Source organism: Streptomyces sp. NPDC051738 (assembly GCF_044453205.1).
Taxonomy (GTDB): domain Bacteria; phylum Actinomycetota; class Actinomycetes; order Streptomycetales; family Streptomycetaceae; genus Streptomyces.
This window is the reverse complement of the sequence record NZ_JBITCM010000014.1, coordinates 115344-228727: the sequence shown is the minus strand read 5'-3', so window position 1 is coordinate 228727 and position 113384 is coordinate 115344. Positions and strand designations below refer to the sequence as shown.

Sequence of the window (113384 nt, the reverse complement as noted above, 5' to 3'; positions counted from 1 at the left end):
GGCCAACACACAGAACCAGTTGGCGCTGTCCAAGGCGAAGGTCGTCATCGAGAACGGTGGCGGTTACGACGACTTCGTCGACCGCATGCTCAAGAGCAGCGACAACTCGTCCCCCGAGGTGATCAACGCGGTCAAGGTCTCCGGCAAGAGCGCCCCGGCCGGCGGAGAGCTCAACGAGCACGTCTGGTACGACTTCCCCACCGCCGCCAAGCTCGCCGACCGGATAGCCGCCGCCCTTGCCAAGGCCGACCCGGACGACGCCGCGACCTTCACCGGCAAGGCGAAGGCCTTCAAAGAGAAGCTGACGTCGCTGGAGCAGAAGGAAGCCCGCATCAAGGCCGACCATGGCGGCGAGGCGGTGGCCATCACCGAGCCCGTGCCGCTGTACCTGCTCGAAGCCAGCGGGCTCAGGAACGCGACCCCCGAGGCGTTCAGCGAAGCCATCGAGGAAGGCGACGACGTCTCCCCGAGGACCCTGCGGGACACGCTGGCGCTGTTCACCGGCAAGAAGGTCAAGGCGCTGGTCTACAACGAGCAGACCTCCGGCCCGCAGACCGAGAAGGCCGAACAGGCGGCGAAGACCGCCGGAATCCCCGTGGTCCCCGTCACCGAAACCCTCCCCAAGGGCGAGGACTACGTCGGCTGGATGACCGCCAACGTCGACGCGCTCGCGAGCGCGCTGGCCAAGTGATCCCGGCCCCCGAGGCCGTGATCAGCCTGCGCGACGCGGCCCTCTCCTACGGCGAGCGCGTGCTGTGGCAGGGCCTGGATCTGGACGTGCGCCCGGGCGAGTTCCTGGCCGTGCTCGGCCCCAACGGCTCGGGCAAGACCAGCTTCGTACGCGCCCTGCTGGGGCAGCGGCAGCTGTCCGCCGGGACGTTGACGGTCCTGGGCAGCCCGCCCCGAGGCGGCAGCCGGGCCATCGGCTACGTCCCACAGCAAGGGTCGCTGTCCACGCACGCGACCCTGCGCGCCCGCGACCTGGTCCGCCTCGGCATCGACGGGCACCGCTTCGGACCCCGACCGCGCGCAGGTGCCGTACGCCGTCGCGTCGACGAGATCCTCGCCTCGGTCGGGGCCGCCGCCTACGCGGACGTACCCGTCGGCCTGCTCTCCGGCGGCGAACGGCAGCGCGTCCGCATCGGGCAGGCGCTCGCGACCGACCCGCGGATCCTCCTCTGCGACGAACCGCTGCTCTCCCTCGACCTGCACCACCAGCGGGCCGTCACGGAACTGGTCGACGCCCGCCGCCGCGCCCACGACACGGCCGTCGTGTTCGTGACCCACGAGATCAATCCCGTGCTGGGACTCGTCGACCGCGTGCTGTACCTCGCCCGCGGCGGCTTCCAAGTCGGCACACCCGACGAGGTGCTGACCTCCGAAGCGCTGTCGCGGCTGTACGGCACCCAGGTCGACGTCATCCGCGTCCGGGGCCGCATCACGGTCGTGGGCGCGCCCGACGAGGTGGCTCAGCCGCCGCACCACCCCGAACCGTCGCACGGAGTACGGCCATGACCATCGCCGACGGGATCTGGCAGCAGATCTTCAACTTCGACCACTACGGCGAACTGCTCGCCCTGGTCCGCAACTCCCTCGTCGCCGGCGCCGCGCTCGGCCTGGTCGGCGGGCTGGTCGGGGTCTTCGTCCTCATGCGGGACCTGCCGTTCGCGGTGCACGGGATCAGCGAGATGTCGTTCGCCGGCGCTTCGGCCGCGCTGCTGCTGGGCGTGAACATCGTGGGCGGCTCGATCGTCGGCTCGCTCATCGCCGCCGGTGTCATCGGCGTGCTCGGTTCGCGCGCCCGGGACCGCAACTCGGTGATCGGCGTCGTCATGCCGTTCGGCCTCGGGCTCGGGGTGCTCTTCCTCGCCCTGTACAAGGGCCGGGCGGCGAACAAGTTCGGCATCCTCACCGGGCAGATCGTCGCCGTCGACACCCCGCAGATGTCCTGGCTGCTCGGCACGTCGGCCGTGGTGCTCGTGGCGCTGGCGGTCATGTGGCGGCCGCTCACCTTCGCCAGTGCCGACCCGGAGGTGGCCGAGGCGCGGGGCGTACCGGTACGGGCGCTGTCGTTCGCCTTCATGCTCGTGCTGGGCCTCGCGGTCGCGCTGTCCGTGCAGATCGTCGGCGCGCTGCTGGTCCTCACCCTGGTCGTCACGCCCGCCGCCGCTGCGGCCCGGGTCACCGCATCGCCGGTGCTGCTGCCCACGCTGAGCGTGCTCTTCGCGGTGGCCTCCATCGAGGGCGGGATCCTGCTCGCCCTGGGCAGCAGCATCCCCATCAGCCCGTACGTCACCACCATCTCGTTCACGATCTACGTGGTCTGCCGGCTGATGGGCCGCCACCGGACCCGGCGGTGGGGAGCCGCGCGAGCCACCTCCTGACGTGAAGCCCCGAGGGGAGACCGACGACCACGTGGCATGAAGGCATGAATGGGTATTCATCTGTTCCTGTATCGTGCGGCACATGACTTCCACGCTCACCTCGTCGTCGGTCGACGGGGCCGCATCCGCGCGCGCCAGGTCGGTGCCCCGGCGGCGTACCCGGCTCCTCGCGCTGCCGGAGGTCCGCTGGGCCTGCGCGGCCACCGCGCTGTTCCTGCTCGCGCTGCCCCTGCAACTCGCCGGGGCACCCGCCTGGACCTGGGGCACGCTGTACGCGCTGTCGTACGCCACCGGCGGCTGGGAACCGGGCTGGGAGGGACTCAAGGCCCTCAAGGACCGGACCCTCGACGTCGATCTGCTGATGGTCGTCGCCGCGCTCGGCGCCGCCTCGATCGGGCAGGTGATGGACGGCGCCCTGCTGATCGTCATCTTCGCCACCTCGGGTGCGCTGGAGGCCCTCGCCACCGCCCGCACCGCCGACTCGGTACGCGGCCTGCTCGACCTGGCCCCCGCCACCGCCACCCGGCTCGCCCCCGACGGCACCGAACAGGCCGTAGCCGTAAGGGAGTTGGTCGTCGGCGACACCATCCTCGTACGGCCCGGCGAACGCGTCGGAGCCGACGGCCGAGTGCTGGACGGCACCAGCGAGGTCGACCAGGCGAGCATCACCGGCGAACCTCTCCCCGCCGCGAAACAGCCCGGCGACGAGGTCTTCGCGGGCACCCTGAACGGCACCGGCGCCCTGCGCGTCCGCGTCGAACGCGACGCCTCCGACTCTGTGATCGCCCGGATCGTACGGATGGTGGAGGAGGCGTCCGAGACCAAAGCGCCCACGCAACTCTTCATCGAGAAGGTCGAACAGCGCTACTCGCTGGGCATGGTGGCCGCGACGCTCGCCGTGTTCGGGGTCCCGCTCGCCTTCGGCGAGGAGTTCTCCGAGGCGCTGCTGCGCGCCATGACCTTCATGATCGTGGCCTCGCCGTGCGCGGTGGTCCTGGCCACCATGCCGCCCCTGCTGTCGGCCATCGCCAACGCCGGCCGGCACGGTGTGCTGGTGAAATCGGCGGTGGTGATGGAACGCCTGGGCGAGGTCGACGCCGTCGCTCTGGACAAGACCGGCACCCTCACCGAGGGCACGCCGCGGGTCGTCGACGTACGGCCGCTGCCCGCCCGCGGCCTGGACGAGGACGAGCTCCTGACGCTCGCCGCGGCGGCCGAGCACCCCAGCGAACATCCGCTGGCCCGGGCGGTGGTGGACGCCGGACGCGAGCGCCGCCTCGACCTGCCCACCGCGCACGACTTCACCTCCGCGCCCGGGGTCGGCGTGCGGGCCGTCGTCCAAGGCCGCACGGTCGAGGTCGGCGCCCCGGCCCGGCTGCTCGCCGACCCCGACCGCGAGGTCGTGCAACTGGCCCAGGAATGCGAGGAGTCCGGCCGTACCGCCGTCCTCGTGGTCGTCGATGGCACCCCCGCCGGAGTGCTGGGCATCGCGGACCGGCTGCGCCCCGACGCCGCCACCACGGTCGCCGCCCTCACCACGCTCACCGGCTCCGCCCCGCTCCTGCTCACCGGCGACAACCCCCGCGCCGCCGCTCACCTGGCGGCCGAGGCGGGCATCGAGGACGTACGGGCCGGACTGCTCCCGCAGGACAAGATGGCCGCGGTGCAGGAGTTGCAGGGTGCGGGACGCAAGGTGCTGGTCGTCGGGGACGGGGTGAACGACGCACCCGCCCTGGCCGCCGCCCACATCGGCGTCGCCATGGGCCGGGCGGGCTCCGACCTGGCCCTGGAGACCGCCGACGCGGTGATCGTGCGCGACGAACTCGCCGCCGTCCCCACCACCGTCGCCCTGTCCCGCCGCGCCCGGAAACTGGTCGCGCAGAACCTCGTCATCGCCGGGGTGTTCATCGCGGGCCTCGTCGCCTGGGACCTGCTGGGCACCCTGCCCCTGCCGCTCGGTGTCGCGGGCCACGAGGGCTCGACGGTCCTCGTCGGGCTGAACGGGCTGCGGCTGCTGCGGGAGTCGGCCTGGCAGCGGGCGGCGGCCGACGGGGCCGGCTGACGGCTCTGGATTGGGCGCGCCGGCCGACGGGATGTCGGTTCAGGGGACAGGGGCCGTCGGCCGCCGGTGAACTCACCCCGCGGTCAACAGCCCCTGCTGGTCCGCTCCTTGACGTCAGTCGCAGCGACCGGCCGGCCGAGGCCGCGTCACCACATCGGTGATGCCGGTCGTCGAGTCCAGCCACACCACCTGGCCGCCCGCCACCGCGGCCGCCGACGACTGCTCGCCGCGGTTGCAGGAGACCCGGCCCTTGCGGGTGGCCGGGTCGTCCGGCGCGCCCGACGCGGCGAACTGGTAGAGCTTGGGCGCCGATTCGTTGCTGAGCGGGGCGTCGGCCACATGGCTGCCGACCGTCGCCCGGTCCTCGGAGACCGTCACGTCGTAGGCGTTGAGGGCGTTCGGCCCGGTCTCAGGGCTGAGGTCCACCACGCCGGAACCGTCGAGCGCGGCGCGGCGCAGGGCCCTCTTCCCGTCCGTCGCGTCGTCGTCGAGGAGCCAGAAGACGTGCGTGCCGTTGATGGCCGTCGGGCCGAGACCGATGCCGTCCGAGGCCAGCTGGATCGCCCTGTTCTCGCCGGTCGCGACGTCGATGACCCGCGTGCTGACCGCGTACTCGGCACGCACCCGCCGCCGCTCCTGGTAGGCGACCTTGCCATGGCTCACCGACGGTGCCCAGGCCCGGTGGTAGGTGCCCCCGCCGATCGTCTCCACGTTCGCCGGGTCCTTGATGCTCAGATGGGCGACCGCCCGGCGCCCGCCGTAGGTCACGTAGTCGAAGGCCACGAGGTCACCGTCGACGTCCACCGAGCTGCCGGGGTTGCGGCCCTGCCAGAGCTTCTTCACGGGGCCGCCCGCGAGCGGTCTGGACAGGATGTCGACGCCGTCGGCGCCGACCGCCTGCCACACCACCGTCTTCCCGTCCGTCGCCGGATTGACGTGATAGCGGCCGTCGTTGGGGCTCATCAACTTGACCGAGCCCTCGCCGTTCCCGCGGCCGGCCCACACCGAGTACGGCTCCGAGCCGTCCTCGTTGGACTTGGCCGCGGCCCACCAGCCGCCGCCCGCGCCCAGGCTCGTCCCACTCGTGTTGATCCGGTCGAGAAGGAGATCGGAGTCCACGCCGAGGGCCGACTCCCAACCGGGCACTATGCCGTGGGCGGTGAAGGCGCGCTGCAGTACCTTCTGGTCGGCCGTCGGGAGCCGGAGATCCTGGGCGGCCGCGAGCACCGCGGCCCGTGCCTCCGTGAAACCGTCGAGCGGCGTGAGATATTCGGTCAGCGCCTTGTAGACGACCTTGTCCATCACCTCGGCGCCCAGGTCCTCACGGGCGTCCCACAACGCGCCGCCGACTATGGTCGAGTTGAGGTGGACCCCGCCGTTGTCGACGGCGAACCCGACGCCGAGGAACGACTTGGCCGTGGTCCGCCCGTCGGCCAGATCGCGCAGCGCGCACTCCCGCGGAGTCTTCGTACGGCACAGCCGCTCGCCCAGCAGGCCCGAGTCGGGGTCCGTCGCCGGGATGCCGTACACGTCCGCCTCGACGGCGTTGCCGAAGTAGTCGGCGATGGCCTCGTTCAGGGCGCCGGACTGGCCGGCGTAGACGAGGTTCGCGGAGTGCTCGATCACGCCGTGCGTCATCTCGTGGCCGACGACGTCCATGGCCGCGGAGAGCGGGCGGTACTCGGCGTCGCCGTTGCCGTATACCATCTTCTGGCCGTCCCAGAAGGCGTTGACGTACGACTGGCCGTAATCGGTCACGCCCACCAGGGAGTTGACGGTCATCCCCCGGCCGTCGAGGCTGTCGCGGCCGTGCTTGCCCTTGAAGTAGTCGTAGACCTGCCCGGCGGCCCAGTGCGCGTCGACGGCGCCCGAGTCGGTGGCCTCGGTGCCGAAGCCGGGAGTCGGCGAGCCGAACTCCTGGAGGCCCTCGGGCCACTGTCCACCCACGTCGGTGACCCACTTGCCACGCGCGTCCCAGGTCGACAGGACGTTGTCGGCGGGCAGGCGGGTGCGGTCCCGCAGGACGTATAGGCCGCGGGTGTCGTCGCGCTCGATGTCGAGGGCGACGGTGGCGCCGTTGAGCCGGATGCCGGTGCCCTGCTCGGCGGCGACCACCTGTCGAGGGCCGCCCGCCCCGGCCGCCCCGGACTGACCGGCGCCGGCCCCGGACTGCCCCGCTGTCGTGCCGGGCGCGCCGAACGTCTTGATCCCGCTGTACTGGAGGACCGGATAGCCGGCGCGGGCGTCGACGTAGACCTCGCGGCGCACGGGTTCACCGGTCGCCGGGTCGGTGCCGTGCACGGTGACGTGCCGGGTGAGGACGCCGGACCCGGTGGGCAGCACGACCAGCCCGCGTGCGGTGCCTTCGAGCGGGGTCTCCGCCTCGCGCGGCAGGGACGCCGCGAAGTTCCGGTCGCCGAGCTCCGTGAGGACGGCGTCCACGGCACGCTCGACGGCGAGCGCCTCGCCGACCTCGGGTGTCGTGCCGGTGCTCAGCTCGGTGAAGTACTTGCCCGAGGTGCCGGTGACGACCCGCTCGCCGCCCCGCCTCTCCATGCGGACGACGTACTGCCCGCCCAGGACCGGCACGCCCCGGTGCCGCTGCTGGAGCCGGACGGTCTCCCGCCCGTCGGCCGTGGTGGTCCCGGCGGGCACGAGATCGCGCTCGGCGTCGGGGATCCGGTACCGTCCCTGCTCGCCGTCCAGATAGGCACGCGCTGCGGCAGCCGCGCTGCCCTTGTCCGGGGCCTGCTCCCGGATGCCCCGCACCAGCGATGGCGTGTCCGTTCGCTGCCCCGGGATCACCTCGCCCGGGCTCGGCGGCGGCGCCGTCGGCTCCGTGGCCGCGTCGGCGGGAGCCGCCGAGACGACGAGTGCGACGACGCTCAACAGCGCCGCCGCACCCGGTAATCCGATCGGTTGTGCCCGGTGGCCGTCTCGGCGGCCGTTGGCTCTTATGGCTCTACTCGGGTGACGCACGGTCTCCCAAACCCCCCTTGGTCGCAGGGCCGGGGGCGGAGTGCCGCCCGGCCCGGGGCCATCGAAGCGGCGATGTGCGGTTCCATCAACGGGGCGGGTGTGCCCACAGATGACTTCCGGCCGTCGTCGAGGGGAGTGCCGTCGTGGAGAAAGGTGCCGCCGTCGAGGGAAGTGCCGTCAGCGACCGGGCGCCGGGCCGCTGCTGCGGCGGACCACCAGGTCGACCGGCACCAGCGACTCGACCCGGGGCGGCTCGGCATTGCCGTCGAGCCGGTCGAGCAGCAGGCGCAGCGAACGCGTGCCGATCTCGGCGAAGTCGGTGCGGACGGTGGTCAGCGGCGGCAGGAAGTGCGCGGCCTCGGGGATGTCGTCGTAGCCCACGACGCTGACGTCGCCGGGGACGGAGCGGCCCGCTTCGTGCAGGGCGTGCAGCAGGCCGAGGGCCATCTGGTCGTTGGAGGCGAACACGGCCGTGACGTCCGGGCGTGCGGCCAGCCGCCGTCCCAGCTCGTAGCCGGAGTCGGCGCTCCAGTCGCCGATCAGCGGTGTCGGCACCTCGACGCCGGCCGCCTCCAGACACGCCTGCCAACTGCCCGTCCGGTGATCGGCCGAGGTCCAGCCGGTCGGGCCGGCGATGTGCCATACGGTGCGGTGGCCCAGGCCCAGCAGATGCTCGACGGCCTTGCGGGCGCCGGTCCGGGAGTCGCCGGTGACCTGCTGGGTGTCGGTGTCGAGGCCGTTCTCCAGGACGACCAGTGGAGTGTCGAGGCGGGTGTCCGCCAGGGTCTTGCCCACCCACAGCTGCGGGGCGATCGCGATCACGCCGTCCGCGCCCTCGGCGGACAGCCGGTTCACCGCCTCGACCACGGTGTCCGGCTCGGCGGTGTCCAGCGCGATCGAGCTCAGCAGGTAACCGGCCTCCTGGGCCGCGGTGTTGATCGCGGTCAGGATGCTGGCGGGACCGTAACGGGCGGCGTCGAAGGAGATCACACCGACCATCCGGGTCCGCCCGCTGGCCAGCGACCTGGCGCTGCGGCTCGGCCGGTAGCCCAGCGTCCGCATGGCGGTGAGGACCGTCTCACGGGTCTCCGGCCGCACCGACGGATGGTCGTTGAGGACGCGGGACACGGTCTGCTTGGAGACTCCGGCCAGCCGTGCCACGTCGTCCATCACGGGCCGCGCGCCCGCGAAGTTCCGTCTGCTGCGCCCTCTCGGAGCGGAGCCGTCGGCGGAGCTTCGGGTCATGATGGCTGTTTCCTCGACGTCGGCACGGCGGTTGCATCCCGCCCCGGCAGATCCCCAGCATAGGCAGGCCCAGGGGGGCGGGACCCCACACAGGCGCCGCCGCCTCAGCCCGACCGGACCGACCAGGTACGGCTGATGACCCACTCGCCCCGCGTAACGGCAGCAGTCCGCGCCGCGTCCCGGGCCTCCTGCGGCACGTACACGGCGGCATCGGCGTGCAACGGCAGCACCCGCAGCCGCAGCACCGCTCCCGCCGGGAGCCGTCCGATGTCCCAGACACGCCCCGAGAAGAACTGGTCGGCGACCAGCCCGTCTCCCACGTACGCCCGCCCGACGTCCCCACTCCACCGCAGCCGCAGCAAGCTCCCTTCCGGGAGATCCTCCGGTACGTCGACGAGATACTCGGCGGCCACCGTGTCGAAGTACTTGTCCGCGGGCACGCTCGCCCGCCCCAGCACACCCGTCACGGGCTCGGGCGCCGGACCCGCGGGCCGGACCGCGGTCACCGGCGCCTCAAGAGCCCCACCGCCGCCGGTCCCGACGCGATAGCGGGCGAACACCCCGTCCACCTCACCGGCCACCGTCTCCCCATCCACCACCAACGCCTGCTCGGGCGCGGGCAGCACGGCGAACGACGACCGTACGGCAGTGCTGTGCACCCGTACCTCGTCGCCGTCGAACACGACCCCGTCGGCGCACAGCACGAGCCGCTCGGCGCCCCATGCCTCACCGCGATAGACGGTACGAGCCGTCGCCGCGTCCAGCACCAGCAGCCCGACCCGCCCGCCGTCCACCGCCTCCACCTCGACGAGGGCGTCGGTTCCGGGCCGCAGCCCCGTCACCAGGACCCGGCCGTCGACCTCGGCGATGTCCCCGGTCGGCGCGCTGACGGCGGTCACCGTGGCCGCGTCCAGGGCGAGTTCGGGCGCGATGCCGTCGGTGGCGGCGAGCACCAGCACCGTACGTCCGCCGGACTCGACTCTGCACACCGGCTGCGCGCTCGCCCACTCCAGCCGCACACCCGCGACATCGAGCCGCAGTGGCCAGCAGAAGTACGCGCCCGCAGGCACGGTCACCGGAGAACTGGGCAGCGTCAACGCCCGTGCCTCGCCCGGGAATTCGACGGCGAAGGCGGCATCTGGGTGATCCGGCAGGAGCTCGTGCGGCTGGTGGTTGTTGACGAACAGGAACCCGGAGGCACCGTCGCTGCGCACGGCCCACCGCAGCGTTTCCCGGTCGTGCTGACCATCGGGGCGGCGCTCCGGCAGGACCGACTCCATCGGGGCGAGAAGGTGCCCGAAGTCCGCCAACATCAGGTGCTGGAGGCGGAGTTCGCCGTACGAGGGCCGGTACTGGCCGTACTCGCCGAGCGGGGCCTGGAAGTCGTACGTGAGGACGGGCAGGTCGTTCGGGTAGGCGGTGGCGTGGGACTCCTGGAGCGTGGACCGCTCGCCGAGCGGGTTCGTGCCGCCGTGGAACATGTAGTAGCCCTGCCACACCGAGCCGCAGCCGATCTTGGCGAGCCCGAGCGCGCCGATATCGGCGGCGCTCAGGCGTGGCCGGCGGTGGTAGGCCACCGCCATGCCGCCGCCCAACTCGCAGGTGGCCCAGGGGAATCGGTCCGCGAGGGCGTCCGGGTCGCCGCCTCGGACGGTGGTCGGGCGCAGGTCGGCGCCGATGCCCTCGTCGTCGCGCTGGTGGGTGAAGAAGTAGTGCTTGCGGCAGGTGTCGGGCCAGCCGCCGTCGGCCTCGGTCCAGAAGGCCTCGGGGTAGCCGCCGTACAGCGGAAGCAGTTCGTCGGGCGGGAGCCGGACGCCGCCCCACGCGGTCGACGTCCACAGTGGCGCGCCCAGTCCCGCCTCCTGGGCCATCCGCTTCAGCGTCAGCAGATGACCGGGCTGGTCGTAAAGCTCGTTCTCGATCTGGATCGCGATGACCGGACCGCCGTGGCCGCGGTCGAGGCCGCGTAGCTGCTCGGCGATGGCTGCGAACCAGGCGCGCACGGGCTCCAGATATGCCGGGTCGTCGGTGCGGGGCGTGCAGTCGCGGGACAGCAGCCAGTCGGGCAGTCCGCCGCCCCGTACCTCGGCGTGGGACCAGGGGCCGATACGGGGGATGAAGTCCAGGCCGTGGCGGGCGCACAGCTCGGCGAAACGGCGCAGGTCGCGGTTGCCGTCGAAGCGGACGCGGCCCTCGATCTCCTCGTGGTGGATCCAGATGACGTAGCTCGCGACGGCCGTCACCCCGCCCGCCTTCATCTTCAGCAGCTCCTCCTCCCACTCGCCTTCGGGGTAGCGGGAGTAGTGGAACTCGCCGGAGACCGGGAACCAGGGGCGGCCCCCGCGGGTGAGCCAGCGGCTGGTGACCTCGATCGGGTCGGGGGCGTTCGGCGCGTCGGCGAAGGGGAGGTGGCCGGTCAGCGGGGGAGCGGCGGGCGTGGGAACGCGCAGCACGTGCATCACCAGGTGTTCTCCGGGCCGAGGTCGAGTGTGTCGGTGAGCTGGATCCGGGCAGCGGTGGTGCCGTGGAGTTCCAGGAGGACCAGCTCGTTGGTGCCCGGGCGCAGCACCGGGGCGGGGACGTAGAGGGTGTGCTGCGGCCCGCGGTTCCAGTAGCGGCCCAGGTGGAAGCCGTTGACCCAGGCCTGGCCCTTGGTCCAGCCGGGCAGGGCGAGGAAGGTGTCGGCCGGGGTGTCGACGTCGAACGTGCCGTGGTGGAAGGCGGGTTCGGCGACTGTGGGGGTGTCTGCCGGGGTGAACGGGAGCGCGCCCAGGTCGTCCAGGGGGAGGGGGTGGCAGTCCCAGCCGTGCAGGGGGGTGCCGTTGAAGGTGACGGGGCCCAGCAGGCCCTTGGGGGCGCCGATGCGGGGGCCGTAGTTGACGCCGCCCATGTTCTCGACGAGCACCTCCAGCGTGGCGCCGGGGTGCGGGACGCGGACGGGCAGGGTCTCGTCGTGGCGTTCGCGTTCCAGTACGCCGACGGGGGCGCCGTCGACGAAGACCTGGGCGCGGTCGCCGACCCCGCCGGCGAAGTGCAGCAGGCCGTCGCCCGCCGTGTGGAAGGTGGTGCGGTAGAGGGCGTACCCGGTGTGCAGGCCGAGGTCGTTCATCGTTGCCGGGTCTTCGGTGTGGACGGGCTCGGCGAGGTCTTTCACATGGGCCAGCAAGGGCGCCCGACGGCTCAACTCGACGGTTCGGGGCGGGAGTTTGGGAGCCGGCGCGGGGGCGCTCTCCTCGGGGACCGGCGCGTGGCGGGCTATGACCTCGCGGAACGCGTGGTACTTGGGGCCGGGGTCGCCGCACTCGGTGAGGGCAGCGTCGTAGTCGTACGACGTCACGGTCGGCTCGTAGGCGTGCTTGTGGTTGGCGCCGTTGGTGAAGCCGAAGTTGGTGCCGCCGTGGAACATGTAGATGTTGACCGAGGCGCCGGCGGACAGGAGCCGGTCCAGGTCGGCGGCCGCGTCGGCGGCGTCCCGCACATGATGCGGACCACCCCAGTGGTCGAACCAGCCGATCCAGAACTCCGCGCACATCAGCGGGCCTTCGGGCTGATGCCGACGCAGCTCGGCGAGGTTCTCGTCGGCCCGGCTGCCGAAGGTGGCGGTCGCCAGGACGCCGGGGAGGGTCCCGGCGGCCAGATGCTCGGGGTTGGCCTGGTCGCAGGTGAAGAGCAACTCCTCGACGCCGCGGGCCCGGAAGGCGTCCTCGACGTGCTTCATATAGGCCGTGTCGTCACCGTAGGCCCCGTACTCGTTCTCCACCTGGACGGCGATCACCGGGCCGCCCGCTGCGGCTGTGTACGGCAGGAGCGGGGGCAGCAGCAGGTCCAGGTAGCGGTCGAACGCCCCGGTGAAGCGCGGGTCGCTGGAGCGCAGCCGGATGTCAGGGTCCGCGATCAGCCAGGAGGGCAGACCACCGTCGTCCCACTCGGCGCAGATGAAGGGGCCCGGGCGGAGCAGGACGTGCAGGCCCTCGTCGTGGGCGAGGCTCAGATACCGGGGCAGGTCGAGGAAGCCGTCGAGGACGAGGGGCTCGTCGGGATCGGGCTGGTGAAGGTTCCACGGCACATACGTCTCCACCGAGTTGAGCCCCATCAGACGGGCCTTGCGCAGCCGGTCGGCCCACTGGTCGGGGTGGATCCGGAAGTAGTGCATGGCACCGGAGATGATCCGGAACGGCTCACCGTGGAGCAGGAACCCGTCGGACGACGCGGTGAGAGCGGACACGGGGGGACTTCCCTTCGGTTTGGGGGTGGGGAGGGGTGGAGGTTCGGAAGTGCGGGGGGTGGCTTGGGTGGGGCGGGTTTCGCGGGATCGGGTGGTGAGGCTTGGCGGGGCCTTGTGGCGCGGCTTGGCGGGACCGGGTGTGGCGCGGGCTTAGCAGGCTCGGGTAGTGCGGGTCAGCGGGTCAGCGGGGCCGGGTGGCGCGGGGGCGGCGGGGTTGGGTGGTGCGGGTTGGCGGGGACTTGTGGTTCGGGCCAGCACGGTCGGGTGGTGCGGTTCAGCAGGGTCGGAGAGTGCGAGGTCAGCAGGGTCGGGTAGCGCCCCTCAGGGGGGAAGAGGCGCGGATCAGCGGGTTCGAGCGGAGCGGCTCAGCGGGGCCGAGTGGTGCGGATCAGCCACAGGGTCGCCGCCAGGCACAGGGCCGAGACGGCGCCCAGGAGGAGCGGGACGCTGCGGACGCCGGACCACTCGATGGCCTTGCCCAGCGCCGGGCCCGCCACCACGCCGCCGACCATCGAGGCGGCGATGACGAGGGCACCGGCCCGGCGGGCCCGCGGGGCGGACCGGTGGAGCCAGGGCAGGCCGGTAGGGAAGATCGGCGCGATGAACAGGCCGACTCCGGCGTAGGCGTACGGCGCCAGTTCCGGAATCGTCGCGAGGAGAAGGCACACCGTCATCCCCGCGCACGAGACGGTGATGATGGCCTGCGCCGAGAAGCGCAACGCGATCGGGGCGACCAGAAAGCGGCCCACGGTCATCATCAGCCAGTACACGGAGGTCGCCGTGGCGGCGAACCCGGCGCCGTAGCCGACGGTCTCCAGATGGGTCGGCTCCCAGCCGCCGACACCGGCCTCGATGCCGACGTGCAGGACGTAAAGGGCGACGAACACGGCGAGTACGGAGCCGAGACTGCGGGCGAGGACCTGACCGCCGTACGACTCGCCGTGCGCCTCGGACGGTTGCGGCGCCCGGTCGCGTACGCCGCGCAGGCACAGCAGCAGGGGCAGGTTGGCCAGCGCGAAGCCTAGGAACACGGCGGGGTAGTGGGCGGAGCCGATCGCGCCGATCAGGGCCGGGCCGAGGATCGCGCCGATACCGAAGTGGGCGTTGAGGATGTTCAGCATGGCCGTCGAGCGGTGGCCGAAGCCGACGGCGAACAGTTGGTTGAGGCCGTAGTCGATACCGCCGAAGCCGAGCCCGGCCAGCAGGGCCATGGCCAGGGCGACCGGCCAGTTCGGGGCGAGGGCGAAGCCCGCCGCGCCGACAGCCATCAGCAGATACGAGGCGCCGAGGATCCGCCGGTTGCCGATCCGGCCGTAGAGCCGGTCGAAGAGCAGCACGCCGGCCACGCCGCCGACGAAGTGCGCGCTCAGCCCGAGGCCGGCGGCCGACGGAGACAGGTCGAACTCCTCGCGGAAGGCGGGGATCGCCGGGCCGTACAGGGCCTGGAGAGCGCCGATGAGCACGAAGCCGACACAGGAGGCGACCACGGCGGCGGGGCTGAAGACCCGGGGGTGCGGGGGTGCCGACGTCACTGTCATGGTGCTGGATGTTACCGGTAACATCGCGCCGCTCGTCAAGGTCTGCGCCGCGCTCGTCGGTGGTGCGGTGCGCGGGGTGGGGGCGGTCAATTCCCGTGCGGGAGGCGTCGGTTGCTGCCCGATGGCGTCCCGCTCGGTGCGCTGTTCAGGATGCTTGGACTAGTAGTACAAGGGTTGGACATGTAGTCTAGGATTTCGATCCGGAATCGGCTCGGTGAATCGATCATCGAAGCTCAGACGGACAGGAAGTGAGTGATGGCGACCGAGCACGCCCTTGAATCCGAGCGGGACGCGATCGTCGCCGCGCTGACGCCGGTCATCGACGGGCTCGTGGCGACGTTCGGCCCGATGTGCGAGGTGGTCCTGCACGACTACCGGCGGCCGGAGGAGTCCGTGGTCGCCGTGGCCGGTTCGGTGACCGGGCGGACCGTGGGCGGGGTGATGAGCGAGATCGGCATGCGGATCGTCGCGCGCGGCGACAAGGCGGACGACGAACTGAACTACGTCACCCGGACCCGCGGCGGCAAGCTGGTCAAGGCGTCCACGATGGTGCTGCGGGACTCCACGGGCACCGTGTTCGGCGCCCTCTGCGTCAACCTGGACGTCACCGCCGTGGGCGACGCCCACGCCCTGCTCGGCGCCCTCGCCGGCATCGGTGGCGGCCCTGACGAGGTGCCGGTCACCACCTTCGGCAATGACATCGACTCCGTCGTCGACGCCATCCTCGACGCCCACCAGCTCCGGCAGAACGGCAGTTGGGCCGCTCTCGACCGCGGCCGGCGACTGGAGCTGTTCCGGGGCCTGGACGAGCGGGGCGTCTTCGCCGTGCGGCGCGCGATCGAGCAGGTCGCGGCACGGCTCGGCATCTCCCGCGCGTCCGCCTACAGCTACCTGTCACAGGCGCGCGCCGAGGGCCGGGCGACGACGGACCGGGCGTCGACGGACTGAGTGGCGACCGACCGAGCGGCGACGGACCGACCCGCGACCGACAAGACATCTCCTGGAGGAAACGCGTGACGACCACCACCCCGCCGATCACCTTCGACGACGTCCGCGATGCCGCCGCCCGGCTCAGGGGCGTCGCGCACCGCACCCCGGTGCTGCGCTCACGGACGCTCGACGCACGCGTCGGCGCCGAGGTCTTCCTCAAGTGCGAGAACTTCCAGCGCATCGGCGCGTTCAAGTTCCGCGGCGCCTACAACGCGGCGTCCCGGCTGAGCCCGGAGCAGCTGGCCCGCGGCGTCGTCGCCTACTCGTCCGGGAACCACGCCCAGGCCGTCGCCCTGGCCGCCCGGGAGCTAGGCACCAGTGCGGTGATCGTCATGCCCGAGGACGCCCCGCCGTCGAAGCGAGCGGCGACCGTCGGCTACGGCGCCGAGATCGTCACCTACGACCGCTACACCGGCGACCGCATCGCGATCGGGGAGGCCCTCGCCGCCGAGCGAGGCCTCGCCCTCATCCCGCCCTACGAGCATCCGCACGTCATCGCGGGCCAGGGCACCGCAGCTCTCGAACTCCTCGAAGAAGTGGGGGAGTTGGACGCGCTGGTGACTCCCGTCGGCGGTGGCGGGCTCATGGCCGGCAGCGCCACGGTGGCCAAGAGCCTGCACCCGGACATCCGGATGATCGGCGTCGAACCGGAGGCCGGCGACGACACCAAGCGCTCGTTGGAGGCGGGGCGGCGCATCAGCATCCCGGTGCCGCACACCATCGCCGACGGCCAGGCCCTGCACACCCCCGGCGAACTCACCTTCTCCATCAACCGGCGGTTCCTCGACTCGATCGCGCTGGTCAGCGACGACGAGATCCGGGACGCCATGCGGTTCGCCTTCGAGCGACTGAAGATCGTGGTCGAGCCCAGTGGCGCGACCCCGCTGGCCGCCCTGCTCACCGGCCGTGCGGGCACCCTTCCGCGCCGGGTGGGCATGATCATCTCCGGCGGCAATGTCGACGCCGGGCGCTTCGCCGAACTCTGCGGGAGTTTGTGACGGCGCGTTGGTGCGTCGAGGACTTCGGCCTGGCCGACACCCCGTACGAGACGGTCCGTCCGCCGATGTACCGGGCTGAGATGAACAGGCGTGCGGCCATCTCGCCCGTCCGCAGCCCTGCAGCACCAGTTCGACCAGCTCACGCTCTCTGACGTGAGGCCGTAGGCGGCGGACAGCAGCGGTGCGACGGACGGGGCGGTGGCGGACCGCATCGACACCAGGGAAATGACCCTGCCCGCGGTGTCGATCTGGCGGATCGGCGACGACGGACTGATCGTGGACTTCCGTGTCGTGCTCGACCTGGCCCCGGTCTACGCGCCCTGAGCACGGTCGCCACTCTGTGGCAACGAGGGCCGAGCGCGCGTCCCCCGGTTGGCGGCCCCGGATGGACGGGCGGACGATTGACGGGTAGGAGGCCGGCCGCCGACGGCGGTGCACAGGGCCGCCGGGGAGGCCGGCCCGGCCGCGCTGAAACGCGGCCGGAAGGGAGCGCGCCATGTTGGAAGTGAAGCCTCTCGAAAAGCCGGATGAGCGGCGTGATTTCCCCCGCGGCCACCTCGAAGCCGTCCACATGACGGACCTCGACTTCGCTGTGGCGACCTTCGAGCCCGGCTGGCGCTGGACCGAGTCCGTGGCGCCGATCGCGGGCACCGAGACCTGCCAGATGCACCACAACTGCTACATGGTCCAGGGCCGCATGCACATCCGTATGGACGACGGCGGAGAACAGGAAGTCGGCCCCGGCGACGTCTTCGTCTGCTCGCCCGGACACGACGCCTGGGTCGTGGGCGACGAGCAGGTCGTGGTCTACGACTTCCAGGGGCAGACGGCGAGGGAGTACGCGAAGAAGAAGTAGCTCCGTCCGGCCCGCGCCGGACACGTCACACGGTGACGACGACCTTCACACGGTGACGACGACCTTCGCGCGCGCGTGCTCCACCTCCAGGTACCGGATGGCCTCGGCCGCCTCGCTCAGCGGATAGGTCCGCTCGACGACCGGGGCGATCTTGCCGGACTCGGCCAGCTCCCGCAGCGCCGCGAGGTTCGCCCTGCTCTGCACTGCCGAGATCTCCAGCAGCCGCTGGTGGCGAGCGAAGGGCGCCACCAGCCGCCGCTTGAGGAACAGCCCCATCGGCCCGACGAAACTGCCGCCCTCGTACACCCCTCCGCCGGAGAGCACGAGCGTCCCGGTGGGCGTCAGCACGCGCCGGAACTCCCCGAGCGAGCGGTTGCCCACCAGGTCCAGCACCACGTCGTAGCGCCGGTCGCCCCGGGTGAAGTCCTCCTGCGTGTAGTCGATGACCCGGTCCGCGCCGAGTGACCGCACCAGGTCCAGGTTCCGTGTGCTGCACACGGCCGTCACGTCGGCGCCGTACGCCTTGCCGAGCTGCACGGCGAACGTGCCGACGCCGCCCGACGCCCCGTTCACCAGGAGCGTCTGGCCTCGCCGCACCCGGGCGACGTCACGCAGGCCGATCAGGGCGGTGTTCGCCGCCAGCGGTATCGCCGCAGCCTGCTCGAAGGTGAGGTTGGCCGGCTTAGGGCCCACATCGCCGTCCCGCGCGCACACGAACTCGGCGAACGCGCCGTCGGCCTCGCCGTACACCTCGTCGCCGGGCTTGAGTCCTATGACCCCGGAGCCCACCGCCTCCACCAGTCCGGCGAAGTCCCGGCCCCGAACGCGCGTCTTGGGCCGGCGCAGGCCCATCATCCCCCGGCCGAGCAGAGGGTCACCGCGCATGAAGTGCCAGTCATACGCGTTGACCGAGGCCGCGTGCACCCGCACCAGCACCTCGTCGGCGGCCGGCACCGGCCTGTCGATGTCCCTGAACTCCAGCGTGTCCGCCGAGCCGTACCGGTCCTGCACCACTGCCTTCATGAGACCCCCTCCGCTCTCGACGAGCGTAGGAAATCCCCGCCGAGCGGACCATCGGGGACGAACCCTGATTTTCTCCGGGGTCGGTCCTCCCCTTGCCCTGAGGAAACCGGGCGGTTTACTCTTCTCGTCATGAGAAACCGATCGGTTTCCGATTCTGGACATGTTGAGGAGAGTCCCATGACCGCCATCGAAGGTTCCGTCGCCCTGGTCACCGGCGGCAGTCGCGGTATCGGCCGCGCCCTGGTCGCCGCGCTCTACGAGCGGGGCGCCAAGAAGGTGTACGCCACCGCCCGCGACCCGCGCACCGTCACGCACCCCGACGCGGTGCCGCTGGCCCTGGAGGTGACCGACCCCGCGTCCGTCGAGGCTGCCGCCGAGCAGGCGCAGGACGTCACCCTGCTGATCAACAACGCGGGAGCGTCGGTGAACGCGAACTTCCTCGACTCGCCGGTGGAGGACGTGCGCCGCGAGTTCGAGACCAACTTCTACGGACCGCTCCTGGTCACCCGGGCCTTCGTCCCCGTCCTCGAACGCAACGGCGGCGGCCACATCCTCAACGTCCACTCCGTGCTGTCCTGGATCGGTCTGGCCGGCTCCTACAGCGCGTCCAAGGCCGCCTTCTGGTCGCAGACCAACTCGCTGCGCCTCGACCTGAAGCCGCGCGGCATCGAGGTCACCGGCCTGCACGTCGGGTACGTCGACACCGATCTGACCGCCGGCATCGACGCGCCCAAGTCCACGGCCGAGGGCGTCGCGGCCCAGGCCCTCGACGGGATCGCCTCGGGCGCCTACGAGGTCCTGGCCGACGACCTCACCCGGCAGGTCAAGGCGGGGCTGGCGGCCGATCCGGCCACCCTCTACGCGCAGCTCGCCGCCGCCTGATCAGCCCCCGACCACTCCCTGATCACTCTCTGCTCAATCCCTGCTCAATCCCTGATCAAGCTGATCCATCCCTGGTCAGACCGGCAGCAGGCGTGCCACCAGCGCGCTGAGCTGCCGGGCGGTGCGGCACTCGTGCATCTCGACCAGCTCGGCGTAGGCGGGCGCGGCGGAGTCGCCCGTGCCCCAGCGGGAGCGCTGCTCGGGGTTCAACCAGTAGACGCGGCGCGCCCGTTCGGCGATCTGCCGTACGGCCGGCAGGTTCGGGTCGCTCATGTTCGTACGGGCGTCCCCGAGGACGAACACGGTCGTGCGCGGGCCGACCGCGTCGGCGTACCGCTCCGCGAACTCGCCAAGCGCCATGCCATAGTCGCTGCTGCCGTGGTACCCGGTGAGCGTGGCCTCCGTCTCGATCCGGGCGCTGAGCCCTTCCGGATCGGCGGTGCCGCGTTCGAGCAGCCCGGTCACCTCGTCGATCCGGTTGACGAAGGCGAACACGCGCACCTTGCTGAACTGGTCGTGCAGCGCCTGCACCAGCAGCATCGTGAAGTCCGAGAAGCCGGACACCGAGCCCGACACATCGCACAGCAGCACCAGTTCGGGGCGCACGGGACGCCGTCTGCGCAGCACCGGCTTCATCGGCACCCCGCCCGTCGACAGCGACCCGCGCAGAGTCCGCCGTAGATCGATCGCACCTCGGGAAGCGTGGCGGCGACGGGCCGCGAGCCGGGTCGCGAGCTTGCGCGCGAGCGGCTGAACAGCCCTGCGCAGCTCAGCCAGTTGGGCCTTTCCGGCGAAGAGGAAGTCGACCCGGTCGGCGGTCGGCGTCACCGCCCGCCGGGCGATCTCGTCCCGGCCGCGCCGCTCGGCGACCCGGCCCCGCGCCTCCGCTGCCACCAGCGCCCGGAAGCTCTCGATTCGCCGCCGGATCTCGTCCTCCAGCAGCCGGTCACCGAACCCCGAACTCCCGCCCTGCCCACGGATGTCGTCCCGGACGCGGGCGAGCAGCGTCTGCGGGCGCAGCCGTTCGAGCGCCTGGTACGACGACCAGCCGTCCGACTCCGGCGAGGAGCCGTAGCCCCCGAACCCGTCGACGGCCTCGATCGCCAACCGGCCCATCATCGCCCGGTCGTCGGCGGCGAGCGCTGCCGCCAGCCGGTCGCGCAGGTCGTCCCGCCCCGCGGACTTCTGCTCCGGGCCGCCCACACCACGCGGGAAGTAGAGATCGAAGACCGGGTCGAACACCTGCCGTTGCCCGGTGCCGTGCAACAGCGTCGCCGCCAGCCCCTCCCGCAACAGCTCCCGCTCCGCGAGGCCGAGTGCCTCGACCGCCTGCGCCGCGTCCACCGTCTCGCCGGTGCCGATCCGGATGCCGTGCGCGCGCAGCGCCCCGACCAGGGACGTCAGCCGCTCCGCCACGCCCGCGGGCGTGGTCACAGGGCGTCCAGGTCGAGCTTGGCGGTGGCCTTGAGGACGTCGTCCTGGTGCTTGAGGAGGACGCCGAGCGTGTCCTGTACGACGGTCGCGTCCAGCGTGTCGGCGCCGAGCGCGAGCAAGGTGCGCGCCCAGTCGATGGTCTCGGCCACCGACGGCAGCTTGCGCAGGTCCATCGCCCGCAGCGCGCCCACGACCCGCACGACCGAGCGGGCCAGCGTCTCGTCGAGCCCCGGCACCTTCAGCCGTACGATGCGACGCTCCAACTCCTCGTCCGGGAAGCCGATGTGGAGGAACAGGCAGCGCCGGCGCAGCGCCTCGGACAGTTCACGGCTCGCGTTGGAGGTGAGCACGACGAAGGGGCGGCGCGTCGCGGTGATGGTGCCCAGTTCGGGGACCGTGACCTGGAAGTCGCTGAGCACCTCCAGCAGCAGGCCCTCCACCTCGACGTCCGCCTTGTCGGTCTCGTCGATCAGCAGCACCTTGGGGTCGTCGCCCCGGATGGCCGTCAGCAGCGGACGCGTGAGCAGGAACTCCTCGCTGAAGATGTCCGTGCGCGTCTCGTCCCAGGTCTCCTCGCGGCCCGCGCTGATGCGCAGGAGCTGCTTGGCGTGGTTCCACTCGTACAGCGCCCGGGACTCGTCGACCCCCTCGTAGCACTGCAGGCGGACGAGCCGCGCTCCGGCGACCTCGGCGACGGCCTTGGCGAGCTCGGTCTTGCCGACCCCGGCCGGGCCCTCCACCAGGAGCGGCTTGCCGAGGCGGTCGGCGAGGAAGACGGTCGTGGCGACGGCGGGCGAGGCGAGGTAGCCGGTCTCGGCCAGACGCGCGGAGACGTCGTCGACGGATGTGAACAACGGGGCCTCCAGGTCAGTGTCCAAGCGCGGTGTCCAAGCGTGGTATCTAAGCGCTTGTTCAGTGATGATGTCACGAGGGCTCGGCGGACCGAAAGGCGATAGACCGATCGGTTTCCACTCGCCTCCCGGCGAGGTAACCTCGCCCTTATGGCCACAACAGACAAGGCGTCCACCAGTCCCACCAGGGACCGGCTCCTCGACGCGGCGGCCGAGCTCTTCTACCGCGAGGGCGTCTCCATCGGTGTCGAGGCGCTGTGCCGGACGGCCGGCGTCTCGAAGCGGTCCATGTACCAGCTCTTCGCGAGCAAGGACGAGGTCCTCGCGGCGAGCCTGGAACGACGGCTGCCGGTCTACGAGGCCCGGCTGGCATCCGGAGCGCAGGACGCCGGCACGCCACGCGAACGGATCCTGCACGTCTTCGAACAGCTGGAGAAGGCGTCCACCGAGGCCGCCTACCAGGGCTGCCCCTATCTCGCCGCGCTGGTCGAGCTGAAGGATCCGGACCACCCGGCGAGCGCGGTCGCCCGCGTCGCGAAGGAGCGGCTGCAAGGCGTCTTCCGTGCCGAGGCAGAGGAGGGCGGCGCACGGGATCCGGAGCTGCTCGCCCGCCAGCTGATGCTGGTCTTCGACGGGGCCAGCGCGCGGGCGGGGGCCCGGATCGAGACGCTGGACGGGCTGGTGGTGCCGACGGTGACCGCGCTGCTGGACGCCGCCGGAATGAGATGACACGGGAACCGGAGTGAGATGACACGAGAAGGGGCGGCCACCGTGGTGACCGCCCCTCGCCCATTCTGTGGTCACGACGCCACCGCGACCGCTCCGACCGCCGGAGTGCGCAGCATCCGCCGGGCCGTGACCAGGCTCGTCCCCAGCGTCACGGCCGCCGCGATCGCGGTCACCGTGACCCCGATGCCGTAGACCTCGTCCGGCAGTACCCCGTCGGTGCGCACCACCGTGAACGGGACGATCCCGGCCAGCGCGGCCACCATCCCGAACAGGACTCCGGTGACGGTCAGGATCACCGTCTCGACGCCGACCGTCCCGAGCACCTGAACCGGGGTCGCCCCGGACAGGCGCTGCTGCCCGAACTCCCGGCCTCGGTAACTCGTCGCCGCGTACAGCGAGTTGACCAGCATCACGCAGACGAAGACCACGATGATGCCGACGACCGTGAAGTTGAGCGTCTCCAGGTTCTTGGCGTCGATCGACTTCGTCAGGCCCGAGGCCTCGACCGCGTCGCTCTCCACCGCCTGCATGGTGAGCGTGGCCGTGGCCACCGCCGTGAACAGGATCAGCGACATCAGGATCCCGGCCAGATGACCGGCCCGCTCCCGCAGATTCCGCACCGCCAGCCAGCCGCTCGCCCCGCTCAGCGGCAGCCGGTCCAGCACACCTTCCAGCAGCCGAGGCGCCATCAGCGCGAAGCCCACCGACAGCAGGATCGCCCCGTACGCCGGCGGCGCCATCAGGGCCGCGTCCGTCGCGGAGAACACGAAGGTGGAGCAGGCCGCCGCCGCCCCGGCGACCAGCGCGGCGTACGCGAGGAACTTCCGTGCCCCGCCCCGCCGTTCGTGCCCGCGTGCCGCCCGCCGTACGGCGAGGAAGGCGGCGCCCGCCGACGCGAGCAGTGTGATGTCGATGCCCGTCATGAGCGCGATCGGGCCGAAGGAGTGGTCGACGGACTCGGCGACCTGGCCGCTGTCCTGGAACACCTCCAGCAGCGCCCGACCGCCCAGCATCGCCGGGCCGATCGCCAGGGCCGCGCCCACCAGGCCCACGACCACCGCCTCGCCCACGACCATCCGCTTGAGCTGTGCCGGAGTCGCCCCGGAGCAGCGCAGCAGCTCCAACTCGCCTGCGCGCTGACGGACGTTGACGGTCAGGGCCGAGGCGACGGCGAAGAAGACCAGCAGGGTGCCGTAGCCGCCGACGACGCCCGCAGCCGTGGACAGCGTTTCCGCGCTGGTCGGGTCGACGCCGTCCTGCCCGGCCGTGTCGTGCATCGAGTTGAACGTCATGATGATCGCCGCGCCCAGGAACGCGCACAGCAGGGTGGCGAGGAACCGTCCGGGGCGGTGCCGTATCGACCGCATGGCCAGCATAAACATGGCTCAGACCCCCGTCGTCACGTTGTCGCCGAGGTGCGCGAGGCGTTCGGCCACCGCGTCCGGGGTCGGCGCCTGGAGGTGGCCCGCCAGTCGGCCGTCCGCCAGGAAAAGCACCGAGTCGGCGTAGGAGGCGGCGACCGGGTCGTGGGTCACCATGACCACGGTCCGGCCGTGCACCCGCACCGCCTGCTGGAGCAGCCGCAGCACCTCGCGTGCGCTGCGCGTGTCCAGGGCGCCCGTCGGCTCGTCCGCGAAGATCACCCGGGGCTCGGTCACCAGGGCGCGGGCGATGGCCACGCGCTGCCGCTGACCGCCGGACAGCTGCTCGGGGCGGTGCCCGAGCCGGTCGCCGAGGCCCACGGAGGTCAGGACCTCCTTCGCCCGCTGTCGGTCGACGCGCTGCCCGGCGAGCTTGAGCGGCAGCACGGTGTTCTGGGCGACGGTCAGCGTCTCCAACAGGTTGTACTGCTGGAACACGAACCCGATCCGGCCGCGCCGGAACTTCGTCAGCTCCGCCTCGCCGCCCCCGGTCAGCTCGGTGCCGTCCACCCGCACGATGCCGCTGTCGGGCCGGTCCAGACCGGCCGCGCAGTGCAGCAGCGTGGTCTTGCCGGACCCCGACGGCCCCATCACCGCGGTGAAGGTGCCGCGCCCCAGACCGAGGGTGACCCCGTCCAGAGCGGTCACGGCGCTGTCGTGCGAGCCATAGGTCTTGGTGACCTTGACCAGCCGGAGCGCTTCGGCGGCGGGTCCCGTGTCGTGCGTACGTCGCGAGGCTGCGCGAAACATCGTCATCACTCTCCGTCCGGCACTCCCTGTGCCTGCCGACGAAGTTACGGAGCGGGCGCCTTTGCCACATTGGGCGCAGAACCCGTATTGCCGGGTGTACTCAGCGACACCACCGACGGGGGGTCCGGCAGCCGGTGTCCGAGGGCGATGTCAGTGGTGGGCGGTACGTTGCGGGCATGGGGATCTACCTGGTGAGCGTCGGCGCGCGGGAGTGGTTCGGCGAGGAGGAGGACGGGCGGGGGGACGTCGCCGCGGGGCTGAACGAGGAGTTGAGGCGACGCGGGCTTCCGCCGTACACGAGCGTTCCCGAAGAGGCGGCGTTCGCTCCCGGTTCCGGGACCGGCTTCGAGGAGAAACTCGTCCCGCCCATGGACGGCTTCAGCGCCCTGTGCCGGGCCCATCTGTCGCGGGCGGAGGAGGAGTTGCTCTGCGGCTGGACGGTGCTCGTGCCGGTGTCGCTCGACGAGGAGATCGAGTTGCCCGTCGAGTCCGCCTACGACCTGACGACGACCGTCGCCGGCGCCCCGCAGATCCTCGCCCTCGCCGAGCGGCTGGCCGAGGCCGTCGAGCTGCCGTCCGACGCGATACCGGCTACATCGGACAACCTTGAGCTGACCAGCTGGTTCCTGGACGGTCAGGCGAAGAAGGCCGCAGCGACCCGGCCGGGACGGTGGAGCGAAGACCTCGACGTGTCCTTCTACGTGGCGTTGTACCTGCGCGCCGCCCAGCACTCGATACGGCGCGGCTGCCCGATCGTCTACTCCTGACAGCGGGCGGCGGCCGAGGCTCCGTGACATCGGTGAGCGGGCAAGAATGCCTGATTCCGATTTTGAACTGTTTCAATTCACCTCAACTACCCTTCTGTGGCTGGGGAGTTCTGTTGGATTCTGCAAGGTATTTGTCCTGATCGAACCGTAGACACCTCTCACTCCTGCCACTAGCTTCAACCGTCGTTCGAGCTGAATCGTTCCAACTCCGAGCAGCCGAAAGGGACTACGGCATGAATGACGGAGTCGACAGCACGAAGGGCGACGGGGTGCGTCGCAGGACGGTGCTCACCACGGCACTCGGCGCCGCCCCACTGGCCCTGGCGGGCGGGATCACGGGAGGCGGGCCGGCCTCGGCGGCACCGGCCTCGCACCGCACCGCCGTCGAAGGCCTGACGGTCGAGCACAGAACGAACCCCCTCGGCGTGGACGCCCCCCACCCCAGGTTCGGCTGGCGCATGGCCTCCTCGGCACGAGGCCGCCGCCAGTCGGCGTACCGGATCCTCGTCGCCACCGCACCCGACCGCCTGACCTCCTCCCGGGCGGACGTGTGGAACAGCGGCCGAGTCACCTCACCCGACTCGATCGCCGTGCGCTACGCGGGCCCCGCCCTCAACGCCTCCACCCGCTACCACTGGACGGTGACGGCCTGGGACGAGACCGGCCGCCCCGTCGCCACCGCCCCGACCGCCCACTTCGAGACCGGCCTCCTCTCCACCGACGGCGTCGCCGGCTGGGACGGCGCCCAGTGGATCGCCATGGCGGGCAAGCAGCCCAACACCCCCGGCGCCCCGCTGCTGCGCCGACAGACCCGGCTGACCGGACGCCGAGTACGCGACGCCCGCCTCTACATCTCCGCCCTCGGCGTGTACGAGGCCCACGTCAACGGCCACCGGGTCACGGTCCAGCAGGGCGACGAGGCCACCCACGAACTGCTGACGCCGGGCTGGACCAACTACGACAGCACCCTCAGCTACTTCACCTACGACGTCACGGACCTGGTCGCCGGGGACCGGCACCAAGGGCAGGTCACCCTGGCGGCCGTACTCGGCAACGGCTGGTACAACGGCCGAGTCTCCGAGAACAGCACCTACTACTCCGCCGACGGCAACCGCCTGGCCCTCAAGGCCAAGCTCCTCGTCCGGTACGCCGACGGATCCGAGCAGACGATCGTCACCGCACCCGGCGACGACTGGAAGGCCACCGACACCGGCCCCTATCGCGCCGACGACATCTACGACGGCCAGACCTACGACGCCCGCAAGGAACTCCCGGGCTGGACGGCGAACGGCTTCGACGCCTCCGGCTGGGCGGGCGTGAGCGCACACGACCACACCTCCAGGTTCCCCGACGCGAAGCTGGTCGCCTACCCCGGCGAGAGCGCCCGCCTGGTGCCGGACTGGGACCGCGGGCCGCACTCCATCACCGTCCACACCGGCGTCACCGGACAGGACGGCAGCCCCAACGGCAAGGGCCGCATCGTCGTCGACGCCGCCCGCACGGTCACCGACCCGGCCGCCGCGGCCACCACCGCCGTGACCCTGCGCCCAGGCGACACCGCCGTCATCGACCTCGGCCAGAACCTGGTCGGTGTGCCCCGCTACACGTTGCGCGGCCCGGCGGGCGCCCAAGTCGCCATCAAACCCGGCGAGATGCTCAACGACGACAGCGCGGGCGCCGACGGCCCCGTCGGCTCGGTCTACCGCGCCAACCTCCGCGCCGCCAAGGCCACCAGCACCTACATCCTCAAGGGCGACCCCCAGGGCGAGACCCACGAGGACACCCTGACCTTCTACGGCTTCCGCTACGTCTCCGTCACCGCGACCGACACCGTCACCCTCACCGACTTCACCGGCCGGGTCGCCACGTCCGCCCTCCACGACATCGGCACGATCACCACCGACGACACCTACGTCAACCAGCTCATCAGCAACGTCCGTTGGGGCCAGCGCGGCAACTACCTCTGGGTCCCCACCGACTGCCCCCAGCGCGACGAACGCCTCGGCTGGACCGGCGACACCCAGCTCTTCTCCAACACCGGCCTCTACAACGCCGACACGGTCAACTTCCTCAGCCACTTCGAGGACATCCTGATCGACTCACAGAAGACGTACGGGCAGGACGGCGCGCAATTCACCTGGGTCGCTCCCGGCTCCCGCTACAACCAGCCGATCCCGGCGAGCGGTTGGGCCGACTGCGGGGTCGTCGTGCCGTGGACGGTGTGGCAGATGTCCGGCGACACCACGGTCATCGACCGCAGCTGGGCCGCGATGAAGAAGTACCTGGACTGGATCCGGCAGCGCACCGGCGACACGTACGCCGGACAGGGCGCGATCTTCGGCGACTGGCTGGCGTTCCAGGTCACCAGCACCCAGCTCATCAGCGACGCCTACTACGGCTACAGCGCCCGCCTCATGGCCGACATGGCCCGCGCCACCGGCCGCGACGACGACTCCCGCACCTACGACGAGCTCTTCTCCCGCATCAAGCGGGCCTTCGTGGCCAAGTACCTCGTCACCGACCCCGCCACGGGCGAGGTCACGGTCCGCTCCAGCCTCGGCGAGGCACCGCCGTGGACCGGCGGAAAGCCCGAGGACAACAGCCAGACCGCCCTGCTGTGGGTCCTCAAACTCGGCCTCTACGACACCGAGGCCCAGCGCCGCCACCTCATCAAGTCACTCGCCGAGAACATCGGCAACGACGAGGCCTACAAGGAGGCCCACCCCGACAGCACGCGTGTGAAGTACGCGGAGAACACCCTCTCCGTCGGCTTCCTCGGCGTGAACGTCCTCGCCCCCGTACTCACCGACGAGGGCCGCGTCGACCTGGCGTACCAGCTCCTCCACCAGGACGCCATGCCGTCCTGGCTGTTCTCGGTGCGCAACGGCGCCACCACCATCTGGGAGCGCTGGAACTCGTACTCGAAGGAGGACGGCTTCGGCCCGGTCGACATGAACTCGTTCAACCACTACTCCTACGGCGCGATCATGGAGTGGATGTACGAGAGCATGGCCGGCATCGCCAAGGACCCGGAACACCCCGGCTTCCGGCACTTCTTCCTCAGGCCCCACCTGGACCCGACCGGCAAGGTCACGCGGGTGACCGGGTCACACCTCTCGCCGTACGGCGAGATCGTCAGCCAGTGGCAGGCGGACGACCGGAAGCTGGCCTACCGTGCCACGGTGCCCCCGAACACGACCGCGACCCTCCACATCCCCACCACCGACCCGTCGACGGTCCGCGAGGGCCGTACACCCCTCTCCCGGGTCGAGGGCGTCGAGTACCTGGGCTTCGCGGACGGCACCGCCTCCTACCGGCTCCCGTCCGGCCGCTACGAGGTGACGTCCGCGCTCGCCTGAGCGCCCACCAGCACCACCTCCAGGGTGCGCGGTCCGTGTACCCCCTCGACCCGGTCCAGCTCGATGTCGCTGGTCGCCGACGGACCGGAGATCCACGTCAACGGGCGGGCCGGGTCGAGGCGTTCGAGGGCCTGCGGGACGGAGGAGACGACCTGCTCCGGGACCCGTACGACACAGATGTGGTGGTCGGGGACGAGCGTGATGCGGCGGCGGCCCTGGTCGGGGCCGCCGTCCAGGACGATGGTGCCGGTCTCGGCGACCGCCACCGCACACGCCGTGACCACGCTGTCGACCTGGTCCAGCTGGTGCGCGGTGCCCTCCGCCCGGTCCGGGATCCGCTCGGCGTCACTCGCCGCGAGCCACCCCGGATCCAGACCCGGCGGCACGGCCACGGTCTTGGCGCCCCGCGCCGCGAGCATCCCGGCGATGGTCGCGGGCAGGTCGTCGGCCGTGCAGCGATGCACGATCGCCCGGTAGTCCGCCAGGTTCTCGGCCAGCAGATCCACCGTCTGCTCGACACTCCGCTCCCCGTGCTCGCGCAGATAGTCGCGCGCAACCGCCTGGTCGTACGGCCGCTCGTCCTGTCCTACGTCCGCCAGCGCGCGCCGCACCCGCCCCAGGATCCGTTCCCTGCTGCTCACTTCGCGCCGTCCTTCCCGCCGTTGGTCCGCTGCCACCAGTCCCGGAAGGGCTCCTTGGGCACCGTCGGCAGATCCCGGCTGTCGCTCCACGCCTTGCCCGGTCCCGGGAGCGTCCGCGGATGCAGACGCCGGGTGCGCGACGCGAGCCGCTGACCGGCCCGCAGGGCTCCGGGCCGGCTGAACGCCCAGCGCGCCGCCCGCATCGCGGCCCGCTCGGCGGCATGCCCCTTCGCGGGCTTGAGCACCACCTTGTTGCCCCGCGCGGTCACTTCGCCGCCCTCCACGACCCGTTCCCGCAGATGCACCAGCACCTCGGGGATGTCGATGGCCACCGGGCACACCTCGTAGCAGGCGCCGCACAGCGACGAGGCGTACGGCAGCGAGGCGTCGATCTCGCTTGCCACGCCCCTCAGTTGGGGGCTGAGGATGGCGCCGATCGGACCCGGATAGACCGAGCCGTACGCGTGCCCGCCCGCCCGCTCGTACACCGGGCACACGTTGAGACAGGCCGAGCAGCGGATGCAGCGCAGGGCCTGGCGGCCGACCTCGTCGGCGAGGGTGTCGGTGCGGCCGTTGTCGAGCAGGACCAGATGGAAAGTCTTCGGCCCGTCGCCGTCCGTCGTACCGGTCCACATGGTCGTGTACGGGTTCATGCGCTCGGCGGTGGAGGAGCGGGGGAGTGTCTGCAGGAACACCTCCAGGTCCCGCCAGGTCGGCAGGATCTTCTCGATGCCGACGACCGAGATCAGTGTCTCCGGCAGGGTCAGGCACATCCGCCCGTTGCCCTCGGACTCCACGACCACCAGTGTGCCGGTCTCGGCGATCATGAAGTTGGCGCCGGAGATCCCGACCTTGGCGCGCAGGAACTTCTCCCGCAGATGCAGGCGGGCGGCCTCGGCGAGTTCGGCGGGCGTGTCGGTGAGGCCGTCCGGGGCCGGGCGGCCCCACTCGCTCATCTCCTTGCGGAAGATGTCCCGGATCTCGCCCCGGTTGCGGTGGATCGCCGGGACGAGGATGTGCGAGGGGCGGTCCTTGCCCAACTGCACGATCAGCTCGGCGAGATCGGTCTCGTAGGCGCGGATGCCCTCCGCCTCCAGTGCCTCGTTGAGGCCGATCTCCTGCGTGGCCATCGACTTGACCTTGACGACTTCCGACTCACCGGTCGCCTTGACGAGATCGGCCACGATCCGGTTGGCCTCGTCGGCGTCGGCGGCCCAGTGGACCGTACCGCCCGCCGCCGTGACCGACTCCTCCAACTGGACCAGATAGCGGTCGAGATGACGCAGCGTATGGTCCTTGATCAGCTTCCCGGCCTCGCGCAGCGCCGCCCAGTCGGACACCTCCGCGACGGCCTTGGCCCGCTTGGCGCGAATGGTGTGCGTGGCGTGCCGCAGGTTGCCGCGCAGGGTCTGGTCGTGCACGGCCTCGTGCGCGGCCTTCGGAAACGCCGGCATCCCGACGAACGTCCCGCTCATACCGCCGCTTCCTCCTCCGTGCTCGCCAGGATCTCCGCGATGTGTACCGGCCGCATGCCCGTGCTGAGCCGCGCCATGGTGCCGCCGATATGCATCAGACAGGAGTTGTCCGCCGCGCACAGCACCTCGGCGCCGGTCGACTCGGCGTTGCGCACCTTGTCCGTACCCATCGCCGCCGAGACGTCGGCGTTCTTCAGCGCGAAGGTGCCGCCGAACCCGCAGCACTCGTCCGCACCGGGCAACTCGACCAACTCCAGCCCCTTGACCGCCTGGAGCAGCCGACGGGGCCGGTCGCCGAGCCCCAGCCCGCGCAGTCCGTGGCAGGTCGGGTGGTAGGTCACCTTGTGCGGGTAGTAGGCGCCGACGTCCGTCACCCCCAGCACGTCGACCAGGAACTCCGTCAGCTCGTACGTCTTGGGCACCACGGGCGCCAGGGTCGCCGCGAGCGTGTCCCCGCGTCCCTCGGCCCGCGCCCGCTCACCCATCCGGGGATACAGCTCCCGCACCATCGCCCCGCACGACCCGGACGGGGTGACGATCGCCTCGTACTCCCCGAAGACATCGGAGAAATGCCGGGCAAGCGGCTCGGCCTCGTGCCGGTATCCGGTGTTGTAGTGCGCCTGTCCGCAGCAGGTCTGGGCCATCGGGAAGTCGACCTCGACGCCCAGCCTGGTCAGCAGTTTCACCACGGCGCGTCCGGTGTCCGGATAGAGCGTGTCGTTGACACAGGTCAGGAACAGGGCGACACGCATCGCGGCTCCTTGGGATCGATCATCGGATGGGTGAAGGGTAGTCCGGGCACGCGGCCCGGGGGAGACCCCGCTCACCCCCGGGTGAGCCGGGCCTCCGCCTCGCGCCAGCGCGCCGCGTCCCCGCGCGGCTCGTACCGGGTGAACGGCTGGGTACGGGTGAGCAGTCGCCGCCCGTCCGCGAGGTCACCGACCAGGCCGTGGGCCCGCGCCTGGACGAGGACGTTCCCGAGCGCGGCGGCCTCGGTCGGACCTGCCACCACCGGCAGCTCGCAGGCGTCGGCGGTCAACTGGCACAGCAGGGCGTTGCGCGTGCCGCCCCCGACGACATGCACGACGTCGACGGGACGGTCGGCCAGCCGCCGCGCCTCCTCGATCGCCCGGCGATGCGCCAGGGCGAGCGAGTCGAGGATGCAGCGGGTGATCTCCGCCGGCGACTCGGGCACCGGCTGCCCTGTCGCCCGGCACGCCTCGGCGATCCGCTCCGGCATCCGCCCCGGCGCCAGGAACGCGGCGTCCCCCGCGTCCACCACCGACCGCAGGGCCGGCACCTTGGCGGCGGCCGGCAGCAACGCACCCAGCTCCGGGTCGCCCCATGCCCGTACGCACTCCTGGAGCAGCCACAACCCCATGATGTTCCGCAGATACCGGACCGTGCCGTCGAGCCCCAGCTCATTGGTGAAGTTGGCGGCCCGGCTCTCCTCGGTCAGCACGGGCGCGTCCAGCTCAAGACCCGCAAGCGACCAGGTGCCGGTGCAGATGTACGCGAAGTGCTCGTCCCCGGCCGGGACGGCGGCCACCGCGGACGCGGTGTCGTGCGACCCGACCGCCGTCACCGGCACCGGCCCGGTGAGCCCGGTCTCCTCCAGCACCTCCGGTCGCAGGACGCCCGCCGGATCGCCGGGCTGCCGCAGCGGCGCGAACAACGACAGGTCGATGCCGAGCCGGGAGGCGATGTCGTACGACCAGTCGCGCGTGCGGGGATCGACGAGCTGGGTGGTGGAGGTGTTGGTGAGCTCCGTGCCCTGCTCGCCCGTGAGCCAGTAGGCCAGGAGGTCGGGGATGAGCAACAGCCGCTTGGCGTACGACAGTTGGGCCGAGGCTCGCGCGGCCGTCAGCTGGTACAGGGTGTTGAACGGTGCGTACTGCAAGCCGGTGGCGGCATACAGCTCCTCCGGCGGCACGGTCGCCCACACCTTCTCCGCGACGCCCTCCGTCCGGGAGTCCCGGTAGTGCACCGGATTGCCGATCAGCGCACCGTCGGCGTCCAGCAGCCCGTAGTCCACGGCCCAGCTGTCGATCCCGACGGAGTCGACCTGACCGGCCGCCCGCAGCCCTTCCAGCACCCCCGCGTACAAAGCAAGAACATCCCAGCGCAGCCCCTCCGGCACCCGCACGGGCCGGTTCGGGAACCGGTGCGCCTCGGCCAGCTCCAGGCTGTCGGGCCCGACGCGGCCGACCATGACACGCCCGCTGGACGCGCCGAGGTCGACCGCGGCGTACGACTTCACGTCCGCACTCACCGCAGGAAGGCGGCCGCGACGCCGGCGTCGACCGGGATGTGCAGCCCGGTGGTGTGGGTCAGGTCCCCGCCGGTGAGGGCGAAGACGGCGTTGGCGACATGCTCGGGCAGCACCTCGCGCTTGAGGATGGTCCGCTGGGCGTAGAACTCACCCAGCTTCTCCTCCTCGACCCCGTACACGGCGGCCCGCTTGGCCCCCCACCCACCCGCGAAGATCCCCGACCCGCGCACGACACCGTCCGGGTTGATCCCGTTGACGCGGATGCCGTGCTCACCGAGCTCGGCGGCCAGCAGCCGCACCTGATGGGCCTGGTCGGCCTTGGTGGCGGAGTAGGCGATGTTGTTGGGCCCGGCGAAGACGGCGTTCTTGGAGGCGATGTAGACGACGTCACCGCCCAGCTCCTGCGCGATCATCACGCGTGCCGCCTCCCTCGACACGAGGAAGGAACCGCGCGCCATGATGTCGTGCTGCAGGTCCCAGTCCTTGGCCGAGGTCTCCAGCAGTGGCTTGGAGATGGAGATACCGGCGTTGTTCACGACCAGATCCACGCCACCGAAGGCGAGCACGGCCGCCTTGAAGGCGTCGGCGATCTGCTCCTCGGAGGTGACGTCCACCGTCACCGCGACGGCCTTGTCCGGCCCTCCGAGCTCCTCGGCGACGGCCTGGGCGTTGTCGCCGTTGAGGTCCGCGACGACCACACACGCCCCCTCGGCGACGAGCCGATGCGCGATGGCCTTCCCGATCCCGCTCCCCGCACCCGTCACCAGCGCCACCCGGGTCGCGAGCGGCTTGGGCTTCGGCATCCGCTGAAGCTTGGCCTCCTCAAGGGCCCAGTACTCGATGCGGAACTTCTCGGACTCCTCGATGGGCGCGTACGTGGAGACCGCCTCGGCGCCCCGCATCACATTGATGGCGTTGACATAGAACTCACCCGCGACGCGGGCGGTCTGCTTGTCCTTGCCGAAACTGAACATGCCGACGCCCGGCACGAGCACGATCGCCGGGTCGGCGCCGCGCATGGCGGGGGAGTCGGGCAGAGCGTGTCGCTGGTAGTAGGCGGCGTACTCCTCGCGGTACTCGGCGTGCAGCTCCTTGAGCCGCACGACGACGTCATCGAGCGGAGCGACCGGCGGCAGGTCCAGCACCAGCGGCCGCACCTTGGTCCGCAGGAAGTGATCGGGGCACGAGGTCCCCAGGGCGGCGAGCCGCGGGTGTTCGGCGCTGGCGAGGAAGTCGAGGACCACCTCGGAGTCGTTGAAGTGCCCGACCTGCGGCCTGTCCTGCGAGGCCAACGCCCGGATCACGGGGGCGAGGGTGGCGGCCCGCTCACGCCGCTCGACGGCGCCGAGAGCCGCGTAGCCCTCGATCACCGGCCCGAAGGGCTCCGCCTTCCCCTTCTCCTCCAGGAACGTCTCGGCGGTCCGGATGATGTGCAGCGAGTTCCGCTCGCACTCCTCGGCGGTGTCACCCCAGGCGGTGATCCCGTGCCCACCGAGGACGACGCCGATCGCCTGCGGGTTGGCGGCCTTGATCGCGGCGATGTCCAGCCCCAACTGGAACCCGGGCCGCCGCCAGGGCACCCATGCGACCGTGTCCCCGAAACACTCGGCGGTCAGCTTCTCCCCGTCGGCTGCACAGGCGAGCGCGATACCGGAGTCCGGGTGCAGATGATCGACATGCGCGGCCTCGACCAGCCCGTGCATCGCGGTGTCGATGGAGGGAGCGGCCCCGCCCTTGCCGTGCAGGCAGTAGTCGAAGGCGGCGACCATCTCGTCCTCGCGCTCGACACCGGGATAGACGTCGACGAGCGCCCGCATCCGATCCACCCGCAACACGGCCAGCCCGGCCTCGGTGAGGGTGCCCAGGTCGCCTCCGGACCCCTTGACCCACATCAGCTCGACGTCGCCGCCGGTGACGGGGTCGATGTCGGCGCCCTTGGCGGAGGCGTTGCCGCCGGCGTAATTGGTATTGCGGGGGTCGGAGCCGAGCCGACGGGACCGAGCCAGGAGGGCGGCGGCTTCGGAATGGATTGCCATGAACTTTCAGTCCTTATCAAGAGAGGGGGAGTGCACTAACCCAGGGGCGCGGGGAACTGCGCGACCAGCCACAACGCACCCGCAGACCGCGACGAAAGAGAACCCGGCAGACGCTTACGCCCCCCACCCGGCCTGCTCCCCACCAACCCGCTCAGCCACGATCTTCTCGGCCCACCCGGACCGCCGATACGCGGCAATGGGGTCAGCATCGAGCCCCATCTCCCCCCGCACCTCCGCCAGCAACGGCCGCACATCCGTGTTGTACGCATCCATCACCACGGCATTCGCCCCGAGCACGTCCCCCGACCTCTGCGCATCAGCCAACGCCGACGCGTCAACGAGCAGCGCCTTCGCCGTAGCCTCCTGCACATTCATCACCGACCGGATGATCGCCGGAATCTTCGCCTCGATGTTGTGGCACTGGTCGAGCATGAACGCCACATCCGGCGAGAACCCACCCCCACGCACCACCTCGTACATGATCCGGAACAACTGGAACGGATCAGCGGCCCCCACCATCAGGTCGTCATCGGCATAGAACCGGGAGTTGAAGTCGAACCCCCCGAGCTTCCCCTCCCGCAACAGCGTCGCGACGATGAACTCGATGTTGGTTCCAGGCGCGTGATGCCCGGTGTCGACAACAACCTGCGCCTTGGGCCCGAGCTTCAGACAGTGCGCATACGCCGTCCCCCAGTCCGGCACATCGGTCGTGTAGAACGCCGGCTCGAAGAACTTGTACTCCAGCAGCATCCGCTGCCCCTCGCCCAGCCGCGCGTACACCTCGGAGAGCCCCTCGGCCAGCCGGTCCTGCCGCGCACGGATGTCGTCCTGTCCGGGGTAATTCGTCCCATCCGCGAACCAGAGCTTCAGATCGGCGGAGCCCGTCGCGTCCATGATGTCGACGCACTCCAGCAGATGATCAAGAGCCTTCCGCCGCACCGAGGCCTCGGGGTGGCAGATGCTGCCCAGCTTGTAGTCGTCGTCCTGGAAGGTGTTGGAGTTGATGGCGCCCAGCTTCACGCCACGCTCCTCGGCGTGCTTGGCCAGCGCGCCGTAGTCATCGACCCTGTCCCAGGGGATGTGCAGCGCGACGGTCGGGGCCACGCCGGTGAACGCGTGCACCTGAGCCGCGTCGTCCAACTTCTCCCGCGGCGTCCGCGGAACACCGGACTGCGCGAACACCTTGAACCGCGTCCCCGAGTTCGCGTACGCCCACGACGGCGTTTCGACTGCCTGCGTCTTGAGTGCGGCCTTCACCGCGGCGAGCTCGGTCACTTGAGGGCTCCTGTGACGTCGGGACGGAAAGTCAGTTGAACGGCTTCACTGTGAAACGATTCAAGACGGGAACGTATGAGTCCCCCGAAGGGGTGTCAAGCCCCACGACCAAGGCTGTTTCTCGTAGCCCTACCGTGACCTTCGTTCATCGAAATTTTTTCGACACGGACCCATTGACGTGACATGCGGTCCGTGCCTAACGTCCCGGCAACCAAGTTGAAACCTTTCACGACGCCGTGAGGGACGTCCCGCCGGCGTCGTCGAGGAGCCCCCATGACCCACCCGTCCACCACGGGTCCGGCCCCGGTTCTCGCGCTCAAGGACATCTCGAAGTCCTTCGGCGCGGTCCGCGCCCTGCGGGACGTCTCCCTGGAGCTGTTCCCCGGGGAGGTGCACGCCCTCGCCGGAGAGAACGGCGCGGGCAAGTCGACCCTGATCAAGACGCTCGCCGGCGTGCACCGGCCCGACGCGGGCCAGGTGCTGCTCGACGGTGCCCCCGTCGTCTTCCACGGCCCCGGCGACGCCCGCGACGCCGGCATCGCCGTGATCTACCAGGAGCCGACCCTCTTCCCCGACCTGTCGATCGCCGAGAACATCTTCATGGGCCGCCAGCCGCGCCGCGCCCTCGGCCGGATCGACCACAAGGCCACGCACACCGCGACCCTGGCCCTGATGCGGCGGCTCGGCGTCGAACTCGACCCCGACCGCCCCGCGCGCGGCCTGTCCATCGCGGACCAGCAGATCGTCGAGATCGCCAAGGCGCTCTCCTTCGACGCCCGCGTCCTGATCATGGACGAGCCGACGGCCGCCCTCACCGGCAGCGAGGTCGCCCGGCTCTTCGGAGTCGTCCGCACCCTGCGCGAACAGGGCGCCGCCGTCCTGTTCATCTCGCACCGCCTGGAGGAGATCTTCCAGATCTGCCAACGGGTGACCACCCTGCGCGACGGCGCCTGGATCGCCAGCGAGCCCCTCGACGGCATGACCGAGGACGACCTCGTGCGCCGCATGGTCGGTCGCGACCTCGACGAGCTGTACCCCAAGCAGGACGTGAAGCCGGGCGAAGTCGCCCTGAGCGTGCGCCGGTTGACCCGGGAGGGGGTCTTCACCGACGTCTCCTTCGACGTACGGCGCGGAGAGATCGTCGGCCTCGCCGGCCTCGTCGGCGCCGGCCGCACGGAGGTCGCCCGGGCCGTGTTCGGCATCGACCGCTGGGACGCCGGCGACGTCTCCGTCGACGGCAAGGCCCTGACCAACGGCGCCCCCTCCACCGCCATGGCCTCCGGCCTCGCCCTCGTCCCCGAGGACCGGCGCGCGCAGGGCCTGGTGATGGACATGTCCATCGAGCGCAACATCGGCCTCACGGGGCTTCGTACCACCGTCAAGGCGGGGTTGATGGACCGCGGCGCCGAACGCAGCCGCTCCCTCGACTGGGCCGTGAAGCTCCAGGTCAAGTACGCCCGGATCGCCGACACGGTCAACACCCTGTCCGGCGGCAACCAACAGAAGGTCGTCCTCGCCAAGTGGCTCGCCACCGGCCCCAAGGTGCTGATCGTCGACGAACCCACCCGGGGCATCGACGTCGGCACCAAGGCCGAGGTGCACCGGCTGCTGAGCGAGTTGGCCGCCGACGGCGTGGCCGTCCTGATGATCTCCTCCGATCTGCCCGAGATCCTCGGCATGGCCGACCGCGTGCTGGTGATGCACGAGGGCCGCCTCACCGCCGAGATCCCGCGCTCCGAAGCCACCGAGGAAACCGTGATGGCCGCAGCCACCGGGAGGGCCGCCGCATGACGGTGACCACCCCGAACCAAGCCCCCGTCACCGAGGTGACCAAGTCCAGCGGCACCCGCCTCGTCGACCGAGTCTTCAAGATGCGCGAACTCGCCATCCTGCTCGTCTTCGTGGTGATGATCGTCGTCACCCAGCTGGGCAACAGCGAGTTCCTCACCGAGCAGGGCATCAAGGACCTGCTGCTGAACGCGACGATCCTCGTGCTGGTCGCCACGGGCCAGTCCCTGGTGGTGATCACGAGGAACGTCGACCTGTCGGTCGGCTCCACGCTCGGCATCAGCGCCTTCGCCGCCGGTACGTATCTGCAGGGCGGCGGCAACCCGGTCGTCGCCGTGTTCCTCGCGGTGCTGATGGGCATCGCCTTCGGTCTGCTGAACGGCCTGCTCGTCAGCCTCGGCCAGGTGCCCGCGCTCGTCGTCACCCTCGGCACCCTCTACATCATCCGCGGCATCGACTCCATCTGGGTCGGCTCCCGGCAGATCACCGCGGCCGACCTCCCGGACGGCTTCGTCGACTTCGGCTCCGGCGGCATCTCCGCGGTGCCGTGGCTGGCGCTGATCGCCGTCGTCGTCCTGGTGGCCACCGCCTACTACCTCAAGCACTTCGGCAGCGGCCGCGAGCTGTACGCCCTCGGCTCCAACCCGGAGGCCGCCCGCCTCGCCGGCATCCCGGTGCGCAAGCGGATCCTCGCCGCGTACACCTTCTGCGGTGCGCTGGCCGGACTCGCGGGCGCGCTGTACCTGGCCCGGTTCGGCAACGTCGACTCCGGCACCGGCAATGGCTACGAACTCACCGTCGTCAGCGCGGTCGTGGTCGGCGGCGTCGTCTTCACCGGCGGCTCCGGCAGCGTCTACGGCGCGGCGCTCGGCGCGCTGCTGCTGACCTCCATCAACAGCGTGCTGCCCGCCCTCGGAGTCAGCTCCGTCTGGGTGCTCGCCATCAACGGCATCCTGCTCATCCTCGCCATCGCGGTCGACCGGATCGTCGCGCTGCGCGTGGCCACCGCCCTGAAGAAGAGGAACGCCCGCCATGGCTGACTTCTCGCTCGCGCGTGCCGTTCGCTGGGACACGGTGGTCGGCGCCCTCCTCATCGTCGTACTGCTGCTGTCCTTCGGGACGGTCGACGGTTTCGGGAACGCGCTCAACCTGTCGTTCCTGATCGGCAACACCCTTCCGATCGCCTTGATCGCGCTGCCGATGACGCTTCTGGTCGTCTCGGGCGAGATCGATCTCTCGGTCGCCTCCACCGCCGGCCTCTCGGGGGCGGTGATGGGCGCCCTGTGGAACCAGGGCATGACCATCGAAACGATCATTCCGATCTGTCTGGTGCTCGGTGTGGTGTGCGGGCTCATCAACGGCCTGCTGGTCACCAAGCTGGGCCTGCCCTCCCTCGCCGTCACCATCGGCACCCTCGCCGCCTACCGGGGCATCGCGCAGATCGTGCTCGGGTCGGACGCGGTGACCGACTTCCCCACCCAGTACCTCGACTTCGCGGCCGGACGCATCGGCGACACCTTCATCCCGTACGCCTTCCTGCCCTTCCTCGTGCTGCTCGCGATCGCCGTGGTCGCCCTGCACGCCACGCCGTTCGGGCGGTCGATCTTCGCGACCGGTGCGAGTGAGGAGGCCGCGCGGTTCGCCGGTATCCGCGTCAAGCGGCAGAAGCTGATCCTGTTCACGGTGACGGGGCTGATGGCGTCGCTCACCGGGATCTTCTGGGCGCTGCATTACGCCAGCGCTCGCTATGACAACGCGACGGGGCTCGAACTCTCCGTCGTCGCCGCTGTGTTGCTCGGGGGCATCGACTTCGACGGTGGCAAGGGCACGTTGGGCGGTGCCATCGCCGGGGTGTTCCTGCTGGGGGCGCTGCAGAACGTGATGAGCCTCCAGGACGTCTCCGCGCAGTCGCAGATCGTCGTCACAGGTGTGCTGCTCGTTCTTTCCGTCCTCGGGCCGCGGGTGGCGCGGCAAATCGCCGTTGTGCGTGCTCGATCGTCCGGCTGATCGTCGTTTGTGGCTGGTCGCGCAGTTCCCCGCGCCCCTTTGGGGCGCGTCTCACTCACCTCCGCTGAATAAGGAACCCACCATGCGCAAGTCATCCCTCCGCCGCACCTGCGCGGCCCTCGCCGCCGTCACCTCCCTCGCCCTCGCCGCCACCGCGTGCGGCGGCACCACCAAGGAGGACGTCAAGAGCGAGGGTGCCTCGGCCGCCACCGCCGGCAAGGCCGACCCGAATGCCGAGCTGAAGAAGGGGCTGACCGTCGGCTTCCTGCCCAAGCAGGTCAACAACCCCTACTTCACCTCCGCCGACAAGGGCGGCGAGGCGGCCCTGAAGGAGCTGGGCTCCAGCTACAAGGAGGTCGGGCCGTCCAGCGCGACCGACACCGCCGGGCAGGTGTCGTACGTCAACACGCTCACCCAGCAGCAGGTGGACGCGATGGCCGTGTCCGCGCAGGACCCGGGCGCCCTGTGCACCGCGCTGAAGCAGGCGATGAAGAACGGCATCAAGGTCGTCACCTACGACTCCGACACCACCGCCGACTGCCGCAACGCCTTCGTCTCGCAGGCGTCCGCCGAGGACCTCGGCCGCACCGAGGTGCAGCTGCTCGCCGAGCAGATCGACTACAAGGGCGAGATCGCGATCCTGTCCGCCGCGCAGACCGCGACGAACCAGAACATCTGGATCGACTTCATGAAGCAGGAGCTCAAGGACCCCAAGTACAAGGACATCAAGCTCGTCAAGGTCGCCTACGGTGACGACGACGCGCAGAAGTCCTTCCAGCAGACCCAGGGCCTGCTCCAGGAGTACCCGAACCTGAAGGGGATCATCTCCCCGACCACCGTCGGCATCAAGGCAGCCGCCCAGTACCTGTCGGGCTCCAAGTACAAGGGCAAGGTCAAGCTGACCGGCCTCGGCACCCCCAACGACATGCGCAAGTACGTCAAGAACGGCACCGTCGAGGCGTTCGAGCTGTGGGACCCGGCGAAGCTCGGTGACCTCGCCGCCCGCGCCGCCGTCGCCCTGGTCTCCGGCCAGATCACCGGCAAGGAGGGCGAGACCTTCAAGGCCGGCGACACCACGTACACCATCGGCAAGGACGGCGTGATCAGCCTCGGCAAGCCGACCGTCTTCGACGCGAAGAACATCGACCAGTTCAACTTCTAGACCCTGGAGGGTTGTTGATGCAGCGCGTGTGCTTCCTGCTGAAAGTCCGTCAGGACCGCCTGGACGAGTACCGCGAGCGGCATGCCGCCGTGTGGCCGGAGATGCTCCAGGCGCTCTCAGCCACCGGCTGGCACAACTACTCGCTCTTCCTGCGGGAGGACGGCCTCCTGGTCGGCTACCTGGAGACCGAGGACTTCGCCGCCGCCCAGGCAGGTATGGAGGCCGCGGAGGTCAACGCCCGCTGGCAGAAGGAGATGGCGCCGTTCTTCGAGTCGCTGGACGGCGCCCGCCCCGACGAGGCCATGAAGCCACTCACCGAAGTGTTCCACCTCGCCTGAACGCCCCCTCAGGAGCCGCATCAATGAAAAGACGTACGCTGCTGGGCGCCGCCCTCGCAGGAGCCGTGATGACCCCCGCCCTCGCCTCCGGAACCGCCCGCGCCGCGGACCCCGGCCCGTCCCTCACCCTGACCGGCACCACCACCCTCGACACGCAGGCCATCTTCTTCGTGTCGTACGACGGCCTGGTCAACAACAACGCCTTCCAGAAGAACGGCCTGCTGACCTACAAGGGCTACCAGTACGCCGTCTGGTACACCGCCGACCGAGGCGCCGTCGTCGGCCGCCGCGCGCTCGGCGCCACCACCTGGTCCACGGTCAAGGTCGGCCACACCCTGCGCTACAACGACTCCCACAACGTCATATCGATGGGGATCTCGAAGGTCGACGGGCGCCTCCACCTCAACATGGACTCGCACAGCGACGGCTTCACCTACGTCAAGTCGGCCGCGGGCCTGATGGACAACCCGGCCGGCCTGAGCTGGGTCGCCAGCCGCTTCGGCGCACCCCAGTCCACCCTGGACGGGCTCGCGCTCACCTCGCAGTTCACCTACCCGCAGTTCGTCTCCACCCCCGACGGCAAGCTGCAGCTCAGCTACCGGGTCGCCGTCTCCGGCAACGGCCGCAACGCCCTCGCCGAGTACGACGGTTCGACCTGGACCAACCTCGGCGAGTGGAGCAGCTCCACGGGCACGTACACCAGCGAGCACGGCTCCTCCACGGCCCGCAACATGTACCTGCACGGCATCGACTACGACAGGAACGGGCGCCTGCACTCGTTCTTCACCTGGCGCGAGCAGAACGGCGCCGTGATGTGCAACGGCGGCGGCATCAGCAACCACGACACCGGCTACGTCTACTCCGACGACCGCGGCCGCACCTGGCGCAACAACGCGGGGGCGGTCGTCGGCACCACCGGCGGCTCCGACAAGGTCGCCGTCACCGACAGCGGCCTGGTGATCGACGCGCTGAACCCGGACCACTCCCTGATGAACCAGGAGAGCCAGTTCACCGACTCCGCCGGCCTGCCGCACGCGATCATCAGCTACGTCCCCGGCCGGTTCGGGCAGTGCACCACCAACTACGTCGCCAACCGCACCGCCAACGGCCGCGCCTTCCACGTCCGCAAGAACTCCTCGGGGGCGTGGCAGAAGACGGAGATCCCGGTTCCGCTGAACTCCAGCCAGCGCACCAAACTGATTCTGGACAAGTACGACAACGCGTACGCGATCTTCCCGTTCTGCCGCATCGCCGGAGCCTCCAAGGCCTCCGGGTACACGGACTGGACCGTGTTGTACGACGGCGTCACCGCCGGGCTGAACGCCTTCGGCGAGGTCGTGATCGACGAGACCCGGGTCGGGCAGGACAACTTCCTGTCGATCATGTACCAGGAGAAGTCCAGCGGTACGACGCCCTCGGCGCTGCGCAACCTCAACTTCCGCCTGCCTGCCTGATCGCAGCTGTTGTGGGCGGCATGACGGTAATGTGCCTTCCCGCCGCCCCACGCAGTCCACGTCTTTCTGGAGGTCCCTGACCGATGACCCAGTCGGTGGGTATCAAGGACGTCGCCCGCGCCGCCGGAGTCTCCGTCGGCACGGTCTCGAACGTCATCAACCGTCCGGACACGGTCGCGACCGAGACCCGGGCGCGCGTGCAGTCCGCGATAGACCGGCTGGGCTATGTCCGCAGCGAGTCCGCGCGCCAACTGCGCGCGGGCCGCAGCCGGATCATGGGGTTGCTCGTGCTCGACATGGGCAACCCCTTCTTCGTCGACGTCGCGCGCGGCGCCGAGCGGGCCGCGCGCGCGGCCGGGCTCGGCGTGATGGTCTGCAACAGCGCGCAGAGCGCGAGCGAGGAGGCCGACTATCTGTCGCTGTTCGCCGAGCAGCGGGTGCGCGGCGTCCTGCTGACCCCGGCCGACGCCACCGGCCGCAACATCGAGACGTTCCGGCGGCACAACATCCCCTTCGTCCTGGTCGACCGGGTCGCCGAGGGCACCACCGAGTGCTCGGTCTCCGTCGACGACGTCGCCGGCGGCGCGCTCGCCGTACGCCACCTCGTCGACGCCGGGCACCGCTCCATCGCGTACGTCAGCGGCCCGCCCGGCCTCAACCAGGTCCGCGACCGCCGCATCGGCGCCCTGAAGGCGCTGGACGAGGCCGGCCTCGGCCCCGAGCACCTGCGCGAGCTGCCCACCGAGCGGCTCGACGTCGCGGCCGGCCGCGACGCCGGCGCCCGTCTGCTCGGCCTCGCCGAGCGCCCGACCGCCGTCTTCTGCGCCAACGACCTGCTCGCCCTCGGCGTGCTCCAGGCCATGTACGCCGCGGGCGTCGGAGTCCCCGACGACCTCGCGATCGTCGGCTACGACGACATCGAGTTCGCGGCCGCCGCGGCCGTCCCCCTCACCTCCGTACGCCAGCCCGCGGTCACCATGGGCACCCTCGCGGCGGAGATGCTGCTGGAGGAGACGGAGGAGGACACCGCGGCGAGGAAGCACGAGCACCGGCGCGTCGTACTCCAGCCCGAGCTGGTCGTACGCCGGTCCAGCCTGTCGGCCCGCTGATCCGCCATTCAGTACGATTTCATGATCCTGGGGCTCCGTCGGCGGACGAACATGTGCTGAACTGGGACGCGGCCCGAAAACCCTCCGTCCCGGGAGCCCTGTTGACCGTCAGCTACCGCCAGCCCGGCGTCGTCCTCACCGACCGCCACTTCACCGTGCCCCTCGACCACGACGCCCCCACGGGGGAGTCGATCGAGCTCTACGCCCGTGAAGTCGTCGCGACCGACAAGGCGCCCCAGGACCTGCCGTGGCTGGTGTACCTCCAGGGCGGCCCCGGCTTCGGCGCGAACCGCTTCGTCGGCAAGGGCGCCTGGCTCGGCCGCGCGCTCAAGGAGTACCGCGTCCTGCTCCTCGACCAGCGCGGCACCGGCCACTCCACGCCCGCCAACCGCCAGACGCTCCCGCTGCGCGGCGGCCCCGCCGCCCAGGCCGACTACCTCACGCACTTCCGCGCCGACGCGATCGTCCGCGACTGCGAGGCGATCCGCCGCGAGGTGACCGGCGGTGCCCCCTGGACCGTCCTCGGCCAGAGCTTCGGCGGCTTCTGCACGGTCAACTACCTCTCCACCGCCCCCGAGGGCCTCACCGCGGCCGTCGTCACCGGCGGCCTGCCCTCCCTCGACGCCCACGCCGACGACGTCTACCGCGCGGCCTACCCGCGCATCGAGCGCAAGGTCGCCGCGCACTACGCCCGCTACCCGCAGGACGTCGAGCGGGCCCGCCGTATCGCCGACCACCTCCTCGCGCACGAGGTGACCCTGCCGAACGGCTACCGCCTCAGCGCCGAGGCCTTCCAGTCGCTCGGCATCGTCCTCGGCGGCAGCGAGGGAAGCCACCGCCTGCACTACCTTCTGGAGAACGCCTTCGTCCGCACCCCGCAGGGCCCGGCCCTCTCGGACGCCTTCCAGGAGGAGGCCCAGGGCCTGCTGTCGTACGCGAGCCACCCGCTGTACGCCCTCGTCCACGAGGCGATCTACGGCCAGGACGCCCGCGCCACCGCCTGGTCCGCGGAGCGCGTGCGCGCCGAGTTCCCGCAGTTCGACGCGGCCAAGACGCTCGCGGGCGACGGACCGCTGCTGTTCACCGGCGAGACGATCCACCCCTGGATGTTCGACTGCGACCCGTCCCTGCGCCCGCTGCGCGAGACCGCCGAACTCCTCGCCGCCCGCACCGACTGGACGCCCCTGTACGACTCCGCGCGCCTCGCCGCCAACGAGGTACCGGTCGCGGCGGCCGTCTACCACGACGACATGTACGTCGACACCGCCCACTCCCTCGCCACCGCCCGCGCCATCCGCGGCCTGCGCACCTGGGTCACCGACGAGTTCGAGCACGACGGCGTACGGGCCGGCGGCCCCCGGGTCCTGGACCGGCTGCTGGCGCTCACCCGTGACGAAGCGTGATGTCAGTGTGACGGGCTAGTGTGCGGACATGACCGAGCCGACGATCACTCAGCTGAAGCCCATGCCGGACGACTGGCAGCGCGCGCTCGCCGTCGTCGCGCACCCGGACGACCTCGAGTACGGCTGCTCGGCGGCGATCGCCGCGTGGACGGACGGGGGCCGCGAGGTCAGCTATGTCCTGGCGACCCGGGGCGAGGCCGGCATCGACACGCTCGAACCCGCGAAGTGCGGCCCGCTGCGCGAGCGCGAGCAGCGGGCCAGCGCCGCCGTCGTGGGCGTCTCGGCGGTGGAGTTCCTCGACCACAAGGACGGCGTGATCGAGTACGGCATCGCGCTGCGCCGCGACATCGCCGCCGCGATCCGCCGGTACCGCCCCGAGCTGGTGATCACGCTCAACCACCGGGACACCTGGGGCGGCGTCGCCTGGAACACCCCGGACCACGTGGCGGTCGGCCGCGCGACGCTGGACGCGGCCGGTGACGCGGGCAACCGGTGGATCTTCCCGGAGCTCATCGAGCAGGGCCTGGAGCCCTGGAACGGCGTGCGCTGGGTCGCCATCGCAGGTTCCAGCACGCCCACGCACGCGGTGGACGCGACGCCGGGCCTGGAGCGCGGGGTGCGCTCGCTGCTCGAACACCGCGCCTACATCGAGGCGTTGACGGACGAGGACCCGGAGACGTACGTCCGCGGTTTCCTCACCGCTCACGCCGAGTCGACGGGGGAGCGGTTCGGCGGGAAGCCGGCCGTCGCTTTCGAACTGTTCAGGCGCTAGCGTCCGGAAAGATCACCACGGAGGGGGAGACGTGAACGAGGCAGAGCTGCTGGCGGACCGCTTCGAGGAGCACCGCGGCCATCTCAAGGCGGTCGCCTACCGCATGCTCGGCTCCCTGGCCGAGGCGGAGGACGCCGTCCAGGAGGCCTGGCTGAAGCTGAGCCGCAGCGACGCGGCCGACATCGAGAACCTCGGCGGCTGGCTGACGACCGTGGTCGGCCGGGTCTGCCTGGACATGCTGCGCTCACGCACCCGCCGCCATGAGGAGCCGCTGGACGACACGTTCGTCCCGGACCCCGTGATCAGACCCCTGTCGACGGTCGACCCCGAACAGGAGGTGCTCCAGGCCGACTCGGTGGGCCTGGCCCTGCTCGTGGTGCTGGAGACGCTGGAGCCCGCCGAGCGGATCGCGTTCGTGCTGCACGACATGTTCGCGGTGCCCTTCGACGAGATCGCGCCGATCGTGGACCGCACCTCGGCCGCCACCCGCCAGCTGGCCAGCCGCGCCCGGCGCCGGGTGCGTGGCGCCACACCCTCGGCCGAGCCCGACCTCGGCAGGCAGCGACAGGTCCTCGACGCCTTCATCGCCGCCTCCCGCGCAGGGGACTTCGAGGCGCTGCTCGCGGTGCTCGACCCCGACGTCGTGCTGCGGGCCGACTCCGGGTCGCTGGTCGGCGGTGCGGCGGCGTCCAAGGTGGTGCGCGGGGCGAAGTCGGTGGCCGGCCAGGCGATGCTGTTCGCCCACCTCGCGCAGTACACGCGGCTCGTCCTGGTCAACGGGACGATCGGGGCCGTCAACCTGCCCGAGGGGAAGCCGCAGTCGGTCATGGGCGTCACCATCGCCCACGGCCGCATCACGGAGATGTACATCCTGGCCGACCCCGAGCGTCTCGGACGCCTGGACCTGACCGGGCTGGACGTCTGACGCCTCGGGCCGCCACGGCCAGCACGCCGACCGTGCGGTGCGGGCTCACCACCCGCCCGTCCGGCAGAAGCTCACCGGTGTCGTCGAACACGATGGTTCCGTTGCAGAGCAGGCTCCAGCCCTGTTCGGGGTGGGCCGACACGATCACGGCGGCGTGGTGGTCCGGGCTGTCGGCGGTCGGGCACGAGGGCTGGTGACTGCACATGACGTCTCCCTGAAGTCCGTTACGGCTCCTGCCTGTTCGGCGCATGTACCAGTGGTAGCCGAGCTTGTTTACCGTTGGATGAGGAGACCCCCACAGCGCCCGGAACTCATCGGTGAGGTTCGATGATGTGCAGGTCGTAGGCTGGCGGGCATGCAACAACACCTGACCGATCCGGTCGAACTGCGCGGCGACTGCGAGCGATGTTTCGGGCTGTGCTGTGTCGCCCTGCCCTTCACCACCTCGGCGGACTTCGCGCTCGACAAGGACGCCGGGACGCCCTGCCGCAACCTCCAGGACGACCACCGCTGCGGCATCCACGCCCGGCTCCGGCAGAGCGGCTTCACCGGCTGCACGGTCTACGACTGCTTCGGCGCCGGACAGAAGGTCTCGCAGGTCACCTTCGCCGGGAAGGACTGGCGCACCGGCTCCCGGGAGCACGCCCGGCGGATGTTCGACGTCTTCCCGGCCGTCCGTCAGCTCCACGAACTGCTCTGGTACCTGACCGAGGCGCTCACCCTGCCCGCCGCCCGTCCCGTCCACGCCGAGCTCCGCGAGCTCCTGGAGACGACCGAGGCGATCACTCGCGGGACCCCTGAGGAACTGTCCGCGCTGGACGTGGCCGCTCACCGTCAGAAGGCCAACGTCCTGCTGCTGAAGACCAGCGAGCTGGCGCGAGCAGGCGTACGCGGCCGCAAGAAGGACCGCAGGGGAGCGGACCTGATCGGTGCCCGTCTCAAGGGCGCCGACCTGCGCGGCGCGAACCTGCGCGGTGCCTACCTCATCGCCGCCGACCTGACCGGCGCCGACCTGCGCGGAGCGGATCTCATCGGCGCCGACCTGCGCGACACCGACCTCACGGACGCCGATCTGACCGACGCCTTCTTCCTGACCCAGCCCCAGCTGAACGCGGCCCGCGGCAGCGCGGGCACCCGCCTGCCCGGGTCAGTCAGCCGCCCGGTGCACTGGACAGCGGAGCTCTGAGGACGGCTCCTGCGCGGCCGATCCCGGCAGGGCGCCGGCGGGGGAGCGCCGCTGCTCCAGGCGCAGCCGCAACCCCTCCGGCATCAGCGTCAGCCGCTCCGTCACCCGCAGCCGATAGGCCGGGTCGTGCCGGAACTCGTACCGGCGCAGCAGCAGACCCAGCACCAGCGTGGCCTCGTGCAGCGCGAACTGGCGTCCGATGCAGGCCCGCGCCCCGGTCCCGAACGGCTTGAAGGTGTGCGGCGGACGCGTCCGTACGGCCTTCGGATCGAAGCGGTCCGGATCGAACCGCTCGGGGTCCGCGCCCCACACCTCGGGATCGCGGTGCAGCATCGCCGTGAGCACCAGCGCCCAGGCGCCCCGCCGCATCGGATGGGCCCCGCCGAGCACGGTGTCCTCGCGGGCCTCCCGGGCGAAGGCGGGCGCCGTCGGCCACAGCCGCAGTGACTCGTCGAGGATCCGGCGCACGTACCGCAGCCGCGCCACCTGGTCGTAGCCGGGCACCGCGGTGTCGCCCCAGACGCTGTCCACCTCGGCGCGGGCGCGGGCCGCGACCTCCGGATGCCGGGACAGGTAGTGCAGGGCGAAGGAGAGCGCGCCCGACGTCGTCTCGTGGCCGGCCACCAGGAAGGTGATCACCTGACGCCGGACGTTCTCCGCGGAGAGCCGCTCGCCCGTCTCCGGATGGGCCGTTTCCAGCATCCGGTCCAGCAGGTCCCCGTCGCCGGGCCCGCTCGCCGTACGGGCGCGGACCAGATCGTCGACCGTGCGGTTGAGGAACGCGATATCGGCCTCGTTGCGCCGCGCGGCCCGCCGCAGCAGGAACGGCGCGGGCACGGCGTTGAGCCGCTGGGCATAGGTGAGCGTGCCGATCATCGCCGTCACGAAGGGATGCGGGCGGGCGCGCTCGAAGGAGCCGAAGTCATGCCCGAACCCGGTGCGGGCGATGGTCTCCAGGGTCAGCTTGGTCATGTCGCCGGGCACGTCCACCCATCGGCCCGCCGCCCGTTCGCGGTCCCAGTGCTCCATGAGCCGGCCGGCCACGGCCAGCATCATCGGGTGGTAGCCCGCCATGGCCTCCCGGCTGAACCCCGGGGCCAGGACGTCGTGCGCCAACTGCCAGTTCCGCTCGTGGTTGTACGCCGTGAACAGGCCGTCCTTGACAACCGGCCGCAGATTGGCGATGCCGAGCCCGACATGCTTGGCGAAGCGCGACTCGTCCGCCATGTCGGCCGCGAGGTCCGCGCCCCACACGAACACGAACTCCTTGCCGAAGGCCTTGCGCCGGAATATCGGCCCCAACTCCGGGGCGAGACGCAGGGAGTCCTGCAACGGAGTACGCCTGTCGGCGCCCAGTACATCGCCGAGCAGCGGGAGCCGGCGCGGGGGATGCGGTATGCGGTGCAGCTCCGGCCAGCCCTGCTCGGCGCTGCGGAACCCCTTCGGGAGTCCGGTCCCGGTCGTCGTCTCCGCCATGACGCGATCTCCCTTGATCCAGCGGCATATTGCGCGGCAGCACTCGTTGTACGTGGGTTCAATAACGCGCTCAGTCTGGTCCGGCTGTTGAATCCACGTCAAGTAAAGTGCGGGTATGGCCGCGAACCAGGGCGAGCGCACACGCCGCCGGCTCAGCACCGAGGAGCGCCGTGAGCAGCTCCTCGCGGTCGGGGCGCGGCTGTTCTCGGAGAGCCCGTACGACGACGTGTGGATCGAGCAGGTCGCCGAGATCGCCGGCGTCTCGCGCGGGCTGCTCTACCACTACTTCCCGACGAAGCGGGAGTTCTTCGCGGCCGTCGTCGAGCGGGAGAGTGAGCGCATGCTCCGGATGACGGCCGCCGTGCCCGGAGTCCCGGTGCGCGAGCAACTGGCCGCAGGGCTCGACACCTACCTGGAGTACGTCGAGGCCCACGCCCACGGCTATCGCGCCTTCCACCGAGCCGACGCGGCCGGGGACCAGTCCGTGCGCAAGGTCTACCAACGGGCCCTGGCCGCACAGGAGAAGCAGATCCTGGCGGCGATGGCGGCGGACCCCGAGTTCGGCCCGGTCTTCGAGAAACGGCCCGACGTCCGGCTCGCCGTACGGGGCTGGCTGGCGTTCATCACCGCCGTCTGTCTGGAGTGGCTGAGGGGCTCGGACCTCTCCCGTGAGCAGGTGCGCGACCTGTGCGCCCGCGCCCTGTTGGGCGTCATCGCACCCTGAGCATTCGCAAAGAGATCGCACAGCATCGCCCGGGCTGGTTGGCGTGCGGCCCGATCTTCGATAGGTTAGGCAAGGCTTACCTAAGGAGGTATGGGATGGCTGACAGCCAAACCTGGGCGGCCGCGCCTTCCGCGGCGGAACGTGCCCGGTCGGTGCTCGCCGCCGCGTGGTCCTGCGCGGTGACCGCGGAAGGCTGCCGAGAAGAGCTCGTCGGCGCGCACACCGTGACCGAGAACGGCCGCGTCCTGCTGGACGTGCCCGAGGACAGTGTGCTCGTCACGGCGGCGATCTGCGCGCCCCGCGGAGAGCCGTCCGCCGTCCTGGAGTTCGCCGACGTCGCCCCTGTACCGGTGCGCAAGCGGATCCGCTCCCGGCTCTGGCTGTCCGGCTGGTTCGCCCCCGAGGAGGGCAAACTCGCCTTCCAGGCGACGCGCGCGGTGCTGCGCATGCCGTCCGGTGCCGTGGTCGTCGACCTCGACGAGTTCGCCGCCGCCACGCCCGACCCGCTGGCCACCGCCGAGGCCCGGCTGCTCACCCACCTCGCCGACTGCCACCCGGACGCCGTCGAGCGGCTCACCCGCCTCGTCGAGTCCGACAGCCTGCACGGCGCCGTGCGCGTCCAGCCCCTCGCCGTCGACCGGCACGGACTGACGCTGCGCATCGAGCGCGCCAGCGCCCAGGCCGACGTACGACTGGCGTTCCACCGGCCCGCCGACGACGTCGCGCAGCTCACCGAGCGCATGCACATCCTGCTCTCCCAGGCCAGTGCCGCCTCGTGCCCGCGCGCCCTACAGCGGCAGCGCACAGACGGCGACGGGTGACGCGAACGGCTCGCCCGCGAGCCGCAGTTCACCGCTGTCCTCGTCGACCAGGAAGACGCTGACGGTGCTCGACCGCTGGTTCGCCGCGAACAGCACCGTGCCGTCCGGCGAGAGGGCGATCTGCCGCGGGAAGTCCCCGGACACCGGCACCGTGTCGAGCAGCCTGAGCCGGGCGCCTTCCGCCTCCACCGCATAGCGCGCGAGGCTGTTGTGGCCCCGGTTGGCGAGATAGGCGTAACGGCCGTTCGGCGTCACCACGAGCTGCGCGGGATAACTAGTGCCCGAACCCGTGCCCGTGGACTGCTCCTCGCCGATGGTCAGCCGGCCCGTGCCGGGGTCGTACGCGCACACGGCGACGGTGTTGTCGACCTCGTTGGCCAGGTAGGCGTACCGGCCGCCCGGGTGGAAGGTGAGATGACGTGGGCCCGCCCCCGGCTTGGTCTGTGCCCGCGCGACCTCGGTCAGCGTGCCCGCCTTGAGGTCGAGGCGGTAGGTGTACACGGTGTCCGTGCCGAGATCGACGGCGAGCACATGGCCGCCGTCGGGACTTGTGACGAACTGGTGGGCGTGCGGGCCCTCCTGGCCGGGTCCGGGTGCCGGACTTGAGTGCGTGACCAGGTCGGTGCGCTCACCGAGCGCGCCCGAGGCGTCGATCGGGTGCACGGCCACACTGCCCGTGCCGTAGTTGGCGCTCAGCAGCCAGCTTCCGCTCGGATGCACCGACAGATGGCAGGGCGCCGCCCCGCCGGTGCTCCGGCTCCCGAGAACCTTGCCGTCGGCGAGGCGGACGGCGGTCACCGCGCCGTCCTCGCGCTCGTTGACCGCGTACAGCGTCCGCCCGTCGGGGTGCAGCGCCAGATACGAGGGGTCGCCGACGCCGGTGATCGTCCCGGTGCCGGTGATACGGCCCGTGACCGGGTCGTACGTGGCGCGACCGATGCCCGTGCCGCCGCCCTCGACGGAGGTGTAGGTGCCCAGGTAGAGGGGGCGCGGGCCCGACGGCTTACGGCTCTCGGTCTGGGCGCTCGGACGCGCCTCAGGCGTCGTCGCCTCGGAGGCCCCGGTGCCGGCCGTGTCAGCCGGTGCGGGCGCGTCGTCGCACCCCGTGGCCGCCGGGACTGCCACGCCGGCGGCTGATCCCGCGAGGGTTCCGACGAATCGGCGCCTGCTCAGCCCACCACTGCCCATGTCCACACCTCAGGTCGTCGGTCGTCACGGTCGCGACAGCAACCTTGGCGTGGATCACCCGCCGAGCGCAAGAAGAGCAACGTGCATTGCACATGGTGCAACGAGTCTGCTCGGCGGGTTCCATAGGTTTCCCGGGGCTCACCTTGGGTTCCCTTGGGATTCCTGGGGTGACTCGCGTGGGCTACCAGTCCCCGTCCTCAACCGGCTTCCCCTGGGCGTCCTTGAGCGGCCGCACCTGGCCCGGCGCCGGGGCCTGCCAGGGCTCGTGGTCGTCGCCGAGCCAGTCGCCTACCGGCTGCGCCGCCTCCAGCGTGTCCGTGGGGGCGAGATCCTCGGCGTCCTGGTCGTAGTAGTCGAACCAGGGCAGCCCCGCGCGCGTGTACGCCGCCCGGTCCACGGGTGACGGAGGCGGGGCCTCACCGGTGATGCGGCGCCACTCCGGAGGCGTCACCAGGTGGACGAAGACCCGGCCGCCGGGGCGGTCCGCCCAGTCGGAGAGCGGCCGGTCGTCCTCGTAGACCTCCTGCCGCATCGAGCCGCCGACGCCCAGACCCATCGCCGCGGCGGCCCGGGACGGCCGACCGGCCGGAGCGGCGGCGGGCGCCGGGACCGCGCCCTGAGGGGCCGGTGCCGCCATGGGCATCGCGGCACCGAAGCCGCCGTACGGCGTGATCGCCCGCGCCAGCTCCGCCCGGCGCTGCTCCTCCGCACGCCACTCGGCCAGCCGGTCCTCCTTCAGCAGGAACGACTGCAGCTGTACGCCGCCCCAGACCTCCTCGCCGGTGACCTGACCCTCGACGGTCGCGCCCAGCCCCAGGGGCACCGCCACGAACTGGCGGACCGTGCCCTTCCCGGAGTTGATGCCGTCGAGCCAGGGTTGGCGGGGCAGTACGACATAGTTCTGGGGCTTACGGGACAACCGGTCGCTCCACGGCTTCCCCGAGACCGCGCACACCTTGCCCACCCCGACCTGGAGGGCGGCCGGCTCCGTCGTGCCCCCGAAGCTGAGCCACATCGCCTCGCGCAGATAGACCGGCAGCAGCACACCGCCGCGGGCCCGCCACGCCTCCGGGACGGTGTCCGCGAAGTCCGCCACCCGCCGGACCGGGAACTCGCCGAGCCCCGGTGGCAGCGGATGCGTGCCCGACTCGGGCAGCCGCAGCGTACGGATGAACCGCACCGCCACCCCGCCCGGAAGCCGCAGGGTGTTCCCGTCGATCCGTACGGTCGTGTCGGCCATCGGCCCGCTCCCTCGCATCCGGTGGCGCCGGCCCTGACCCGGCACTCCCTATCGAGAACGTCCGCCCATCCCGGTCCGGTTCCGCCACAGCTGCTCCTGTACGCCCATGCGCTCACGCAGCCGGTTCAGGCGTGGCATCCGCACGCGCTGCTCCTCGGACACCCGGTCCAGCTCCTCCAGCAGGCGACGCGAGCGGTGCTCGGTGTCGAGCTCGTCGAGGATGCGGTTCACCTCGGTCAGGACGGCGCCGAGCAGCTGCCAGTGCCGGCTCTCGCGCTCGGCCTCCTCGCGCAGCAGCAGGGCGAGCTTGTCGCGGGTGCCCACCGCCGTGCGCAGTTCCGCGCTCAGCCGGGACTCCGCCGCGTCGGCGTTGCTGCTGACATGCGTGGTGACCAGCACCGAGAAGCTGACCACCGCGTCGGCGATCTCGGACAGCAGCTGCTCGACGACGGCGCCCGTCTCCTTCGCGAACAGCGGCTCGGGCTCACGCTCCTTCGCGAGGTCGGTGAGGGTGCGCGCGAGCACCCGCAGGACGACCGTGCAGATCTCCAGCGTGTCCAGGCCGGTGCGCAGCACCACCCGGTGCAGCAGGCTGTCCCGCACGCGCGGATTGAGCCGCAGGCTGTCCTCGGCCTGCTTCAGCGCCGCGTCCACCTCGACGATGTCGTGGTCGAGCCGGCGGGCCTCGTGCAGGCGGGCCGCGGCCTGCTCGAACGGCTGCCGGCCGGCGGCCTCCTCGCCGATGCGCAGCATCAACTGCCGCAACCGGCGGGCCAGTCCCTCCAGTGACTCACCGGCTTCCTCCACCCACACCGGTGGTGCGAGAAGGAGATTGAAGCCGAGCCCGACCACCGCGCCGATCAGTGTCTCCAGGATCCGCGCCCAGGCCGTGTCCCCGACGGTCGTGACGCCGAGGACCAGCATCGCGCTGATCGCCACCTCGGGCACATACTCGTCGACCCGCACCAGATGTCCGACCACCAGCGAGGCCACGATCAGCAGCCCCAGGCTCCACCAGGTCAGGCCGACCAGGAGGCTGAAGGCGATGGCGACCAGCACTCCGGCCACCACGGAGTTCACCCGGCGGATGCCGTTGGTGAGCGTGGCGTACAGCGTGACCTGGACGACGAGCAGCGCGGTCAGGGGTGCGGTCAGCGGCGCTGCCTCGGGGCTCAGGCGCAGCGCGATGACGTAGGCGATCGTCGCCGCGGCGGCCGACCGCAGCGTCTGGGCCACCACGGGATCCCGGCGCAGCTTCCCGAGCCGCTCCTGGAACGCCGTCCCCTCACGTACGTCTGGCATCCTCGGGCCGTTCCCTTTCCACTTTCACAGATGCTGCCGGCGTTCACAGATGCTGCCGACACAGCGCTTGCGGACCGTAACGGTCCGCAAGGAACCCCAGATTGATCGCAGCGGCCGGAGTACGGCAAGGGGCCGGGGTGGTGATGGTGGACACCCGCGTGAGGGCTGGGTGGTTGACCGGGGCCGGTACTGAGGAGAACCCCCGCTGTCACCCTCTGGTTGTCCGCACTCGGGGATGGTGGACCGCCGGATGGCCGCCACCCGCCTCGGAGCGCAAGTCTTGGATCATGAAACGGCATAGGACTTTATTTGCCCTGACCCTGTTCATCATCCTCGCCGCCCTGACGACCGGCATCCCGGCCGCGGCGGCACCGACCTCCACCACCGTCGTCGAGGAACTCGACCGCGCCGCCCATCCGCTGCGGACCGTCGAACCGGGCGGTGACACCGGCGATCTGCGCCCCCTGGACCGGATGATCGGCGACGCCCGGGTCGTCGGCCTGGGCGAGGCCACCCACGGCTCGCACGACTTCTTCGCCCTCAAGGACCGCGTCTTCCGCCACCTCGTCGAGGCGAAGGGCTTCCGCACCTTCGCCCTGGAGGCACCTTGGAGCACTGGTGCGCGTCTCAACGACTACGTGCTGTACGGCAAGGGCGATCCGCGGCGCATCATGCGCGAGGAGTTCCAGCGGGACTACCTCTGGTGGAACAACACCGACTATCTGCGGCTCGTCGAGTGGATGCGGGCGTACAACCTCCGGCACCCCGAGGACCCCGTCCGCTTCATGGGCGACGACATCGCCTGGACCGGGCCCGAGCTGTACGACGCCGTAGAGGCGTACGTGGCCGACACCCGTCCCGAACTGAGCGCTCGCCTCGCCGAGCTCTACCGCGGACTATGGCCGACCGCGCAGACCGGCGCGTACATCGAGCAGTACCTGAAGCTGCCGTACGCCCAACGCAAGGAGCGGGCGGAGCGCACCGGTGAGGCGCTGCGGCTGCTGGAGCGGCAGGCCCCGGGCGCCGACCGCGAGGCGTACGACCGGTCCGTCCAGCAGGCGAGGGTGATCGACCAGACCGCCCGGCAGTACGACTTCGACGTCGAGGACCCCGCGCAGATCGCCGCGGCCATGCGCTACCGCGACGAGGCGATGGCCGCCAACGTGGTCTGGTGGCAGCGGCACACCGGGACCAAGGTGCTGCTGTCGGCGCACAACAACCACGTCGGCTATGTGCCGGAGGAGCCCGCGGAGAACCCGAAGGTGCAGGGCGCCTTCCTGCGCGAGCGCCTCGGCGCGGGCTATGTGAGCGTCGGCCTGACCTTCGACCACGGCTCGTTCAACGCCACCGGCCTGGACGACGACGCCATCCGCCGCTGGACGCTGGGCCCGGCGGACCCGGGTGGCAACGAGCGGACCCTTGACCGGGTGCGGTACCGCGACCACCTGCTCGACCTGCGGTCCGTCGGAGCGCCGGCCGCCGACTGGCTGCGGCAGGCACGGCCGACGCGCAGTATCGGCACCGCCTACCCGGACGGCCCGCACGACATCGCCCTCGCCCGCAGCTACGACGTCCTGATCCATCTGCACCAGGTGGAGGCGTCGAGACTGCGGGACCAGTGAGGGGCGCCGGCCTCGGACGTACAGCCGCTTCGGCCGCTTCTCAGGCGTACAGCCCTGCCCTCAGGCGTACAGCTTGTCGAGGAACGCGGCCAGATTGCCCGTCGTCCGGGCGATCTGCTCCTCCAGCGTCAGGCTCTCCTCGAAGCGGGCCCCGGAGTCCACGACCTTCTTGCCGCGGACATAGAGCGAACACGCGAGGTCGGTGCACATGTACACCCCCACCGAGTTCCCCTCACGGCCCGCCGTGCCGGCCTTGCGCGCCGTCATCAGGGAAACGCCGCCGCCCGGATGCGTGGTCAGACACAGCGAGCACATGCTGCGGTGCAGGAAGCCGCGCTGCGAGGACGGGAAGCGGAACGTGACGCCCGCGGGGCGCCCCTCGCGCTCGGTGACCAGATAGCTGCGATCGGGCGCTCCCGGATCGCGCCAGCCGAGGAAGTCGAGGTCGTCCCAAGGGCGTTCGTCGAGATCGCGGGGCACGGACAGGCGCTTGGCCTCCCCTTTGGAGCAGTTGATAAAAGAGGTGCGGATGTCCTGCTCGGTGAGTGGCTTCATGGGGAGTCTCCAGGGGGTGGGGCGGCATCAGCAAAACCTAGAGGTACTAGGTTCAAGGCTAGGGTAGGCAGCCGGTTGAGGGGGAGCCAGTGAATTTCGGCCTTGTCGGGTCGCCTCGGGCCCGGGCGGCACTGCGGCATGTCGCGGTCGCCTCCAGGGGGCCGGTGCTCGACCCCGCCGTGCGCATCACCCTCAACTTCCACCCGGACCGGTCGGTGCGGGGCGTGCCGATCCTGCGCGCCCTGACCGAGGACGGCGCGTACCACTCACAGTTCGTCACCGGCACCAGCAACGGCGGCCTCACCGCCCACCCCGGCGGCGACCGCTGGCGCTGGGAGAGCCGGATCTTCGGCGGGGCGTACGACGACGCGGCCGCGCACGAGCGGCCCGTGTACGGCGCCCTGAACTTCCGGCGCCAAGTGGTCGGCGCCGCCCCACGGTTCGGCTCCTCGCACCTCCGGCTGACCGGCACGGCACTCGCCCGCGCCACCTTCTGCTACCCCGACAGCGCCGCCGAACCGACCGACTTCGGCGTGGCCACCGGCATGGACCTCGTCGCCCTCGCGGAGGCCGATGAGCGGGACGCTCCGCTGGAAGTGCCCCGTTGTGCCGTCATTCGTCTGCGGCACCATCGTGGCTGGTCGCGCAGTTCCCCGCGCCCCTTCAGGGCGCTGCCGAACTGCCGTGAGCTTCGCCGGACCTGTCGACCCGCGCGTCGTCGGGAACGCACACGCGGGGCCTTCCGGCTTGGCGCACCGGCGGGCACTGGCGCGGCCTACTCCGCTTCCTGAACCGTTGGCGCCGGCGGCCACACCCCGGGAGCGAGCACGCCCAGCGCATAGGCCCGAGCCACCAGTTCCGTACGGTTCGCCGTGCCCCAGCGGGCCGTCAGGCGCCGTAGGTGGTAGTTCACGCCGTCCACCGTGAGGCCGGTCTCCCGGGCGGTCTGCGCGGTGGTGGCGCCGCCGGCGAGCAGGGCCAGGATGTGCGCCTCTGCCGGGGCGACCCGCACGGGCCGCCGCTCGTGTGCCTCGCGCTCACCCAGCACCCGGAGCATCACCAGCAGCGCCGGCGTCTCCTCCACGGTGTCGCTCACCGGGTCGGCCGTCAGTTCCCCGTACCGCTCCGCGCCGCCGGGCGCCTCCCAGCGCACCGACACCTGGTACCGCGAGCGGTGCCGCAGCCGCAGCGCCTCGGCGATCCGCTCCACCTGGGTCGCCTCCTGCGGCCGGAACAGCTCCAGCACGTCCCGGCCGCGCAGCCGCCCCGCGGTCGTACCGCACTCCGCCGCCATCGCGGGATTGGCCAGCAGGATCGCGCCGTACACATCACAGACCGCGACCGGCACCGAGACGCGGTCGAAGACCAGCAGGGCGCGGTTGCGCCAGACCACGGACTCCTGGCGACTGAAGTCCATGAGCACCTCCTGACCTCGGGCGCAAGAGCGACGTACATCCGTGCACTACACAATCATGTAGTGCGGGGGCGCGAGCGGCCGGGACCCGTCGAGCACGCTTGGTCGCAGTACTCCCGTACCGCGAAAGGCAGTTGTCGCGCCATGCCCCCCACCGCGCCGCACCCGCAGACCATCGACGCCCCCCTCCCCGGCGTCCCCGTCGTCGACATCACCGCCGTCGGCCCCGGCCGCACCCCGATCCAGCAGGTCATGGAGCTGATGCGGGAGCACGGGCCGGTGCTCGTGCGGCGGCTGCACGGGCGGGACACGCTGTTCACCGCGGACCTGGACCTGGTGACCGACCTCGCCGACGAGAAGCGGTTCGCCAAGCATGTGGGGCCCGCCCTGGAGAACGTCCGGGAGTTCGCCGCCGACGGACTGTTCACGGCGTACAACGACGAACCGAACTGGGCCAAGGCGCACGACATCCTCATGCCCGCCTTCGCGCTCGGCTCGATGCGCACCTACCACCCCGTGATGCTGAAGGTGGCGCGGCGGCTCATCGCGTCCTGGGACCGTGACGCCCGCGGCGGACAGCCGGTGAACGTCCCCGACGACACGACCCGGATGACACTGGACACCATCGGGCTGGCCGGCTTCGGTTACGACTTCGGTTCCTTCGAGCGCTCCGAGCCACATCCCTTCGTCGAGTCCATGGTCCGCTGCCTGGAGTGGAGCATGTACCGGCTGGCCCGCGTCCCGGACCAGGACTACTCGGCGGCCGACGCGGCCTTCCTGGACGACTCCGCCTACCTCGCCCAGGTCGTCGACGACGTCATCGCCTCCCGCGCCGGCACCGACCAGCGCGAGGCCGAGGACCTGCTCGGGCTCATGCTCAGCGCCGAGCACCCGCAGGACGGCACCACCCTCGACACCGCCAACATCCGCAACCAGGTCATCACCTTCCTGATCGCCGGCCACGAGACGACCTCCGGCGCGATGTCCTTCGCCATGTACTACCTGGCCAAGCACCCGGCCGTGCTTCAGCTGGTCCAGCGCGAGGTGGACGAGCTGTGGGGCGACCAGGCCGACCCCGAGCCGACGTACGACGAGGTCGGCAGGCTGACGTACACCCGCCAGGTCCTCAACGAGGCGCTGAGGCTGTGGCCGACGGCCGCCGCCTTCAGCCGCCACGCCCTTGAGGACACGATGCTGGGCGGGCGCGTCCCGCTGCGCGCCGGGCAGTCCGTCACCGTGCTCGCGCCGATGCTGCACCGGCAGCAGGTCTGGGGCGACAACCCCGAGCTGTTCGACCCCACCCGCTTCACGCCCGAGGCCGAGGCGGCCCGCTCGGTGCACGCCTTCAAGCCCTTCGGCACCGGTGAACGCGCCTGCATCGGGCGGCAGTTCGCCCTGCACGAGGCGACCATGCTGCTGGCGATGCTGGTCCACCGCTACCGGCTGCACGACCACGCCGACTACCGCCTCAGCATCAAGGAGACCCTCACCCTCAAGCCCGACGGCTTCACTCTCACCCTGACCCCGCGCACGCCCGCCGACCGCGTCCACACCCCGCTGCCCGGCGCCGCCCCCGCGACCACGGAAGCCGTCTCCGACACGGCCGCCCTGCCCGCCCGCGTCCGCCCCGGCACCAGCGCCCTGTTCCTGCACGGCAGCAACTACGGCACCTGCCGCGACTTCGCCGCCCAGCTCGCTGACGAGGCCGCCGCCATCGGCTGCGAGACGCAGGTCGCGCCCCTCGACGCCTACGCCGGCGGCCTGCCCACCGACCGGCCGGTCGTGATCACCGCTGCCTCCTACAACGGCCGCCCCACCGACGACGCCACCGCCTTCGCCGCCTGGCTGGAGGCGGAGGCGGAAGAGGCCACGGACGTCACCTACGCCGTCCTCGGCGTCGGCGACGCAACTGGGCCGCCACCTACCAGCACGTCCCGACCGGCTTCGACGACCGCCTCGCCGAACTCGGCGCCACCCGCCTGGTCGACCGCGCCGCCGCCGACGCCTCCGGCGATCTGACCGGCGCGGTACGGGACTTCACGGCCCGGCTCCGCACGGCGCTGCTGGAGCAGTACGGCGACCCGGACGCGGGACCCGTCGACGGGATCGGCGAGCCCACGTCGGCGTACGAGGTCCGCACCCTGACCGGAGGCCCGCTGGACGCCCTCGCCGAACGGCACGGACTCGTCCCGATGACGGTCACCGAGGCCCGCGACCTCACCGCCCCCGGCTACCCGCGGCGCAAGCGCCTCGTCCGCGTCGCCCTGCCCGACGGCGTCACCTACCGCACCGCCGACCACCTCACCGTCCTGCCGGCCAACGCCCCGGACCTCGTCGACCGCGCCGCCACCGCACTCGGCGTCGACCTCGACACCGTCCTCGACATCCGTGCCACCCGCCCGCGCCGCGACGGCCTCGCCCTTGACCGGCCCTTGACGGCACGTCAACTCCTCACGCACCACGTCGAGTTGCAGGAGCGCCCTAGCGCGGCCCAGCTCTCCGTCCTCGCCGCCGCCAACCCGTGCCCGCCGGAGCGGATGGCGCTCGCGAACCTGGCCGACGATCCGCGCACCCTCGTCGAGGTGATCGAGGACTTCCCGGCCCTGCGTGGCGCCCTGGACTGGCCGACGCTCCTCGATCTCCTCACGCCGCTGCGTCCCCGCCACTACTCGATCTCCTCCTCGCCGTCGGCCGATGCCGGTCACGTGGACCTGATGGTCTCCTTGCTCCAGGCCCCCGCACGCTCCGGCAAGGGCACCTACCGGGGCACCGGATCCGGCTACCTCACCGCTGTCGAGCCCGGCGACACGGTGTACGCCCGCGTGCAGCCGTGCCGGGAGGTCTTCCGGATCGACGGCTCGACCCCGGTCGTCATGGTCGCGGCGGGCACGGGCCTCGCCCCCTTCCGCGGCGCGATCGCCGACCGTACGGCCGCCCTCGCCACCGGCGCCGAACTCGCCCCGGCCCTCTGCTACTTCGGCTGCGACGCCCCCCAAGCCGACTTCCTGCACGCCGAGGAACTGCGCGCCGCCGAGACCGCCGGAGCCGTCTCGCTGCGTCCCGCCTTCAGCGCCGCCCCGCGAGGCGGCGTGACCTTCGTGCAGCACCGCATCGCCGCCGAGGCCGACGAGGTCTGGGAGCTGCTCGGCGCGGGTGCCCGGGTCTACGTCTGCGGCGACGGTTCCCGGATGGCACCGGGCGTGCGGGAGGCGTTCCGTACGCTGTACCGGGAGCGCACGCCGGGCGCCGACGACGCGGCGGCCGGACGGTGGCTCGACGGGCTGATCACGGACGGCCGCTATGTGGAGGACGTGTACGCGGCCGCCTGACCGAAGGGGAGGGGTGGGCGCACGGTGGTGGACTCCTGGGAACGGGCGCGACAGGTCCTGGAGGCGGCGGGTCTGCCACCGGGACACCTCGCCCACCTGCGCCCCCTGTCGGGCGGCACCTACAACACGGTCGAGGAACTGCTCCTGTCCGACGGCCGCCGCTACGTGCTCAAGGTGCCGCCCGCGCCGACCGTCCCGGGTCTGACGCACGAGAGCGAACTGCTCGTCTCCGAGGCGGAGTTCTACGGCGCGGCCGCCAAGGCGGACGTCCCGGCCCCGCGTGTGGTGTTCCTGGGCAGCCACCTGCTGATGACCGCCTGCCCGGGCGACCCCTGGAACGGCGCACTCACCGACACCGAGCGAAGCACCCTGCGCACGGAGCTGGGCCGCCAGGTCGCCCGGCTCCACGCCATCACCGGGCCGGGCTTCGGCTACCCCTCCGGCGCCCTCGGCCCGCTCGCCCCCGACTGGCGCACCGCGTTCACCGGAATGCTCGACGCGGTCCTCGACGACGCCCGCCATTACGGCGCCCGGCTGCCGCGCCCCGTGGACGATGTCGCCCGTGCGCTCCAGGTCGGCTACGACGCGCTGGACGAGGTCACCGTCCCGCGCCTGGTCCACTTCGACCTGTGGCAGGGCAACATCCTGGTGGACCGTGCGGCGGGGGAGGCCCGGATCGGCGGCCTCATCGACGGGGAGCGGATGTTCTGGGGCGACCCGCTGGCCGACTTCGTCTCCCTGGCGTTGCTCGGGGACATCAAGACGGACGAGGCGTTCCTGGCGGGATACCGGGAGGCCGGAGGGCGCGCCGACTTCGACGTACCCGCCCGCCTGCGCCTGGCCCTCTACCGCGGCTACCTCTACCTGATCATGCTCACGGAGACGGTTCCGCGGGCGGCCGACGCCGCACAGAACCGCCGGGTCCAGGAGACGGTCGCCCCGGAGCTGCTGGCGGCGCTGGCCGAGATCGAGGACCTCACGGCGTAGGTCACAATGGGGGCGGGTTCGAACGGGGTGGAACAGGGCTGGTCCGAAGGGGAACGCATGGCGGGGCGGAACGGGCGCACGGTACGGGACCTCAGACGGGGCAACCGTACGGCCGTACTGCAGCGCCTCTACTTCGACGGCCCCCTCAGCCGCTTCGAACTCGGCCCGGCGACCGGGCTCAGCTCCGGTTCCGTCAGCAACGTCGTCGCCGAGCTGATCGCCGACGGCCTGGTCGAGGAGGCCGGCAGCGTCGACTCCGACGGCGGCCGGCCGCGCATCCTGTTGCGCGTGGCTCCCGGCAGCGGCCACATGATCGGCGTCGACGTCGGCGAGACCCGGGTGCGGATCGGCCTGTTCGACCTGACCCTCACCGAACTCGCCCGCGCCGAACGGCCCTTGACGCAGGCGCGGTACGAGGTGGACGGCATCGTCGGCCATGTGCGTGACGGCATCGCCGAGGTGCTCGCGGGCGCCGGAATCGGGCCCGAGCGGCTCCTGGGCGTCGGCATCGGTGTCCCCGGCATCGTCGAACACGCGCCGCGCACCGGCGCCGTGGTGCACGGGCAGACGATCGGCTGGGACGCGGTGCCGCTGGAGCGGCTGCTGCGGGACGGGTCCCAACTCCCGGACGACGTCCCGTACTTCATCGACAACGGCGCCAGGACCCTCGGCCAGGCCGAGATGTGGTTCGGCGGCGGACGCGGCGCCCGCAGCGCGATCGTCGTGCTGTTCGGCTCCGGCGTCGGCGCCTGTCTGGTCGCCCCCGAGGTGGAGCACGGGCGCGCGGTCGAGTGGGGGCATCTGACGGTACGGGTCAGGGGGCGCCGCTGCCGGTGCGGTGCGCTCGGCTGCCTGGAGGCCTACGCGGGCGCGGAGTCCCTGCTGGAACGCTGGCGCGAGGAGGGCGGGAGCGTGCCGGAGGGCGCCGACGAGGAGACCGCGCTGGCGGCGATGCTGGCCGGCGCGTATCCCCCCGAGGGCGAGACGGCCGACCCGAGGGCGCTCGCCGTACTGGAGGAGACGGCCGAGTACGTGGGCGCCGGCCTGTCCGACCTGATCAACCTCTTCATGCCCGAGCGCATCCTGATCGGCGGCTGGGCGGGTCTCCAGCTCGGCGCCCGGTTCCTGCCCGCCGTACGCCGCCACGCGGCCGCCTACGCCCTGCGGCGTCCGGCCCAGAAGGTCACCGTCGACCTGGGCCGGCTCGGCCCGGACGCGGTCACCGTCGGTGCCGCGATCCTGCCGCTCGCGGACTTCTTCGCACGGGGCGGCCGACGCGCCGAGTCCGTGACCGAGGGGCCTTTGTCCGTTCGGGGCGCCTCCCTCGCCGAGCGGGTGGCGCCGTGACGTTTCGCCGGTGAGGCAGGCGGTACTCGCGGGGCGTTCGGACGACGCCAAGGAGATGCACGATGGCTGATCACGATCGCGAGGCGCCGGACCGGACCGGCGAGCCGGTACCGCGGGACCTGCAGGACCAGCAGGCGGACGCGGGGGAGGACCCGTGGGAGGTGCCCGTCGAGCCCGCGGACGACGCCACCGAGGCGGACGACGTCCCCGACACCGACGAGGCGGGCACGGGCCGACAGGGGGCGCAGCGGTCGGACACGGCTCAAACGGAACATCCGGAGCCCCAGGAGCCGTCCGGCTGAGAGCCGGGACAGAACGGCCCCTGGTCGCCCCACCGCCGCACAGGCTCTCAGGGCGCGGGGAACGCGTTCACGCCCGTCAGCTCCGCCGAGAGCTCCCACAGGCGTGCCGCCTGCTCCGGGTCGATCGCCCAGTCCTTGACGCCACCGCGCTCGTCGCCGTCCACAGCGGGCTCGGCGATGTCGCAGTCCTCCAGGTAGACACCGCCCATGCCGTTCAGCTGGGGCGAGGTCGCGGCCCATACCTGCGTGGCCGCGCCCTGCTCCGGGTTCTTGAAGCCCTCGGGGTTGAGCGGGGTGCCCTGCTCGTCGATCCAGCCGCGCTCGACCATCTCCTCCTTCGGGATGTGGCGCTGCAGTGGGGTGAGGATGCCACCCGGGTGGAGCGAGAAGGCCCGTACGCCATGGCCGGCGGCGAGCCTGTCGAGGTGCACGGCGAACAGAACGTTCGCGGTCTTCGCCTGCCCGTACGCCTGCCACTTGTCGTAGCCCTGCCGCCAGTGGATGTCGTCCCAGCGCACCCCTGAGAAGTGGTGGGCACGCGAGGACACCGAGACGACGCGGGCGCCGCCGGGCTCGATCGCCGGCCAGAGGCGGTTGACCAGGGCGAAATGGCCGAGGTGGTTGGTCGCGAACTGGGCCTCCCAGCCGGGGCCCACCCGGGTCTGAGGGCAGGCCATGATCCCGGCGTTGTCGATCACGATGTCGACCGTGCGGCCGGAGGCGAGGAACCGATCGGCGAAGCCGCGCACGCTCTCCAGGTCGCCGAGGTCCAGCTCGTCCAGTTCGACTCCGTCGAGGTCGGCCAGCGCCTCCTCGGCGGTGGCCCGGCGGCGGGCGGGGACGACGACACGGGCGCCCGCCTTGGTGAGCGCACGGGTGGTCTCCAGGCCGAGGCCCGAGTAGCCGCCGGTGACGATCGCGAGCTTCCCGGTCAGGTCGATGCCGTGCAGGACTTCGTCGGCGGTGCTGGTGGCACCGAAACCGGAACCGATCTTGTGCTGTGCAGTGGTCATGAACGAAACGCTACGAATTGGAGCGCTCTCCAAGTCAAGCGGCCAGATCAGCGCAGAGCGTGGCGAACCCAGGAACACCCGCCCGGTCACTTCTCGCGCGTCCAGTCCAGCAGCTCCTCGACACCCCAGGTGGTGATCACCCGCTCGGCCGGCACCCCGCACTCCTCCGCCCGCGCACAGCCGTACCGCTGCCAGTCGAGCTGCCCGGGCGCGTGCGCGTCGGTGTCGACGGAGAACAGCACGTCCGCCGCCAGGGCCCGGCGCAGCAGCCGTCGGGGCGGGTCGAGGCGCTCGGGCCGGCTGTTGATCTCCACGGCCGTGCCGGATTCGGCGCACGCGGCGAAGACCTCGTCGGCGTCGAACTCGGACTCCGGCCGGCCCCGCCCGGTGATCAGCCGCCCCGTGCAGTGGCCGAGGATGTCGGCGTGCGGGTTGCGTACGGCCGTGACCATCCGGCGGGTCATCGCGCCCGCGTCCATCCGCAGCTTGGAGTGCACGGACACGACCACCACGTCCAGCCGCTCCAGCAGCTCGGGCTCCTGGTCGAGCGACCCGTCGTCGAGGATGTCGCACTCGATGCCGGTGAGCAGCCGAAACGGCGCCCACGTCGCGTTCAGCTCCGCCACCACGTCCAGCTGCTCGCGCAGCCGGTCCGCGGACAGCCCGCGGGCCACGGTCAGTCGCGGGGAGTGGTCGGTCAGCGCCGCCCACTCGTGCCCGAGCTCGGCCGCCGTCCGGCCCATCTCCTCGATCGGGCTGCCGCCGTCCGACCAGTCGGAGTGCAGATGGCAGTCCCCGCGCAGCAGCTCCCACAATGCGTGGCCGCCCTCGGGCGGTGCGGCAGCGGGCGCGCCCTCCAGGTCCGCCAGATAGCCGGGCATCTGACCGGCCAGCGCCTCGCGCACAACCTGTGCCGTCTTCGGGCCGACACCCCGCAGCGTCTCCAGCGTCCCGGCCTCCGCCCGCGCCCGTACCTCGTCCTCGGGCATGTCGGCCAGCACCCGGGCGGCCGTACGGAAGGCGCGTACGCGATACGTCGGCGCCAGGGACCGCTCCAGCAGAAAGGCGATCCGGTTCAGCGCGTCGACGGGATCCATCGCCACCTCCTCCTCCAGGGTTGCCCGCCGCTGCCGCTCCCGCATGCGCGGAGGACGCGTGAGGATTCGTTGACGCGGGTTGCGTTCTACGCTCTATGCATGACCGAAATCGGGAGCCCGCACATCTCGCACCCGCGGATCATGGTGCTCGGGGTTCAGCCGGGCACGTCGCCGTTCCGCATCATGGAGATCGACGGTGTGGTCGTCGGTGAGGCGAGGGCCATCACCGACGTCCTGGAGACCGCCGCAGCCTTCGGTATCACGGTCCACGACCTGGACGACCCGGACGTGGTCCGCTGGGTGGGCGGCGACAAGTTCACCTGGGTCCACCACTAGGTCCTGTCGTTTGGATCAGCTCGGCTGTGAGGATCGGTTCCTCTTGGCCGACCCGAGCGGGGTCTGGTGCGTGCAGCTGCAAGGCGGAGGAGGGAGTCGACGCGATGGGGGTCCCCCCGCGCGAGGTCGTTCGAGCGTGGGGGAGTCGGCGACCGACGACAACGCCGCAGATGTGCGTGCCAGGGCCCGCGACGCCGGGATGATCCAAACGACAGGGCCTAGACGCCCGGGTGAGGTGACCGTGGGACGGTCGGGTCAGCCGACCGTCCATTTCTGGTTGGCCGTGCCCGTGCAGGTCCAGATCTGCAGCCGGGTGCCGTTGGCCGCGTTGTTGCCGGTCACGTCCAGGCACTTGTCGGCCTGCGGGTTGACGATGTCGCCCGCCGCGGTGACGGTCCATCTCTGGTTCGGGCCGCCGGAGCAGTCCCACAGCTGCACGGTCGTGCCGTCGGCGGTTGCGTTGCCGGTGGCGTCCAGGCACTTGCCGAGCGCGCGCAGGGTGCCGTCCGCGCCCACGGTCCACTGCTGGGCGGCGGTGCCGTTGCAGTCGTAGAGCTGCACGGGCGTGCCGTTGGCGGAGCTCGCCCCGGCCACGTCCACGCACTTCCCGCCCAGTCCTCTGACCGCGGCGCCGGCGGGCGAGTCGCCGGTCGTCACCGAGACGTGGTCCACCACCAGTTGCTGCGGGAAGACCGTCGAGCCGTCCGGGTCGCCGGGCCAGTAGCCGCCGACCGCCAGGTTGAGGATCAGGAAGAACGGCTTGTTGAACACCCAGGTCCGCCCGCCCAGGTCGGCCGGCGTGCGCCGCTGGTAGACGTTCCCGTCGACGGACCAGGTGATGGAGTCGGGCGCCCAGTCGATGGCGAAGGTGTGGAAGGCGTCCGCGAAGGCCTGCCCGCCCGGGAGGGAGTAGGCGGCGCCTATACCGCCGGACCCGGAGTAGCCGGGGCCGTGCAGGGTGCCGTGCACGGTCGAGGGCTCGAAGCCGACGTTCTCCATGATGTCGATCTCGCCCGAGTCCGGCCAGTTGACCGGTGTGCCCAGCATCCAGAACGCGGGCCACATGCCCTGCCCGCGCGGCACCTTCAGCCGCGCCTCGACGTGCCCGTACTGGGCGGTGAACTTCCCGGCGGTGTTCAGCCGGGCCGAGGTGTACTGGCAGGTGCCGTACCAGCACTGGTAGTTGGCCGGGTTCTCGCGCCGGGCCGTGATCACCAGGTGCCCCTGGCCGTCCAGCGCCGCGTTCTTGTTGCCGGAGGTGTAGTACTGCCGCTCGTGGTTGTTGACGTTGTCGCCGGTCTCGATCTGCCACTTCGACGCGTCGACGGCGGCACCGGCAGGCCCGTCGAAGCCGTCGGAGAACGTCACCGCGGCGGCGGTGGCGTCCGGCGGTTCCGCCTGCGCGGGGCCGATCGCGGCGGACGCGACCAGGACGGCCGACAGGGCGGCCAGCAGACACGTGCGGAGCAGGCGTGGGGAGGCCATCGTGCTCCCTTCCGTGCGGCGGCCCGATGAACGGGTGCGCCGACCGAGGTGGGGGGTGAAGGTGTCGCCACTTGATTTAAGGAGTGAGATAAGAGGGCGTCAATACCTTGGTACGGACCAGTGTTGGGTGGACGGGCCGGGGGAGCTGTCCCGGAGTCAGGTCCTTCGGTGCGGGGACTCAGGATCGTCGTGCCATCCGGCATGGTTCGTCCGCCGCCGAAGTGTGCGGTTTCTAGGCTGCTTTCCATGAACGCCGCACACATCGGTGAGCTGCTCGCCGTCCTGGCCGCGGGCATCGCCGCCGGCGCCGTCAACGCCGTCGTCGGATCGGGGACGCTGATCACGTTCCCGGTCCTGCTCGCGACCGGCCTGCCGCCCGTCACCGCCACGGTCTCCAACGCGCTCGGCCTGATCCCCGGCTCGATCAGCGGCGCCATCGGGTATCGCCGGGAACTGCGCGGTCAGCGCCGACGCATCCTGAAGTGGGGGGCCGGCGCCCTGCTCGGCGGACTCACCGGTGCCGCGCTGCTGCTCACGCTACCCGCCTCGGCGTTCGAGCGGATCGTGCCGGCCCTGGTGGGGCTCGCCCTCGTACTGGTCGTTCTCCAGCCGCTGATCAGCAGGAGGCTGCGCGATCGCCGCGCACGGCAGGGGAGAACCGCACGCCCCGACGGCGGCCTGCTGCTGCTCGCCGGGCTGACCCTGGCCAGCGTCTACGGCGGCTACTTCTCGGCCGCTCAGGGCATCATCTACGTCGCCCTGATGGGCATGCTCCTCGACGACGATCTGCAACGCCTCACGGCCGTCAAGAACGTGCTCGTCGCCGTGGTCAACTCCGTCGCCGCGCTGTTCTTCCTCGTCGCCGCGGACTTCGACTGGACGGCCGTCGCCCTCCTCGCCATCGGGTCCGCGATCGGCGGCCACCTCGGAGCGACGACGGGCCGCCGGTTGTCCCCCGTTGTGCTGCGGTCACTCATCGTGGTGGTCGGAACGGTGGCCATCGTGCAGTTGCTTGCGCGCTAGGTGGCCGCCAGGTCTCCGGTGTTCAGGTTCTTCTTGGCCGATGAACCCTCCACCGGAGACCTCACTTGCTTCAGAGGGGGTTGAGGCGGGCCTTGAGCAGGCAGAACTCATTGCCCTCGGGGTCGGCGAGAACGTGCCATTGCTCCTCGCCGGTCTGGCCGATGTCTGCCTTGCGCGCACCGAGCTTCAGGAGGCGTTCGAGCTCGGCGTCCTGATCGCGGTCGGTGGCGTTGACGTCGATGTGCAGCCGGGACTTCCCCGGCTCCGGCTCGTCCCTGCGGCTGAGGATGATCGTCGGCTGCGGACCGCCGAACCCTTCGCGCGGCCCGATCTCGATGCAGTCGTCCCCTTCGCGATCGAGCACGACGAAGTCCAGAACCTCGCACCAGAACCGCGCCAGCACCTCAGGATCGCGGCAACCGAGCACGAGTTCACTGATACGACATGCCATAAACGCAACCCACTCTCAGTCTGCGGAAACAACCTCACGACCGTACCGGACGAGCTGAGCACGGGCGAACTGTTTCGGGCTGCTCTCCGGGCCGCCCTGTCCGTCAGGAACGACGCTCCTTCGTGTGCACCGCCCGGCTCAGCCGCCGCCCGAGCAGCAGGTAGCCGATCAGGGCTCCGCTGGTGTTGAGGAGGACGTCGTCGATGTCGAAGGCGCGCCCCGTCACCAGCGCACCCTGCGCGAACTCGACCAGAAGCATCACGGTCGCCGTCAGCAGCAGGACACGCAGGACGCCGCGCGTCCGTGGCGCCACGACCGGGACCAGGATTCCGAACGGAACCCCGAGCAGCAGATTCCCGCCGATCTGCCGGACGGCGTCCCGCAGTTCGGGCTGGTCCAGATAGGCCCGCAGGGAGCGGCCCGGATGCAGGTTGGTGTGGGTGAGGGCCTCCGATGCGGGCGAGGGCTGCAGGGTGAGCTTCGCCAGGACGACGGCGAAGGCGACCATGAGCGTGAAGGCACACAGCATGGCCAGCAGGCGGGCCAGGAAGCGCAGCGGGTGCCGGTCGGGTCGCGGGGTGGGCTGGGCCTTGGTACCGGCCCGGGGTTTAGCCCCGGTACCGGCCCGAGGTTTGGCGCCGCGCTCGGACTTGGCGCGGCGCCCCGGCTTCTTGGTGTCGGCCTTGGGCTTTGCGCCGCCTGCCGATGTGGCGGCGCGTGCGGGTTTGGCGTTGCCCGCGGTCATGGCGACGCCTGTGCTCTTGGAAGTGCCGGGGCGTAACGCGGCACGCGAACGTGAGGTTCCACGGGCCATGCGATCCTCCAGTCTTCAACTTCCTTGCGTACTAGGGGGATTACCCCGGTGCCGCGTCGAGATGCCCGCTGCGTCGCGCCCGGTTGTGGCAGGGGTCAGGCCCCGTACGTCACCTTCACCTCCTTGAAACCGAGGGAGTGCAGCAGCCCTTCGAGCATGTCGGTGGTGTTGGACTCGGCGCGGGACGTCAGCCCGCTCTGCTTGGCCGCGTCGCCGATGTGCTTGACCGCCAGCTTCTGCACGGCCTGTTCACTGTTCGGGTTGTCCGAGAACAGATCGCCGAGGCGGTCGAGGAGGCCGCGCTCCTTGGAGACGGCGTAGGAGCGGTCGGGGTCAAGGGACGGCTTGCCGAGGGCGGCGTGCGGGAGGCTGAGCGTGGCGGACGTACGGTCGTCGTTGACCGTCACGTCGTCCTCGCCGACCTTTCCGAGGTCGACGTAGGCGTCCACGGTGCCCGCGCCGACGTACAGCGTGCGGGTGCCGCGGATGGCGTCGGGCAGGAACTTGGCGTCCTTCTCCAGATCCACGACGATCTGGAAGTTGCCGGTGGCGGCGTCGTAACGGCTCATGTCCTGGATGGACTGCAGCAGCGCCGGACCCGAGCGGTCGTTGGTCTCGGTGCCGAACAGGTCCTTGAGGCCGGGGATCACGCTCAGCCGGATCCCGGCGAAGAAGACGACGAGCACCAGGACGAGGGCGCTCACCACCTTCGCCCAGCCGGGCATGCGCGTGTTGATGCGCTTGATGGGGGTCGTCATGTCGACGTTCCTCCTTCCCTGTTCAACGAAGTACCCCGAAATCCCTTGCCGGACCTGTCCGTTGGCCGATTGCGGCCCCTGACTGGAGCAGGCCCTAGCGTGGGGGTGTCCGTACCGGCGCGTCTGGAGACCCGGATGAGCGCAGACAGCTCGCCCCCGCCGCTTCGCCCCATGCACCGCATCAGCCTCCCCGAGCCCGGACCGCCCCGGCTCACCTCCCTCGCCACCGGCACCCCGGTGTGGCTCGTGACCCGGTACGCCGAGGCGCGGCAGGTGCTCATGGACCCCCGGTTCGACCGGAGCTCGCTGCGCGCCCCCGACGCCCCGCCCCTGCTCGTCGTACCGAATCTGCTGGACGCCCCCGACGGACTCCGCGACCCGGAGGTCTTCCCGCCCGGCGAGCCCGACCTCTTCGCGCCCCTGACCTCGCCCACCATCGCCTTCGGCGCCGGGCCCCACCACTGCCTGGGCGCCTGGCTCGCCCGCCTGGAGCTCGAACTCGCCCTGCCGCGCCTGGCCGCCCGCTTCCCGAACCTGCGCGTCGAGTTCACCCCCGGGACCAACGAGTGGCGGGAGGGGCAGATGACGCGGAGCCCGCTCCGGTTGCCCGTGTCCTGGTGAGGGCCGTCACGACCGAGGCCGTCACGACCGAGGTCATCACGACCGAGGCCGTCACGACCGAGGTCATCACGACCGAGGCCATCGCCACATGCCCTCGCCCGCGTGAGCCGCAACGTTTCTGCAGATCTCAGTAGCATGAGTCCGCCACCCGGAATGATCATGCTAGGAGCGGATCGTGCGAGAGATTGCCGTGTTCAGCGGTAGTGCCCACCCGGAGCTTGCCGCGGAGGTCTGTGCCCACCTCGGGGTGCCGCTGAGCCCCAGCCGGGTCAGCCGGTTCGCCAACGACTGCCTGGAGGTGCAGCTCCAGGCCAACTGCCGGGAGCGGGATGTCTTCCTGATCCAGCCGCTGGTCCGCCCCGTCCAGGAGCACCTGGTCGAACTGCTGCTGATGTGCGACGCCGCGCGCGGGGCGTCCGCGAGCCGGATCACCGTCGTCATGCCGCATTACTCCTACGCCCGCTCCGACAAGAAGGACGCGCCCCGTATCTCCCTCGGCGGCCGGCTCGTCGCCGACCTGATGGTGGCGGCCGGTGCGAGCCGCGTCCTTGCCATGACCCTCCACTCGCCCCAGGTGCACGGCTTCTTCACGGTGCCGGTCGACCACCTGCACGCGTTGCGCGAACTCGCCGCGTACTTCCGGCAGTACGACCTCTCGCGTACGACCGTCGTCTCGCCGGACCTCGGCAACGCCAAGGAGGCCGCCGCGTTCGCCCGGCTGATCGGCGCCCAGGTGGCCGCCGGCGCCAAGCAGCGGTTCGCGGACGACCGGGTCAGCATCAACACCGTCATCGGCGAGGTGACCGGGCGGGACGTCATCGTCCTGGACGACGAGATCGCCAAGGGAAGTACGGTTCTCGAACTCCTCGACCGGCTGCGGGAGTTGGGGCCGCGATCGATCAGGGTCGCCTGTACGCACGGTCTGTTCGCGTCTGGCGCGCTGAAGCGGATCGGCGAGCAGCCCGACGTACTGGAGATCGTGTGCACCAACACCGTGCCGGTCCCGGCCGAGGAGCGCACCGAGAAGCTGCGGATCCTGTCCATCGCCCCGGCGCTCGCCGAGGCCGTGCGCCGCATTCACAACGGGGAGTCCGTGAGCGCCCTGTTCGACGCGCCGGGAACCGAATAGACAGGAGGGAGCGGAGCAACGCTCGGCATCACCCGGATGCCCGGCGCTCGGCATCACCCGGATGCTCAGGAGGGCTCGCCATGGCGAAGGCGAAGTTCGAACGGACCAAGCCGCATGTGAACATCGGGACCATCGGCCACATCGACCACGGGAAGACCACGCTCACGGCGGCCATCACGAAGGTGCTGCACGACAGGTACCCCGGCCTCAACCCGTTCACGCCGTTCGACCAGATCGACAAGGCGCCCGAGGAGCGCCAGCGCGGTATCACGATCTCGATCGCCCATGTCGAGTACGAGACGGAGCGCCGGCACTACGCGCACGTCGACTGCCCCGGGCACGCCGACTACATCAAGAACATGATCACCGGCGCGGCCCAGATGGACGGCGCGATCCTGGTCGTGGCCGCCACCGACGGTCCGATGCCGCAGACCAAGGAGCATGTGCTGCTCGCCCGGCAGGTGGGTGTGCCGTACATCGTCGTGGCGCTCAACAAGACCGACATGGTCGACGACGAGGAGATCCTGGAGCTCGTCGAGCTGGAGGTGCGTGAACTGCTCACGGAGTACGAGTTCCCGGGCGACGACGTCCCGGTGGTCAAGGTCTCCGCGCTGAAGGCCCTGGAAGGGGACCCGGAGTGGGCCCAGTCGGTGCTCGATCTCCTGGAGGCCGTCGACACGGCCGTCCCGGAGCCGGAGCGTGATGTGGACAAGCCGTTCCTGATGCCCATCGAGGACGTGTTCACGATCACCGGGCGCGGCACGGTCGTCACCGGCCGGATCGAGCGAGGCAAGCTCCTCGTGCACAGCGAGGTCGAGATCATCGGCATCCACGACCAGAAGACGAAGACCACGGTCACCGGCATCGAGATGTTCCGCAAGCTCCTCGACGAGGGCCGGGCCGGGGAGAACGTGGGGCTGCTGCTGCGGGGTGTGAAGCGGGAGGACGTCGAGCGCGGGCAGGTCGTCATCAAGCCGGGATCGGTCACCCCGCACACGGAGTTCGAGGCACAGGCCTACATCCTGTCGAAGGACGAGGGCGGCCGGCACACCCCGTTCTTCCAGAACTACCGTCCCCAGTTCTACTTCCGCACGACGGATGTGACGGGTGTGGTCACCCTGCCGAAGGGCACCGAGATGGTCATGCCGGGCGACAACACCGGCATGCATGTCCAGCTGATCCAGCCCATCGCCATGGAGGAGGGGCTGAAGTTCGCCATCCGCGAGGGCGGCCGGACGGTGGGGGCCGGTCAGGTCACCCGGATCCTCAAGTAGCGGGCTGGCCCAGGGCGGCGTCCAGCGTCGGATGCGGGGGCAGCAGCCGCGACAGGCCGGTGATCCTCAGGACGCGCAGGGTCAGTGGGTGGGTGCAGACCAGATGTAACTGCCCGCCGTGGTCGTGCACCCGGCTGCGGGCCCGGTAGAGCAGGCGCAGTCCGGAGCAGTCGAAGAACTCGACGCTCCTGAGGTCGATCACGATCCGGGCGTCGGGGTGTGCCGTCACCCGGTCCAGATAGGGGGCTATCTCCACCGCCGCCGAGATGTCGATCTCGCCGCGGAACTCCAGCACCGTGTGCCCCCGGTGCCGGTGGACGCGCAGATGCCGACTGAACGGCGCAGGTTCCTGCTGCACGACGACATCGCCTCCAACCTGCTCACTTACGGCGGCTGCTCAAATCCAGGCCCCGCACTGCAAGTTACCCTCGATTGAGCGAATCTGAGCATGTTCGATTGACATATGTCTTCGAATTGCGACAGTCGCTTCGCGTGATGAGCGGGGGGCGGGCGGGGGATGTGCGGGACGCGGCTACGACAGCGCGTGCCAGGCCTTGGAGAGTGCCTGGCGGAACTGCTCGGTCTGATGGGCCGTGAGGTCCCGCACCATCCGCTCCTCCAGCTCCCGCACGGCCCCCTCGTGCCGGGCGAGCAGCTCGCGGCCGGTGTCGGTGAGCAGGATCAGCAGCTCCCGGCGGTTGCGCGGGTTGCGCTCCCGGCGGACCAGGCCGCGGGTCTCCAGGCTGCGCACCAGATCGGCGATCGACTGCGCCGTGACGAACGAGTCCCGGGCCAGCTGTGCGGCCGACAGTCCGTCGTGGCGCTGCAGGACGGTGAGCGCGGTGTACTGCAGCGCGGTGATCCCGGACGGTCTGACCAGCTCGTCCAGGTGGGAGCGCACGACCAGCTCCACCTGCTTCACCATGTAGAGAAGCGACGGAGGTGCCTTGGTTGCCTGGGTGTCGAGCATGAGTTCAGCCTAGAGCATTGACAGGAAACCTGTCTGTAATGAGACTGCGGACAAACAGGAATCCTGTTGGTTGAAATCTTAGCGATGAGGCTGAGGAGTGGGGATGACCACCTTCGAGATCGAACCCGGTCGGTTGTTCATCGGGGGCCAGTGGCGTGAGGCCGCCGACGGAGCACGCACCGAGGTGGTCGACCCGTCCCGGGGCGCGGTCGTCACGACCGTCGCGGACGCGGGCGCCGCCGACGTGGACGCGGCCGTACGCGCCGCGCGGGACGCCTTTGACGACGGTGCCTGGTCCGGGCTGAGCGGACGTGAGCGAGGTCGGGTGCTGCACCGGGTCGCGGAGCTGATCCGGGAGAACGCCGACCAGATCGCCGAGCTGGAGAGCCGGGACGTCGGCAAGCCGATCACGCTCGCCCACGCCGTGGACGTCACCAACGCGGCCAATGACTACGAGCACTTCGCCGCCCTCGCCCACTCGCTGGACGGCTCCGTCCGGGACACGCCCATGAACGCCCTCGCCTACGTCCGGCGCCGGCCGCTCGGAGTGGTCGCGGCGATCACGCCGTACAACTTCCCCCTCATCCTGGCCGGCTCGAAGATCGCACCGGCGCTCGCGGCGGGCAACACGGTCGTGCACAAGCCGGCCGAGGAGACGCCGCTCAGCGCCCTCTACATGGCCGACCTCTTCAAGCGCGCCGGGGTTCCGGACGGCGTGGTCAACGTCGTCACCGGCGGCCCCGCGGCCGGCGAGGCGCTGCTGCGGCACTCCGGTGTCGACAAGGTCGCCTTCACCGGCTCGACCGCGGTCGGCCGGAAGGTCGCCGGTATCGCCGGTGAGTCGCTCAAGCCCGTCACGATGGAGCTCGGCGGCAACGCCGCCCACCTCGTCTTCGAGGACGCCGACCTGGAGAAGGCGGTCGGCGCGATCATCAAGGGCTTCGTCTTCAACACCGGGCAGTTCTGCATGGGCGCACCACGGCTGCTGGTCGCGCGCCAGGTCTACAGCACGCTCCTCGGCATCCTCGCCGACGCCGTGCCCGGCGTACCGCTCGGCGACCCGCGCAAGCCCGAGACCGTGATCGGCCCGATGGCGGGGGAGCGGCACCTGCGCAAGGTCGAGGAGTACGTCGACCTGGCCCGCAAGGAGGGCGGCCGCATCGTCTGCGGCGGCGAGCGGCTCGACCTCGACGGCGGCTACTACTACAAGCCCACCGTGATCGCCGACCTGCCGAACGACTCCCGCGTCATCCAGGAGGAGATCTTCGGCCCGGTCCTCACCGTCCAGCCCTTCGACTCCGAGGACGAGGCGATCGAGCTGGCCAACTCCACGCCGTACGGACTGGCCTCCGGCGTCCAGACCGGCAACCTGGCCCGCGCCCACCGTGTCGCCGACCGGCTCCAGGCCGGCATCGTCTGGGTCAACGACTGGGCGATGCTCGACCCGGCGGTCCCCTTCGGCGGCGTCAAGGACTCCGGCTTCGGCCGGGAGTACGGCACCGAGGCGCTCGACGCCTACACCACCACCAAGTCCGTCGTCGTCTCGCTCGACTGAGCGCACCGCCAAGGAGATCAGTCAGATGTCCATCACCACCCGTGCCGCCGTCGTCGAGTCCGGCGGGGCCCCCTTCACCCTCTCCGACGTCGAGCTCGACGAGCCCGGACCGCACGAGGCCGTCGTCCGCATGGTGGCGACCGGCCTGTGTCACACCGACCTCGGCGTGGCGAGCGGCGGACTGCCCTTCCCCCTCCCCGGCGTCCTCGGCCACGAGGGCGCGGGCGTCGTCGAGGCCGTCGGCTCGGCCGTGACCGGCGTCGCGCCGGGCGACCACGTCGTGCTGTCCTTCACCTCCTGCGGCGACTGCCGCAACTGCCGCGGCGGACACCCCGCGTACTGCGCCACCTGGCTGCCGCTGAACCTCATCGGCGGCCGCCGGGCCGACGGCACCAGCACGATCAGCCGGGACGGCGAGGGCCTCGGCGGCCACTTCTTCGGGCAGTCCTCCTTCGCCGAGCGGGCGCTGGTGGACGAGCGCAGCCTGGTGAAGGTCGACCCGGACGTGCCGTTGGAGTCGATCGCCCCGCTCGGCTGCGGGGTGCAGACGGGTGTCGGCGCTGTCTGGAACGTCCTGAAGCCGGTCACCGGCAGCACAGTCGTCGTCCTCGGTGCGGGAGCCGTGGGCCTGTCCGCGGTCATGGCCGCCGCCCTCACGCCCGCCACCAACATCGTCGCCGTCGACAGGGTCGGCGAACGCCTGTCGCTGGCAAAGGAGTTGGGCGCCACCCACACCGTCAACGCCGCCGAGGCCGACCTCGCCGAGGCGCTCGCCGGGATCACCGGAGGTCAGGGCCCGGACGGCGTCGTGGAGACCACGGGCAACGTCGGCGTCCTGCGCCAGGGAGTCGACGCGCTCGCCGCCCGCGGCACCCTGGTCGTCGTCGGCGCCCCGCCGTTCGGCACCGAAGTCGCCCTGGACGTCAACGGGCTGCTCGGCGGCAAGCAGATCGTCGGCCTGACCCTCGGTGACGCCGAGACGCAGAACTTCATCCCCGCCCTGGTCCGCCTGGTGAAGGAGGGGCGGCTTCCGCTGCACCGCCTGATCAGCACCTATCCGTTCACGGACATCGACCAGGCGGTACGGGACATGGGCGCGGGCAAGGCGATCAAGCCCGTGCTGACGTTCTGACTCAGTCGAGAGTGAGGACCAGCTTCCCCGTGGTCCGGCCGGTGTCGCCGAGTGCGTGTGCCTCGGCGGCATCGGCAAGCGGGAAGGTACCGGCGATCTCGGCGCGCAGCCGGCCCTGCTCGACCAGGTCCGCGATCGCCCGCAGGTCGGCGCGGTCGGCGTCCACGAGCATCCGCACGGCCCGTACGCCGAGCCGCTCGGCCTCCTCGTAGAACTCGGCGGATCCGACCGGCAGGATCGAGACGACGAGACCGCCCGCACGCAGCACGCTCAGCGAGCGCACCGACGTCTCACCACCCAGGGTGTCCAGCACGACGTCCACGTCCTTCACGGCCTCGGCGAAGTCCGTCTCCCGGTAGTCGATCAGCTCGTCCGCGCCGAGGCCGCGCAGGAACTCGTGCTTGCCCGCGCTCGCCGTGCCGATCACATACGTGCCCCGCGCCTTGGCGATCTGCACGGCCACATGCCCGACCCCGCCGGCCGCGGCGTGGATCAGCACCCGCTGCCCGGGCTGTACGTCCGCGTACTCGACGAGGGCCTGCCACGCGGTGAGGGAGACCAGCGGCAGCCCGCCCGCCTGCGTGTGGTCGATCGAGGCCGGCTTGTGTGCGAAGAAGCGCGCCGGGGCGGCGACGTACTCGGCGTGCGAGCCGTGTCCGAACGGGTAGGACAGCATCCCGAAGACCTCGTCGCCGGGCTGGAACCGGGCGACGCCGATCCCGACCGCCTCGACCACGCCGGAGACGTCCCAGCCCAGGACGAAGGGCGGCTCGCCCAGGAAACCGCCGGTCGCGCGGTGCTTCCAGTCGGTCGGGTTCACGCCGGCGGCGCGGACGCGCACCAGGACCTCGTTGGGGCGCGGCTCGGGTCGGTTCATCTCCACCAGCTTCAGGACCTCGGGACCGCCGAGGACGTCCTGGCTGATGGCTCGCATCGTGTTCACAGTGCTCATGGTGAACCAGCCTGCCGGGGGCCGCCGCGCGGGAAAATGGCACGAAGGCCAACCTTCGATAGGATCGTGCCATGAGTGGTGAGCGTGGTGGACGCGATGAACGTTGTGATCGTGGTGAACGGCCGGTGGAACGGGTCGTCGTCCTGGCCCTCGACGGCGTCTACCCCTTCGAGCTGGGCATCCCCAGCCGGATCTTCGGCGCCGCCGACGGCCGCTACGAGGTGCTGACCTGCAGCGTCGACGGCCTCCCGGTCCGCAGCAACGCGGACTTCACGATCGGCGTCCAGCACGGCCCGGAGATCCTCGCCACGGCCGACACCGTGGTGGTCGCCTCCATGGCCGTCCCGTACATCCCCACGGAGCTGTCCGCCGAGGTCGCCGACGCACTCGCGCGGATCCGCCCGGACGCCCGCATCGTGTCGATCTGCACCGCTGCCTTCGTCCTCGCCGCGGCGGGCCTCCTCGACGGCCGGAAGGCCACCACGCACTGGCAGGTGACCGATCTGTTCCGGCGCCGCTACCCACACGTCGACCTGGACCCGGACGTCCTCTTCGTCCACGACGGCCGGATCCTCACCTCGGCCGGCGCCGCCTCCGGCGTCGACGTCTGCCTGCACATGGTCCGCACCGACCACGGCAGCGAACTGGCCAACGCGGTAGCCCGGCGCTGTGTCGTGCCCCCGTTCCGCGACGGCGGCCAGGCCCAGTACATCGAGCAGCCGGTGCCGGAGAGCGGGGCCGCGAGCACCGCCGCCACCCGCGCCTGGGCCCTGGAGCACCTCGACGAACCCCTCACCCTGGCCGATCTCGCCGGCCACGCCCGGATGAGCCTGCGCACCTTCGCCCGCCGCTTCAACGACGAGGTGGGCCTCAGCCCCGGCCGCTGGCTGATCCAACAGCGCGTCGCGCGGGCCCGGCAGCTGCTGGAGTCCAGCGACCTGTCGGTCGACCGGATCGCCGGCCGGGTCGGCTTCGCGACGGGCGCCTCCCTGCGCCAGCACCTGCACGCCGCGATCGGGGTGTCGCCGCAGACGTACCGTCGTACGTTCCAGGCCGCCGCGACCCGCTGAACGCCGCCGAGGTGAACCCCAGGTGAACCGAGTCGTCGTTTCCTCCAACTGTGCAGGTGAGTAAAGCCATTTGTCGATTTACGTTCTCTTGGCGGACAGTGACGGAACCCTCACTTCCGCCAAGCTGTGTGGTTGATCCTTTTGCGTTCAAACCCGATAAGCTCCCGTTCGGCGCTGTGAGTTGACGCGGTCAAGACCTGGTCTTGATCGGTCGTCTCGCGGTGCGTACTCATGAGTGCGATCGCCTTGCACACCCCCCTTGATCGATCGTTGCCTCGAAGGATGCAGATGGAACTCGCCACTCCGCCGCCGGCGGCGCGGCCCCCTGTCGCCTGGTACAGCTGGTGGCTGATGCCACTGGCTTTAGGAGGTGGGACGGTTGCCGCCACGTTCATGAGCTCGGAGCGAATAACCGCCGGCGTCGCGGGCGTCGCCGCGACCGCCGCCAGTGCCGTGTGTGTACGCCTCCTGCTGCGCACCCGGACGCAGCTGACCAAGTCCGAGGGCGAGTTCCGCACCTCGCAGGCCGAGCACTCCCAGCAGTGGCAGCAGCATGTGGCGGGCCTGGAGCGGAAGTTCAGCGCCGACCGCGCCGCTCTGGAGACCCGCCTCGCCGAACAGTCCGGCGCGTACGAGGCCCAAATGGCCGAGCACGTCCGGGCGTACGAGGAGCGACTGGCCGAGGAGAGCGCCTCCTACGAGGAGCGGATCGCCGCCCAGGCCACGTCCTACGAGGCCCAGCTCGCCGATCAGGCCGAGGTCTGGCAGGAGCAGCTGGCCCACCAGCTCGCCGCCGTGGTCCGGCTCGCCGACGAGCAGCTCCCCGAGGCGATGCGCCAGCTGCGTGAGGGCGACGCCATCGACGACCTGCTGCCGAGCGTCAACCAGTGCGCCAAGGTCAGCGCCGAGTTGCAGGCCAACCTGCGCAAGGTCCTGCGGACCTCCCTGATCGGTGTGGAGGAGGAGTTCAACCGCTCGACCTCCGCCGAGCAGGCCGTGATCAGCGTCGGCAACCGTATCCACGTGCTGACCAGCAAGCTCCGCGGCCGCCTGCACGAGCTGCAGGGCGAGCACGGCCGGCTGCCGGCCGTCGCCCGGGGCCTGATGGAGCTCGACCAGGCGATCGGCCCCGCCGACTGTCTCGCCGCCAGCATCAGCGTGCTCGGCGGCTCGGACCGGCCCGGCCGGCAGTGGCAGGAGCCGCAGCGCCTGCTCAGCGTGGTCCGCGGCGGTATCGGCCGGATCAAGGACTTCCACCGGATCGACGTACGCCATCTGCCCGAACTCGGCGTCGACGGCGGCCTCGTGGACCACCTCACGCTGATCTTCGCGCACCTGCTGGACAACGCGGCCCGCTACTCGCCGCCCACCGAGCCGGTCGTCGTCTCCGGCAAGGAGGTCCCGAACGGCGTCGGCATCGAAATCCAGGACTCCGGCAAGGGCCTGAACGAGGAGAAGAAGCGCGAGGCCGAGGAGGCCCTGACCGGCACCGCTGCCGGACCGGGCATCGGTGGCATCTCCGAGGACGCCAACATCGGTCTGCGCGTCGTCGGTGCTCTCGCCCGCCGCTACGGCATCCGCGTCACCTTCGCGGACTCGCCCTGGCTCGGCACTTCGGTGGTGGTGGTGGTTCCGCACAAGTACTTCAGTCCGCTGCCCACCGCCGCCCCGGCCGCCGCGGCGACCCCGGCGGTGCAGTCCGCCGAGGCCGCCCCGGTGCGCACGGCGGCGGCCACCGAATGGGCGGCCGAGCCCGGCGAGGCCGTGGACACCACGCCCGGCGGACTGCCCCGGCGCCGCAGCAAACGGAACGAGACGGTGCGGCACGAGCCGGCCGAACGCCCGGAGCGGACCGAGGAGTCGAGCGTGGCCGCCGTCCCGCCGGACGCCTCGTTCGCCGGTCTGGCCGCCTTCGCCACGGCCGGCCGGGAGGTCGGCGAGGAGTCCACCGAGGAGGAGACCGCACCTGCCGGACGCGGATCCACCGAGCACCACACTGAAGAGAGCGACTAGTCCCATGACGCAACAGGGAACCGACGTGAGCTGGGCGCTCCGTGATCTGGTGGAGTCCATCCCGGAGATCCGATTCGCCCTCGTGGCCTCCAGCGACGGCAAGGCCATCACCTCCTTTGGTGCCGAAGACCCCGACGACGTCGACCGGTTCGCGGCCGTGGTGGCCGGACTGCAGGCGCTGGCCCAGCCGGTCGCCGAGCAGTTCCCCAAGTACGCGGGACAGCTCAGGCTGGCGATGATCGAGGTCGACGGCGGACACCTCTTCGTCGTACGGGCCGGGGTGGAGACCTATCTCGGCGTCCTCGCTCGGGAAGGCCTCGACCAGGGACTGCTCGGCCATCAGATGAGGGACCTGGCGCGCAGGATGGGTGAGTTGCTCGGCACCACTCCGCGCCTGGAGGAGCACTCTGGATGAGTGCTCCCCGCCGGCCCACGAATCCGTCCGGTCTCGAGCGTTATTACGTCCTCACCAAGGGGCGTAGCGGACCGGGCGGTTCGGCGTCGAGTCTCGACGTGGCAACACTCATCGTCTCCCGCACCGCCCCCGCACTGGGCTTGCAGCACGAGCACGAGGAGATCCTCCGGCGCTGCCGCGATCCGCTGTCGGTGGCCGAACTCGGCGCCCACCTCGGACTGCCCTTCAACATTCTCGCGGTGCTGCTGACGGATCTGCTGGAGGCAGGCCACGTCGAAGCCCGTGACCCCATCCCGGCACACGACGCCGGCCGCGGGCCCGACCTCGCGCTCCTTGAGGAGGTACTCAGTGGACTTCAAAGGCTTTGACCATCCCGGCGGGCCGGGTGGTGGGGGCACCCGCTCGGTGAAGGTGATGATCGCCGGTGGCTTCGGCACCGGGAAGACCACCATGGTCCGCTCGGTGAGCGACATCAAGCCGCTCACCACCGAGGAGACCCTCACCCAGGCAAGTGCCGACGTCGACCACCTCATCGGCGTCGCCGACAAGACGGAAACCACCGTCAGCCTGGACTTCGGCAAGATCGGCCTCAATGACAGCCTGATGCTGTACCTGTTCGGCACGCCCGGCCAGGAGCGCTTCTGGTTCCTGTGGAACGGCCTGTTCAAGGGCGCGCTCGGCGCGGTCGTCCTGGTGGACACCCGCCGGCTCGCCTCCAGCTTCCGGGCCATCGAGGAGATGGAGCGGCAGAACGTCCCGTTCGTCGTCGCGCTGAACGTCTTCCCCGACTCCAAGGACTACCCGGTCGAGGAGATCCGGGACGCCCTGGACATCCCCGAGCACATCCCGGTCGTGGCCTGCGACGCCCGCGACCGGGCCTCCAGCCGTGACGTGCTCGTCGCGCTGATACGTCACTTGAAGGATCGCTCCTCCGTCGCACTGGAGCCCCGATGAACGAGCAGACTTTAAACGGTCCCGACGCGCCCCGCGGGTGCCCCGTCGCGCACGGCGGGGCAGACCTCACGCGGCTGTACGGCCCGGACGCGGCCACCGACCCGCAGGCGATCTATGAGCGGCTGCGCAAGGAGCACGGCTCCGTCGCACCGGTGCTGCTGGAGGGTGAGGTTCCCGCCTGGCTCGTGCTCGGCTACCGCGACAACCGGCGGGTGCTGGACAACCCTCGTCAGTTCAGCCGGGACGCCCGCATCTGGCGGGACTGGCGGGAGGGCCGGATAGCGGAGTCCCATCCGCTGGTGCCGATGGTGGGCTGGCGGCCCGACTGCGTCTCCCAGGACGGAGAGCCGCACCGCAGGCTGCGCGGCGCGGTCACCGACGGACTGCTGGCCGCCTCCAGCCGCGGCATCCGGCGGCACGCCACGTACTTCGCGAACAAGCAGATCGACGGTTTCGCCGACGCGGGACACGCCGACCTGGTGGCCGACTACGCCGATCAGCTGCCGATGCTCGTGCTCACCCGGATCCTGGGCCTGCCCAAGGCGGACGGGCTACGCCTGGTCGAGTCGTGCGCCCAGGTCTTCAAGGGCGGCGAGGACGCCCTCGTCCACAACGGGCACATCATGCAGATCCTGGGCGAACTCGCCGAGCGCAAGCGGTCCGAACCGGGCTCGGACTTCACCACCGCCCTGCTGGAGCACCCGGCGGCGCTGGACGAGGACGAGGTCGTCAGCCATCTGCGCCTGGTGCTGATCGCCGCCCACACCACGACCAGCAACCTGCTGGCCCGGGTGCTGCAGCTGCTCCTGACCGACACGGCGCGGCTGTCCGGGCTGATCAGCGGTCAGCTGAACGTGTCCGCCGTGGTGGAGGAGGTCATGTGGAACACCCCGCCGCTGGCCGTCCTGCCGGCGCGGTTCGCCACCAGCGAGCTGGAGCTCGGCGGGCACGACATCGAGGAGGGCGACCTGCTCCTCCTCGGCCTCGCCCCCGGCAACGTCGACCCGGAGATCCGGCCCGACGAGGGTGTGACCGTCCAGGGCAACCAGTCGCACCTGGCCTTCAGCGCCGGTCCGCACGAGTGCCCCGGGCAGAGCATCGGCCAGTCCATCATCGAGGTCGGCGTGGACGTCCTGCTGCACCGGCTGACGGGCCTGCGGATGGCCGTACCGCCGGAGGAACTCAGCTCGACCGCCTCCACGTGGGAGTTCCGGCTGGACAGTCTGCCGGTCGAGTTCGCCGTCTAGGCAACGCCAAGGGGCCGCTGCCCGGCCGACTTCCGGCCGGGCAGCGGCCCCTTGGCATTGCCGTTGAACAGGACTGACGCGTCAGCCGTCGAGCCAGTCGCCTTCGACACCCGTGGGACGGTATCCCGTGGCGTTCCAGAGGAAATGCGGGTGCGCGCCGGCGAACATGTAGGCGAGCAGCGCGGTGTCCTCCCTCCCGGTCCGAGGGTCGTGCAGGGTGTGGAACTTCTCCGATCCGACTACGCCGGAGTCCTGTTGGACTTCACGGGCGCGGGCCGGGGACGGCGCGGCCCTGGATGCCTCCACGGCGGCTATGTAGGTGCGGCGCAAGATCTCCCAGGTGCTGTCGATGTTGCCGTACCAGGGGCCGTGCAGTGCTTCGAAGGCATGGAGCTCGGCGTCGAAGAGGGGCCACATCTGGGGGTATTGGGCCCGGCAGCGTGCGGACAGCTCGGCGGTCCGGGTGCTCAGCGCCGGTGCGGTGGGCCGCGGGGCGATGGTGAGGCTGGTGCCGTGGGTGAGCATGCCGGTGCATGCGTTGGGCTGCAGGTCGCACAGCGGGCACCCCTCGGCCGGGGGGAGGCCCTGGGTGATGCCGTCGAACCACAGGGCGTGGCGGCCCGTGAGCCCCATCCAGACGATGGTGGTGGTCATCAGCCAGGTGTTCCACATCGAGGTATGCGCCTCGGGCATGCAGCCGTACTTGACGATGGCTATGGCGCAGGCAGCGTAGAAGGCCTTGGTGTGGGTGGGCATGTCGGCGAGCCAGAAGTTGCTGATCTCGCCGGTGAGGGCGTCGGCTCGTACGTCGGCCATGTCGTCGATGGCGCGGCACAGCAGCAGGGAGGCGAGGTTTTCTTCCTGCCAGAGTTCGGTGTCGGGCGCGACGTGCCAGAACAGGCAGTCCATCATCTGCAGGATTGAGTAGGTGCTCTGGCCGAGTGGGTTGGTCTGGGGGAGTACGACGCTGCCCGCGTGGTGCTGTTGGAGCCAGTACTCGTCGACGGATCGCTTGTGGGCGGAGAAGAGTCCGCTGACCAGGGCGCGTGCGCTGTTGGTGCTGAAGTTCTCGGCCAAGCGGCCTTCGGCGTGCTGGGTGAGGCGCGTTGTGTCGATGGTGTCGACAACGCGTTTGTATTCGTGGAAGACGAGGATGTCGTCCTCGAAGCGGTGGCGGTGTCCGAGGTCGCGTTCGAGGTCGTTCATCTGCCGGGTCCAGGACCAGCCACCGGTCAGGACGCTGTCGAGTTCCCGGCGGTACGGCCAGGTCTTGGTGGTGAGGGGACGACCGGCGCTCTGCCGCCAACCGTAGTCACCCAGCGTGCGTGCGGGGGGCGTGGGCAGCCGACGGCAGAGCGGGCAGGTGCAGACGGTTGCCTGCTCCTCCTCGCGCGGTGGGGTGAGTGCCCGGCTCCGCCAAGCGCCTTCCAGCATCATGCAGGTCAACCGGCATATCTCAATGTCGGTGCTGACTTGGGGGAAGGCCTTCTCGATCACGCGCAGGCCGGCGTCGAGGTGCCTCAACCTGGCGTAGCCCTCCTCGTCGGGCGGGAGCAACGCAGGCTGCGCCAGTTGGAGGGCTCCCGCCAGATGCAGCGTGGTGCCGGAGGGGCGGGATCCGAATGCGTCAAGGCGCTGCTGAGCGGCGTTCTGGGCCTTTCGGTACTGCTCCGTGCTGCCATTGATGCGTTTCATGAAGAGGCGGGCCAGGGCGTTTCCCGCCTCCGTGGGCTGGAGCTGGAGCTGGGTGCTTGGCTGCGCCGGGAGCAGTCTGTTGGCGGACGCCGTCGGAACAGCACCTGCGATTCGGGATTTCACACCGGTCTCCCATCAAGCTGTGGTCATGACAAAGGAATCGTTCGACCGTGGCTGTGGGCCGGTCGCGTCCGGGGATCTTCTGTACCGTCGGCGACGGCATCGCCGAGCAGTAGTCGGGACGGCCTCCGCGCACTCGAACTGGGCTTTGGGGATCGAAAGTTGAACCGAGAAGCGCTACCAAGCTGCCCAGAGCGTAAATGATCTACACCGTAACCGGACCGTGATCTGCGTTACTGCTCATGCCCCTTGAGCTGCGTATACTCGCGCACCCCCGACATAAGTGAGAGATACACGCGTCTGTGCGATCTCCTCCGGCGGCCCGTCGAACGGGTCGCGGTCCAGGACCACCAGATCCGCGAGTGCCCCGGCGCGCACCGCGCCCGTGTCGTCGAGGTGGTTCACATACGCGGAGCCCGCCGTGTAGGCGGTCAACGCCTCGGCGAGTCCCATGCGTTCACCGGGCAGGAACACCGGCGTGTCGCCTCCGTCCGGTGCCACACGGTTGACCGCCACATGGATTCCCTGGAGCGGATCCGGGCTGCTCACCGGCCAGTCGCTGCCCGCCGCGAGCCGGGCGCCGGAGCGCAGCAGCGCGCCGAACGGGTACTGCCACGCGGCCCGTTCGGGCCCCAGGAAGGGGATCGTCAGCTCGTCCATCTGCGGCTCGTGCGCGGCCCACAGCGGCTGGATGTTCGCCGTGGCCCCGAGCCGGGCGAACCGCGGCACGTCGGTGGGCTGGACGACCTGGAGATGCGCCAGGTGGGGCCGCGTGTCGCTCGGCCCGTTGGCAGCGCGCGCGGCCTCGATCGCGTCCAGCGCGTCGCGTACGGCCCGATCGCCCAGAGCGTGGAAGTGGCACTGGAAGCCGAGCGCGTCCAACTCGGTGACGTACGTGGGCAGTTGCCCCGCGTCGATGAAGCTGGTGCCCCGGTTGGCGGTGGCGCAGCCGCACTTGTCGAGGTAGGGATCCACCAGGGCGGCCGTACCGGTCTCGGCGACGCCGTCCAGCATCAGCTTGACGCTGCCCGCACGGAACCGGCCGTGGCTCAACGCCTCCCGCCGCCCGGCCAGTTCGGGAATCTGCTCCGAGCCGCGCTCGCGGTCCCACCACAGCGCCCCGACGACACGCGCGGTGAGCGAGCCGTCCCGCGCGGCCGCCAGATACGCCTCGGACGGGTCGTCCATCCCGAGGAACTCCCCGACCAGCGCGTCCTGCCAGGCCGTGATGCCGAGCGCGTGCAGATGCCGCTGGGCATGCAGCAGGGCCGCCACCCGGTCGGCCCGCGTGGCCGGCGCAGTGAGCCGCCCCACCAGCTGCATCGCACCCTCCTGCAGGCTCCCCCTCGGCTCACCGGAGGCGTCCCGGTCGATCCGCCCGTCGGCCGGGTCCGGCGTGTCGCGCGTGATGCCCGCGAGCGCCAGGGCGCGGCTGTTGACCCAGGCGCCATGATGGTCCCGGTTGGGCAGATAGACCGGCCGGTCGGGCACCACCGCGTCCAGCAGCTCCTTCGTCGGCGTACCGCCCTCGAAGGCCTCCATCGACCAGCCGCCCCCGGTGATCCACTCCCGCTCGGGGTGTGCGTCGGCGTACGCGCGCACCGCGGCGAGGGTCTCGTCCGCCGTCTTCGCCCCGGTCAGATCGCACTGGGTGAGCTCAAGACCGGCCGGCATCGGATGCACATGCGCGTCCTGGAAACCGGGCAGCAGCAGCCGCCCGGCGAGGTCCACCACCTCGGTCCGCGGCCCGGCGAGATCGTGCACCTCCTCCCGCCCTACGGCAGTGATGCGGTCGCCGGTGACGGCCACGGCGGTCGCGGTGCGGCCCTCGGGGGTGAGGACGGGGCCGCCGGTGAAGAGGAGATCTGCGTGCATGATCCGTTTCCTGGTGGGGAGTTATCGGGAGGTGACGAGGAGCTGGGGCGCGTCGGCGTCGGTGCCCTTGCCGGTGCGGAAGTACGGCGACCTGCGCACCCACCTGGCCCAGGCGGCGGCCACGAAGCCGGACGCGATCATCGCCAGGGGAGTGGCCAGCAGGAACCACCCGTTGTCCGCGCTGACTTCGAAGTGGTCGGCGGAGGTGTAGAACGACCAGCCGAGGTAACCGCCGAGGCCCAGCAGCACGGCCGCGCTCAGCGCCGGCAGCACGACCGCGCGCACCCCCTCCCGCCAGTCCTCGCGCAGCAGCGCGCGGAACCGCACCGCCGCCGCGAGAGCCGTGAGGGCGTACGACAGGGCGACCACGATGCCCACCGCGCTCACCGTCGCCATGATCATGTCGGCGAGGCGCGGGATGACCAGCGCGAGTGCCGCGACCGCCGCGGCGAGCGCGCCGATCAGCACGGTGCCGGCGGCCGGAGTCCCGTACCGGGGGCTGACCTTGGACCACACCGGCCCGAGCGTACGGTCCCGGCTCATCGCGAACATCGCCCGGGCCGTCGGGATCACCCCGGCCTGCAGCGAGGCGACCGCCGAGAACATCAGGGCGATCAGAGGGAGCGCGGCCCACGGCTGGGACGCCAACCGCTCACCGAAGAAGGCGAGCCCTTCGGGGCCGTGACCGACCAACTCCTCCTCGGACAGCACGCGTTGGAAGGCGACCGAGCCGAGCAGGAACAGCGCCAGCATGGTGAACAGAGTGGTGATCCCGGCCCGGGACGCGTCGCGCGGGTCGCGCACCTCCTCGTTGACGCTGAACGCGGACTCGAAGCCCCAGTAGCAGAACACCGACAGCAGCATGCCCTGCGCGAGTGCCGTCGCCGACGGGATCGCGAACGGGTCGAACCAGCTCAGGCTGAAGTCGTGCGGCCCGGTGACGATGCCCTATCCGCAGAAGCCCAGCAGGACGACGTACTCGAAGACCAGCAGCCCGGCCTGGAGGCGCGCGGCGGTGCGGATGCCGGTCACCGCGGTCAGCGTGACCGCGACCAGGACCAGGATGCCGAGCGCCGTGGTCTGCGCGGTCGAACCCGGGTCCAGCGCCAGGCCGCCCACCCGGTGCAGCCCGGCGTCCCCCGCCAGCTGGATCAGGGCCGAGCCGGTGACCGCCGTGGTGTACGCGAGGAACGCCACCACCGCCACGATGTTCACCCAGCCCACCATGAAGCCCAGCCACGGGGTGAGCGAACGGCCCACCCACACATAGCCGTTGCCCGCGTTGGGCTCGACCTTGTTGAGCCGGGAGTAGGCACCCGCGATGCCGAGGATCGGCAGGAACGCCAGCAGCATGATCGCCGGCAGGTGCAGGCCGACCACCCCGGCAGTGACCCCCAGACCGATGCCGATGCTGGTGGTCGCGGCCGTGCTGGACGCGGCGATGGCGACACCGTCCATGACGCCGAGGGACTTGCGCAGCGCGGGCCGCGCTGGAGGATCGACGCTGTAGGGCTGCTGGTCGGACATGGCCGGTCTCCGCTCGCACCGGGGGGCCTGGGCGGCCCCGATGAGCGGACATGAAACTGCCCGGGGGCTTAACAGGTCAACGGTGTTGTCATAAGGTGCCCGCACCGGACCGAGGGAGGCAGTCCATGAGCGAGCGCGTCGTCCCGCCCACCGCCCGGCGGCGCAGGCGCCCCACCAAGCAGGGCGTCGTGCTGTCCGAGGCCCTGATCGTCGAGACGGCCCTCAGACTCATCGAGGAGCACGGCGCCGACGCCCTCTCGGTACGCCGCCTCGGCCGCGCCCTCGGCGCCGACCCCAGCTCGCTGTACCGGTACTTCCAGCACACCGACGACCTGATGCTCGCCATCGCCGACGAACTCATCGGCCGTACGCTGCGCACCTGGCGCCCCACCGGAGACTGGCGCGCCGACCTCAGGGACCTCGGCCTGCGCATGCACGCCGGGGCCCTCGCGCACCCGCGGGCGGCGGTCCTCAGCTCGTACCGGGTGACCGGGCGGGCGTACGAGATCCAGGCCGTCGAGACCATCCTGGGCGTCCTGCGCCGCGCCGGGTTCCCCGACGCCGAGGCGGTGCGGATCTACCACGTGTTCGTCGACCAGGCCCTCGCCCACGGCGCCCTCGACTCGGCGAGCGTGGCGATGCCGAAGGCCGCGCGGGAGGCGGAGGAGGCCGTCTGGCGGGCGACGTACGCGCGACTGCCCGCGGACACCCACCCGCACATCGCCGCCACCGCCCGCCATCTCGTGGCGGACATGCCGCACAGCTCCTACCCGGCCGCGCTGGACCTGCTGCTCAGTGCCGCGGAGGCTCGACTGGCGGCCACGGGTCCCCGGCCGGCCCGCCCGGCAGCGACACTGGACAGGTCCGTCAACACCGCCCCCTGAGGAGGCCGTTCGCCGATGACGCCGCAGCCCGCACGCCCCGCCAAGCAGCGCAAGCAGGACACCCTGCACCGACTGGAGCACGACGAGGACGTGTGGGTCGCCACCGCCGAGGTCGACGGGGGCGTGCCGTATCTCGTCCCGCTCTCCTTCCTCTGGGACGGCTCCACCCTGTTGCTGGCCACGCCGGCCAACAGCCCGACGGGCCGGAATCTGCGGACGACCGGCAGAGCGCGCCTCGGTGTCGGACCGACCCGTGACGTCGTCATGATCGAGGGCACGGTCGACGCCCTCACCGTCGCCCAGCTGCCCGAGGAGGTCGCCGAGCGCTTCGCGGCCAGGACCGGCTTCGATCCCCGTCGACTCACCACGCCCTACCTGTACTTCCGCGTCCGGCCGCAGCGCGTGCAGGCCTGGCGCGAGGCCAACGAGCTGGACGGGCGGGAGCTGATGCGGGACGGGGAGTGGCTGGTGGCGGACTGAAACGGCCCGGTCGGGACACCCGGGAGGTGCAGGGCGGCGGGACAGGACCGTCCCGCGCCCCGGACCCTTCGGAGGAGTCATGTCGTTGGTGAAAGCGGGCTTTGTCGTGCTCGACTGCGCCGAGCCGGAGAAGCTCGCCGTGTTCTACCGGGAACTGCTGGAGGCCGAGCAGACGGAGGCGACCGCCAACCGCGTGGAGATCACGGGCGCCGACGGCACCCGGCTCGCCTTCCGCCGCGACGTGAACGCGACGCCCCCGAGCTGGCCGCGCCCCGAGAACTCCCTCCAGGCCCACCTGGACTTCGTCGTGGAGGACCTGGACGAGGCGGAACGCAGGATCGTCGGGCTCGGCGGGCGCCCCCTGGAGGCGAAGGACGCGGCGAGCCCCTACGAGGAACGCGGCTTCGCCGACCCGGCCGGCCACTCCTTCACGCTGCGCCTCGTCGCATCCACGGCGCCGAAGCAGGGCTGAGTCACCGGGGGCGGTGCCGGTCTGCCGGGGGTGGACCTTCCTGGGCCGCCGCCGGTGTGCCGGATGTTCGGCGTCCTGGGCTGCCCCGATCTGTAGGTTCGGCCTCCTGGGCCGTCCCCGGTCTGTCGGAGGTGAGTTCAGTCCCGACCGCCCTTCTCGCCGCCCGGCCACACACCCGTCGAGCGTTCGATCGCCTTCGCGCCGGTTCGGTCCGCCACGCTGCGGGCCACCGCGAACAGGGCGCCCTGGACCGCGGCCGCCAGCAGGATCTCCCCCCAGCCGCGGTCCCGGTCCAGCGCGTCGGGGGCGTCCTCCTCGTGCCGTATCGCCATCCAGGTCTTCCGGAAGGCGAGCCCCGCCAGCCACCCGCTCGACCAGCCGAGCGCGAACCCCAGGGGTTTGTACGCGAGGGGAAGCTTCAGCTTCTTCTTCTGGGTCTTCTTGGCCACGTGCGCCTCCTTGGTGTCAGGGCCGCCCCCGAGCAGGGACTTCCTCGGCCTGAGGAGCCGGCCCGGGCGGTGTCCCGTCGCCGAACGGCCTGCCGCCCAGCTCCTCGCGGTGGTGCGGCGTCAGCCAGCCCGGCAGATCCGGCCCGAGGGGCACGATGCCGGTCGGGTTGATACCGCTGTGCACCCGGTAGTAGTGCCGCTTGATGTGGTCGAAGTCGACGGTGTCACCGAATCCCGGCGTCTGGTAGAGGTCGCGGACGTACGCCCACAGCACCGGGTTCTCCGCCAGCTTCCAGCGGTTGCACTTGAAGTGGCCGTGATAGACGGCGTCGAACCGGACCAGCGTGGTGAACAGCCGGATGTCCGCCTCGGTGATCGTGTCGCCGACCAGATAGCGCCGCCCGGACAGCCGCTCCGCCAGCAGCTCCAGCCGCCGGAAGAGCCGCGCGCACGCCGCGTCGTACTTCTCCTGCCCGTCTGCGAAACCCGCCCGGTACACACCGTTGTTGACGTCCTCGTAGACGTCCGCCATCACGCTGTCGATCTCGTCCCGCAGCGGCTCCGGGTAGAGATCGGGCGCCCCCTCGCGGTGCAGGGCCGTCCACTCGGTGGCCAGGTCGAGCGTGATCCGCTGGTAGTCGTTGGTGACCAGCCTGCCGCTGGGTACGTCCACGATCGCGGGGACGCTGACGCCGCCCGGGTAGTCGGTCTTCCGCCGGTCGTAGGCCTCACTGAGGTAGCGGATGCCGAGCACCGGGTCGCGGCCCTCGGGGTCCAGCGTGAAGCGCCAGCTGCGGTCGTCCTGGATCGGGTCGGCGATCGCCAGCGACAGGGCGTCCTCCAGACCGAGCAGCCGCCGGGACACCAGCGCCCGGCTCGCCCACGGGCAGGCACGGCTGACCACCAGCCGGTAACGCTTCGCCGCCACCGGCCAGCCGTCCCGGCCGTCCGCCGTGATCCGGTCCGTGAAGTGGGCCCTGGACCGCTGGAACGACTTCCTGCCGTAGGCGGCGTTACCCCCGTCGCTCATGATCGCGCCCCTCTCTCTGCCGCATGCCATCGCCGGACGCCCGGATTCCGTCGTGGGCCGGGTTCCCCGATGGCACGGTGTGAGTCCATCGGCCTGGGGGCGGCACAGGGAAGCCCCGCCGCGACGGGGGAACGCGGCGGGGCCTGACGCACGGGTGCCCGGGGAACGTGGGTTCATGCGTCCTGGGCGAAAAAAATTCCGGGACCTCGGTCAGTCCCCGTCGAACGGCTCCAGCACGAAGACCGGGATCACCCGGTCCGTCTTCTCCTGGTACTCGGCGTACGGCGGATAGGCCGCGACCGCACGCTCCCACCAGGCGTCCTTCTCCGCACCGGTGATCTCGCGGGCCCGCATGTCCCGTTTCTCCGGCCCGTCCTGGAGCTCCACATGGGGATCGGACTTGACGTTGTGGTACCAGACCGGGTGCTGGGGCGCCCCGCCCAGCGACGCCACCGCGGCATAGCGCCCCTCGTGCTCGACGCGCATCAGCGGCGTCTTGCGGATCTTGCCGCTCTTGGCACCCCGGGTCGTGAGCAGGATCACGGGCATTCCCGTGTCCATGAGGGTCGTCCCCTTGGTGCCGCCGGAGCTCTCGTACAGCTCCACCTGGTCGCGCACCCACTGGGTCGGGCTGGGCTCGTACTGGCCCTCAAGAGGCATGGCATCCGTCCCGTCGTCGTGTCGTGGTCCTGACTGACTGCGTGCTCTACAACACCAACGTGTGCGGGTTTCATCCTGCCTCGACTACCTCTCCATCGACATCCGTACGGCCAACGCCAGGATCACGCCGCTCGACACCAGCGCCGTCACCAACCGCCCCCGGTGCCCGGTGAGCAGCCGCCCCAGCAGCGCCCCGCCCCCGGCGAGCAGCAACTGCCAGCTGGCCGACGCGGCGAACGCGGCCAGGACGAAGACGCCCTGTTCCAGGGGCGGTACGGCGTCGGTCGCACGGGTGCCGAGGACCAGGGCCGCGAAGTAGATGACGGTGGTCGGGTTGAGCAGCGTGATGCCGAGGAGCGTCAGGTACGCGCGCGCCGGGCTCGGGGGAGGGGGCGTGGAATGGGTGGCGAGCCGGTGGTCGCGGTAGTGCCGTACGGCGATGACGGCGCCTCGCACCGCGAGGACCGCCAGCACCAGGGCGGAGGCCCAGCGCAGTGGCCCCAGGACCGGACGCAGCGCGGCGGCGAGCGCGGAGCCGCCGAGGGTGGCCACGAGGGCGTAGAGGCCGTCGGCGGTCGCGACGCCGAGCGCGGCGCAGGCCCCGGTCCGCGGGGACGTACGGGCGGTGAGGGAGACGAGGTAGGTCGCGACCGCGCCGACCGGGACGGCGATGCCGTAGCCCGCGAGCAGTCCCGCGACGAGCGCGGCGGTCACGGCGTGGGAAGCGTAGGCCTCCAGGGACGGCCGGGCTGCTGCTGGAACCGCACCGGACGAACGGTGACGGTCGGCGGCAGGCAGGCGGTGGTTGTAGACATGGCCGGATTCTGCGGGTGACGGCCGCCCGACGACAAGCGAATTTCCCGGCAGTACCGGCGGCACCGGCCCGACGGCGTCGAGACCGAAGCTCTGTGCGACGATCCCCGGCCAGATTGTCGGTGCGCCTGATCTGGCCGAACTTGGCGTCCCTCCTTTAGGTGCCCCGGGCATCTAATGAAGATCGGCACGACGCACTCTTCGTCTGCGAGGTCTTCGATGACGGACATGACGGAATCGCACACCGTCGCCTTCCCTCAGAACCGCACCTGTCCGTACCACCCGCCCACGGCCTACGACCCCCTCCGCGATGCGCGCCCGCTGGCCCGTATCACCCTCTTCGACGGCCGCCCGGTATGGCTGGTCACCGGCCACACCCTCGCCCGCACCCTGCTGGCCGACCCCCGGCTGTCCTCCGATCGCATGCGGTCCGGCTTCCCCGCGCCCACCGCCCGGTTCGCGGCGATCCGCAACCGGAAGACCGCGCTGCTGGGCGTCGACGACCCCGAACACCGGGTCCAGCGGCGGATGATGGTGCCCAGCTTCACGCTCAGGCGCGCCGCCGAGCTGCGTCCGGAGATCCAGCGGATCGTGGACGAACGGCTCGACGCGATGATCGCCCAGGGACCGCCCGCCGAGCTGGTGAGCGCCTTCGCGCTGCCGGTGCCCTCGATGGTCATCTGCGCCCTGCTGGGTGTCCCCTATGCCGACCACGACTTCTTCGAGGGTCAGTCCCGGCGCCTGCTGCGTGGCCCCACGGCCGCCGACACCATGGACGCCCGAGACCGGCTCGAGGCGTACTTCGTCGAGTTGATCGACCGGAAGCAGAAGCAGTCGGAGCCCGGCGACGGCGTCCTGGACGAACTCGTCCACCAGCAGCTGCGCGACGGCGACCTGGACCGCGACGAGCTCATCGCCCTCGCGACCATCCTGCTGGTCGCCGGCCATGAGACGACCGCCAACATGATCTCCCTCGGCACCTTCACCCTCCTCCAACACCCCGACCGCCTGGCCGAGTTGCGTGCCGACCCGGGGCTGCTGCCCGCCGCCGTCGAGGAGCTGATGCGGATGCTGTCGATCGCCGACGGCATGCTGCGGGTCGCCGTCGAGGACATCGAGACGGACGGCGAGACGATCCGGGCGGGCGAGGGCGTGGTCTTCTCGACCTCGGTCATCAATCGCGACGAGTCGGTGTACCCGGATCCCGACACCCTCGACTGGCACCGCCCGGCCCGCCACCACGTCGCCTTCGGGTTCGGCATCCACCAGTGCCTCGGCCAGAACCTGGCCCGCGCCGAGATGGAGATCGCCCTGCACACCCTCTTCGACCGGCTGCCCACCCTCCGTCTGGCGGTTCCTGCGGAGGGAATCCCCTTCAAACCCGGCGACACGATCCAGGGGATGCTGGAACTCCCCGTGACCTGGTAAGAGGCTCCGGTCATGCACAACGAAACGAACGAATCAGGCCAAATCCACATCGGCATCGACCACGACCTCTGTATCGGCGCCGGCCAGTGCGCCCTGGCCGCCCCGTCCGTCTTCACCCAGGACGACGACGGCTTCAGCGCCCTGATCCCGGGCCGGGAGGACGGCGCCGGCGACCCGATGGTGCGGGAGGCCGCCCGGGCCTGCCCGGTCAGCGCCATCACCGTGTCGGACGAGGGGAGTTGAGGCGGGCCACATCACCCGCAACCTCTTGCCGTGAGCGGGCCCGCACCCGGAGCCGGGCCCGCCCACCCCATCTCAGTGCGCCGCCAGCAGTGCCCGCGCCGCCTCCCGCGCCTCCTCCGCCGGTCGGGTACCGCCCGTGATCCCCGCCGTGACCATGGCGCCCTCGGCCAGCAGATACAGCGGCCCGGTCAGCGCGTCGGGCCGTTCGGCCCCGGCCACCAGCAAGGCGAGGTAGTCGCGGAACGCCCGCTTGTGCGCCCGGACCTGGTCCGCCACCCGCTCCGACCGGGCGCCCAGCTCGCCGTAGGAGTTGATCCAGGCGCACCCGCGGAAGTCCGCCTCGCCGAACCACTCCTCCAGCCAGTCGAAGACGGCCAGGATCCGCAGCTCGGGGTCCGGCTGCCGCTCGACGTACTCGGCGAGCCGCCCGCGCCAGCGCACGTCGCGCCGCTCCAGGTATGCCTCGACCAGCTGCTCCTTCGCCGGGAACAGCTGATAGAGCCGCTTGAGCGAGACCCCGGACGCGCCCCGGATGTCGTCCATGCCGACGGACTGGATGCCGCGCCCGTAGAACAGGCTCTCCGCGGCGTCCAGTGCCTGCTCCCGGGCGGTTGCGCTGTCCATGTACGACCTCTCCTTGACGCGAGAACGAGCGTTCTCCTACGGTAGCAGTCATGCTGGAGAACGCACGTTCTCCCCTGTTCTGCCCGGCCGTTCCGGCCCTGGAGGGATGACATGACCGACCGCCCGCCCCTGCCCCCGTTCACCCGCGAGAGCGCCGCACAGAAGGTGCAGGCCGCCGAGGACGCCTGGAACACCCGCGACCCCCACAAGGTCGCCCTCGCCTACTCCGAGGACTCGGTGTGGCGCAACCGCGGCACCTTCGTCACCGGCCGCGCCGAGATCGTCGAGTTCCTCACGGCGAAGTGGGCCCGCGAGCGGGAGTACGCGCTGCGCAAGGACCTGTGGGCCTTCGACGGCAACCGCATCGCGGTCCGCTTCCAGTACGAGTGCCGGGACGCCGAAGGCCAGTGGTGGCGGTCGTACGGCAACGAGTTGTGGGAGTTCGACGAGCACGGGCTGATGACCAGGCGGGAGGCCAGCATCAACGACGTGCCGATCGAGGAGAAGGAGCGCCGGGTCTTCGGGCCGCGCCCGGAGAACGAGCGGGGGCTGTCCTTCCCGGTGCGCTAGGGCGACCGAGGGCGACAGGGCGGTTGCGTGCGCCAGGCCGGTCGAGGGCCTTGAGTAGGGTTCCCGGATGACCGAACAGGCCCGTAAGCCCTTCCTCTACGTCGTCATCTGCGCCGCCGGGATCGCCGCCGACGTCAGCAAACTGATCAGCGCCGCGCAGGAGCGGGACTGGGAGGTCGGCGTCATCGCGACACCGGTCGCCATGAACGGGTTCTTCGACACCGCCGCCGTCGAGGCCCTGACCGGCCGCCCGATCCGCGCGGCCTGGCGCACACCCGCGGACCCGCGCCCCTTCCCGCCGCCCGACGCGGTCGTCGTCGCCCCGGCCACCTTCAACACGCTCAACAAGTGGGCCGCCGGCATCGCCGACACCCTTGCCCTCGGCACCCTCTGCGAGGCGTACGGCCTCGGCGTGCCCATCGCCGCCCTGCCCTGCGTCGCCGACGCGCTGGCCGCCCATCCCGCCTACCAGGACAGCCTGATACGGCTGCGGGGGATGGGCGTGCGCCTCGGGGAGCCGTACACCGGCGAGGTGGGGGAGGACGGCGGGCGGCCGGAGTTCGGGTGGGTGAGGGCGCTGGACCTACTCGGGCGGTGACCCGGGCCCCGACCGGGGTCCCGGGTCACCGCCGCGATGATCGGGTCGAGCCCGTCAGCCGACGACGCGGCCCAGTTCGATCCGGTCGATGTTCGGGGCCCACGCGCTCGCGTTCCCGAACGTCACCGTGTTGGAGCCCTTCTTCAGGTCGACGGGGACGCCGAGCGTCCAGTAGTCGTCCGTGCTCCAGGTGTTCTTGAAGGTCGCCGTGACGGGAGCGGCGTCCCCGACCGTGATGTCCGCCGTACGGGACATGATGTCCGTGTTGTAGGCGTGGCCGTTGTCCCGCCGGTCGTTGTGGGCGTAGTGGACGACCAGCACATAGCGGCCCGAGCGGGGTGCGTCCACCGTGAACCCGGCGGTGCCGGCAGGACTGTTGCCGAGCGAGCCGATGTAGGAACCGGCGGACGCGTACGGGGAGTCGACCAGTTCGGCGCCGCCCGCGAGGGTCGCCGAGGCGGCCTCGTAGGAGAGCGTGCCGGTGGTCGAGCCGTTGCCCGAGACATCGAGGGAGCGGACGGCGGCGTGCCGGGCGGTCAGGGCGACACGGTTGTTGCCGGCCACCAGGTAGAGCCGCAGGGGCTTGCCGGGCGACGCCGTCACCGTCTCCCCGTGCAGCGCGAGCCGCACTGGCGCCGTGGTCTGCGGTACGACCGTGAAGTAGCCGTCGCGCGGGGCGTAGACGTCGAACACCGCCTTGTCCCCGGAGCGCAGGACGAGCGAGCCGGTGCCCACCCCGGCCGAGGAGGAGTAGTCGTAGGACGGCGTGCCGCTGATGTCGGCGAGCGTGGCCTCGTAGCGCGCGGAGGGCACCGCGGTGCGGGCGGTCAGGTCGACGCGGTCGAGGGTGACCTCGGCGTCGCCCTTGGCCAGCGTCAGCGTGTGGGTGCCTGCCGACAGCCGCACACCGACGTCCTTCTTGGCGCGGTAGGTCCAGTTCTCGGTGGACGGGTAGGTCACCGTGACGGGGGCGCCGCCGTCGACGGACAGCTGCTGGGCGGCGGGGCGGCCGGACTGGTTGCCGTAGAGGATCGCCAGGTCGTACGTCCCGTCCTTCGGGACCGTCACGGTGAAGGCGACCTTGCTGGTGGCCTGGTTGAGCGAGCCGACGTCCTTGGTGCCGGAGGCCGCGTAGCCGTTGGCGTTGTCGACGGTGCCCTGGGTGTAGACCTTGCCGTCGGTGATGGCCGCGTCCTCGGCCTCGTACGACGCCGACCAGGGCACGGAGGCGGGGGAGGGGCTGCCGGTGCCGCCGGGGGTGAGGACGATCCGGTACGCGGACATCTTGTGCAGGCCGCGCAGCGGGACGGTCACCGTGCCGTCGTCCGCCACCTTGACCTTCGTACGGGCGAGGACGCGCGGCGCGGCGTGCTGCCCTTCGTAGCCCGACCAGGCGGCCTCGGCGACGGTCGCGGTGACCGTACGGCCGAAGACGGACCGGGAGACGTTCTCCACCACGACGTCGGAGTCGCCGTCCGAGCCGCCGAGCAGCACCTGGGCCTGGCGGCGCGAAGTGTCGAGGGAGGCCAGGCCCTGGAGGGTGTCGATGGTGTTGGCCCGCGGCGGGGTCACCTTGACGGTGTCGCCGGTCAGCCCGGCGTACCAACGGAAGAACCACCAGCCGCCGTTGGGCATGTTGGAGCGCACGACATGGCCGCTGAGGTTGCCGGCCGCGTCCCAGTAGGCCGCGTTGGCGTACACCTTGTTCCGCTCGAACATCGAGACCCACTGCACGAGTTGCCCCGGCACGGACAGGTCACGGCGGTTGGCGTACTCGTCGATGTTGATCTTCAGCGGGGCTATCCCGGCCGCCCGCTCCAGGGAGCGGTAGTCGTCGTAGTGCGCCTGGAAGTCGCGCAGCGAGCCGGAACCCAGCTCGTGCCAGGTCATCACCTGGGGCAGCACGTTCTCGCGCTTGGCGAAGGCGAGGAAGTCCCTGAGCAGGCGGGTGTGGTAGCCGGCCTCGTTGGGGCCGGCGATCCGCGCGTCGGGGTCGATGGCGCGGATGCGCTGGTACACCGTCTTCCAGTCCTTGAAGAACCGGTCGCGGTTGGCCTCGTACTGCGCCTGGTCGGCGACGCCGAGCTTGTACCAGATCTGGTCGGGCTCGTTGAACGGGATGTAGACGAAGCGGTCGCTGTTCGGGTCGGCCGCGACCTCCTTGGCGATCTTGTCGACCTTGGGGAGGTAGTCGTCGATGCCGAGGTCCTCGTACGGCCACCTGGCGTAGATGTCCTGCATCATCACGTTGATCTCGCCGCCGCCGTTGCGGAAGAACGACTTGGAGACGGTGAGCGCGTCGCCGTTCGGGTGCTGGGCGCCACCCTCCGGCTTCTGCGAGACGCTGGTGACCTTCAGGGGCGCGAGCGCGGCGTCACTGGGCACCCCGTCGTCGCTGAGCCCGTACAGCGCGCCGTTGGCGCCGAGCATCACCGCGCCCTCGGAGGCGGCGAGGTCGACGGTGAGGCGCTGCGGGTCGGCGGCGGCCGCGGACCCCGTCGCGGGGAGGGTGGCTGCCATGGCGGCTACTCCAAGTGCGGCTGCTAGCAAGGCGGTGCGGGATCTTGTGCGGGTGGGGGCGATCACGCTGTTGGACCTCCGGTCACTTGACGGCTCCACTGGTGATTCCGGACACGATCTTTCGCTGGCCGACGAGGAAGACGGCGACCATGGGCAGGCTCATCACCACGACGTACGCGAAGACGAGATGCCAGTTGTTGAGGTAGAGCTGGGCGCTGGCGACCTGGTAGAGGTTGAGCGGCAGGGTCGCCCGCTCTCCGCCGCCGAGGACGAAGAACGCGTAGAAGACATCGCTCCAGGCGTAGAGCATCACCATGATCGTCGCCGTGGCGATCACCGGCCGGAGCAGCGGCATGACGATCCGCCAGAAGATCCGCGCGGGTGTCGCCCCGTCGATCCTGGCCGCCTCCTCCAGCTCCATCGGGATGGCGCGGATGAAGCCGGTCATGAAGAAGATCGACGTCGACAGGTACATGCCGGTGTAGACGGCGATCATGCCGGGCCGGGTGTTCGCCAGGCCCAGCTGCCGCAGCTCCATCACGATGGTGATGACGGCCGGAGGCAGCAGCAGCCCGCTGATGCACAGCGCGTACGCCGCCGAGACCAGCTTCGACCTGCGGCGCGCGAAGACCCAGGCGGCGCCCGCGCCGAGGAGCAGCACGAGGACGACTGAAGGCACCACGACGAGGAGGGAGTTGAGGAAACCGCGCAGCATCTCGCCCTGGCCGACCGCGTCCGCGTAGTTGTCGGCCGGCTGCCAGTGCCGGGGCAGGTCCAGGTTGGGCTTGATGGCCTCCGCCTGCGGCTTGGCTGAGGTGACCGCGACCAGCCACAGCGGGACGCCGACCGCCAGACCGGCGAGCAGCAGGACGAGGGCAGGGCGGCCGTACCGCCACACCGGGGCCACCCGCGTCATAGCGTCTGCTCCCTTCGCCTGAGGCCGACGACCAGCGGAATCGCCACGGTGACCACGACCAGGAACAGGACGAGGCTCATCGCGGAGGCCTGGGCGTACAGGCCCTGGCCGAAGATCCGGAACATGTAGATGTTGAAGACCTCCGTGGAGGCAGCCGGCCCGCCGCCCGTGGTGGCCTGCACGATGTCGAAGGTGTTCATCGAACCGATCAGCGCCGTGGTGACGTTGAAGGTGACGGCCGGCGCGAGCATCGGCCAGCGCACCGACCAGAAGGTGCGCCACGGCCCGGCACCGTCCATCCGGGCGGCCTCCAGCATGTCGCCGGGGATGCCCTTGAGCCCGGCCAGATAGATCAGCATGGCCAGCCCCATCCACTTCCAGCCGTGGATGAGGGTGACGACGACCAGCGTCCACGTCGTCGAGCCGAGCCAGGGAACGTCCGTGCCGAGCACGGAGTTGAGGGCGCCGTCCTGGTCGAGCAGGGCCTGGAAGACGTAGCCCGTGGCGAGGGCCGAGATCAGCACCGGTAGGAAGAAGACGGCGCGGAAGAACCGGTTGAAGCGGGTGTCGTCCTCCAGCAGCAACGCCAGCACGAGCCCGAAGGCGTTCTGGAACACCGCCGCCAGCAACGCGTACAGCAGCGTCGTGCGGATCGCGCGCAGCAGGGAGCCGTCGTCGGCGATCGTCCGGAGGTTGTCGAGGCCGGTGAAGGCGATGTCCGCGTGGTAGGAGGACCAATTCGTGAACGGGTAATAGAAGTTGAGCAGGTTCGGCACCAGGAAGAAGCCCGCGAAGACGACGATCGCGGGGAGCGCGAAACACCAGGGGTGGTGCACGGCGGCGCGGGGCAGCCGCCCCACCTTCTTCGGCGCGCCCGCTGCCGATGTGGGCTTGCTGCGTACGACTGTGTGAGCCATGGTCAGAACCCGGTCGCGCCCTGGGCCTTGGCCACTTGCGCGAACTGGTCCTGGATGGCCTGGGCGACCTGCTGCGGGCTCTTCTTGTCGAAGATCATGTCGGCGAGGTAGAGGTGGGTGTCCGGCGCCACGATCGCCTTGGCCTGGAATACGCCGGCGGCCTTGGGCAGGGCGGCGACCTGGTCCTTGGAGGTCTGCGGAAGCCCGTCCGGCGTCGGGACGGACGGCTGCACGGACGGAATCTTCATCGCCTTGATGTAGTCGGCGTAGTCGGGGCCGAGCCAGAAGGCCAGGAACTGCCGGGCGGCGTTCTGCCGCTTCTCGTCGCCGGTCTTGAAGGCGACGACACCGTTGGTCTGGTCGGGGGAGTACAGGCCGGTGGCCGAGGAGTTGGCGACCGGGAACCAGCCGATCCTCTTGTCGATCTCGGCGGTCGAGTACTTGGCCTGCAACTGGCTCTGGAAGGAGGTGACGTTGAGGACCATGCCGACCTCGCCCTTCCACAGCGCGTCGGCCTGACCGGTGAAGGTGCCGGTGCGGTAGTTCTTCTGGGCGAGTCCGGCGTCGAGCAGCTTCTCCTTGTACTTCTTGATCGCGCCGACGACGACCGGGTCGGTCCACTTCTCCTTGTTCTGGTTCAGCCCGTCCCACCACTGCTGGTCGAGGTCGGTCAGCTGGATCTGCGTCTGCCACTGCAGGGGCCACTTGTCGCCGCCGGCCTCGTAGAAGCCGGCCGCGTCCGTGTCGTCGACGACCTTGTGGCCCAGCGCGAGCAGCTCGTCGTAGGACTTCGGGAAGTCCTTCTCGGCGAGGCCCGCCTGCTTGAAGACGTCCTTGTTGTAGTAGACGCCCAGCATGGCCGGGCTGGTGACGATCGCCGCGTACCGCTTGCCGTCGATGACGCCGAGCGACTTCTCGGTGTCGCCGAGCCTGACCTCCCACGGCTCCCCGTCGAGGGTGAGGAGGTTCTGCTGCGGCTGGACGAAGGGCAGCGTGGAGACGGACGGCTGCCAGAACATCAGGTCGGGGCGGTCGCCGGACGCGAGCTTGGTCGGCACGTTCGACTCGTACGGGTCCGGGATCGCCTGGGTCTCGACCTCGGCGCCGGTCGCCTTCTCGAAGGCGTCGACGACCTGCTTGGGCGCGGTGACCGTGTTCTGCGCGGTCCACATGGTCAGCTTCACGCCGTCCAGGCGGGCGGTCGGATTCACCGCGGTCTGCTCGGCGTCCGTGCCGGAGTCGCCCGCGGTGGGGTCGCTGCACGCGGTGGCGGCCAGGGCACAGGCGCATATCAGGGCCAGCGCGGGGAGGGCTCTCGTCTTCATCACGTACCTCAAGTGCCTTTCGTGAACCGGGTGTTCAGTGCGGCGGTACCGAGATCTCAGTCGTGGACGGGCGGCGGCCCCGAGCTCTCCCGCACCACCAGCTCCGGTACGGAGACGGGGTGCGGGGCGACCTGCGCGGACTCCTCCAGCGCCCCGTGCAGCAGGGCGAAGGCGGCCCGCCCGAGGCCGGTGAAGTCCAGGCGTACGGTCGTCAGGGACGGGGTCAGATACGCGGAGTGCGGGGCGTCGTCGAACCCGGCCACGCTCACCTCGCCCGGCACGGACCGGCCGGCCTCGTGCAGGGCGCGGAGCACGCCGAGCGCGAGGTCGTCGTTGCCGCACAGGATCGCGGTGACGGCCGGGTCCTTCGCCAGCTTCCGGCCCGCGGCGTGGCCGCCCGCCGGGCCCCAACTGCCCTGTACGGGACGGGGTTCCGGCGCCCCGGCCTCCTTCAGCGCCTGCCGCCAGCCGGTGGTGCGGGCGCTGGTGCGCCGGGTGCTGGACGGGATGGCGACGTAGTGCACGGTCTCGTGGCCGAGGGAGAGCAGGTGCCGGGTGGCCTGGTAGGCGGCCTCGCGGTCGTCGGCCCACACCCAGGGGCGGCCGGGGTCGGGCGGGCTCGCCGGGGTCTCGATCACTCCGACGACCGGTAGGTCGGCGGGGACGGCGTCCAGGGCCCGTACGCCGGCCGGATCGTATGCGATCACGATCAGTCCGCCGCCCGCGTCCGCCGCGCGCTGCACCTCGGCGGCGACGGCGGCCTCGTCCGCCGATTCCAGGACGCCTATCCCGACCGCATACGACTCGGCGCGAGCCGCCTCCTCGATGCCCTGGAGGATCGACGCGTAGCCGTAGTGGGTGGTGTTGGCGGTGAGCACGGTCACGGCCCGGCTGCGTCCGCTGGCCAGGGCGAGCGCGGTGGCGTTGCGGCGAAAGCCCAGCTCGTCGATGGCGGCGAGGACCCGCTCCCGGGTCGCGGGCTTGACGCTGGGATGGCCGTTGATCACCCGCGAGACGGTCTGGTACGAGACGCCGGCGGCGCTCGCGACGTCCCGGATGCTCGCCGGGCGCCTTGTGTGACCGGTCACATTCATGCGAGGATTGTGACCGGTCACACAGAGGTCGTCAAGAGACCGTAACGATGGATTCACGCGGGGAGGTACCTTGACCGGTACGGCGGACGCGACGAGTGAAGTCTCCAACGCACCTGGAAATACGCTCAGTTGGGGACATTCGGCACTGGAGGTCGAGTTCGCCACCGCCTCGGACGGCACACTGCGGCTCGTCCGGCTCGGCAGCGGTCCCGGTGACCGGGTGGACCCCGAGTCGGCCCTGCCGCTGGTGGAGTTGACCGCCCTCGGCCACGGCAGCGGCTGGTCCGGCTCGCGCTTCACAGGAACCGCCCTCGGTTCGCGGCTCCGCCACCGGGCCCACCGCAGCGGCCGTCGGGCCGACTGGGAGTGGCTGACCCTCGAACTCCACGACCGGGCAAGCGGGTTGACGGCGTTCGTCGAGCTGTCGTCGCCCACCGGGGTGCCGGTGCTCCGCTCCCGGGTCCGGCTGCGCAACGAGGGCACGGAGCCCTTGGTCGTCCAGTCCGTCAGCAGCCTTCTCCTCGGCGGCCTACCCGCGCCGGACGCCCTCGACGTGCACCGGGCCCGCAACGACTGGCTGGCGGAGTGCCGTTGGTGGGCCGAGCCGCTGCGCGCGACCGTCGCCGACATCAACGTCCGGGTCCACCAGCACGACAGCCGGGCCGCCCTCCACCTCACCGGGCGCGGCAGCTGGCCCACCGACGGCCACCTCGCGATGGGTGCGCTGACGGAACGGGACGGTGGCCGGACCTGGCTGTGGCAGATCGAGTCCCCGGCCGGCTGGCGCTGGGACCTGGGCGAACACGAGCGCGGCACCTACCTGGCGCTGAACGGCCCCACCGACGCCGAGCACCAGTGGCGGGTCGGGCTCGCGCCGGGTGAGGAGTACACCACCGTGCAGGCCGCACTGGCCCTCGGCCCCGGGCTCGACGCGGCGATGGGCGCGCTGACCTCGTACCGCCGTGCCGTCCGCCGCCCGCACCCGGACCACAGCACGCTCCCCGTCGTCTTCAACGACTACATGAACACACTGATGGGCGACCCGACCACGGAGAAGCTGCTGCCCCTGATCGACGCGGCGGCGGAAGCGGGCGCCGAGTACTTCTGTGTGGACGCCGGCTGGTACGACGACTCCGCGGACGGCGGCTGGTGGGACAGCGTCGGCACCTGGCTGCCGTCCGCACGGCGCTTTCCCGAGGGCGGGATCCGGGCGGTCCTGGACCGGATCCGGGAGCGCGGCATGGTGCCCGGGCTGTGGCTGGAGCCGGAGGTCGTGGGCGTACGCAGCCCGATCGCGGCCGAGCTTCCGCCGGAGGCCTTCTTCCAGCGAGACGGTGTGCGCCTCGCCGAACAGGGCCGCCACCAGCTCGATCTGCGCCACCCTGCCGCCCGCGCCCACCTCGACAAGACGGTGGACCGGATCGTCGGCGACTGGGGCGTGGGCTACCTCAAGCTGGACTACAACATCGTGGTCGACCCGGGAACCTGCGCCCCGGGAGACCTCGCTCCGGGGGCCGGACTGCTCGGCCATGCCCAGGCGTATCTGGAGTGGCTGTCCGAGGTCCTGGACCGTCACCCCGGTCTGGTCGTCGAGAACTGTGCCTCCGGCGGCATGCGCATGGACGGTGCCACCCTCGCCGTCGCCCAGCTCCAGTCCACCAGCGACCAGCAGGACCCTCTGAGCTACCCGCCCATCGCGGCCTCCGCGCCCACCGCGGCCCCACCCGAGCAGGGCGCCGTCTGGGCCTACCCGCAGCCCGACTTCGACGACGACCTGATCAACTTCACCCTGGGCGGGGCGCTGCTCGGCCGCATCCATCTGTCCGGCCACCTCGACCGGATGTCGGAGCACCAGTTCGGGCTTGTACGGGACGCGGTGAGCACGTACAAGTCGATCCGCGGGGACCTCGCGGCGGCTGTTCCGTTCTGGCCGCTGGGTCTGCCGGGGTGGACGGACGAGTGGCTGGCCCTCGGGATGCGGGTGCCGGGCGGTTCCTCCTACGTCTCCGTGTGGCGTCGGGGCGGGGAGGCCGAACTGCGGCTTCCCGTACCGCACTTGGCGGGAGGCGAGGTCCGTACGGAGATCCTGCACCCGTCCGCGCCGACCGCCGGCACGGCGAGCTGGGACGGGGACGGACTGCGAGTGACCCTGCCCCACACCCCCGGCGTGCTGCTGATCCGGCTGACTGCGTAGGGACCCTGACGGATCGGTCCGGACCCCGTCAGTGCCCCAGCTCCGCCCGCAACTCCGGCTGCAACAACTCCCCGTGTGCCCGTACGAGGTCGTCGCACAGGTCCCAGATCCGCTCCACCGGCAGTGCGGCGGCCGTCGCGGGGTCGGTCATCGCGGCGTGGCGGATGTGGCGCGGATCGCCGTCGGTGGCCGCGCGGACCACCAGGTCGGTGACGGAGACGTAGGCGCTGTTGAGGGCCGCGCACTGCGGGGGAAGTGCGCCGACGCGGGTCGGCCGCACGCCCGACCCGTCGACGAGGCACGGGACTTCGACCGCGGAGTCGGCCGGGAGGTTGGCGATGAGGCCGTGGTTGGGGACGTTGCCGTAGACCGTGCGGGGCGTGCCGGTGAGGACGCTGTGGATGATCTGGGGCGCGTACTCCAGGGTCCCCTCCACCGGGAGCGGGCGGCCCGCGGCGAGGGCATCGCGGGTGCGGTCGTAGCTCGCGGTGTTCTCCTCGATGATCTGCAGGTAGGCGCCGACCGGGATCCGCAGCCGCTCGATCTCGTCCGCGTGCCCGAGATACCAGGGCACGTACTCGGCGGAGTGCTCGCTCGTCTCGGTCGGGTAGTGGCCGAGCCTGCGGTACATGTCCACGCGGACCCGGCGCAGCAGCCCGGGGTCGCGGGTGATCGCCTCGTCCAGCAGGGGGTACAGATTCTGTCCGGCGCGCTCGAAGCGCAGGACCCATGCCTGGTGGTTGACGCCCGCGGCCAGGTAGGTCACCTCCTCGAAGGGGACGCCGACGATCCGGGACAGGTCGTGCATCGTCCAGTACACGGAGTGGCACAGGCCCGTCACCTTCAACTCCGGGGCGATGCGGCTCAGGTAGAGGACGTTCATCGCCATCGGGTTGGTGTAGTTCAACAGGTGGGCGTGCGGGCAGAGTTCGGCCATGTCCTCGGCGATCGCCTTCAGGACCGGGAAGGTGCGCAGCGCCCGGAAGATGCCGCCGATCCCGAGGGTGTCGCCGATCGTCTGGCGCACGCCATGGCGGGCGGGGACCGTGAAGTCGGTGCGGGTGGCCTCGTTCATGCCGACCTGGACGATGTTGACGACGAAGTCGGCGTCCGCCAGCGCCGCCCGCCGGTCCAGGTGCGCGGTGATCACCGGCTTGGCGCCGCGGACCTCGGCGATGTGGCGGGCGGCGCCCTTCGCCGTGGCCAGGCGCTCCGGGGCGATGTCGTGCAGGGCGATGCGCGCGTGCGCCAGCTCGGGGAAGGCGAACAGGTCGGCCAGCAGCCCTTGCGTGAACACCACGCTGCCGGCCCCCACGAACGCGATCTTCACTTCCGACGTCGAACTCATCGAACTCCTTCCAGATCGGCCGCGGCACACGCCTCGGCCCACGTCGCCTGCGCCGCCGTACCGCCATGAGCACGCGTCGACAGCGCGCCGCAGGCCGCGGCCACCGCCAGGGACGCCCGCAGATCAAGCCCGCGCAACCGCGCGGCGACGAACCCGGCGTCGAAGCTGTCGCCCGCGCCCACCGCGTCGACGGCGTCCACCGGCACCGGGGGAGTGGTCAGCAGCTGGTCGCCCCCGCAGAGGAGGGCACCCCGCTCGCCGTCCTTGACGACGACGGTCGGCCCGGACCGGGCCAACGAGGCGGCGGCGTCGGTGAGTTGGTCGCAGCCGGACAGGGCGCGGGCCTCGGTCGCGTTCGGCAGCAGGACATCGGTGACCTTGAGCAGCGGGTCCCGGCCAGGGATGTCCCAGCGGTCGGCGGGGTCGTCGTTCGTGTCCAGCGAGGTCGTCGCCCCGTGCGCGCGGGCCCGCTCGAACACCTCGGCCAGCGACCGCGCGAGCCGTGGCATCAGGAAGAACGACGCGGCGTGCACATGCCGTGCGGCGGCCAAGAGGCGAGGCGGTACGTCGTCCGGGCCGGTCGCCGCCAGACAGCCGGGTGAGGTGAGGACGGCACGGTCGCCGTCGCCCGCCGCCAGAACCGCCGTGAGCGCAGTGGGCAGTCGGGGGTCCCGCACCAGATGGCCGACGTCGACGCCCCGCGCGGCCAGCTCCCGCCGTACGAAGGCCCCCGCCGGATCGTCACCCACCCGCCCCACGAACGCGACCCGCAACCCCAGCCGCGCCGCCCCGCACGCCATGATCGCCGCGGACCCGCCGAGCACCAGCCGCCCTTGCTCCACGAGCCGTTCACGCTGCCCGAAGGCCACCTCGCGCACCGGCCCCAGCATCACGTCGGGATTGGCGTCCCCGATCACCACCAGGTCGAACGACATGCCTCTCACCCCTTGAGTCCGCTGGACGTCAACGACTGGACGAAGGTCCGCTGCGCCAGCAGGAACGCGACCAGCACCGGCAGCACGGTGAGCACATTGCCGGCCATGATCGCCGACCACCGTGCGTGGTGCTGCCCCTGAAAGGTCGTCAGCCCCAGCTGGAGCGTGTACTGCGTGTCGTGGTTGATCGCGATCAGCGGCCACGACAGGTCGTTCCAGGTGGTCAGGAAGGTCAGTACGGCGACCGTGGCGAGCGCGGGCCGGGCAAGCGGCAGCACGATCGAGAACAGCACCCGCAGCCGCGAACACCCGTCGATCCAGGCCGCCTCCTCCATCTCCCTCGGCAGCGAGAGGAAGAACTGCCGGAACAGGAACACCGCGAACGGCGTCACCAGCGATGGCACGATCAGCGCGCCCAGCGTGTCGATCAGCCCCAGCCACTTCATCACCAGGAAGGTCGGGATCATCGTCAGCTGGAACGGCACCACCATCGTCGCCAGCATCAACCCGAGCAGCACCCGCGACCCCGCGAACCGCATCCGCGCGAAGGCATAGCCGCCGAGCGCGCCCAGCAGCAGATTCGACGCGACCGCGGCCGAGGCCACGATCAGGGAGTTGGCGAACCAGCGCGGGAACATCGCGTTGCCGAGGACATAGCGGTAGCCGCCCAGATCGACGCCCTCGGGCCACAGCGCGGGCGGGAACCGGTTGATCTCCGCGTCCGTCATCACCGAGCTGAGCACCAGCCACACCAACGGCAGCGCGAAGCACAGCGCCAGTGGCGCCAGCACCAGATGCCGGGCGGCGTTCCGGGGGGCGCTCACCGTGCACCCCTCTCCGCCCGGCGCCGCACGACCCGCAGCGCACCGCCCGCCACGAACAGCGCCACCGCGAGGACGTACGCCGCTGCCGCCCCGTATCCGGCGGTGAACATCTGGAAGGCCTGCTGCCAGACGAAGTAGACGACGACCGTCGTCGAACCCAGCGGCCCGCCCTTCGTCGTCACATAGATCAGGTCGAAGACCTGCAACGCCATGATGAACTGCCACAGCAGCAGGAACACGGTCACGGGTGTGAGCGCCGGCAGCGTGACATGCCACAGCACCCGTCCGCGCCCGGCACCGTCGAGACGCGCGGCCTCCACGAGCTCGGGCGGCACGTCCTGAAGGGCGGCCAGATACACCACGACGCAGAATCCGAGCCCGCTCCAGAGCGAGATCAGCACGAGCAGATACAGCGCCTGGCCGGGATCGGACAGGAAACCCTGCCGGGAGACGCCGAGTTCGTCGAGGAGCGCGCCCGCGACGCCGAACTCCGGGTCGAGGATGAAGGAGAACAGCACACCCTGCGCCGTCGCCGACACCACGAACGGGATGAAGACGAGAGTGCGGTAGAGGCCGACGAAGCGGATACGGCGGTTCAGCACGAGGGCCATCGCCAGACCGCCGACCAGGCTCAGGGGGACGTACAGCCCGGCGTACAGGAGCGTGTTGCCCACGGCCGTACGGAAGTTGGGGTCCTGGGCGAGGGCCCGGTAGTTGTCGAGGCCGACCCAGCGGCCGGGGGTGACGAGGTCGTCCGCCCGGAACGACAGCAATAGCGACCAGACGACGGGCACGATGCTCAGGCCGAGGATCACCACGACCGACGGGGCGATGAACGCCCAGGCCGTGGCCCGCTCCCGGCGGGCGGCCCGGCGGCGTGCGACGTGGGTGGCGGTCGTGGACGTGGGCGGGAGGGTGAGGGGGCGGGGCAGTGTGGACATGACGGTCTCCCGAACCGGAGAAGTCAGCGGAAGTCACCTGGGGATCAGCAGGGCCGCGTCGGCCTTGTCGGCGCAGCGGCGGACGGCGTCGGCGGGGGAGGCCCGGCCGAGCAGCACGGAGACGATCGCCTCGCCGAGCGCCTGGGAGATCTGCGGATACGCGGCATGCACGGGCCGGACCCGGGCCGAGCGCAGCGCGTCCGTGAACACGTCGAGGCCCGTGGTACGCGCACTGTGCCGCCGCCACTCCACCCGGCTCGCGGTCCCCGTACTGAGCGGCAGACTCCCCGCCCGGACGCCCCACCGCGCGTCCCGGACCGGCTGCGTCATCCACCGGACGAACTCCACGGCCGCGCGGGAGCGGGCGGAGCCGTTGTCGAAGACCGTCCAGGTGTCGGGCCCCGAGATGGTGACCGGACGTCCGCTGTACGTCGGCAGGGGGACGACCCCGTAGTCGAGCCCCGCGTCGACGATGTCGGGGAGCTGCCAGGGGCCGGTCGCGACCATGGCCATGCGGCCGCCAAGGAACACCTGGTACATCTGCTCGCTGCCGGGCTTCGGGTCGACGTACACACTCTGGTCGCGGACGAGCCGGGCAAGCGTGTCCAGGGCCCGTGCACCCTGCTCCGCGAAGCCGATGTGCCTGCCGTCGGCGGCGACGATCTCGCCGCCGAGGTCCCAGATCATCGGCCACAGCCGCCACACGGTGTCCTCGTCGCCGGTACCGGGCCAGCCGGTGCCGAATACGCCGCGCCCGCGATCGGTCAACTGCCGTGCCGTGTCGGTGAATTCGCCCCAGGTCCAACCGGGTCGCGGGAAGGGCACACCGGCGCGACGGAACAACTCCCTGTTGTAGACGACGGCCAGCGAGTCGAGCAGCGCGGGTGCCGCCCGTATCCGGCCGTTGACGGTCACCGCGTCCCGCACCGGCTTCCAGTACGTGTCCCAGGGCGTCGGCCCCGTGCGCAGCGCCGACGTCAGGTCGACGACGCGCGGGCTGCGGGCCACGCTCGCCAGGTCCGAGCCGAAGATGTAGGCGACGTCCGGATAGGAACCGGCGGCCAAGGCGGCCGTCACCTTCTGCAGCATCGCGTCGGCCAGCACCCCGCCACCGCCCGCGTCCACCCGGATCGCCGGGTGCGTGCGATTGAACTCGCCGACCAGCGCCTCCACGGCCGCTCGCCCCGTGTCGACCTGACCGTGCCACAGCTCGACCGTCACCCGCCCGTCGGCGCCGACCCCGTCCGAACCGCCCGCCGAACATCCCGCGAGCGCCCCGACCGCGGCCGTGCCACCCAGCAGCAGACGGCGCCGAGCGATCCCGTACGGCATCGCGCTCACCGCACCTTGCGGACGTAGCCGCCGCTGCCAGGCGTCGACACGAGCACGTCCCGGCGCACGATGCTGAGCCGCTGCCCGAAGTCCGCACGTGCCTTGCGCAGCCCGCTGTCGGTGTACTCGATCACGACCACCCGGTCATCGAAGGCCTTGGCATACGCCCCGCACTCGTCATACGTGCCGCACTCCTCCGCCACCGCGAAGTCCAGCCCGATCCCCTTGCACAGCCCCGCGAGCTCGACCGTGTTCTTCTGGGCGATCGCAAGCCCACGGGCGTGCGCGTGCCGGGCGAGGAGGGCGATGAAGGCGGTGGCGTCGTCGGCGCTCAGGAGGTCGCGGGAACGGGTGTAGCTGTCGTAGTTGTCCGGCTCGACCGCGTCGAAGCCCCGGGCGGCGCAGCCGTCGATCCAGCGGTTGACGCGCGCGGCGACCCGCTCGCGCTTGCCCGGCGTGCCGACGTCGAGCAGCGCCTCGCCCCAGTCCTCGTCCTCCACCACCTTGCCGTGCGCGTCCCGCAGCAGCAGGTCGACGGGCCACGACGTCCGCTCGTCCGGCTGGGTCTGGAAGGCGTTGACGTAACAGATGTTGTAGAGGCCGGGCTCCGGGGCGGCC

At 71.0% G+C, this 113384-nt stretch carries 99 protein-coding genes and 4 pseudogenes (2 of these 103 cut by a window edge); 52 read left to right on the top strand and 51 right to left on the bottom strand.

The annotated features are described in order from the left end of the window. The 4 genes from ACIA8X_RS30520 to ACIA8X_RS30505 form a co-directional block, all read left to right on the top strand. Positions 1 to 691 carry the 3' portion of a metal ABC transporter solute-binding protein, Zn/Mn family gene (locus ACIA8X_RS30520; RefSeq protein ID WP_399459619.1) on the top strand. The gene continues 254 nt to the left of window position 1, outside the view, so 691 of the gene's 945 nt are visible here — the last part of the coding sequence; its start codon lies beyond the left edge, outside the window; its stop codon occupies positions 689 to 691. Then, positions 688 to 1515: a metal ABC transporter ATP-binding protein gene (locus ACIA8X_RS30515; protein WP_399459618.1), complete on the top strand. Its 828-nt coding sequence runs from the start codon at positions 688 to 690 to the stop codon at positions 1513 to 1515. Before ACIA8X_RS30520 ends, ACIA8X_RS30515 begins: the two co-directional genes overlap by 4 nt. Then, on the top strand, positions 1512 to 2384 hold the full coding sequence (locus tag ACIA8X_RS30510; protein WP_393447179.1) for a metal ABC transporter permease: 873 nt from the start codon (positions 1512 to 1514) through the stop codon (positions 2382 to 2384). The genes ACIA8X_RS30515 and ACIA8X_RS30510 overlap by 4 nt, the downstream gene beginning before the upstream one ends. An 82-nt stretch (positions 2385 to 2466) precedes the next feature. Then, positions 2467 to 4446 carry a heavy metal translocating P-type ATPase gene (locus tag ACIA8X_RS30505; RefSeq protein WP_399459616.1) on the top strand — a complete coding sequence of 660 codons (1980 nt, stop codon included), beginning with the start codon at positions 2467 to 2469 and terminating at the stop codon, positions 4444 to 4446. Positions 4447 to 4560: 114 nt separating this feature from the next. Here the strand turns inward: ACIA8X_RS30505 and ACIA8X_RS30500 are convergent, their stop codons facing one another. The 5 genes from ACIA8X_RS30500 to ACIA8X_RS30480 form a co-directional block, all read right to left on the bottom strand. Then, the gene (locus tag ACIA8X_RS30500; protein WP_399459615.1) at positions 4561 to 7335 is read right to left on the bottom strand and encodes a M4 family metallopeptidase; all 2775 of its coding nucleotides are present in this window, start codon (positions 7333 to 7335) and stop codon (positions 4561 to 4563) included. Between the two features lie 267 nt (positions 7336 to 7602). Then, the gene (locus ACIA8X_RS30495) at positions 7603 to 8670 is read right to left on the bottom strand and encodes a LacI family DNA-binding transcriptional regulator (protein ID WP_393447173.1); all 1068 of its coding nucleotides are present in this window, start codon (positions 8668 to 8670) and stop codon (positions 7603 to 7605) included. A 104-nt stretch (positions 8671 to 8774) separates the two neighbouring features. Beyond that, positions 8775 to 11129, bottom strand: a complete 2355-nt coding sequence (locus ACIA8X_RS30490; protein WP_399459614.1) for a beta-galactosidase — start codon at positions 11127 to 11129, stop codon at positions 8775 to 8777. After that, positions 11129 to 12895, bottom strand: coding sequence for a beta-galactosidase (locus ACIA8X_RS30485; protein ID WP_399459613.1), 1767 nt, complete (start codon positions 12893 to 12895; stop codon positions 11129 to 11131). Before ACIA8X_RS30485 ends, ACIA8X_RS30490 begins: the two co-directional genes overlap by 1 nt. A 365-nt stretch (positions 12896 to 13260) precedes the next feature. After that, positions 13261 to 14433: an MFS transporter gene (locus tag ACIA8X_RS30480; protein ID WP_393447167.1), complete on the bottom strand. Its 1173-nt coding sequence runs from the start codon at positions 14431 to 14433 to the stop codon at positions 13261 to 13263. Positions 14434 to 14688: 255 nt separating this feature from the next. Between ACIA8X_RS30480 and ACIA8X_RS30475 the strand changes: the two genes are divergently transcribed. From ACIA8X_RS30475 to ACIA8X_RS30460, 4 genes are all read left to right on the top strand, one after another. Further along, the gene (locus ACIA8X_RS30475; RefSeq protein ID WP_399459612.1) at positions 14689 to 15381 is read left to right on the top strand and encodes a transcriptional regulator; all 693 of its coding nucleotides are present in this window, start codon (positions 14689 to 14691) and stop codon (positions 15379 to 15381) included. Between the two features lie 65 nt (positions 15382 to 15446). After that, complete coding sequence (locus ACIA8X_RS30470) at positions 15447 to 16421, top strand: threo-3-hydroxy-L-aspartate ammonia-lyase (protein WP_399459610.1); 975 nt, start codon at positions 15447 to 15449, stop codon at positions 16419 to 16421. Positions 16422 to 16619: 198 nt separating this feature from the next. Next, a complete protein-coding gene (locus ACIA8X_RS30465; RefSeq protein ID WP_399459609.1) occupies positions 16620 to 16745 on the top strand; it encodes a hypothetical protein in 126 nt (41 codons plus the stop codon). 172 nt (positions 16746 to 16917) lie between these two features. Beyond that, entirely contained in the window at positions 16918 to 17277 is a 360-nt protein-coding gene (locus ACIA8X_RS30460; protein ID WP_093909845.1) for a cupin domain-containing protein, read from the top strand. 45 nt (positions 17278 to 17322) lie between these two features. Here ACIA8X_RS30460 and ACIA8X_RS30455 read toward each other — a convergent pair whose 3' ends face one another. Beyond that, positions 17323 to 18300 (bottom strand): NAD(P)-dependent alcohol dehydrogenase, encoded by a 978-nt coding sequence (locus tag ACIA8X_RS30455; RefSeq protein ID WP_399459608.1) that lies wholly within the window; start codon positions 18298 to 18300, stop codon positions 17323 to 17325. Positions 18301 to 18477: 177 nt separating this feature from the next. Here ACIA8X_RS30455 and ACIA8X_RS30450 point away from each other — a divergent pair, with 177 nt between their 5' ends. Further along, positions 18478 to 19182, top strand: coding sequence for an SDR family oxidoreductase (locus tag ACIA8X_RS30450; protein ID WP_393447153.1), 705 nt, complete (start codon positions 18478 to 18480; stop codon positions 19180 to 19182). A 75-nt stretch (positions 19183 to 19257) separates the two neighbouring features. On the opposite strand, the gene ACIA8X_RS30445 is transcribed toward ACIA8X_RS30450, so the two are convergent. Further along, positions 19258 to 20616, bottom strand: a complete 1359-nt coding sequence (locus ACIA8X_RS30445) for a VWA domain-containing protein (RefSeq protein WP_393447151.1) — start codon at positions 20614 to 20616, stop codon at positions 19258 to 19260. Continuing rightward, complete coding sequence (locus tag ACIA8X_RS30440; RefSeq protein ID WP_393447149.1) at positions 20613 to 21470, bottom strand: AAA family ATPase; 858 nt, start codon at positions 21468 to 21470, stop codon at positions 20613 to 20615. The genes ACIA8X_RS30445 and ACIA8X_RS30440 overlap by 4 nt, the downstream gene beginning before the upstream one ends. Before the next feature lie 147 nt (positions 21471 to 21617). Here ACIA8X_RS30440 and ACIA8X_RS30435 point away from each other — a divergent pair, with 147 nt between their 5' ends. Next, complete coding sequence (locus ACIA8X_RS30435) at positions 21618 to 22196, top strand: TetR/AcrR family transcriptional regulator (protein WP_399459607.1); 579 nt, start codon at positions 21618 to 21620, stop codon at positions 22194 to 22196. Positions 22197 to 22267: 71 nt separating this feature from the next. Here ACIA8X_RS30435 and ACIA8X_RS30430 read toward each other — a convergent pair whose 3' ends face one another. Then, positions 22268 to 23578 carry an FtsX-like permease family protein gene (locus ACIA8X_RS30430; protein ID WP_399459606.1) on the bottom strand — a complete coding sequence of 437 codons (1311 nt, stop codon included), beginning with the start codon at positions 23576 to 23578 and terminating at the stop codon, positions 22268 to 22270. A gap of 3 nt (positions 23579 to 23581) precedes the next feature. Continuing rightward, positions 23582 to 24373, bottom strand: coding sequence for an ABC transporter ATP-binding protein (locus ACIA8X_RS30425; RefSeq protein WP_399459605.1), 792 nt, complete (start codon positions 24371 to 24373; stop codon positions 23582 to 23584). A gap of 170 nt (positions 24374 to 24543) precedes the next feature. Between ACIA8X_RS30425 and ACIA8X_RS30420 the strand changes: the two genes are divergently transcribed. Together ACIA8X_RS30420 and ACIA8X_RS30415 are read left to right on the top strand one after the other, a co-directional pair. After that, positions 24544 to 25134 (top strand): hypothetical protein, encoded by a 591-nt coding sequence (locus tag ACIA8X_RS30420; protein WP_399459604.1) that lies wholly within the window; start codon positions 24544 to 24546, stop codon positions 25132 to 25134. 233 nt (positions 25135 to 25367) lie between these two features. Then, the gene (locus ACIA8X_RS30415) at positions 25368 to 28493 is read left to right on the top strand and encodes a family 78 glycoside hydrolase catalytic domain (RefSeq protein WP_399459603.1); all 3126 of its coding nucleotides are present in this window, start codon (positions 25368 to 25370) and stop codon (positions 28491 to 28493) included. Here ACIA8X_RS30415 and ACIA8X_RS30410 read toward each other — a convergent pair. The 6 genes from ACIA8X_RS30410 to rhaI form a co-directional block, all read right to left on the bottom strand. Continuing rightward, on the bottom strand, positions 28466 to 29134 hold the full coding sequence (locus ACIA8X_RS30410) for a lactate utilization protein C (RefSeq protein ID WP_399459602.1): 669 nt from the start codon (positions 29132 to 29134) through the stop codon (positions 28466 to 28468). The genes ACIA8X_RS30415 and ACIA8X_RS30410 overlap by 28 nt on opposite strands. Then, positions 29131 to 30609, bottom strand: a complete 1479-nt coding sequence (locus ACIA8X_RS30405; RefSeq protein WP_399459601.1) for a LutB/LldF family L-lactate oxidation iron-sulfur protein — start codon at positions 30607 to 30609, stop codon at positions 29131 to 29133. Before ACIA8X_RS30405 ends, ACIA8X_RS30410 begins: the two co-directional genes overlap by 4 nt. Further along, complete coding sequence (locus ACIA8X_RS30400; protein ID WP_393447134.1) at positions 30606 to 31361, bottom strand: (Fe-S)-binding protein; 756 nt, start codon at positions 31359 to 31361, stop codon at positions 30606 to 30608. Before ACIA8X_RS30400 ends, ACIA8X_RS30405 begins: the two co-directional genes overlap by 4 nt. Before the next feature lie 71 nt (positions 31362 to 31432). Next, entirely contained in the window at positions 31433 to 32869 is a 1437-nt protein-coding gene (locus ACIA8X_RS30395) for a rhamnulokinase family protein (protein ID WP_399459640.1), read from the bottom strand. 8 nt (positions 32870 to 32877) lie between these two features. Beyond that, positions 32878 to 34917, bottom strand: a complete 2040-nt coding sequence (locus ACIA8X_RS30390; protein WP_399459600.1) for a bifunctional aldolase/short-chain dehydrogenase — start codon at positions 34915 to 34917, stop codon at positions 32878 to 32880. Between the two features lie 114 nt (positions 34918 to 35031). Continuing rightward, the gene (gene rhaI / locus ACIA8X_RS30385) at positions 35032 to 36192 is read right to left on the bottom strand and encodes an L-rhamnose isomerase (protein ID WP_393447130.1); all 1161 of its coding nucleotides are present in this window, start codon (positions 36190 to 36192) and stop codon (positions 35032 to 35034) included. 273 nt (positions 36193 to 36465) lie between these two features. On the opposite strand from rhaI, the gene ACIA8X_RS30380 reads away from it, so the two are divergent. The 10 genes from ACIA8X_RS30380 to sigJ all read left to right on the top strand — a co-directional run bounded on the left by ACIA8X_RS30380 (position 36466) and on the right by sigJ (position 47150). Continuing rightward, positions 36466 to 37983 carry a sugar ABC transporter ATP-binding protein gene (locus ACIA8X_RS30380; RefSeq protein WP_393447128.1) on the top strand — a complete coding sequence of 506 codons (1518 nt, stop codon included), beginning with the start codon at positions 36466 to 36468 and terminating at the stop codon, positions 37981 to 37983. Then, a complete protein-coding gene (locus tag ACIA8X_RS30375; protein WP_393447126.1) occupies positions 37980 to 39020 on the top strand; it encodes an ABC transporter permease in 1041 nt (346 codons plus the stop codon). The genes ACIA8X_RS30380 and ACIA8X_RS30375 overlap by 4 nt, the downstream gene beginning before the upstream one ends. Beyond that, on the top strand, positions 39013 to 39987 hold the full coding sequence (locus ACIA8X_RS30370; RefSeq protein ID WP_399459599.1) for an ABC transporter permease: 975 nt from the start codon (positions 39013 to 39015) through the stop codon (positions 39985 to 39987). Before ACIA8X_RS30375 ends, ACIA8X_RS30370 begins: the two co-directional genes overlap by 8 nt. An 82-nt stretch (positions 39988 to 40069) precedes the next feature. Continuing rightward, a complete protein-coding gene (rhaS, locus tag ACIA8X_RS30365; RefSeq protein ID WP_393447122.1) occupies positions 40070 to 41149 on the top strand; it encodes a rhamnose ABC transporter substrate-binding protein in 1080 nt (359 codons plus the stop codon). A 17-nt stretch (positions 41150 to 41166) separates the two neighbouring features. After that, positions 41167 to 41487: an L-rhamnose mutarotase gene (locus tag ACIA8X_RS30360; RefSeq protein WP_062715864.1), complete on the top strand. Its 321-nt coding sequence runs from the start codon at positions 41167 to 41169 to the stop codon at positions 41485 to 41487. A gap of 23 nt (positions 41488 to 41510) precedes the next feature. Continuing rightward, the gene (locus ACIA8X_RS30355) at positions 41511 to 42941 is read left to right on the top strand and encodes a BNR repeat-containing protein (protein ID WP_393447120.1); all 1431 of its coding nucleotides are present in this window, start codon (positions 41511 to 41513) and stop codon (positions 42939 to 42941) included. Positions 42942 to 43024: 83 nt separating this feature from the next. After that, positions 43025 to 44050, top strand: a complete 1026-nt coding sequence (locus tag ACIA8X_RS30350) for a LacI family DNA-binding transcriptional regulator (protein WP_393447118.1) — start codon at positions 43025 to 43027, stop codon at positions 44048 to 44050. 101 nt (positions 44051 to 44151) lie between these two features. Then, positions 44152 to 45453, top strand: coding sequence for an alpha/beta fold hydrolase (locus ACIA8X_RS30345; RefSeq protein ID WP_399459598.1), 1302 nt, complete (start codon positions 44152 to 44154; stop codon positions 45451 to 45453). Between the two features lie 28 nt (positions 45454 to 45481). After that, a complete protein-coding gene (locus ACIA8X_RS30340; RefSeq protein ID WP_399459597.1) occupies positions 45482 to 46225 on the top strand; it encodes a PIG-L deacetylase family protein in 744 nt (247 codons plus the stop codon). Positions 46226 to 46256: 31 nt separating this feature from the next. Further along, positions 46257 to 47150: an RNA polymerase sigma factor SigJ gene (gene sigJ / locus ACIA8X_RS30335; RefSeq protein WP_393447112.1), complete on the top strand. Its 894-nt coding sequence runs from the start codon at positions 46257 to 46259 to the stop codon at positions 47148 to 47150. Positions 47151 to 47157: 7 nt separating this feature from the next. Here sigJ and ACIA8X_RS30330 read toward each other — a convergent pair. Continuing rightward, a pseudogene (locus ACIA8X_RS30330) lies at positions 47158 to 47355 on the bottom strand (DUF5999 family protein); the annotation flags it as partial. Between the two features lie 150 nt (positions 47356 to 47505). Here ACIA8X_RS30330 and ACIA8X_RS30325 point away from each other — a divergent pair. Next, positions 47506 to 48336, top strand: a complete 831-nt coding sequence (locus ACIA8X_RS30325) for a pentapeptide repeat-containing protein (RefSeq protein ID WP_393447110.1) — start codon at positions 47506 to 47508, stop codon at positions 48334 to 48336. Here ACIA8X_RS30325 and ACIA8X_RS30320 read toward each other — a convergent pair. Next, entirely contained in the window at positions 48298 to 49812 is a 1515-nt protein-coding gene (locus ACIA8X_RS30320; RefSeq protein ID WP_399459596.1) for a cytochrome P450, read from the bottom strand. The genes ACIA8X_RS30325 and ACIA8X_RS30320 overlap by 39 nt on opposite strands. Before the next feature lie 115 nt (positions 49813 to 49927). On the opposite strand from ACIA8X_RS30320, the gene ACIA8X_RS30315 reads away from it, so the two are divergent. Both ACIA8X_RS30315 and ACIA8X_RS30310 read left to right on the top strand, forming a co-directional pair. Then, a complete protein-coding gene (locus ACIA8X_RS30315; protein ID WP_393447106.1) occupies positions 49928 to 50536 on the top strand; it encodes a TetR/AcrR family transcriptional regulator in 609 nt (202 codons plus the stop codon). Between the two features lie 95 nt (positions 50537 to 50631). Next, on the top strand, positions 50632 to 51357 hold the full coding sequence (locus ACIA8X_RS30310; RefSeq protein WP_393447104.1) for a DUF2470 domain-containing protein: 726 nt from the start codon (positions 50632 to 50634) through the stop codon (positions 51355 to 51357). Here ACIA8X_RS30310 and ACIA8X_RS30305 read toward each other — a convergent pair. The 3 genes from ACIA8X_RS30305 to ACIA8X_RS30295 all read right to left on the bottom strand — a co-directional run bounded on the left by ACIA8X_RS30305 (position 51325) and on the right by ACIA8X_RS30295 (position 55087). Beyond that, the gene (locus ACIA8X_RS30305) at positions 51325 to 52545 is read right to left on the bottom strand and encodes a beta-propeller fold lactonase family protein (RefSeq protein ID WP_399459595.1); all 1221 of its coding nucleotides are present in this window, start codon (positions 52543 to 52545) and stop codon (positions 51325 to 51327) included. The genes ACIA8X_RS30310 and ACIA8X_RS30305 overlap by 33 nt on opposite strands. Before the next feature lie 181 nt (positions 52546 to 52726). Next, the gene (locus tag ACIA8X_RS30300; protein WP_399459594.1) at positions 52727 to 53785 is read right to left on the bottom strand and encodes a hypothetical protein; all 1059 of its coding nucleotides are present in this window, start codon (positions 53783 to 53785) and stop codon (positions 52727 to 52729) included. A gap of 48 nt (positions 53786 to 53833) precedes the next feature. Next, positions 53834 to 55087, bottom strand: coding sequence for an aromatic acid exporter family protein (locus tag ACIA8X_RS30295; protein WP_393447098.1), 1254 nt, complete (start codon positions 55085 to 55087; stop codon positions 53834 to 53836). 287 nt (positions 55088 to 55374) lie between these two features. On the opposite strand from ACIA8X_RS30295, the gene ACIA8X_RS30290 reads away from it, so the two are divergent. Then, a complete protein-coding gene (locus ACIA8X_RS30290; RefSeq protein WP_399459593.1) occupies positions 55375 to 56709 on the top strand; it encodes an erythromycin esterase family protein in 1335 nt (444 codons plus the stop codon). Positions 56710 to 56769: 60 nt separating this feature from the next. Here ACIA8X_RS30290 and ACIA8X_RS30285 read toward each other — a convergent pair whose 3' ends face one another. Then, positions 56770 to 57264 (bottom strand): FBP domain-containing protein, encoded by a 495-nt coding sequence (locus ACIA8X_RS30285; protein ID WP_393447094.1) that lies wholly within the window; start codon positions 57262 to 57264, stop codon positions 56770 to 56772. Positions 57265 to 57353: 89 nt separating this feature from the next. On the opposite strand from ACIA8X_RS30285, the pseudogene ACIA8X_RS30280 reads away from it, so the two are divergent. Next, positions 57354 to 57851 (top strand): annotated as a pseudogene (locus tag ACIA8X_RS30280) (DUF3626 domain-containing protein); the annotation flags it as partial. Positions 57852 to 58039: 188 nt separating this feature from the next. Here the strand turns inward: ACIA8X_RS30280 and ACIA8X_RS30275 are convergent. Beyond that, positions 58040 to 58681 (bottom strand): PAS domain S-box protein, encoded by a 642-nt coding sequence (locus ACIA8X_RS30275; RefSeq protein WP_393447092.1) that lies wholly within the window; start codon positions 58679 to 58681, stop codon positions 58040 to 58042. 141 nt (positions 58682 to 58822) lie between these two features. On the opposite strand from ACIA8X_RS30275, the pseudogene ACIA8X_RS30270 reads away from it, so the two are divergent. From ACIA8X_RS30270 to ACIA8X_RS30255, 4 genes and pseudogenes are all read left to right on the top strand, one after another. Further along, positions 58823 to 62007, top strand: a pseudogene (locus ACIA8X_RS30270) (cytochrome P450). A 24-nt stretch (positions 62008 to 62031) separates the two neighbouring features. Next, positions 62032 to 62994 carry a phosphotransferase family protein gene (locus ACIA8X_RS30265; protein ID WP_393447090.1) on the top strand — a complete coding sequence of 321 codons (963 nt, stop codon included), beginning with the start codon at positions 62032 to 62034 and terminating at the stop codon, positions 62992 to 62994. A gap of 57 nt (positions 62995 to 63051) precedes the next feature. Continuing rightward, positions 63052 to 64341, top strand: a complete 1290-nt coding sequence (locus ACIA8X_RS30260; RefSeq protein WP_393447088.1) for an ROK family protein — start codon at positions 63052 to 63054, stop codon at positions 64339 to 64341. A 62-nt stretch (positions 64342 to 64403) separates the two neighbouring features. Beyond that, positions 64404 to 64643 (top strand): hypothetical protein, encoded by a 240-nt coding sequence (locus tag ACIA8X_RS30255; RefSeq protein WP_393447086.1) that lies wholly within the window; start codon positions 64404 to 64406, stop codon positions 64641 to 64643. 47 nt (positions 64644 to 64690) lie between these two features. On the opposite strand, the gene ACIA8X_RS30250 is transcribed toward ACIA8X_RS30255, so the two are convergent. Both ACIA8X_RS30250 and ACIA8X_RS30245 read right to left on the bottom strand, forming a co-directional pair. Beyond that, on the bottom strand, positions 64691 to 65656 hold the full coding sequence (locus ACIA8X_RS30250) for an SDR family NAD(P)-dependent oxidoreductase (RefSeq protein WP_393447084.1): 966 nt from the start codon (positions 65654 to 65656) through the stop codon (positions 64691 to 64693). A gap of 86 nt (positions 65657 to 65742) precedes the next feature. Next, positions 65743 to 66753 (bottom strand): PHP domain-containing protein, encoded by a 1011-nt coding sequence (locus tag ACIA8X_RS30245; protein WP_393447349.1) that lies wholly within the window; start codon positions 66751 to 66753, stop codon positions 65743 to 65745. A gap of 99 nt (positions 66754 to 66852) precedes the next feature. On the opposite strand from ACIA8X_RS30245, the gene ACIA8X_RS30240 reads away from it, so the two are divergent. Continuing rightward, positions 66853 to 67089 (top strand): hypothetical protein, encoded by a 237-nt coding sequence (locus ACIA8X_RS30240; protein WP_393447082.1) that lies wholly within the window; start codon positions 66853 to 66855, stop codon positions 67087 to 67089. Between the two features lie 255 nt (positions 67090 to 67344). On the opposite strand, the gene ACIA8X_RS30235 is transcribed toward ACIA8X_RS30240, so the two are convergent. Continuing rightward, on the bottom strand, positions 67345 to 68574 hold the full coding sequence (locus ACIA8X_RS30235; protein WP_393447080.1) for a lectin: 1230 nt from the start codon (positions 68572 to 68574) through the stop codon (positions 67345 to 67347). Positions 68575 to 68820: 246 nt separating this feature from the next. On the opposite strand from ACIA8X_RS30235, the gene ACIA8X_RS30230 reads away from it, so the two are divergent. Beyond that, a complete protein-coding gene (locus ACIA8X_RS30230) occupies positions 68821 to 69597 on the top strand; it encodes a sulfite exporter TauE/SafE family protein (protein ID WP_393447078.1) in 777 nt (258 codons plus the stop codon). A gap of 70 nt (positions 69598 to 69667) precedes the next feature. On the opposite strand, the gene ACIA8X_RS30225 is transcribed toward ACIA8X_RS30230, so the two are convergent. The 3 genes from ACIA8X_RS30225 to ACIA8X_RS30215 all read right to left on the bottom strand — a co-directional run bounded on the left by ACIA8X_RS30225 (position 69668) and on the right by ACIA8X_RS30215 (position 71620). Further along, positions 69668 to 70048 (bottom strand): VOC family protein, encoded by a 381-nt coding sequence (locus ACIA8X_RS30225; protein WP_393447076.1) that lies wholly within the window; start codon positions 70046 to 70048, stop codon positions 69668 to 69670. A 103-nt stretch (positions 70049 to 70151) separates the two neighbouring features. Further along, on the bottom strand, positions 70152 to 70793 hold the full coding sequence (locus ACIA8X_RS30220; protein WP_393447074.1) for a VanZ family protein: 642 nt from the start codon (positions 70791 to 70793) through the stop codon (positions 70152 to 70154). A gap of 164 nt (positions 70794 to 70957) precedes the next feature. Next, positions 70958 to 71620, bottom strand: a complete 663-nt coding sequence (locus ACIA8X_RS30215; protein ID WP_393447072.1) for a DUF4230 domain-containing protein — start codon at positions 71618 to 71620, stop codon at positions 70958 to 70960. Positions 71621 to 71755: 135 nt separating this feature from the next. Here ACIA8X_RS30215 and ACIA8X_RS30210 point away from each other — a divergent pair, with 135 nt between their 5' ends. The 3 genes from ACIA8X_RS30210 (at position 71756) to tuf (ending at position 74644) form a co-directional block, all read left to right on the top strand. Continuing rightward, the gene (locus ACIA8X_RS30210) at positions 71756 to 72241 is read left to right on the top strand and encodes a cytochrome P450 (protein WP_399459592.1); all 486 of its coding nucleotides are present in this window, start codon (positions 71756 to 71758) and stop codon (positions 72239 to 72241) included. A 175-nt stretch (positions 72242 to 72416) separates the two neighbouring features. Beyond that, a complete protein-coding gene (locus ACIA8X_RS30205) occupies positions 72417 to 73370 on the top strand; it encodes a ribose-phosphate diphosphokinase (protein ID WP_393447068.1) in 954 nt (317 codons plus the stop codon). A gap of 80 nt (positions 73371 to 73450) precedes the next feature. Next, on the top strand, positions 73451 to 74644 hold the full coding sequence (gene tuf, locus ACIA8X_RS30200) for an elongation factor Tu (RefSeq protein WP_399459591.1): 1194 nt from the start codon (positions 73451 to 73453) through the stop codon (positions 74642 to 74644). Here tuf and ACIA8X_RS30195 read toward each other — a convergent pair. Both ACIA8X_RS30195 and ACIA8X_RS30190 read right to left on the bottom strand, forming a co-directional pair. Then, positions 74637 to 75002 (bottom strand): anti-sigma factor antagonist, encoded by a 366-nt coding sequence (locus ACIA8X_RS30195; RefSeq protein WP_393447064.1) that lies wholly within the window; start codon positions 75000 to 75002, stop codon positions 74637 to 74639. The two genes, tuf and ACIA8X_RS30195, sit on opposite strands and share 8 nt — an antisense overlap. Before the next feature lie 174 nt (positions 75003 to 75176). Next, entirely contained in the window at positions 75177 to 75614 is a 438-nt protein-coding gene (locus ACIA8X_RS30190) for a MarR family winged helix-turn-helix transcriptional regulator (protein WP_393447062.1), read from the bottom strand. A 103-nt stretch (positions 75615 to 75717) separates the two neighbouring features. Here ACIA8X_RS30190 and ACIA8X_RS30185 point away from each other — a divergent pair, with 103 nt between their 5' ends. Next, complete coding sequence (locus ACIA8X_RS30185) at positions 75718 to 77169, top strand: aldehyde dehydrogenase family protein (RefSeq protein WP_393447060.1); 1452 nt, start codon at positions 75718 to 75720, stop codon at positions 77167 to 77169. Between the two features lie 25 nt (positions 77170 to 77194). Further along, positions 77195 to 78301 (top strand): NAD(P)-dependent alcohol dehydrogenase, encoded by a 1107-nt coding sequence (locus ACIA8X_RS30180; RefSeq protein ID WP_399459590.1) that lies wholly within the window; start codon positions 77195 to 77197, stop codon positions 78299 to 78301. Position 78302: 1 nt separating this feature from the next. On the opposite strand, the gene ACIA8X_RS30175 is transcribed toward ACIA8X_RS30180, so the two are convergent. Next, a complete protein-coding gene (locus tag ACIA8X_RS30175; RefSeq protein WP_399459589.1) occupies positions 78303 to 79253 on the bottom strand; it encodes an NADP-dependent oxidoreductase in 951 nt (316 codons plus the stop codon). Between the two features lie 71 nt (positions 79254 to 79324). Between ACIA8X_RS30175 and ACIA8X_RS30170 the strand changes: the two genes are divergently transcribed. The 6 genes from ACIA8X_RS30170 (at position 79325) to ACIA8X_RS30145 (ending at position 84952) form a co-directional block, all read left to right on the top strand. Then, the gene (locus tag ACIA8X_RS30170) at positions 79325 to 80323 is read left to right on the top strand and encodes a GlxA family transcriptional regulator (RefSeq protein ID WP_399459588.1); all 999 of its coding nucleotides are present in this window, start codon (positions 79325 to 79327) and stop codon (positions 80321 to 80323) included. Positions 80324 to 80611: 288 nt separating this feature from the next. Next, positions 80612 to 82336: an ATP-binding protein gene (locus ACIA8X_RS30165; RefSeq protein ID WP_393447052.1), complete on the top strand. Its 1725-nt coding sequence runs from the start codon at positions 80612 to 80614 to the stop codon at positions 82334 to 82336. A gap of 4 nt (positions 82337 to 82340) precedes the next feature. Continuing rightward, complete coding sequence (locus tag ACIA8X_RS30160) at positions 82341 to 82751, top strand: roadblock/LC7 domain-containing protein (RefSeq protein WP_030043913.1); 411 nt, start codon at positions 82341 to 82343, stop codon at positions 82749 to 82751. Next, positions 82748 to 83119, top strand: a complete 372-nt coding sequence (locus ACIA8X_RS30155; RefSeq protein WP_093909899.1) for a DUF742 domain-containing protein — start codon at positions 82748 to 82750, stop codon at positions 83117 to 83119. The genes ACIA8X_RS30160 and ACIA8X_RS30155 overlap by 4 nt, the downstream gene beginning before the upstream one ends. Then, positions 83100 to 83705 carry an ATP/GTP-binding protein gene (locus tag ACIA8X_RS30150; protein WP_274236456.1) on the top strand — a complete coding sequence of 202 codons (606 nt, stop codon included), beginning with the start codon at positions 83100 to 83102 and terminating at the stop codon, positions 83703 to 83705. The genes ACIA8X_RS30155 and ACIA8X_RS30150 overlap by 20 nt, the downstream gene beginning before the upstream one ends. Beyond that, the gene (locus tag ACIA8X_RS30145) at positions 83702 to 84952 is read left to right on the top strand and encodes a cytochrome P450 (RefSeq protein WP_393447049.1); all 1251 of its coding nucleotides are present in this window, start codon (positions 83702 to 83704) and stop codon (positions 84950 to 84952) included. Before ACIA8X_RS30150 ends, ACIA8X_RS30145 begins: the two co-directional genes overlap by 4 nt. Positions 84953 to 85033: 81 nt before the next feature. On the opposite strand, the gene ACIA8X_RS30140 is transcribed toward ACIA8X_RS30145, so the two are convergent. The 3 genes and pseudogenes from ACIA8X_RS30140 to ACIA8X_RS30130 all read right to left on the bottom strand — a co-directional run bounded on the left by ACIA8X_RS30140 (position 85034) and on the right by ACIA8X_RS30130 (position 90169). Continuing rightward, the gene (locus ACIA8X_RS30140) at positions 85034 to 86770 is read right to left on the bottom strand and encodes a hypothetical protein (protein ID WP_399459587.1); all 1737 of its coding nucleotides are present in this window, start codon (positions 86768 to 86770) and stop codon (positions 85034 to 85036) included. A gap of 237 nt (positions 86771 to 87007) precedes the next feature. Further along, positions 87008 to 88642, bottom strand: coding sequence for an amidohydrolase (locus ACIA8X_RS30135; RefSeq protein WP_399459586.1), 1635 nt, complete (start codon positions 88640 to 88642; stop codon positions 87008 to 87010). Between the two features lie 21 nt (positions 88643 to 88663). Continuing rightward, positions 88664 to 90169 (bottom strand): annotated as a pseudogene (locus ACIA8X_RS30130) (APC family permease). A 125-nt stretch (positions 90170 to 90294) separates the two neighbouring features. Here ACIA8X_RS30130 and ACIA8X_RS30125 point away from each other — a divergent pair. From ACIA8X_RS30125 to ACIA8X_RS30115, 3 genes are all read left to right on the top strand, one after another. Continuing rightward, complete coding sequence (locus ACIA8X_RS30125) at positions 90295 to 91053, top strand: TetR/AcrR family transcriptional regulator (RefSeq protein ID WP_393447041.1); 759 nt, start codon at positions 90295 to 90297, stop codon at positions 91051 to 91053. 15 nt (positions 91054 to 91068) lie between these two features. Then, on the top strand, positions 91069 to 91533 hold the full coding sequence (locus ACIA8X_RS30120; protein ID WP_393447039.1) for a pyridoxamine 5'-phosphate oxidase family protein: 465 nt from the start codon (positions 91069 to 91071) through the stop codon (positions 91531 to 91533). 79 nt (positions 91534 to 91612) lie between these two features. Continuing rightward, entirely contained in the window at positions 91613 to 92005 is a 393-nt protein-coding gene (locus ACIA8X_RS30115) for a VOC family protein (protein ID WP_393447037.1), read from the top strand. Positions 92006 to 92142: 137 nt separating this feature from the next. On the opposite strand, the gene ACIA8X_RS30110 is transcribed toward ACIA8X_RS30115, so the two are convergent. The 4 genes from ACIA8X_RS30110 to ACIA8X_RS30095 form a co-directional block, all read right to left on the bottom strand. Beyond that, the gene (locus ACIA8X_RS30110; protein ID WP_393447035.1) at positions 92143 to 92454 is read right to left on the bottom strand and encodes a DUF4235 domain-containing protein; all 312 of its coding nucleotides are present in this window, start codon (positions 92452 to 92454) and stop codon (positions 92143 to 92145) included. Positions 92455 to 92470: 16 nt separating this feature from the next. Further along, on the bottom strand, positions 92471 to 93484 hold the full coding sequence (locus ACIA8X_RS30105) for a glutathione S-transferase family protein (protein ID WP_393447033.1): 1014 nt from the start codon (positions 93482 to 93484) through the stop codon (positions 92471 to 92473). Positions 93485 to 93694: 210 nt separating this feature from the next. Continuing rightward, positions 93695 to 94144, bottom strand: a complete 450-nt coding sequence (locus ACIA8X_RS30100; protein WP_393447031.1) for a nitroreductase family deazaflavin-dependent oxidoreductase — start codon at positions 94142 to 94144, stop codon at positions 93695 to 93697. An 84-nt stretch (positions 94145 to 94228) separates the two neighbouring features. Continuing rightward, on the bottom strand, positions 94229 to 94858 hold the full coding sequence (locus ACIA8X_RS30095) for a LysE family transporter (RefSeq protein WP_393447029.1): 630 nt from the start codon (positions 94856 to 94858) through the stop codon (positions 94229 to 94231). Between the two features lie 318 nt (positions 94859 to 95176). Between ACIA8X_RS30095 and ACIA8X_RS30090 the strand changes: the two genes are divergently transcribed. Both ACIA8X_RS30090 and ACIA8X_RS30085 read left to right on the top strand, forming a co-directional pair. Next, a complete protein-coding gene (locus tag ACIA8X_RS30090) occupies positions 95177 to 96385 on the top strand; it encodes a cytochrome P450 (RefSeq protein WP_399459585.1) in 1209 nt (402 codons plus the stop codon). A gap of 12 nt (positions 96386 to 96397) precedes the next feature. Continuing rightward, a complete protein-coding gene (locus ACIA8X_RS30085) occupies positions 96398 to 96628 on the top strand; it encodes a ferredoxin (protein ID WP_393447025.1) in 231 nt (76 codons plus the stop codon). 72 nt (positions 96629 to 96700) lie between these two features. Here the strand turns inward: ACIA8X_RS30085 and ACIA8X_RS30080 are convergent, their stop codons facing one another. Further along, positions 96701 to 97252: a TetR/AcrR family transcriptional regulator gene (locus ACIA8X_RS30080; RefSeq protein ID WP_393447023.1), complete on the bottom strand. Its 552-nt coding sequence runs from the start codon at positions 97250 to 97252 to the stop codon at positions 96701 to 96703. Positions 97253 to 97363: 111 nt separating this feature from the next. Here ACIA8X_RS30080 and ACIA8X_RS30075 point away from each other — a divergent pair, with 111 nt between their 5' ends. Together ACIA8X_RS30075 and ACIA8X_RS30070 are read left to right on the top strand one after the other, a co-directional pair. Beyond that, positions 97364 to 97822, top strand: a complete 459-nt coding sequence (locus ACIA8X_RS30075; protein WP_093909912.1) for a nuclear transport factor 2 family protein — start codon at positions 97364 to 97366, stop codon at positions 97820 to 97822. A gap of 67 nt (positions 97823 to 97889) precedes the next feature. Then, positions 97890 to 98420 carry a flavoprotein gene (locus tag ACIA8X_RS30070; protein WP_393447021.1) on the top strand — a complete coding sequence of 177 codons (531 nt, stop codon included), beginning with the start codon at positions 97890 to 97892 and terminating at the stop codon, positions 98418 to 98420. A 54-nt stretch (positions 98421 to 98474) separates the two neighbouring features. Here ACIA8X_RS30070 and ACIA8X_RS30065 read toward each other — a convergent pair whose 3' ends face one another. The 5 genes from ACIA8X_RS30065 to ACIA8X_RS30045 all read right to left on the bottom strand — a co-directional run bounded on the left by ACIA8X_RS30065 (position 98475) and on the right by ACIA8X_RS30045 (position 105192). Then, entirely contained in the window at positions 98475 to 100940 is a 2466-nt protein-coding gene (locus ACIA8X_RS30065) for a CBM35 domain-containing protein (RefSeq protein ID WP_399459584.1), read from the bottom strand. An 82-nt stretch (positions 100941 to 101022) separates the two neighbouring features. Further along, a complete protein-coding gene (locus tag ACIA8X_RS30060) occupies positions 101023 to 101856 on the bottom strand; it encodes a carbohydrate ABC transporter permease (protein ID WP_393447017.1) in 834 nt (277 codons plus the stop codon). After that, the gene (locus tag ACIA8X_RS30055; protein ID WP_393447015.1) at positions 101853 to 102773 is read right to left on the bottom strand and encodes a carbohydrate ABC transporter permease; all 921 of its coding nucleotides are present in this window, start codon (positions 102771 to 102773) and stop codon (positions 101853 to 101855) included. The genes ACIA8X_RS30060 and ACIA8X_RS30055 overlap by 4 nt, the downstream gene beginning before the upstream one ends. A gap of 2 nt (positions 102774 to 102775) precedes the next feature. Next, entirely contained in the window at positions 102776 to 104098 is a 1323-nt protein-coding gene (locus ACIA8X_RS30050) for an ABC transporter substrate-binding protein (RefSeq protein WP_393447013.1), read from the bottom strand. Positions 104099 to 104154: 56 nt separating this feature from the next. Beyond that, positions 104155 to 105192 carry a LacI family DNA-binding transcriptional regulator gene (locus ACIA8X_RS30045; protein ID WP_393447011.1) on the bottom strand — a complete coding sequence of 346 codons (1038 nt, stop codon included), beginning with the start codon at positions 105190 to 105192 and terminating at the stop codon, positions 104155 to 104157. Between the two features lie 70 nt (positions 105193 to 105262). Here ACIA8X_RS30045 and ACIA8X_RS30040 point away from each other — a divergent pair, with 70 nt between their 5' ends. After that, complete coding sequence (locus tag ACIA8X_RS30040) at positions 105263 to 107386, top strand: glycoside hydrolase family 36 protein (RefSeq protein ID WP_399459583.1); 2124 nt, start codon at positions 105263 to 105265, stop codon at positions 107384 to 107386. 28 nt (positions 107387 to 107414) lie between these two features. Here ACIA8X_RS30040 and ACIA8X_RS30035 read toward each other — a convergent pair whose 3' ends face one another. The 6 genes in view from ACIA8X_RS30035 to ACIA8X_RS30010 are tightly spaced (at most 33 nt apart) and all read right to left on the bottom strand, a layout consistent with a single transcriptional unit that may run on beyond the window. Beyond that, positions 107415 to 108734 (bottom strand): alpha-glucosidase/alpha-galactosidase, encoded by a 1320-nt coding sequence (locus ACIA8X_RS30035; protein WP_399459582.1) that lies wholly within the window; start codon positions 108732 to 108734, stop codon positions 107415 to 107417. Beyond that, positions 108731 to 109669, bottom strand: coding sequence for a carbohydrate kinase family protein (locus ACIA8X_RS30030; RefSeq protein ID WP_399459581.1), 939 nt, complete (start codon positions 109667 to 109669; stop codon positions 108731 to 108733). The genes ACIA8X_RS30035 and ACIA8X_RS30030 overlap by 4 nt, the downstream gene beginning before the upstream one ends. 5 nt (positions 109670 to 109674) lie before the next feature. Then, positions 109675 to 110493, bottom strand: coding sequence for a carbohydrate ABC transporter permease (locus ACIA8X_RS30025; protein WP_399459580.1), 819 nt, complete (start codon positions 110491 to 110493; stop codon positions 109675 to 109677). Next, a complete protein-coding gene (locus ACIA8X_RS30020) occupies positions 110490 to 111434 on the bottom strand; it encodes a carbohydrate ABC transporter permease (protein ID WP_399459579.1) in 945 nt (314 codons plus the stop codon). The genes ACIA8X_RS30025 and ACIA8X_RS30020 overlap by 4 nt, the downstream gene beginning before the upstream one ends. A gap of 33 nt (positions 111435 to 111467) precedes the next feature. After that, positions 111468 to 112766: an ABC transporter substrate-binding protein gene (locus ACIA8X_RS30015; RefSeq protein ID WP_399459578.1), complete on the bottom strand. Its 1299-nt coding sequence runs from the start codon at positions 112764 to 112766 to the stop codon at positions 111468 to 111470. 5 nt (positions 112767 to 112771) lie between these two features. Then, positions 112772 to 113384: the 3' portion of an endo alpha-1,4 polygalactosaminidase gene (locus ACIA8X_RS30010; protein WP_399459577.1), read on the bottom strand. Its footprint extends 227 nt past the window's final position; the window shows 613 of its 840 coding nt (coding positions 228-840); the start codon falls outside the window, past its right edge; its stop codon occupies positions 112772 to 112774.

Coding starts and splice junctions, on each gene's coding strand:
- ACIA8X_RS30510 (WP_393447179.1), top strand. CDS start 1,512: ATGACCATCGCCGACGGGATCTGGCAGCAGATCTTCAACTTCGACCAC.
- ACIA8X_RS30505 (WP_399459616.1), top strand. CDS start 2,467: ATGACTTCCACGCTCACCTCGTCGTCGGTCGACGGGGCCGCATCCGCG.
- ACIA8X_RS30495 (WP_393447173.1), bottom strand. CDS start 8,670: ATGACCCGAAGCTCCGCCGACGGCTCCGCTCCGAGAGGGCGCAGCAGA.
- ACIA8X_RS30490 (WP_399459614.1), bottom strand. CDS start 11,129: ATGCACGTGCTGCGCGTTCCCACGCCCGCCGCTCCCCCGCTGACCGGC.
- ACIA8X_RS30480 (WP_393447167.1), bottom strand. CDS start 14,433: ATGACAGTGACGTCGGCACCCCCGCACCCCCGGGTCTTCAGCCCCGCC.
- ACIA8X_RS30475 (WP_399459612.1), top strand. CDS start 14,689: ATGGCGACCGAGCACGCCCTTGAATCCGAGCGGGACGCGATCGTCGCC.
- ACIA8X_RS30460 (WP_093909845.1), top strand. CDS start 16,918: ATGTTGGAAGTGAAGCCTCTCGAAAAGCCGGATGAGCGGCGTGATTTC.
- ACIA8X_RS30455 (WP_399459608.1), bottom strand. CDS start 18,300: ATGAAGGCAGTGGTGCAGGACCGGTACGGCTCGGCGGACACGCTGGAG.
- ACIA8X_RS30450 (WP_393447153.1), top strand. CDS start 18,478: ATGACCGCCATCGAAGGTTCCGTCGCCCTGGTCACCGGCGGCAGTCGC.
- ACIA8X_RS30435 (WP_399459607.1), top strand. CDS start 21,618: ATGGCCACAACAGACAAGGCGTCCACCAGTCCCACCAGGGACCGGCTC.
- ACIA8X_RS30430 (WP_399459606.1), bottom strand. CDS start 23,578: ATGTTTATGCTGGCCATGCGGTCGATACGGCACCGCCCCGGACGGTTC.
- ACIA8X_RS30425 (WP_399459605.1), bottom strand. CDS start 24,373: ATGACGATGTTTCGCGCAGCCTCGCGACGTACGCACGACACGGGACCC.
- ACIA8X_RS30420 (WP_399459604.1), top strand. CDS start 24,544: ATGGGGATCTACCTGGTGAGCGTCGGCGCGCGGGAGTGGTTCGGCGAG.
- ACIA8X_RS30415 (WP_399459603.1), top strand. CDS start 25,368: ATGAATGACGGAGTCGACAGCACGAAGGGCGACGGGGTGCGTCGCAGG.
- ACIA8X_RS30405 (WP_399459601.1), bottom strand. CDS start 30,609: ATGAGCGGGACGTTCGTCGGGATGCCGGCGTTTCCGAAGGCCGCGCAC.
- ACIA8X_RS30400 (WP_393447134.1), bottom strand. CDS start 31,361: ATGCGTGTCGCCCTGTTCCTGACCTGTGTCAACGACACGCTCTATCCG.
- ACIA8X_RS30390 (WP_399459600.1), bottom strand. CDS start 34,917: ATGGCAATCCATTCCGAAGCCGCCGCCCTCCTGGCTCGGTCCCGTCGG.
- ACIA8X_RS30380 (WP_393447128.1), top strand. CDS start 36,466: ATGACCCACCCGTCCACCACGGGTCCGGCCCCGGTTCTCGCGCTCAAG.
- ACIA8X_RS30375 (WP_393447126.1), top strand. CDS start 37,980: ATGACGGTGACCACCCCGAACCAAGCCCCCGTCACCGAGGTGACCAAG.
- ACIA8X_RS30370 (WP_399459599.1), top strand. CDS start 39,013: ATGGCTGACTTCTCGCTCGCGCGTGCCGTTCGCTGGGACACGGTGGTC.
- rhaS (WP_393447122.1), top strand. CDS start 40,070: ATGCGCAAGTCATCCCTCCGCCGCACCTGCGCGGCCCTCGCCGCCGTC.
- ACIA8X_RS30360 (WP_062715864.1), top strand. CDS start 41,167: ATGCAGCGCGTGTGCTTCCTGCTGAAAGTCCGTCAGGACCGCCTGGAC.
- ACIA8X_RS30355 (WP_393447120.1), top strand. CDS start 41,511: ATGAAAAGACGTACGCTGCTGGGCGCCGCCCTCGCAGGAGCCGTGATG.
- ACIA8X_RS30350 (WP_393447118.1), top strand. CDS start 43,025: ATGACCCAGTCGGTGGGTATCAAGGACGTCGCCCGCGCCGCCGGAGTC.
- ACIA8X_RS30340 (WP_399459597.1), top strand. CDS start 45,482: ATGACCGAGCCGACGATCACTCAGCTGAAGCCCATGCCGGACGACTGG.
- ACIA8X_RS30325 (WP_393447110.1), top strand. CDS start 47,506: ATGCAACAACACCTGACCGATCCGGTCGAACTGCGCGGCGACTGCGAG.
- ACIA8X_RS30320 (WP_399459596.1), bottom strand. CDS start 49,812: ATGGCGGAGACGACGACCGGGACCGGACTCCCGAAGGGGTTCCGCAGC.
- ACIA8X_RS30315 (WP_393447106.1), top strand. CDS start 49,928: ATGGCCGCGAACCAGGGCGAGCGCACACGCCGCCGGCTCAGCACCGAG.
- ACIA8X_RS30310 (WP_393447104.1), top strand. CDS start 50,632: ATGGCTGACAGCCAAACCTGGGCGGCCGCGCCTTCCGCGGCGGAACGT.
- ACIA8X_RS30305 (WP_399459595.1), bottom strand. CDS start 52,545: ATGGGCAGTGGTGGGCTGAGCAGGCGCCGATTCGTCGGAACCCTCGCG.
- ACIA8X_RS30300 (WP_399459594.1), bottom strand. CDS start 53,785: ATGGCCGACACGACCGTACGGATCGACGGGAACACCCTGCGGCTTCCG.
- ACIA8X_RS30295 (WP_393447098.1), bottom strand. CDS start 55,087: ATGCCAGACGTACGTGAGGGGACGGCGTTCCAGGAGCGGCTCGGGAAG.
- ACIA8X_RS30290 (WP_399459593.1), top strand. CDS start 55,375: ATGAAACGGCATAGGACTTTATTTGCCCTGACCCTGTTCATCATCCTC.
- ACIA8X_RS30285 (WP_393447094.1), bottom strand. CDS start 57,264: ATGAAGCCACTCACCGAGCAGGACATCCGCACCTCTTTTATCAACTGC.
- ACIA8X_RS30275 (WP_393447092.1), bottom strand. CDS start 58,681: ATGGACTTCAGTCGCCAGGAGTCCGTGGTCTGGCGCAACCGCGCCCTG.
- ACIA8X_RS30260 (WP_393447088.1), top strand. CDS start 63,052: ATGGCGGGGCGGAACGGGCGCACGGTACGGGACCTCAGACGGGGCAAC.
- ACIA8X_RS30255 (WP_393447086.1), top strand. CDS start 64,404: ATGGCTGATCACGATCGCGAGGCGCCGGACCGGACCGGCGAGCCGGTA.
- ACIA8X_RS30250 (WP_393447084.1), bottom strand. CDS start 65,656: ATGACCACTGCACAGCACAAGATCGGTTCCGGTTTCGGTGCCACCAGC.
- ACIA8X_RS30245 (WP_393447349.1), bottom strand. CDS start 66,753: ATGGATCCCGTCGACGCGCTGAACCGGATCGCCTTTCTGCTGGAGCGG.
- ACIA8X_RS30240 (WP_393447082.1), top strand. CDS start 66,853: ATGACCGAAATCGGGAGCCCGCACATCTCGCACCCGCGGATCATGGTG.
- ACIA8X_RS30235 (WP_393447080.1), bottom strand. CDS start 68,574: ATGGCCTCCCCACGCCTGCTCCGCACGTGTCTGCTGGCCGCCCTGTCG.
- ACIA8X_RS30230 (WP_393447078.1), top strand. CDS start 68,821: ATGAACGCCGCACACATCGGTGAGCTGCTCGCCGTCCTGGCCGCGGGC.
- ACIA8X_RS30225 (WP_393447076.1), bottom strand. CDS start 70,048: ATGGCATGTCGTATCAGTGAACTCGTGCTCGGTTGCCGCGATCCTGAG.
- ACIA8X_RS30220 (WP_393447074.1), bottom strand. CDS start 70,793: ATGACCGCGGGCAACGCCAAACCCGCACGCGCCGCCACATCGGCAGGC.
- ACIA8X_RS30215 (WP_393447072.1), bottom strand. CDS start 71,620: ATGACGACCCCCATCAAGCGCATCAACACGCGCATGCCCGGCTGGGCG.
- ACIA8X_RS30210 (WP_399459592.1), top strand. CDS start 71,756: ATGAGCGCAGACAGCTCGCCCCCGCCGCTTCGCCCCATGCACCGCATC.
- tuf (WP_399459591.1), top strand. CDS start 73,451: ATGGCGAAGGCGAAGTTCGAACGGACCAAGCCGCATGTGAACATCGGG.
- ACIA8X_RS30190 (WP_393447062.1), bottom strand. CDS start 75,614: ATGCTCGACACCCAGGCAACCAAGGCACCTCCGTCGCTTCTCTACATG.
- ACIA8X_RS30185 (WP_393447060.1), top strand. CDS start 75,718: ATGACCACCTTCGAGATCGAACCCGGTCGGTTGTTCATCGGGGGCCAG.
- ACIA8X_RS30180 (WP_399459590.1), top strand. CDS start 77,195: ATGTCCATCACCACCCGTGCCGCCGTCGTCGAGTCCGGCGGGGCCCCC.
- ACIA8X_RS30175 (WP_399459589.1), bottom strand. CDS start 79,253: ATGAGCACTGTGAACACGATGCGAGCCATCAGCCAGGACGTCCTCGGC.
- ACIA8X_RS30170 (WP_399459588.1), top strand. CDS start 79,325: ATGAGTGGTGAGCGTGGTGGACGCGATGAACGTTGTGATCGTGGTGAA.
- ACIA8X_RS30165 (WP_393447052.1), top strand. CDS start 80,612: ATGGAACTCGCCACTCCGCCGCCGGCGGCGCGGCCCCCTGTCGCCTGG.
- ACIA8X_RS30160 (WP_030043913.1), top strand. CDS start 82,341: ATGACGCAACAGGGAACCGACGTGAGCTGGGCGCTCCGTGATCTGGTG.
- ACIA8X_RS30155 (WP_093909899.1), top strand. CDS start 82,748: ATGAGTGCTCCCCGCCGGCCCACGAATCCGTCCGGTCTCGAGCGTTAT.
- ACIA8X_RS30145 (WP_393447049.1), top strand. CDS start 83,702: ATGAACGAGCAGACTTTAAACGGTCCCGACGCGCCCCGCGGGTGCCCC.
- ACIA8X_RS30135 (WP_399459586.1), bottom strand. CDS start 88,642: ATGCACGCAGATCTCCTCTTCACCGGCGGCCCCGTCCTCACCCCCGAG.
- ACIA8X_RS30125 (WP_393447041.1), top strand. CDS start 90,295: ATGAGCGAGCGCGTCGTCCCGCCCACCGCCCGGCGGCGCAGGCGCCCC.
- ACIA8X_RS30120 (WP_393447039.1), top strand. CDS start 91,069: ATGACGCCGCAGCCCGCACGCCCCGCCAAGCAGCGCAAGCAGGACACC.
- ACIA8X_RS30115 (WP_393447037.1), top strand. CDS start 91,613: ATGTCGTTGGTGAAAGCGGGCTTTGTCGTGCTCGACTGCGCCGAGCCG.
- ACIA8X_RS30105 (WP_393447033.1), bottom strand. CDS start 93,484: ATGAGCGACGGGGGTAACGCCGCCTACGGCAGGAAGTCGTTCCAGCGG.
- ACIA8X_RS30100 (WP_393447031.1), bottom strand. CDS start 94,144: ATGCCTCTTGAGGGCCAGTACGAGCCCAGCCCGACCCAGTGGGTGCGC.
- ACIA8X_RS30090 (WP_399459585.1), top strand. CDS start 95,177: ATGACGGACATGACGGAATCGCACACCGTCGCCTTCCCTCAGAACCGC.
- ACIA8X_RS30085 (WP_393447025.1), top strand. CDS start 96,398: ATGCACAACGAAACGAACGAATCAGGCCAAATCCACATCGGCATCGAC.
- ACIA8X_RS30080 (WP_393447023.1), bottom strand. CDS start 97,252: ATGGACAGCGCAACCGCCCGGGAGCAGGCACTGGACGCCGCGGAGAGC.
- ACIA8X_RS30075 (WP_093909912.1), top strand. CDS start 97,364: ATGACCGACCGCCCGCCCCTGCCCCCGTTCACCCGCGAGAGCGCCGCA.
- ACIA8X_RS30070 (WP_393447021.1), top strand. CDS start 97,890: ATGACCGAACAGGCCCGTAAGCCCTTCCTCTACGTCGTCATCTGCGCC.
- ACIA8X_RS30065 (WP_399459584.1), bottom strand. CDS start 100,940: ATGGCAGCCACCCTCCCCGCGACGGGGTCCGCGGCCGCCGCCGACCCG.
- ACIA8X_RS30060 (WP_393447017.1), bottom strand. CDS start 101,856: ATGACGCGGGTGGCCCCGGTGTGGCGGTACGGCCGCCCTGCCCTCGTC.
- ACIA8X_RS30055 (WP_393447015.1), bottom strand. CDS start 102,773: ATGGCTCACACAGTCGTACGCAGCAAGCCCACATCGGCAGCGGGCGCG.
- ACIA8X_RS30050 (WP_393447013.1), bottom strand. CDS start 104,098: ATGAAGACGAGAGCCCTCCCCGCGCTGGCCCTGATATGCGCCTGTGCC.
- ACIA8X_RS30045 (WP_393447011.1), bottom strand. CDS start 105,192: ATGAATGTGACCGGTCACACAAGGCGCCCGGCGAGCATCCGGGACGTC.
- ACIA8X_RS30035 (WP_399459582.1), bottom strand. CDS start 108,734: ATGAGTTCGACGTCGGAAGTGAAGATCGCGTTCGTGGGGGCCGGCAGC.
- ACIA8X_RS30030 (WP_399459581.1), bottom strand. CDS start 109,669: ATGTCGTTCGACCTGGTGGTGATCGGGGACGCCAATCCCGACGTGATG.
- ACIA8X_RS30020 (WP_399459579.1), bottom strand. CDS start 111,434: ATGTCCACACTGCCCCGCCCCCTCACCCTCCCGCCCACGTCCACGACC.
- ACIA8X_RS30015 (WP_399459578.1), bottom strand. CDS start 112,766: ATGCCGTACGGGATCGCTCGGCGCCGTCTGCTGCTGGGTGGCACGGCC.